The following is a 109,788-nucleotide window of genomic DNA, read 5'->3' as shown; positions in this document are numbered from 1 at the left end:
GCATCGCCCCCGCGGACGGGGTCCCGCTGACCGTGCGCGCCTCGGCCGTCGTCCAGGACCTGCATGTCGAGGGCCAGGACGCGGCCGCGCCCGCGCTGCTCGTCGAGGAGGGCACTCCCGAACTGCTGGACGTGCGGATCGTCACCAGGTCCGCGGTCGGTATCGAGGTGCGCGGCGGAGCCCGGCCGACCGTGCGGCGGTGCACCGTGGACAACCCGGCGGGCATCGGCATCGCCGTACTCGACGGCGGCGGCGGGGTGTTCGAGGAGTGCGAGGTCGTGGCCGCCGGTCAGGCCGGCGTGGCGGTGCGCGACGGCGGCCACCCCCGGCTGGAGCGCTGCCGGGTGCACCACGCCTCGGGCACCGGCATGACGGCGACCGGGGAGAACTCCGCGCTGGAAGCGGTGGGTTGCGAGATCTACGAGGTGCGCGGATCCGGCGTCCAGGTCACCGCGCGGGCGACGGCGCACCTCACCAACTGCGAAGTGCACCGCACCACCGCCGACGGGGTCACCCTCGACACCGACGCGGTGCTGACCCTCGCCGACTGCCGTATCCACGACATCCCGGAGAACGCGGTCGACCTGCGCTCGCGGTCGGTGCTGACGCTGACGCGGACGACCGTGCGTCAGTTCGGACGCAACGGCCTGTCGGTGTGGGACCCGGGCACGCGCGTGGACGCCAACCAGTGCGAGATCTTCGACAGCACCGGCGACTATCCGGCGGTGTGGGTCAGCGACGGCGCCACCGTGGTCCTGGACTCCTGCCGGGTGCACGACGTGCCCGACGCCCTGTTCGTGCTGGACCGCGGCTCCCGCGCGGACGTCGTCGACAGCGACCTCTCCCAGGTGCGCAACACGGCGGTGTCGGTGAGCGACGGCGCCACCGCGCAGCTCGACGACTGCCGGATCCGGGACGCGGCCACCGGCGCCTGGTTCCGCGACCACGGCAGCGGCGGCACCCTCAACAACTGCACGGTGGACGGCACCCAGACCGGCGTGATCGTGACCAAGGGCGCGGACCCCACCATCGAGCGCTGCACGGTGGACTCCCCGGCGGAAGCGGGCTTCTACGTGTCGGCGGGCGGCCGCGGCACCTTCCAGAACTGCCGGGTCACGGGCAGCGCGGGCTACGGCTTCCATGTGATCGACGGCTGTCGTACGACGCTGCGCAAGTGCCGCACGGAGCGGTGCGCGCGCGGCGGCTACGAGTTCGCGGACGCCGGCCCGGACACGGGTTCGGGCACCGGCCCAGTGGTGGAGGACTGCACCAGCGACGAGAGCGGCAGTCTGCGGCCGTCGGCGGCGCACGAGACGGCCGTTCAGACCTCGTACCAGTCCCCCGGTCTGCTGGGCGCGATCCCCGGCCAGCGCTCCACCGAGCAGGAACCGCTGCTCACCCCGGCCGCGCCCGAGGAGCCGGCCCGCACCTCCAAGGCCGTGCTCGGTGAACTCGACGCGCTGGTCGGCCTGGACAGCGTCAAGCGCGAGGTCCGTGCGCTGACCGACATGATCGAGGTCGGGCGGCGCCGCCAGCAGGCCGGTCTGAAGGCCGCCTCGGTCAAGCGGCACCTGGTGTTCACGGGCTCCCCCGGCACCGGCAAGACGACCGTCGCCCGGCTCTACGGCGAGATCCTCGCCTCCCTCGGGGTGCTGGAGAAGGGCCATCTGGTCGAGGTGTCCCGGGTCGACCTGGTCGGCGAGCACATCGGCTCCACCGCGATCCGGACCCAGGAGGCCTTCCAGCGGGCGCACGGCGGGGTGCTGTTCATCGACGAGGCGTACGCGCTGTCCCCGGAGGACGCCGGGCGGGACTTCGGCAAGGAGGCCATCGACACGCTGGTGAAGCTGATGGAGGACCAGCGGGACGCCGTGGTGGTGATCGTGGCGGGCTACACGGAGGAGATGGAGCGCTTCCTTTCGGTCAACCCGGGTGTGGCGTCGCGTTTCTCCCGGACCATCACCTTCAGCGACTACGGCCCGGACGAGCTGCTGCGGATCGTGGAGCAGCAGGCCGACGAGCACGAGTACCGGCTGGCGCCGGGCACGTCCGAGGCGCTGCTGACGTACTTCACGGTGCTCCCGAAGGGCCCCGCGTTCGGCAACGGCCGTACCGCCCGGCAGACCTTCGAGGCCATGGTCGAGCGGCACGCGAGCCGGGTCGCCCAGCTCGCCGACCCGACCACCGACGACCTGACGCTGCTGTACGCGCAGGACCTCCCCGAAGTCGGCTGATCAGCCGCCCGGTTGCGGTCGCTGCCCGGGCAGTTCCGGGCGCAGCCGGGCCAGCAGCCGCTCCCGTTCCGCGGCGAGGACCGGGTCCGCCTGGTAGTCGGAGTGGCCCAGGATCGGCGCGGGGAGCGGGTGTCCCGGGGTGCGCCCGTAGGCGAGCGGGTCCTTGAGGGGCGGGTGGTCGACCGCCGGGCCGTCGCCGTCGGAGATCCGTACGGGGCCGCCGATGGGGTCGGTGAGCCGGTAGAGGTTGCGCCAGCAGGCGACCTCGCGGTGCAGGGAGCCGAGTTCGGCCGGCCCGAAGTGGGCCGGGAACCAGCGGCCGTACAGCCGCTCCAGCGGGGAGCCGTAGGTCAGCAGGGCGACCCGTCGGCGGACCGCCGGGGTCAGCTGCCAGGCCGCCGCGGCCGCGAGGACGCTGCCCTGGGAGTGGCCGGAGAGGACCAATCGGCCGCCGGTGCGGCGGGTCCAGGTGTCCATCCGCCAGGTCAGGTCGGGGACCGCGCGCTCGGCGTAGCAGGGCGGGGCGAAGGGGTGGGCGGCGCGCGGCCAGAAGGTGCCGACGTCCCAGAGGATGCCGATGGTGCGCCGTGCCGAGGGGTCCTTGTAGGCGCGCCGGCCCCAGGTGACGAACAGTATGAAGCCGAGTCCGACCAGCCAGGAGCCGAGCGCCTGTGAGCTCTGGGCCGCGCCGTGCGCCAGGGTGTGGGCCGGGCCTGCCGCCGCGTCCGGGGTCTTTCCGGTGGCCAGCGCGCCCGCCAGTGCCCCGGCGCCCAGTACCAGCGTGGCGGCGCACAGCACGGTGACCACGAGCGGCGTCCGGTCGGTGAGGACGGCCATCGCCCGGACCCGGGCGATACGACGGCTGCGGGCCGCGTCCTCCGGCTCCCCGGGGCGACCGAGGGCGACGGCGGTGCGTTCCGCGCGGCTGAGCCGCGAGGTGCGCCAGGACAGCCAGGCGACCGCGGTGAGCAGCACGCCGAGGACCGGCGGGATCACCGACGCCTGCCAGGTCAGCAGGACCGGAGGCCCGGCGATGGAGGTGCCGGTGCCGTCCAGCCAGTCGGAGACCCGCTGGGCGACCCCGCCGGAGATCACGCCGCCCAGCGCGCAGCCGAGCAGCGCGACCGCGGGCCCGCCCAGGCCGCGCATCGCGGCCCGCGCGTCTGGCGTCCGGCGGTGCAGGTCGTGGGCGACGGCCGCGAGGACGATCACCAGCACGCCCTGGGACAGCACCAGGCCGCCGAAGGTGGTGTCCCCCGCGAGCCGCCCGACGGAGTGCCACCCCGGGCGGGACCAGCCGGCGTCCACCGTCACGAGCAGCAGCAGGGCCAGCGCAGCGAGCGGCAGGCGTCGTACGAGACGCCGGTCGAGTTCCTGGTCGAGGTGGTTCTCGCTGCGGCCCCGGCGGCAGACCACCCACACCACGGCGAGGACCCCGGCGACCAGCGCACCGGTCAGCAGCCACCCGGCCGTGTCCAGTGCGGCGGGTCCGCCGCGCCTGCGGTCGAAGGCGGCCGCCGGTGCCAGGACCGCGGCGGCGACGGTGAGCAGGCCCGCCGCGGTGTGGGCGGCGCGCAGCCGGGCGACCAGCCGGCGCCCGTACCAGAAGCCGGGGCTGCCGAGGGAGGTGTGGCCGGGCTCGGGATCGTGGACCAGGGGCCGGGTGGACTCGTAGGCGCTCCAGGTGCGGTGCGAGAGGTACCAGAGCAGGGCGGTCAGTGCGGTGGGCACCAGGGCGGCCAGCGCGAGCCGGCGTCCGGGTGCGCTCCACCACCCGCCGTCGGCAGGTGACAGGAGACCGAGCCAGGAGTGCCGGCCGGCGCAGGCGGTGACGCCCGCGCACTGCCAGGCGGCGAGGTCCAGGGCGACCTCGCAGGCGGCGGCGACCAGCAGCACCGTGAGGGTGAGCCCGGCGAGCCGGACCAGCAGGCCGTAGCAGCGCACGGTACGCGGCCGGTCCTGGGCGGCGGGGCGCATCCAGTGGGCGAGGTTGACCACCATGAACGGCAGAAGCAGCAGCCACAGCGCCCGGGAGGCGTTGCCGGAGGTGAGGTTGCACCAGACGTAGGCCTCGGGCACCGGCCGGTCGCGGTAGTCGCCGGGCCGGGACTCGGCGTCGACGTCCTCGGCCCGCCGGAAGACGGCGGCGGTGTCGTCACCGGTGATCCGCACGGTGCGCGGATCGTCGAGCATCTTCTCGGGCGTGGTGCCGCCGACGCCGTGCACCAGGAGCTCCAGGTCGATCTCCAGGGCCCCGGACCGCTCCGCGGCATGGGCCTTCGCGGTCGAGGTCCGGTCGACGGAACCGGTGTTCGCGGTCCCGGGCCGGTCGGCCGAAGCGGTGTCCGCCGCCGTCGGCCGCTCGGCGGGGCCGACGGCGGTGCGTTCCTGCGCGCGTTCCACTCTTCTCGCACTTCCCCCGTGCCGCGCCGATGGTCTGTGTCCGTGCGGTTTTCAGGATGGCCGATTCCGGTGTGACGCACACCACTCGTCACGGAATCGGCGCGTTGTGTGTGACATCCGGCGCGACACGTGATGACCGAATGACATGTGTGCACCGACACAGGCAGTGGCGCAACCTGTGTGGTCCCGTGAAAGGATGGGGCGCCCGCGCACCGGAGCCCGACGGAATGTCCTGGTCGGAACCGGTACGCAGGGCGTGTCGGACGGTTTGAGGCGAGAGGACCGGAGCGTACGTGAGCGAGAACCAGAACCTCCTCGCGGAGCAGCGCCGCGCCCTGATCCTGGACGAGGTCCGGCGCCGGGGCGGTGTACGGGTCAACGAGCTGACGCGCAAGCTGGGCGTGTCGGACATGACCGTGCGCCGGGACCTGGACGCGCTGGCCCGGCAGGGCGTGCTGGAGAAGGTGCACGGCGGCGCGGTGCCGGTGGTCGAGGCCAGCACGCACGAACCGGGTTTCGAGGCCAAGTCGGGGCTGGAGCTGACCGCCAAGGAGGACATCGCCCGGACCGCCGCCGAACTGGTGGTGCCTGGTACGGCGATCGCGCTGTCCGGCGGTACGACGACGTACGCGCTGGCCCATCACCTCCTGGAGGTCCCCGACCTGACCGTGGTGACGAACTCGGTGCGGGTCGCGGACGTCTTCCACGCGGCGCAGCGCGTCTCCGGGCAGCGCCCGGGCGCGGCGACGGTGGTGCTGACCGGCGGGGTGCGCACCCCGTCCGACTCCCTGGTGGGCCCGGTGGCCGACCAGGCGATCGCGGCGCTCCACTTCGACCTGCTCTTCCTCGGTGTGCACGGCATATCGGTCGAGGCCGGCCTCTCCACGCCGAACCTCGCGGAGGCGGAGACCAATCGCCGCCTGGTGCAGTCGGCCCGGCGGGTCGTGGTGGTCGCCGACCACACCAAGTGGGGGACCGTGGGCCTGAGTTCGTTCGCCAAGCTGGAGCAGGTCGACACGCTGGTGACGGACGCGGGCCTGCCGGCCTCGGCGCGTGCGGAGATCTCGGAACATCTGCGCCGACTGGTGGTGGCGGGCGAGGCGGAGGCCTGACCACGTCGGCGGTACAGACATCTGACAGATCGTCAGTTATCGTGGCCGAGCCGGTCAACGGCCTCATCGGCCAAGGGGGTTCTCGTCCATGACGCGCCGTCTGCGCCCCGTGGGGCTCGACTTCGTCGAGACCGCGCCCGTACGTCTGGTCTTCGCGCGGGAGATGTCCGCGCCACCCGGGCGGGTCTTCCACGCGCTCAACGACGACGTGCCCGGCTGGGCGGAGTGGTTCGCCGCGGTGACCCACGCCGAGTCCGTCGACGACGGGGCCGGGCGCGACGTCCGGCTCAAGGGCGGCGGGCGGTTCCGGGAGACGATCATCGCGGCCAAGGAGGCCGAGGTGTACGCCTACCGGGTGGACCTGACCAACGCGCCCGGCGCGCACGCCATCGCCGAGGAGTGGCGGCTCGTACCGTCCGGCAGCGGCACCCGGGTGCAGTGGACCTTCGCCGTGGACGGCACGGCACCGTTCCGTCTCGCGGTCAGGGCGGCCCGTTCGGGGCTGGGCCGGGCCTTCCGGGGCGCGGTCACCGAACTGGACCGGCGGCTGTCGCGGTAACGGCTCAGCCGGGCCAGACTCCCGTCTCCAGCAGCGAGTCGATCGCCGCCGTGTACGGCGTGATGTCCAGGCCCTGCCCGGCGAGCCACCGGTCCGAGTAGTACTTGTCGAGGTAGCGGTCGCCCGGGTCGCACAGCAGGGTCACCACACTCCCCTGACGTCCCTCGGCCACCATCTCGGCGATGATCTTCAGCGCGCTCCACAACCCCGTCCCGGTCGACCCTCCGGCCTTCCGCCCGATCACCCGCTCCAGCGCCCGCACCGCGGCCACGCTCGCCGCGTCCGGGACCTTCATCATGCGGTCGATGGCCCCGGGCACGAAGCTCGGCTCCATCCTCGGCCGTCCGATGCCCTCGATCCGGGAACCGCAGTCGCGGGTGACGTCCGGATCGCCGGTGGTCCAGCCCTCGAAGAAACAGGAGTTCTCGGGGTCGGCGACACAGATCCGGGTGTCCCGCTGGGTGTAGTGGACATAGCGCGCGAGTGTCGCGGACGTACCGCCCGTACCCGCCGTGGCCACGATCCAGGCCGGCTCCGGGTACCGCTCCGACTCCAGCTGGCGGAAGATGGATTCGGCGATGTTGTTGTTGCCGCGCCAGTCGGTGGCCCGTTCGGCGTAGGTGAACTGGTCCATGTAGTGGCCGCCCGCCTCCACCGCGAGGCGCGCGGACTCCTCGTACACTTTGCGGGGGTCGTCGACGAAATGGCACTGTCCGCCGTGGAATTCGATGAGCCGACACTTCTCGGCGCTGGTGGTGCGGGGCATGACGGCGATGAAGGGCACGCCGATGAGCTTGGCGAAGTACGCCTCGGAGACGGCCGTCGAGCCGCTGGACGCCTCGATCACCGGGCGGCCCGGCCGGATCCAGCCGTTGCACAGGCCGTAGAGGAAGAGCGAGCGGGCCAGCCGGTGCTTGAGGCTGCCGGTCGGATGCGTCGACTCGTCCTTCAGGTACAGGTCGATGCCCCAGGCCTCGGGCAGCGGGAAGCGCAGCAGATGTGTGTCCGCCGAACGGTTCGCGTCCGCCTGGACCTTGCGGACGGCCTCTTTGAGCCAGGCGCGATAGGCGGCGTCGCTGCGGTCGACGTCACGGGTGGCGCCGGTCCGGATCTGCGGGGTGCTGCTCACGGCGGGACTCCTTACGCTCGGCGCCGACGGCGTCCGAACGCGGCCGACGCATCGATCATAGGCACCTTCCGCACGCTTCTCACCTGCATAAACGCATCTTTGGGCGGCTCAAAGGCACCCCTGGGGACCCTTCGGGAACGGCGGCGGGCGATGGCGCGAACCCTTCGGGGGCGCATTGCGGCGAGTGCTCCGAGCGCCCCCCGGCCGACGGTCCGTGCGTACTGGTGCTCCGCGCCGAGGGCGGGCAGACTGCCCCCGGACGGGACGAACGTCCCGAACGGGGGCGCACACTGGATCACAACACGAGCCGGAGCGCGCCGGCCGGGGCCACAAGCTTCCGGTCCGGTGACCGAGGTACTCGAAAAGGGGCGGGGCAGGATGGCGGAGCCGGAGTTCACGGCGACGGGCGTTCGGATCGACAAGCGGCTGCGTTCGCTCACCCGGGCCGGACAGGTCCGGATAAGGGACGGCAGGCTGCAACTGCTGACCAGCTACGGCAGCGAGATCGACAGCGCCCCCGTGCAGGCGGTACGGGCCTCGAAGCCGTGGTTCGCGTCGGACGACCGGGCCCTGGCCGACCTCAACGGCCAGCGCTACTCACTCACCCTGGGTGACCACGATCCGGCGCCGGGCGAGCCCGGTCCGCCTGCGGCGCGCCGCTTCATCGAGGCGGTACGACGGGCCGCCGGGCACGACCGCTGAGCTGGTCGGACCCGTCGGGCACGACCGCTGAGCCACCGCGAGTTGCGGGACCGTACGTGCTGGGTCACGCTTGTCTCACGTCACTCTGGGTTTACCGGCGATAACGCTGCGAACCAGCCCGCCGGCCACGACAGCAGGCGGCCCCATGGACGGCGGCGCCCCGCTGGATCCGTTCTCCGTGTTCTTCCGGGCCTCACGTCGGGGAGTCGCAGCCGTGATCAAACACCCAAGCAGACACTGCTCGGTGGAGCTCCAAGCCTTGCCCTCGCGGATCGGCCAGGTCCGCAGAATCGTATCTGCGCAATTGCGCTACTGGCATCTGGACCCGTTGATCGACCGGGCCGCGCTAGGTGTGACGGAGTTGCTGACCAACGTCCACCGGCATGCCCAGCCCGACAAGAACTGCACCGTGGAGATCGAGCTCCAGCTCGACCGCCTCACGGTGTCGGTCCGCGACCACGATCCGCGCCTTCCGGTGGTCGAGGACGGCACGGAGATCGCACCGATGGCCACCTGCGGGCGAGGGCTCGCGATGGTGGCCGCGGTCAGCGAGAGCTGGGGTGTGCGGCCGCACGACGAGGGCAAGGTCGTGTGGTTCACCCTGCCCGCGCCGACGGCCACACCGACCGCGGGCCGCCCGCAGCGCCGTGTCACCGAACCGGCGACCCGCCGGACCGCCGAGCCGGAACCCGCGGCGGCCGGTGCGCCCGCCGCCGCGCACGCGACCGCACCCGCACCCGCGCATGCGGCCGCCGGCATCCCGGCCACCGCCCACGCGACCGCCACCGCCCCCGGTGCCGTACACGCTCCCGCCCGCTCGGCTGTCGCCAGTTGAGCGGGCGGTGAGTCTCCTCGCCGAGCCGTTGCCCTTCCTCCCGGCGTCACCGTTTCACGCCGCACCGCCCTTGCCGATGCGGCCGAACTGCTCCTCCAGGACGGACAGCCGGCGCCAGTACTCGTCCTCGTCGATCTCGCCGGAGGCGAAACGGCGGCCGAGGACCGCGAGCGGCGAGTCGCCGGAGGGGCGACCGGCGTCCATCGGACGCCAGGATCCGCCGCGCCCGCGCCATGCGACGCGGCGCAGGAACATGCCGACGCCGATCACGACGGCCGCCCAGATCAGCGGGAAGAACAGGATCCACGGGCCGGGCCCGCCGGCCCCGTTCGCCAGGGTCTGCATATGGGTTCAACTCCCCAGGGTCTCGTTGTGACGCATCGAGACTGACGGCCGCGAGGGGTCCGGGTCGTCGTGCAGCCGACGGCAGTGCGCGTACCTCCCGGGGAGTACGCGGCGGAGGGCGTCCTGCTCCCGAAAGGACTGGCATTCTGTAACTACTAGTATGTACAGTCGGTGCATGAGCACGTCGGAGCGGTTGATCGAGTCCACCCGTGAGCTGCTGTGGGAGCGTGGATACGTCGGTACGAGCCCGAAGGCCATCCTGGAGCGCGCCGACGCCGGCCAGGGCAGCATGTACCACCACTTCAAGGGCAAGCCGGACCTGGCGCTGGCCGCGATCCGGCGGACCGCGGAGGAGCTGCTGGCCACCGCCGAGGCCGTGCTCACCGGGCCGGGCACGCCGTACGAGCGGATCGAGGCGTATCTGCGGCGCGAGCGCGACGTGCTGCGCGGCTGCCCCGTCGGGCGGCTGACGATGGACCCGGACATCATCGCGAGCGACGAACTGCGCGCACCGGTCGACGAGACTCTCGACCGGATCCAGGAACTGATCGCCGGGATCGTCGAAGAGGGCAAGGAGCAGGGGCAGTTCGGTCCCCGGGTGAACGGCGAGGAGATCGCCGCGACCGTGCTCGCGACCGTGCAGGGCGGCTATGTGCTCGCCCGGGCCTCCGGTTCCCCCGCCGCGTTCGACGCCGGTGTGCGCGGGCTGCTGTCCCTGCTGAGGAGTTGAGGTACGTGCACATCGCCAGGAAGCGCCCGGACACCGTGCGGGCTGCGCATGTTCAACGTCCATTTCGCGCCGGGCGCCCACACCGCCTGGCACCGCCATCCGCACGGCCGGGTGCCGCACGTCGTGGAGGGCGAGGGGCTGGTGCGGCGCCGCACCGCGCGGCTTCCTGACGCACCTCGCGGTCGTGGAGGCCGCCGAGCACGGCACCCACCACCGAGTGGCATGAGCACGTGAGAGGGACTACCCGGCCTGAGAAGGGACCCGCGTCATGCACGCCATGCAGTACGAGTTCACCCTGCCCGCGGACTACGACATGGGCGTCATCCGCTCCCGCGTCGCCCGTGTCGGGCATCTGCTGGACGGCTGGGACGGCCTGGGCGTCAAGACCTACCTCATGCGCGAGCGGGGACGCCACGGTTCCCCAGTCAACCAGTACGGGCCGTTCTATCTCTGGAACACCCTGGCGGGCATGAACGGCTTCCTCTGGGGAGGCGCCTTCCAGGGGCCCGTCGACGACTTCGGGCGGCCGCGGATACGGCAGTGGACGGGTCTGGCCTTCGAGGAGGGCAGCGCCGCCGACTCCCCGGCCGCGTTCGCGGTGCGGCGGCGGCAGCCGGTGCCGGACGGTGTGGAGCTGGCCGCCCACATGGCGGACGCGGCGGACGGGACAGCGCGGCTGGCGGCCGAGGAGGGTGCCGTACTGGCGGCGTCCGCCGTGGACACGGATGCCTGGGAGCTGGTCCACTTCTCGCTCTGGGCGCATGACGTGCCCAAGGCCGAGGGCGAAGTCTTCCAGGTGCTGCACCTGTCGCAGCCGGGGCGTGGGGAACTGCCGCGCGGCCGGCAGTGGTGAGCGGCGTTCGTACGGTCCTCGGTGACATCCGGCCCGCGGACCTCGGTGTCTGCGACGCGCACGACCACCTGTTCCTGCGCGGCCCCCGGCTGCGGGGACAGGAGCGGGACGGCGCGACGGGCCGCCGATCTGCCGCTGTTGTCCCGGTCCGCCGGTGTGCCCGTGGTCTGCGCGACGGGACTGCACCAGGCGGCGCACTACGAACCGGAGCTGCTCGACGGTCTGCTCGACCGCCTGTCAGGCGCTGCTTCCCGACCTGTTGGCGGCTTTCCGTACGGCGCATCCGCGGGTACGGCTGGATCCGCGCACCGGGGCCGCGTCGGCGCGGTGGTGGTCAGGTGGTGGGCCGTTGCGGTGGCAGGCCGTCAGCGCAGTGCCCCCAGCGGGTCGTCCAGCACCGGCTGCCAGGCCAGTTCGGCCGCTCCCACCAGGCTGTTGTGGCTCAGCGTGCACGGCAGGATCGGCACGCTGCCGCTCTGCCCCCACAGGCTGCGGTCGGCGACGACGGCACGCAGCCGCTCCGGGTCGGCGTCCAGGAGGGTGCGGTGCAGGCCGCCGAGGATGACGCGGTCGGGGTTGAGGATGTTGACCAGCCCCGCCAGGCCCAGGCCGAGCCGGTCGATCAGGGCCTCGGTGGCCCTGCGGACGGTCGGGTCGGCGTAGTGGTCGCGGATCAGGTCCTCGGCCTGCCGCAGCAGCGACACCTCGGGACCGGGTTCGCGGCCCGCCTCGATCAGCAGCGCCAGCGGGTCGGCCTCCACGTCCAGGCAACCCCGGCTGCCACAGTGGCAGGGGCGGCCCTCGGGGTGCACGGCGAGGTGGCCGACCTCCAGCGCCAGGCCCGAACTCCCCGTGTGCAGACGGCCGTCCAGGACCAGCGCGCCGCCGACGCCACGGTGCCCGGTGGCCACGCACAGCAGGTCCCGGGCGCCCCGGCCCGCGCCGTGCCGGTGTTCGGCGAGCGCGGCCAGGTTCACGTCGTTGCCCGCGAACGCCGGGCCGGTGATCCCGGCGGCCCGCACGCACTCCGCGAAGATGCGGCGCACGGGCGCCCCCACCGGCCAGGCCAGGTGCAGGGGGTTGAGGGCCAGGCCCTCCGGTTCGGCGACGGCGGACGGCACGGCGAGACCGGCGCCGACGCAGCGGCGGCCGGTGGTCCGCAGCAGGTCGGCGCCCGCCTCGACCACCGAGCCGAGCACCTTCGCCGGATCGGCGTCGACCGTCTCGCAGCCGGGCGCGGTCGCGACGATGTGGCCGCCGAGGCCGACCAGCGCCGCTCGGAAACCGTCGGCGTGGACCTGCGCGGCGAGGGCGACGGGGCCGTTCTCGGCGACCTCCAGGCGGTGCGAGGGGCGGCCCTGCGACCCGGCGGCGGCGCCCGGGTGGGCGTCGACCCTGATCAGGCCGAGCGCCTCCAGTTCGGCGGCGACGGCGCCGGCCGTGGCCCGGGTCACGCCGAGCTCCGCGGTGAGGACCGCGCGGGTGGGGGCGCGGCCGGTGTGCACGAGTTCCAAGGCGGGGCCGAGTGCGCCGCGTCCTCTGTCCAACCGGGGTTTCGAGGTTCCGTTCCCCGTCGGGACGGGGGCCGTTTTGCCACTCATGAGAGGGAGTCTGCCATGATCCGCAGGAGGGGCCGTAGCGAAGGTGCGGCGCCGTCGGGGCTGGTCGCGCAGTTCCCCGCGCCCCTGACGGGGCGCTCCAGGCAAGGCGTGTCAAAAGCCGCCGGCTCTCAGAGCGTTGTTCAGGCGTCCGGACACTGCCAGGTCGGCAGGTCCCGTGCTCGGGTACACCCCGGACCGAAATTCCGCGTTCGGGTACAGCTGCCCCTGCTCTCCGTGTTCCCGCAGCGGAGCACGCACGTGTCGTCCGGGCTCGGTGGCACCACCGGTGCGGGCGGCTTCTCGTCGGCGTCGGGGGGTGTGCCCATGTGGGCGTCCGCGTCATACGAGTTGACCGGTGCGATGTCGTACGACAATCCGCCGACCGCTGCCGGGGCCGGCGCGTCGGTCAGCGCGCGGGGGTCCGGTTTGCCGAGCCAGGCCGGGAACTGCTTCGCGGGGTCGCCGCCGCCGGCTGTGCGGCGCAGGCCTACGGGTACCAGTGCCGGCTTCGGCAGAGCCGGCGGGCGGTCATCGTGCCGCCCCGGGCGTACGGACCGTGCGCAGGCCCGCCGGGGGCCGGGCCGGTCGCGGCAGGCGGCGAGCAGCGCGCGCCGTCGGTCCGTGTCCAGCCGGTCGGGGACGTGCACGGCGCCCGGCGTGATGCGGGCGTACGCCCTCGGGAACAGCTCGTCCTCCATGCCCCCACCCTGCTCGACCGGGCCTGAGCTGGGGTTCGGCTAGCCTGGACGCACGATGAGCGACCGTATGACGACTGCGTGGGGCGAGTTCGAGCTGTCCCGTTTCCCGGAGGACCCGCGCGACCGGCTGCGTGCCTGGGACGCCTCCGACGCCTACCTGCTGAGGTATCTCGACCGGGAACGGATCTCGCTGTCCGGCACGGTCGTGGTGCTTGGCGACCGCTGGGGAGCGCTGGTCACGGCACTGGCGGAGCACCGGCCGGTGCAGATCACCGACTCGTACCTGAGCCAGGAGGCGACCCGCGTGAACCTGGCGCGCGCGGGCGTCGAGCCGGGCACGGTGCAGCTGCTGACCACCCAGGATCCGCCGCCGGAGCAGGTGGACGTACTGCTGGTGCGGGTGCCGAAGAGCCTGGCGCTGCTGGAGGACCAGCTGCTGCGGCTGGCGCCCGCCGTGCACGCGGGCACGGTCGTGATCGGCACCGGCATGGTCAAGGAGATCCACACGTCGACGCTCCGCTTGTTCGAGCGGATCCTCGGCCCGACCCGGACCTCGCCGGCCGAGCAGAAGGCACGGCTGATCCACTGCACGCCGGATCCGTCGCTGAAGCGCCCGGAGAATCCGTGGCCGTACAGCTACGCGCTGCCCGTCGGCGTCGGCACGGTCTCCGGGCGTACGGTCGTCAACCACGCCGGTGTCTTCTGCGCCGACCGGCTCGACATCGGCACCCGGTTCTTCCTGGCGCATCTGCCCGAGGGCGGTCGGCGGATCGTGGACCTGGGGTGCGGGAACGGGGTCGTGGGTACGGCGGTGGCGCTCGCCGATCCGACGGCCGAGGTGCTGTTCGTGGACGAGTCGTTCCAGGCGGTCGCCTCGGCGGAGGCCACCTACAAGGCCAACGGGGTACCCGGGCATGCCGAGTTCCGGGTCGGGGACGGCCTGGCCGGGGTCGCGGCCGGGAGTGTGGACGTGGTGCTGAACAACCCGCCGTTCCACTCCCACCAGGCGACCAGCGACGCGACGGCGTGGCGGATGTTCAGCGGGGCGAAGCGGGCGCTGCGGCCGGGCGGTGAGCTGTGGGTGATCGGCAACCGGCACCTGGGCTACCACGTGACGCTACGCCGTCTGTTCGGCAACAGTCGACTGGTCGCGAGCGACCCGAAGTTCGTGGTGCTGAAGGCGGTCAAGCGCGGGTAGTTCGACCGGCGCCGGCCAGCACTCCGATGATCCTGGTCACCTCCCGGGCCATCGCCTCCCGGCCGGCGTCGAGGTAGGTGCGGGGGTCGACGGCCTCGGGACGGTCCGCGAGGAAACGGCGGACGGACCCGGTCATCGCGATGTTCAGCGCCGTACCGACATTGACCTTGGCGATGCCGCCGGCCACCGCGGCGACCAGGCCCTCGTCCGGGACCCCGGAGGAGCCGTGCAGGACGAGCGGAACGGGCACGGCGGCGGAGAGGCGGCTGAGCAGGTCGTGGTCCAGGGCGGCGGTGCGGGTGGTCATGGCGTGCGCGCTGCCGATCGCCACGGCCAGCGCGTCGACTCCGGTGCCGGCCACGAACTCCCGTGCCTCGGCGGGGTCGGTGCGCGCCCCGGGGGCGTGCGGATCCGGCGCCGGTCGGCCGTCCTTGCCACCGACCTCCCCCAACTCGGCCTCGATCCACAGGCCTTGGGCGTGCGCCCAGTCGACGGCGACCGCGGTCGCGGCGAGGTTCTCGGCGTACGGCAGCCGCGACACGTCGTACATCACCGAGCTGAACCCGGCGGCGGGAGCCTGACGGAGCAGGTCGTCGCTGCGGACGTGGTCGAGGTGCAACGCGACGTCCACGCGGGCGTGTTCGGCGGCGGCGGTGGCGGCGCGGGCCAGCGGGAGCAGACGTCCGTGCCGGAATCCGACCGCGTTCTCGCTGACTTGCAGGACCACGGGTGATCCGGCGGCCTCGGCGCCGGTGATGACGGCTTCCACGTGTTCCAGGCTGATCACGTTGAACGCGGCGACGGCGGACCGGGCTTCGGCGGCCCGGGTGAGCAGTGCGCCGGTGGCTGCGAGGGGCACGCTCACTCCTCGCCGGACGGGGTGAGGATCACCGAGCGGGTGAGATGGCGCGGCCGGTCGGGGTCGAGACCCCGGGCCGCGGCGACGGCGACGGCGAGACGCTGGGCGCGGACGAGTTCGGCGAGCGGGTCGAGGGTGCCCTGGATCCACGTCCCCCCGGTGGCGCCCACCTGTTCGGCGAGTCCGGCGGGGGCCGGGCCGAACATCCAGGTGGCCGTGGTGCGGGTGGTGATGCTGATCGGGCCGTGCCGGTACTCGGTCGCCGGGTAGGCCTCGGTCCAGGACAGCGAGGCCTCCCGCATCTTGAGCGCGGCCTCGCTGGCGAGTCCGACGGTCCAGCCTCGCCCGAGGAAGGTGAACTGGGAGCGCTCGACCAGTCCTGGCGGCAGCGGGGTCGACAGTGCGGTGCGCGCGTCGGCGACCACGGCGTCGGTGTGCAGGCCGAGGTGGGCGCGGAGCAGGGTGAGCGCGCTGGTGGCGAACCGGGTCTGGACGACGGAGCGTTCGTCGGCGAAGTCCAGGACGACGAGGTCGTCGGCGGCGTCGGGCACGGGGGTGTCGGGGTCGGCGGTGATCGCGGTGGTGCCTATCCGCCCCTTCAACTCGTGCAGCAGGTCGAGTACTTCGGTGGTGGTGCCGGACCGGGTGAGAGCCACCACCCGGTCGTACGACCGCCCGTGCGGGAACTCCGAGGCCGCGAAGGCGTCCGTCTCACCGTGCCCCGCGGACTCGCGCAGTACGGCGGCCGCCTGGGCCATGAAGTACGAGGTGCCGCAGCCGACGATCGCGACCCGCTCGCCCGGGGCCGGCAGGGCGCGGGCCTGGCGGGTCGCTTCGGCGGCGGCGCGTATCCAGCACTCGGGCTGACTGTTCAGCTCCTCGGTGATATGCGACATACCACTCTCCCTCCCCTGGATGCAGCACAGCTCTCGTCGCCATGCTCATTCTTGCAAGATAGAGCCATATTTCAATCACAATCAAGCATCCAGCCCAAAGTCCGGTGCGCTAGGGTCGCCAGGAGATCGAGGAACGGAGGCGGCGGATGTCGCGTGACGCCCGCTGGAAGGCGCTGCTTGAACTGCTCGTCGAGCGCGGCCGCCTTGACGTCGAGGAGGCGGCGGCCGAGCTGGCGGTCTCCGCGGCCACCATCCGCCGGGACCTCGACCAGCTCGCCGAGCAGCAGATGCTGGTGCGCACCCGGGGCGGGGCGGTGGTCCACGGGGTGTCGTACGAGCTGCCGTTGCGCTACAAGACGGCCCGGCAGGCCTCGGAGAAGCAGCGGATCGCCAAGGCGGTGGCCGACCTGGTGGCGCCGGGCGAGGCGGTGGGGCTGACGGGCGGCACGACCACCACGGAGGTGGCCCGCGCCCTGGCCGTGCGGGGCGACCTGACCACCGGCGCGCCGGCGCTCACCGTCGTCACGAACGCGCTCAACATCGCCAACGAGCTCGCGGTGCGGCCCCAGTTCAAGATCGTGGTGACGGGCGGGGTGGCGCGTCCGCAGTCGTACGAGCTCATCGGCCCGCTCGCGGACGGGGTGCTGAGCCAGATCACCCTCGATGTGACGGTGCTCGGGGTGGTCGGCTTCGACCTCACGCACGGGGCGGCGGCCCATGACGAGGCGGAGGCCGCGGTCAACCGGCTGCTGTGCGAGCGCGCGGCGCGGGTGATCGTCGCCGCCGACTCCAGCAAGCTGGGCGGGCGGGCGTTCGCCCGGATCTGCGCGGCGGAGCTGGTGGACACCCTGGTGACGGACACGGCGGCGGCACCGGAAACGGTGCGCCGGTTCGAGGAGGCGGGGATCCGGGTCGTCGCCGTGTGACGCGGGGCGCCCCCGGTGACTCGGCTCCCTGTCACATCCCGCGCTCGGCTCCCTGTCACATCCCGCTGGTGTCCGCGCTGACGAATCCCGCGCCCCGCTGGTCGTTGCAGCCGAACACCGGCCGGTCCGCCGGGTCGGGCCAGCTCTGGCGGGCCTGGAGGGCGACGCTCACCAGCGTGAGCAGCAGGTCGACGTCGCTCGCGGCATCGAGTCGTATGGTCACCCACTGCGAGCCGGGGACGATCCGGATCGCCCCCGTGCTCTTGAGGTTCTTGGCGAAGTGCCGGATGGCATGGGCGGTGAGACGCAGGTCCACGTCGCGGTCGGAGTGGAAGTGCACGATCTCGCCCTCCGCCGAACTCACGGCCTGACCCAGACCGCAGCTCGGTACGGCCTGGGTCAGGTCTGGCCAGGTCGCCAGTTGCGCCAGCGCGCGCGAGGCCAACGTCATGGGGTCATCATGACCCGCTCACTCTGCGGTAACCAACCAGCGAGCAGTTATTAACCGAGCTGTTGCCGGAGTCCGTCCGAACACAGACGCCGGGGACGAGTGGATATCCGCAGGATTTCAGTGATTCGAGTGATTCGAGTGATTCGCGAGACGGAAGGCGCCTCCAGGACATCCGGCATGAACCTGGCCGACGTCACCTTCCACGCGGATCCGGCGCCGGCCCTACGCGCGCCTGGCTCCCGTCGCCGCGAACGCGTCGGCGGCGGCGAGGTCGAAGTCCCCGTGATCACTGCCGAGGCCCTGCGCGACCAGCGCCGCCACGGCGTTGCCGAGGACGGCGGAGTCGTGCGGGGTGCGGCCCAGCCCCATCCCGTAGACGAATCCGGCCGAGAAGGCGTCGCCGCAGCCGGTGGTGTCCACGACGTCGATCTCGAACGCGGGCACCGGGTCGGCACCCTCGGCGGTGACCAGGAGCGCGCCGTCGCCGCCCCGGGTGACCGCGACCAGCCCGGCGCCGGCACCGACCAGCTTCTTCGCGCCCGCCAGCAGGTCGTCCTCGCCGGAGAAACCCAGCACCTGGTCGTCGTTGGGGAGGAGGTGGTCGACGTACGGCAGCGCCGCCGCGATCTGCTCGAAGCTGCCGAGCACGCCAGGCGCCAGCAGGTCCACGGAGGTCGTCACGCCGTGCTCCTTGGCGAAGTGCAGGATACGCGCGGCGGCGTCGACGCCGATCAACTCCGGTCCACCGAGGTGGAGATGGCCGGCCTCGGCGAGGGCGTCCCAGGGCACGTCGTCGACGCCGTAGGTGATGTTGGCGCCGAGCAGGTGCAGGGACGGCCGGTCGCCGTTGGGGCGGATGGGCAGCACGCTCGCCGAGGTGGCGGTGTCGGTGCGGCGGACGAGGAATTCGGTGTCGATCCCGGCCCTGCCGAGCAGTTGCACCAGCATGTCGCCGGTCGCGTCGGCGCCGACGGCCCCCGCGCTGCGCACGTCGGCACCGAGCTTGGCGAGGCTGAGCGCGGTCCCGCCGGCGGTCCCGGCCGCGGTCATCCGGATGTCCTCGACCAGAGTGGCGCCCTGGCCCTCGGGTATCGCGTCCACCGGCCGCACCAGCACGTCCAGCACATGCACGCCCATCGTGACGACTCTCATGACCTGCCCTCCTGGAGGGATCGAGTGGTGCCGTAGTTCCGGGCGATCGCGGCCTCGATCACCGCGAGTTGCTGCTGCTCGTCCAGGACGCGGGGCGTTCCGAGGGCGGCCGCGTGCTGGTAGACACCGCAGGCCCATTCGAGCAACAGAGCGTTCTCCACGGCCTTGTCGAGGGTCGGGCCGACAGTGACCGAGCCGTGGTTGGCCAGCAGCGCGGCGCTGCGGCCGTCGAGCGCGGCGAGCACCGACTCGGCGAGTTCCGGGGTGCCGAAGGTGGCGTAGGGGGCCACCCGCACGGTGCCGCCCAGGGCGAGCAACTGGTAGTGGATACACGGTAGTTCGTCGAGCACACAGGAGAGGGCGGTGGCCATCGGAGCATGCGTGTGGACGACCGCACCGGCGCCGTAACGCCGGTAGACCCCGAGGTGCAGGTCGAGTTCGGAGGTCGGTTGCAGGGTTCCGGCGAGGACCTTGCCGTCCAGGTCGACCACCGTCACCTGACCGGCGGTGAGTTGGGCGAGCACCGCACCGGTCGCGGTGACCGCGACCCGGTCCCCCACCCGCACGCTCACGTTTCCCGCCGTACCGATGAGCAGGCCCGCCGCTCCCAGGCGACGGCAGACGTCCGCCACCGTCGCCCGCTCCTGGACCAGCGCGGAGCTTGAGTCCGTCATGGCCGCGACGGTAACGTAAACCTGAAACAATGTCACGTTCAGATTCAGGAGCCGCGGGTGACCGAGCCGACCGCCGAGGAGACCGGGGTCGTGCTGCGCCGGACTCCCCAACAGGCCCGCAGCAAAGCCCGGTTGGCGCGTGTACTGACAGCGGCGGAGCGGGTTCTGATCGCCGAGGGCGTACCGGCCCTGACCACGACCCGGGTCGCGGCGGAGGCCGGGGTGTCGGTCGGCTCGCTGTACCAGTACCTGCCCGACCGGGACGCGATCATCGACGCGCTGGCGGCGACGTACTTCTCCCGGCTCGAAGCGGTGATGGAGGAGTTCGTGCGCGGCGCGGCGACCGAGCGCTGGTCCGACCCGGTCGGCGTGCTGATCGACGCCTATGCCGGGCTCTACCGCACCGAACAGGGCTTCCGGGCCCTGTGGTTCGGCAGCGGTCTGACCGACCGGACCCGCGCGGCGGACCGGGAGCACAAGCTCCGGATGGCCGACGGGGTACGCCGGGTGCTGCTCGGGCTCGGCATCGCCGGCGATCCGGAGGGGCTCGGCCGGGCCTGCCATGCCGCCGTCCTCGCCGCCGACGCGCTCGCCCAGGAGGCTTTCCGCCGCGACGCCGAGGGCGACACGGCTCTCCTCGACGAGGCGAAGGTCATGCTGCGCGGCTACCTCACGGCCCTCGCCGGGAGGCAGGAGCAGCGGAACGGCGGCGCGACGGGCGCGGCTGCGCCCGCCGGGCCCGTTCCCGGCCCGGCCGGACACCCGGAGTCACAAGGGTGATGCCGGGCGGCCCCGCGGAGCCCGTTGTACCGGGCGGCCCCGCGGAGCCCGTTCGGCGCCGCCCGGTACGCGGACAGCGAGGACGCACAACCGCCGCCGGCCGGTGGGCGCGTCACGGCAGCGGGTCGAAGCCCTCCACCGGCACCGGGTCCGCCGCGGCGCGGCTCCTCGCCGCCCTCCCGGGCACCCGTTCGTCTTCTCCGTACGGCCCGCACCCGCTGCCGTGACGCGTCCACCGGCCCGGAGCCGGCCGGGCGGACCCGCTCCGGCCGGCCGTGCCTCGCCCGGTCAGTCGACGGGCCACGAAGCGCCCCGGAGCTCCTTGCTGAAGCCGGCCGTCACCAGGGGCACGCACAGGACGCCCGCGAGCGCCACCGGTGCCACCACCGGTGAGGCGAGCTGGAGCAGCACCCCGGCCAGCACGCTGCCGACCGGAGTCCCGACCCCGACGAGGGCGACGGTGGTCGCGATCACCCGGCCGCGGACCGCGTCGTCGACCTGGCGGAAGACCAGGATGTCCAGCATCACCGTCAGGCTGGGCCGGCCGAGTGCGATCAGCGCCAGGACGAGCATCAGCCAGCCGGTACCCCACGGCACCGCCACGAGCAGCAGAAGGGGCACCACACAGCAGCTGACGGCGAGCAGCAGGCGGCCGGGGGCCAGCGCCGCGTGCAGCCGTCTGGTCAGCAGCGCGCCCAGCACGCCGCCGAGCGCGTCCGCGGCGAGGACCAGGCCGGTCACCCGTGACGACGCCCCGTCGTGCTGAAGCCGCACGATGACCACCAGCGTCAGTGCCGCGTTGACGACGCCGAGACCGGCCACCAGGAACAGGACGCTCCGCAGCAGGCGCCCGGCCCACAGGATGCGGAAGCCGCTCAGGAAGCCGCCGCCTCGCCGACCCGCCGGCCGGACGGCGCGCCCGTCGAACCTCACCACCAGGACGCTGGTCACCGCGAGGACACAGCCCGCCGCCGAGGCGACGAAGGGCAGGCCGCTGCCCAGCGCGTACAGGATGCCGCCGAGCGGGGTACCGACGAGGCTGCCGCCGCTGGTGCGCACCTCCTCCTGCACCAGCGCCCGGCTCAGCTGCTCGGGCGGGACCAGGGAGCGCAGGGCCAGCATGCGGACCGGGCCGCCGAAGGCGGTGCCGGCGCCGAGCAGGACCGCGGTGCCCATGAGCTGGGCGACGGTGAGGCCGTGCAGCGCCATCGCGACCGGCACACCGGCCACCGCGACCGCCTGGAGGCCGAGCGCGCCCGCCAGCACCGTCCGGCGGTTCGCCCGGTCGGCGACCGCCCCGCCCGGCACGGCCAGCACGAGCATGGTGCCGGTCTGCACCGCCCCGAACGCGCCGGCGGTCGCCGGGGAGCCGGTGCGGGCGAGGATGAGCAGCGGATAGGCGAGCCCCGCGATCCTGAGGCCCAGCAGGGAGCTGACGGCACCCGCCCAGAAGACCTGGAACCGCCAGTTCCGGTGGAGCGGGACGGCCGCCCGCGCAGGTGCCCGCACGCCCACGGACTCGGTCATCGCGGCGTCTCCCCCATGGTCACGTGGGTCTCCCTCCGGCGATCGCCAGGGCGGTCCGGGCCCGGCGGACGCCACCCACCGCCCTTGTCCCAGCCCCGGCGCTCGCCTAGCCTGAGTTTGTGCCGCTAATAAACAAAACCCGGACGCACAACGTCGTACCCGGCAACGCCCTCACCCGACTCCGCGTCGCCCTGACCGTCTTCTTCGCCATGGACGGCTTCATCTTCGCCGGTTGGGTCGTCCGCATCCCGGCCATCAAGGAACAGACCGGCGCCTCGGCGGGCGCCCTGGGACTCGCCCTGCTCGGGGTCTCGGCCGGAGCCGTGATCACGATGATGTTCACCGGACGACTGTGCCGCCGCTACGGCTCCCACCCCGTGACCGTCGCCTGCGCCGTCCTGCTCTCCCTCAGCGTCGCCCTGCCTCCGCTCACCCACTCGGTCCTGGCCCTCGGCGCCGTCCTGCTGGTGTTCGGCGGCGCCTACGGGAGCATCAACGTCGCCTTCAACAGCGCCGCCATCGACCTGGTACGAGCCCTGCGCCGCCCGGTCATGCCCAGCTTCCACGCCGCCTTCAGCCTGGGCGGCATGACCGGCGCCGGCCTGGGCTCGCTGATCGCCGGAGCACTGACCCCCACGCAGCACCTGTTCTGCCTCACCGCGATCGGCCTGGCGGTCACCTTTTTCGCGGGCCGCACCCTCCTTCGTACGCCTCCTCCCACCGCACCCGACGACCACGCACCCGACGACCACGTACCCGACGAGAACACACCGCGGGCCGCGTCCGCACCGCGCCGCATGACTCCGCGCACCCGGCTGCTCGTCGTCACGTTCGGTCTGATCGCCCTGTGCACGGCCTACGGCGAGGGGGCCATGGCCGACTGGAGCGCCCTGCACCTGGAGCAGGACCTCGGCGCCGCACCCGGCGCGGCCGCCATCGGCTACTCCTGCTTCGCCCTCGCCATGACCGTCGGCCGGCTCAGCGGCACCAGGCTGCTCGAAGTCCTGGGCCAGACCCGCACCCTGGTGTTCGGCGGCACGACCGCCGCGCTCGGCATGCTGCTCGGCGCGCTCGCCCCGGCCCTGTGGGCGGCCCTGCTCGGATTCGCGGTCACCGGACTCGGTCTCGCCAACCTCTTCCCCGTCGCCGTCGAACGCGCGGGCAGGCTGGCCGGCCCCGAGGGCGTCGCCGTCGCCTCCACCTTCGGCTACGGCGGCATGCTCCTGGGACCGCCCGCCATCGGCTTCATGGCGGAATGGATCTCCCTCCCCGCCGCCCTGACCACCGTCGCCGCCCTCGCCGCCACGGCCGCGGCGATCGCACTCCTGACCCGGCACACGGCCGGGCACTGACCGAAGGCCGCGTCCGCCCTGCCGGACGTGCGCCCACCTCAGCCGGCCGACGGGAACGCGCCGACGGCTCGCAGGATGTCGCGGCGCGTCACGTCACCATGCGTGACCAGGCGGACGGCGGCCGCCAGCGGCACGGCGAGGACCCCGCGTTCGGCGAGTACCTCGACGGTGCCGGACGGGTCGTCGACCGGCACCATCACGATGTTGGTCTGCGGCGTGCCGGCCTTCCATCCGCGCTCGGCGAGACCGGCCGCGAGCAGCCGGGCGTGCTCGTGGTCGATGGCGAGGCGGTCGACACGTTCCAGGGCCACCAGACCGGCGGCCGCGAGCACTCCGCCCTGCCGGACACCGCCCCCGAGCATCTTGCGGACCCGGCGTGCCTCCCGCACGAACTCCGCGTCCCCCGCCAGCACCGAACCCACGGGCGCGCCGAGCCCCTTGCTCAGACAGACCTGTACGGTGTCGGCCCCCGCGGCCAGTTCGGCGGGCCGCACACCCAGGGCGACCGCGGCGTTCCACAGACGGGCGCCGTCGAGGTGCACCGTCAGGCCGGCGTCATGGGCGGTGTCGGTCAGCCGGCGGTGCTGCTCGGGTGCGGTGACCGCGCCGCCCGCCGCGTTGTGGGTGTTCTCCAGGCACAGCAGCCGGTCCCGCAGCGCGAAGCAGGATCCGCCGCGGGTGACGTTCCGGGAGATGTCGGAGGGACTCGGCACCCCGGGCCCGGCCGTCCAGGGCAGCGGTCGGGGTACGCCTCCGGCCAGCCAGGCGGCCGTGCCGAGCTCCATGTCGAGGATGTGCGCGCGGTCCGGGGCGAGGAAGCGGTCGCCGCGTTCGAGGTGCACGAACAGGGCGATCAGGTTGCCCATCGACCCGCTCGGCACCCACAGCGCGGCCTCGGTGCCGAGCAGTCCGGCGACCTTCGCCTCCAGCGCCCGCATGGTGGGGTCGCCGTCCAGGACGTCGTCACCGACCTCGGCACGGGCCATGGCCTCACGCATCCGCGCGTCGGGCCGAGTGACGGTGTCGGACCGCAGGTCGACGGGCGGTCCGTCGACGGGTGCTGTCATGCGTGCCTCCGGAGGGGAAGTGCCGGCCGGCACCGGACGCCGACCTCGGCAACCGCCAGAAGCGTGGCACACGATGACGGGTCAGCAGCAGGGTCGCGGCCACGCCGAATCGGGCTGGGCGGCGAAGGAGACGCCGACGTCACGGACATGCGGCGGGGCGGCGGATGCGCACCGGGGCGGGGCAGCGGATGCGCACCAGGGCGGGGCGGCGTCTGGGGCGGCTTCGTCCGGCCCTTCGTCGCCCGCTCAGTCCAGCAGCCCCGGTTCGTGCACCGATTCCAGCAGGCCGGAGAGTCTTGCCGTGTCGGCGGCCGTCCAGTCGGGCGGGGTCGTGATCTGCGCCCACGCGCTCGTCGGCAGGGTCCCGTACCGGTGGCCGAACCCGTCCGGCACACTGTCGGCGCCGGCCAGGTCGCACGCCACCTGCCAGAACGTCAGCAGCGGATACCACTGCATCGCCGGCGAGACGTCCCGGGCCCGCGGCCGGTCGAGCCAGTCCGGCTGGTGGAAGGCGAGGGCGGGCGACCACCAGACGACGGGATCGGAGCCGTTCTGGAGGTAGACCGCGCGGGGTTCGCCCCAGGGCGCCGCCGGGATGCCGTAGTCCGCCGGCACCTGTGCGAAACGCACATGTGCCCCGTCGCCGACCACCGGCCGCCACTCGGGGCTGCCCGGCTGCCGCTGTGCGGTGACCGACTTCCACAGCGGGTTGTCGTAGGTCGGCCCGACGAACAGCGCGCCGCCGGTCTCCGCGACGAGCGTGGCCAGGGAGCCGTTCAGGGCGGATTCCATGGAGAAGGAGCCGAGGCTCTCGCCGTAGACGAGGAGCCGGGGACGGGAACCGGCGGGGAGGGTGCGCCACTTGGCGTAGACGGCGTCGAACAGGGCGCGTCCGGTGTCGGCGGCCTCGTCCTCGGTGAGCGCGGAGACCCAGCTGGGGAGGTACGAGTACTGCATGGCGACCTGCGCGGTGTCGCCGCCCCACATGTACTCCAGGGGCTTGCTGCCCTGGTCGTTGATCCAGCCGGTGCCTGTGGTGCCCATCACGGCGAGGATCCTGCGGGAGAAGCCGCCGGTGCGTTCGAGTTCGCGGACGGCGAGGGCGGCGCGTTCGTCGAGGGTGCCGGCGGAGCGCAGGCCCACGTAGACCCGTACCGGGTCCCTGGCCGGGCGGCCGGTGAAGGCGGCGATGCCGGCGCGGGGCGTGGCCGTGCCGACGAAGTCACGGCCCTTGGCGCCCAGCGTGTCCCAGGGAGCGGCGGACTCGGGGCTGCCGGACAGGGTGGACAGGCCGGGCTGGTGGACACCCTCGGCGGTGCCCTGGTCGGCGAGCGAGGCGGCACTCTCGATCGCGTCCAGCGCGCCGCGCAGCAGGAAGCCCTGGACGATTCCGACGATCACGAACACGGCGAGGGCGACCCCGGTGGCGTACGCGACGGGGCGTGGCAGGTGGGCGCCGAACGCGTGGGCGGCGAGGCGGGTGGCGAGCCGTACCGTACGGGCGGCCAGGACGAGCAGGGTCCCGACCAGCGCGGCCACCACCGGGACGAACGCCCACTGCCACCAGACGATGTCCGGGGGCAGGGTCACCGCCCGGCGGACCTGGCCCTCCCAGCGGACGCTCCAGGCGGTGACGGTGACGACCGCGGCGGCGCCGAGCAGGCCCAGGGCGGTCCACAGGACGCGGCGGACCCGCGGGCGGACGCGGGCGCCGGCCCAGCGGAGCAGCAGCCGGGCAAGTTGCTCCAGCACGGCACCGACGGCGTAGCCGACCGCCGCCGAGACGCCGGCCGCGAGTCCCTGGAGCCACCAGGCCCGCGGCAGCAGGGACGGGGTGAGGGACAGGCAGTAGCACAGGACCGCCACCGTGATCCCGCCCCAGCACGGCCGCCGCCGGACCACCCGGTCGGGGCCCAGCTGCTGGCGCACCCGCTCCGCCGCCCGCCGGGTCCAGTCCTTCGTACGATTCAGAGCCCTGCCCGCACCACTCACTTGGCCACCTCGGGACCACGATCGGCCACCGCACCCGGCGCCGCATCCCGAAGATCGCTCAGCGCCGCGCTCCGGTCCGGTCCGCTCCGCTCCGGTCCGCTCCGCTCCGGTCCGGTCCGCTCCGGTCCGGTCCGGTCCGGTCCGCTCCGGTCCGGTCCAGGAAAAGGTGCGGAGCAGCACGGGATATCCCATCGTGGTGGACATGGCCCAGGCCCGGACGACGACCGAGGATCCCCGCTCCGCACCGCCCGGGGCCAGGTCGGCGTCGTCCGCTCCGACCGCGATGACGGCGGGTGCCGGGGTGTTCGCCTGCCCCGGGCCGGCCATGGACATGGACGTGGCCCGCGAACGTGGCACCCGGACCGGCGTCCCGCTGCGGAAGCCGGGCATCGGGATCGTCACCGTCATCGGCGCCGGGACGGGCCGTGGGCGCGGTGGCGGGCACCGTGCGTCCTGCCCGCCGCCGCCCGGCCCGGTCGGGTTCTGACCGCCGTCCGGCATGCCGCTGCCCCGGCTCCCGACCCGCACCGCCGTGGCGGCGGTGGTGGTCGTGCTGGTGCTCGCGAACCTGCTGAACAACCGCTGGGCGGGGTCCTGGATCCTGCTCACCGCGGTCGCCGTCGCGGCCGTCCTGGTGGGGCTGCTGTTCTGGGCCGGGGGCAGTTGGGCGGAGCTGGGACTGGGCCGGAACACCCTTGCCGACGGGGCGCGTTGGGCGACGACCCTGATCGGGATCGTGGTGGCGGTCTATCTGTGCGGGGCCCTGCTGCCGGTCACCCGCGGGCTGTTCGCGGATCAGCGGACGGACGCGCTGAGCGGTGCGGAGATCACCTTCAAGGCGTTGGTCGCGGTGCCCGTGGGGACGGTGCTGCTGGAGGAGACGGCCTTCCGTGGGGTGCTGTTCGCGCTGCTGCGCCGCCTGCACACGGCCACGACGGCGGCCGTGCTGTCCTCCGTGCTCTTCGGACTCTGGCACATCCTGCCCTCGCTCAACCTCGACAAGGACAAGCCGACGCTGGGTTCGCTCTTCGGGCACTCGGTCGCCGGAGCGGTCGTGGTGGACGTCGGTGCCGTGCTGTTCACGGCCGTCGCGGGCTGTCTGCTGTGCTGGCTGCGCGACCGCAGCGGCTCCCTGCTGGCGCCGATGGCCCTGCACTGGGCGGTCAACGCGCTCGGGTACGCGGTGGCGTTCCTGCTGCGCTGACGCCGAGGACCCGGTCCCGTCCGGCAGACTCAGGGCATGGAGACTGCCGAGTTCCTCAAGATCCTCGACCATGAGGGCCAGTTGCTGGCCGCGGCCGCCGAGCAGGCGGGGCTCGACGCCCCGGTGCCGACCTGCCCGGACTGGCAGGTGCGCGACCTCCTGCGGCACACCGGCGTCGTCCACCGGTGGGCGGCCGGTGTCGTCACCGGCGCCGAGACCTCGCGCCCCGCCTTCCCGGACCCGCCGGACATCGACGGCACCGAGCTGACCACCTGGTACCGCGACGGCCACCGCCGACTCGTCGACACCCTGGACGGCGCGCCGCGGGACCTGGCGTGCTGGACCTTCCACCCCGCCCCGGTGGCCTCACCACTGGCCTTCTGGGTCCGCAGGCAGGCCCACGAGACGACCGTCCACCGGTACGACGCGGAGGCCGCCCGGGGCGGTCCGGCATCCCCGGTCGGCACGGACTTCGCCGTCGACGGCATCGACGAACTGCTGCGCGGCTTCCACGCCCGCGCACGCAGCCGGGTCCGCAGCGAACCCCCGCGGGTGCTGCGGGTGCGTACGACGGACACCGACGCGGCGTGGACCGTACGGCTGTCCGCCGGTCCGCCGGTCACGGAACCCGGCACATCCGATGACGCGACGGCCGAACTCGCCGGTCCAGCCGACCAGTTGTACCTCGCCCTGTGGAACCGGCTGCCAGTGCCGACAGTGACCGGCGACCCGGAACTGGCCGACCTGTGGCTGACGAACTCCGGCATCTGACCGGCCTGTTCACACACCTGGTCGGCCGGTCCACACACCCGGTCGGCCGGTGCACACGCCCGGTCGGCCGGTACGACCGGCCGGGCTCAGCCTGATTCGACGGCCAGCATCCGGGTGAGCACCGCGCGCTGCACCGGCAGCACCTCACCGTGCAGCGTGCGCCCCTTGCCGGTGAGCGCCACCCGCACGCCCCGCCGGTCCTCCGGGCACATGGCCCGCTCGACCAGCCCGTCCTTCTCCAGGCGGGCGATCAGCCGGGACAGCGCGCTCTGGCTCAGATGCACCCGCTCGGCGATCTCCTGCACGCGGAAGCTGCACACGCCGTCCGCCGCCGGACCGTCGGAGAGCAGGTCGAGGACCTCGAAGTCACTGCCGCACAGGCCGTGGCCGTGCAGGGCGCGGTCGAGCTCGCACTGGGTGCGGGCGTGCAGGGCCAGGATGTCCCGCCATTGCTCCACGAGCGCCTGCTCGGGCTTCTTCGCCGCCATGCCGGCACCGTAGCAGAGAACCGAAATTATTGCATCGGAATTAAATGCATTTGCATTCGATGCACGCGCATGTAGTGTCTGGGGTCATGACCTCTCCGCTCACCTCCCCCGCTTCCGAGGGACGCTGGACTCCCCGGCTCTGGGGCACGCTGCTGGTGCTCTGCGCCGCCATGTTCCTGGACGCACTGGACGTGTCGATGGTCGGCGTCGCCCTGCCGTCGATAGGCTCCGACCTGCACCTGTCCACCTCGACGCTGCAATGGATCGTCAGCGGCTACATCCTCGGATACGGCGGCCTGCTCCTGCTCGGCGGCCGCACCGCCGACCTGCTCGGCCGGCGCCAGGTGTTCCTCGTGGCCCTCGGCGTCTTCGCCCTCGCCTCGCTCCTCGGCGGCCTGGTCGACTCGGGCCCGCTGCTGATCGCCAGCCGCTTCGTCAAGGGGCTCAGCGCGGCCTTCACCGCGCCGGCCGGCCTCTCGATCATCACGACCACGTTCCCGGAGGGCCCGCTGCGCAACCGCGCCCTCTCCATCTACACCACCTGCGCGGCCACCGGCTTCTCTATGGGTCTGGTGCTGTCCGGCCTGCTCACCGAGGTCAGCTGGCGCTTCACCATGCTGCTGCCCGCCCCCATCGCCCTGATCGCGCTGGTCGCCGGCCTCCGGCTGCTGCCGCGCAGCGCCCGCGAACGCGACCACAACGGCTACGACATCCCCGGCGCGGTCCTCGGCACCGCCTCGATGCTGCTCCTGGTGTTCACCGTGGTGGAGGCCCCGCAGGCCGGCTGGGCGTCGGCCCGCACCCTGCTCTCCTTCCTCGCGGTCGCCGTCCTGCTGACCGTCTTCGTCCGGGTCGAACGCCGCTCCCCCGGCCCGCTCGTCCGCCTCGGTGTGCTGCGCTCGGGCAACCAGGTCCGCGCCCAGTTCGGCGCGATCGCCTTCTTCGGCTCCTACGTCGGCTTCCAGTTCCTGACCACCCTCTACATGCAGTCCCTGCTCGGCTGGTCCGCCCTGCACACCGCCCTGGCCTTCCTGCCGGCGGGCGCGCTGGTGGCGGTGTCGTCGACCAAGGTCGGCGCGATCGTGGACCGCTTCGGCACCCCGCGGCTGATCTCGGCGGGTTTCGCCTTGATGGTCCTCGGCTACGCCCTGTTCCTCCGCGTCGACCTCAGTCCGGTCTACGCGGCGGCGATCCTGCCGTCGATGCTCCTGATCGGCGCGGCCTGCGCCCTGGTCTTCCCATCCCTCAACATCCAGGCCACCAACGGCGTCGACGACCACGAGCAGGGCATGGTCTCCGGGCTCCTCAACACCTCGGTCCAGGTGGGTGGCGCGATCTTCCTGGCGATCGTCACGGCCGTGGTCACCGCGGGCGCGCCTGCCCACACGACCCCGCAGGCGGTGCTCGACAGCTACCGTCCCGGCTTCGTGGTGGTCGCGGCCGTCGCCCTCGCCGGACTGCTGATCACGCTGACCGGACTGCGCGCCCCACGCCCGCAGCAGACCGTCGTGATCGCCAGGTCCGCCTCTCTGGAGGCGGAGCGCGTGTCCGCCCGCGACTGAGCGGGGACGCCCGCGAACATGCGCCCGGCGGCGGCCTGTTGCCCCGCCGGGCGCCCGGCTGTGACACTGCCGGGATGACGATGCACGGGGGACGGCGCGGTCAGGCCGAGCGGGACGCGATCACCGTCGAGATCGGATACGCGCTGTGCAGTGCGGTCTTCGCGGCCCTGGTCCTCTTCGGGGCGGTGGCCGGCCCGGCACTGCTGTTCGACCTTCCCCACGGCCTGGAACGCACGCTGCCCGTCGTGGGCGAGGTGCTCGCCGCCCTGCTGTTCCTGGCCCGGGTCGTCAGTGTGCTGGTCCGTTTCCGGCGCCCGGCTCAGCCGAGCCAGCCCGGTCGTACCAACCCCGACTCGTAGGCCAGGACGACCAGTTGGGCGCGGTCCCGGGCGCCCAGCTTGATCATGGTGCGGCTCACGTGGGTCTTGGCGGTGAGGGGGCTGACGACCAGGCGGCGGGCGATCTCCTCGTTGGACAGGCCGATGCCGACCAGGGCCATCACCTCCCGCTCCCGCTCGGTGAGCCGGGCGAGGGCGTCGGCGGCGGCCGGTTCCTTGGAACGGGCCGCGAACTCCGCGATCAGCCGCCGTGTCACCCCCGGCGACAGCAGCGCGTCCCCGGCCACCACCGCCCTGACCGCCCGCAGCAGTTCGTCCGGCTCGGTGTCCTTGACCAGGAAGCCCGAGGCGCCGGAACGGATCGCCTCGAAGACGTACTCGTCGAGCTCGAACGTCGTCAGCATGACCACCTTGACGTCCGTGAGCTCCGGCTCTCCGGTGACCCGGCGGGTCGCGGCCAGACCGTCCAGACGCGGCATGCGGATGTCCATCAGGACGACATCGGGGCGCAGTTCACGCACCTTGCGCAGCGCATCCTCACCGTCCGCCGCCTCACCGGTCACCTCGATGTCCGGCTGCGCGTCGAGCAACGCGCGGAAACCGGCGCGCACCAGCGACTGGTCGTCGGCGAGCAGTACCCGGATCATCGGTCCTCCGCGTCGTCCAAGGGCAGTGCGGTGGGCAGTGCGGTGGGCAGTCCGGCCGAAAGCGCGGCGGGAAGCACGTCAGGCAGTGATGCGGGCATCGATGTGGGCATCGATGTGGGCAGCACGGCCAGCACCCGGAAGCCGCCGTCGGCGCGCGGTCCCGCCTCGACCGTGCCACCCAGGGCGGCCGCCCGCTCCCGCATCCCGGCCAGCCCGTTCCCGCTGCCGCCCGCGTCCGTCCCGGTCGTCGGACCGTCGTCGTCGATCCGCAACCGCAGCTCCCCTCCGCCGTGTTCGAGCCGCACGCGCGCGTGCCGCGACCCCGAGTGCCGTACGACATTGGTGAGGGCCTCCTGCACGATGCGGAAGGCGGCCAGGTCCGCGCCGGGCGGCAGGCGCGGCGGCTGCCCCGTCACGTCCACGGCGAGTCCGGCGCTCGCCGCCTGTTCCACCAGTTCAGGCAGCCTCCCGAGACCCGGCGCCGGCGCCCGGGGCACGTCTCCTGGGGCGCGCAGGGTGTCGAGCACCTGACGCACCTCGCCGAGGGCCTCCTTGCTGGCCGCCTTGATGGTGGTGAGCGCGGCCCTGGCCTGCTCGGGGTCGGAGTCGAGCAGCGCGAGGCCCATGCCGGCCTGGACGTTGATGACCGAGATGCTGTGCGCCAGGACGTCGTGCAACTCCCGGGCGATCCGCAGCCGTTCCGCGTCCGCGCGCCGCCGGGCCGCCTGGGCGCGGTCGGCCCGCTCCCGCGCCCACTGCTCGCGCCGCAGCCGGACCAGTTCGGCCACCGAGACGATGATCAGCACCCAGGTGGCGATGAACAGTTCCTGGCCGAGGTTCGCCCCCGTGTCGCCCGGCGGCGGCAAACTTCGGTACAGCCAGAGCGAGATCAGCAGATGCCCCGCCCACAGCATCCCGAGCGCCGCCCAGGCGGCCCGGCGGTGCCCGGCGACGACGGCGGCGAAGCAGGCCACGGCGGCGGCCGCGAAAACCGGTCCGTACGGGTAGCCGGCGCCGAGGTAGACCAGGGCGAGCCCGGCCGTACCGAACGCCACGATCACCGGGTGCCGGTGCCGCCCCAGCAGCAGGCCGCAGGCGGCGAGGAGCAGGAGCCGGGCGAACAGGTCGAGGTGCTCGCGGTGCGGCTGCGTATGGCCGGCGAAGTTCGAACCCGCGAGCACGAGGACGGTGAGCAGCAGGGTGGAGCGCCACGGGAGGCGGGGGCGCAGGGTCTCGGCGGCGGGGGCGGTGACCGCGGCGGGGGCCGGGGCGGCAACCATGTCGGTGGCGGCCCGGTCGCCGGCGGCTGTGCCGGTACCGGGCGCGATGGCCGTACCGGTGCCGGGCGCCGTGACCGTGCCGGTGACCGTGACTGTGTCGGCCGCCGTGACCGTGTCCGTGGCCGTGACCGTGGTGTCCGGGTGGTTCCACCATGGGGGTCCGTAGCGCCACCACCGCGCAGGGCCGCGCTCCCGTACCCGCTGCTCGTCCATGACCGCAACGCTAGACGCCCCCGCCCGCGCGGGCGTCAGCCCGGCGGGGTGATCACGCGTACTCCCCGGGAAGTAGACCGCCGGGCCTGGTCAGCGGCCGGATGCCAGCTCCGCCACCTCGGCGTCGAACAGCCGGTCCTGGTCGAAGCCCATGCCCGTGAAGTGGCCGGCGAGTTCCAGGGAGAGCACGCCGTGCATCCGGGTCCAGAAGGCGAGCGCCCGGCGCAGCACTCCCGGTGGGGCGGGATGGCCGCCGGCCCACTCGCGGTGCTGGGAGAGATGCGCGGTGAAACCGGCGGAGGCCGACGGCGGGGCCTCGGGCTCGGCCGCCGCGCAGACGTCGAGAAGGGCCGCCATGATCTCCTGGGCGATGCCGGTGATGTCCGCGGGTGCTTGATAGCCGGGCACCGGCGTGCCGTAGACGAGGAAGTACCGCTGGGGGTCGTCGAGCGCCCAGCGGCGCAGGGCGTGGGCGAGGCCGCCGATACCGGCCCCCGAGTCGGCGGCGGCACGGAAGGTGTCGGCCAGGCCGCGGTAGGTATCCCGGATCAGCTCGGTGATCAGTTCGTCACGGCTGCCGAAGTAGCGGTAGAGGGCCGGGCCGCTCATCCCCAGCTCCTTCGCGATCGCGTTCAGGGACAGGCCCGTCGCGCCCGCCTTGGCGATCTGCTCCCAGGCGCGCGCCTTGATGTCCGCTCGCACCTGGCTCCGGTATCGCTCACGGGGACTCACGGCGTCCGCGTCCGCGGCCATGGCCATGGCCATCACGCTCCTCTCTCGGGGCTTCAGGCTTTCAGGTTTGTTTCAACCTATCACTTTCGGAAGTGGATCTAACGGGCGGGACACCCCCGCCCGGCACAACGGCTTGACACTCAAGCGAGAGCCAGTCATGTTTGTTATAGCTTCTAACGCCAGCAAGAACCTCTCTCGCTAGCGAGCGCATCTACACACCGCCCACACGGAGGCAGTCATCATGGGAATCACAGAAAACGCCGGAAACACCGGGAACACCCGAAACACCCAGCTCGTCGAGGTCGTCCTGCCGGGCGTCGTGGAGCCGGAGGGCCTCCGCATCCAGCGCCGGGAGATACCGGCCCCGGCCGCCGGCCAGATCGTCGTCCGCGTGGAGGCGACCGGTGTCTCCTTCGCGGAGCAGCAGATGCGCCGCGGCCGCTACTACGACCAGCCGCCCTTCCCCTTCGTCCCCGGCTACGACCTGGTCGGCACGGTGCTCACGGCCGGTGCGGGCGTCGCGCCCGAGCTCGTCGGCAAGCGGGTCGCGTCACTGGTGAAGGTCGGCGGCTGGGCCAGTCATGTCGTGCTCGACGCGGCCGACGCCGTACAGGTACCCGCCGGCGTCGGCGCGGCGGAGGCGGAGACGCTGGTCGTCAACGGCATCACGGCGTGGCAGATGCTGTACCGCAAGGCCAGGGTGCGCAGCGGCGGCACGATCCTGGTGCACGGTGCCAACGGCGGTGTCGGCACGGTCCTCGTCCAGCTCGCACGGGCGGCGGGCCTCCAGGTGATCGGTACGGCCTCCGCCCGTCATCACGCGGCACTGCGGAAACTGGGCGTGACCCCGGTCGACTACAGCGGCGAGGACGTCCCGGCCCGGGTCCGGGAACTGGCCCCCGGCGGTGTCGACGCCGTGTTCGACCACCTCGGCGGCCGCAGCGTCATCGACTCCTGGCGGCTGCTCGCCCCGGGCGGCACCCTCGTCTCCTACGGCAGCGCCACCACCCGGGACGACTCCGGCTCCAAGCAGCTGCCCGTGCTGAAGATCCTCGGCCGGGTGTGGCTGTGGAACGCGCTGCCGAACGGCCGGCACGCCTACTTCTTCAACGTCTGGGAGGGCCGCGCCCTGGGCAGGAACCGCTTCCGGGCCCGGCTGAGCGCCGACCTCACCCAGGTGTTCCAGGCCCTCCAGCGCGGCGAGGTCACCGCGCACGTCGCCGCCCGGCTGCCCCTCACCGAGGCCGCCGAGGCCCTGCGGCTCGCCGAGTCGGGGACGGTCGCGGGCAAGGTCGTGCTCATCCCGGACAGCGACGACGCGGCGTCGGCCGACTCGGCCCGGTGAGGCCCCTCGGCTCGGACTCAGCGGCCGCCGTCCTCCGTGAAGACGCCGTCCGCACCGAACGCGCCGCTCCCCGCGAACGCGCCGTCCTCCGCGAAAGCCAGCCCGGCGAAGCGTTCGCCGATACGGCGGTGGGTGGCCGCGTCCGGGTGGAGTCCGTCGGGCAGCGGGAGTTCGGCGGAGTCGGCCTCGCCGTAGAGGGCACGGCCGTCGAGGTAGTGGAGGTTCGGGTCGTCGGCCGCGCGCTGGGCGACGATCCGGGACAGCTCGTCCCGGATGACGTTCAGGGTGAGCTTGCCGGTCGCGCGCTCGGCCGGGTCGCCCGCGGCCGTGAACACGACCCGGCCGACACCGAAGGCGCTCAGGTCCATCGCGGTGGGGCCCGGCGTGTCCTCGTGCATCGGGCACAGGATCGGCGAGACGACCAGCAGCGGGGTGGTGGGATGCCCCTCGCGGACGGTGTCGAGGAAGCCGTGCACGGCGGGACCGAAGGCCCGCAGCCGCATCAGGTCGGCGTTGACGACGTTGATGCCGAGCTTGAGGCTGATCAGGTCGGCGGGGGTGTCCCGGACGGCGCGGGCGGTGAACGGGTCGAGCAGGGCGCTGCCGCCCAGCCCCAGGTTGACCAGTTCCACGCCGGCGATCGTGGCCGCGAGGGCGGGCCAGATGGCGGTGGGGCTCGCGGCGTCGGAGCCATGGCTGATGGAACTGCCGTGGTGCAGCCAGACCTTGCGGCCGTGGTCGGGTACGGCGGTGAGCGGGGCGTCGGTGCGCAGCGCGACCAGTTCGGTGGTCTCGTTGTGCGGCAGCCAGATCTCGACGGTCTTCTCGCGCGCGGGCAGGCCGGTGAAGCGGAGGGTGCCGACCGGTCCGGGGCGCAGTTCCGTGGTTCCCGCGCTCATGTCGACGGCCTGCACCTGGCCGCCCGACACGCTGCCCTGGCCGGCCAGAGTGCCGTCGACGAGCAGGTCGTAGACGCCGTCCGGGCGGACCGGCCCGCCGACGTAGAGCCGCTTGGTGGGCAGGGTGTCCAGTTCCACGGCGGTGGCCCGGGTGCGGAACACCAGCCGTACGCCGGAGGGCTGCGACTCGACCATGGCGAGCTGCGGGTCGGCGCACTGGGCGCGGGCCCGGGGCGGGAGCCGGTGCGGCAGGATGCCGTGCCCCGTGTGCTCCAGGTCGAGGGCACCGCGCAGCAGGCCGGCGGTGATCGGGGTGGTGATCCAGCGGAGGTCGGCAGTCCGGGGATCGGTGGTACGGGGGCCGCTGTGGCCGCTGTTCTGGGGATCGGCAGTCCGGGGATCGGTGTTCCGGGGATCGGTGTTCCGGGGATCGGTGTTCCGGGGATCGGTGTTCCGGGGATCGGTGTTCATCGCCTCTGAGTTCCGTACGAAGGGGGTCAGGTCGGTGTGGGCCAGTTACGGAGCAGGGCGTCGAGGGCGTCGAGGACGCGGGTCCAGGACTGCTGGCTGTCGGGGGCGCTGTGACTGAAGCCGCCGCTCAGTTCCAGGTCGACGTAGCCGTGGAAGACGCTGCCGAGCATCCGGACGGCATGGGTCTCGTCCGGTTCGGTCAGGTCGTAGCCGCGCAGGATCGCCCGGGTCATCCGGGCGTGTCGGACGCCGGCACTGGCCGCGGCCGTCTCCGGGTCGAGGCGCAGCCGGGCCGCCGCGTAACGGCCGGGGTGGGCGCGGGCGTAGTCGCGGTAGACGTCGGCGAAGGCGACGAGGGCGTCCTTGCCGGCCCGGCCGGCGAGCGCGTCGGCGGCCCGGTCGGCGAGTTCCTCCAGCGCCAGCAGCGCGATCCTCGTCTTCAGGTCCTGGGAGCTCTTGACGTGCGAGTACAGGCTCGCGACCTGCACGTCGAACCGTCTGGCCAGCGCCGAGACGGTCACCGAGTCAAAGCCGACCTCGTCGGCCAGCTCGGCTCCGGCCCGGACCAGCCGTTCCGTACTCAGTCCCGCTCGTGCCACACCCGCTCCTCGCCTTCACCACTCACCCCGAAACTGAAGTGGATTATGCATTTGCCTAAAACCTTTAGGCAAATTAGCGTGCGCCGCATGCGACAGCTGACCGAGCAAGAGATCCGTGCCGCCTTCGTGAACTGCACCAAGGGGGCGGCGAAACGCCTGAACATCCCGCACGACCTGGACGAACGCCCGTGGGCCGACCTGGACTACTTCGGCTGGCGCGACCCGCAGGCACCCGACCGCGCCTACCTGGTGACCGGACCGGACGACGGCCCCGCGCGGGCGGTGGCGCTGCGCTGCCCGAGCCCCACCTCCTGGCAGACCCGGCGCAGCATGTGCTCGATCTGCCTGACCACGCACACCGGAGGCGTCTCCCTGATGGTCGCCGCCAAGGCGGGGAAGGCCGGGCAGCAGGGCAACTCCGTGGGCGCCTACCTCTGCGCCGACCTGGCCTGTTCGCTGTACGTGCGAGGCAAGCGGGACGCGGGGGCGGGCGGGCGCATGCCGGAGTCGCTCACCCTGGAGGAGAAGATCCGGCGGACCGTGACGAACCTCGCCGCGTTCCTGGACAAGGTGACGGCCTGAGCCGAGGCGGCTAGGGGAAGACCAGACCCACCCCGTGGGCGAGTTGCGCGGCCGCGTGCCGGAAGAACCGGTCCCGCTCCTCCACGACCCCCTTGAACTGGCCGAACAGCTCGAACCCCACCAGCCCGAACAACTGGGCCCAGGCCGCAGCCATGGCCACCGCCACCTCCGGCGGCAGGCCGGGCATCAACTCGTCGGACATCCGGCGGGCCTCGGGGGCGAGTTCGGCCGGCACGGGGGTACGGGCCAGACCACGCCGCTCGAACGCCTCGCGCAGGATCCCGATGAGGACGAGGGCGACCCGGGCGGCCGGCGGAATGGTCGTGTCCGGCGCCGCGTAGCCGGGCACCGGCGAGCCGTAGATCAGCGCGTACTCGTGCGGGTGGGCCAGCGCCCAGCCGCGCACCGCCTCGCACACGACGACCCAGCGCCGCGCCGGGGCCGCGCCGGCGACCGCGGCGTGGGCGGTCTCCGCGGCGTCGCCGAGGGAGTCGTAGGCGTCGATGATCAGCGCGGTGAGCAGGTCGTCACGGCTGGGGAAGTAGCGGTAGAGCGCCGAGGAGACCATGCCGAGTTCGCGCGCCACGGCCCGCAGCGACAGCTTGGCCGCACCCTCGGCCGCGAGCTGTCTGCGCGCCTCGTCCTTGATGGCGGTGGTGACTTCCATCCTGGCTCGCGCGCGGGCGCCCTGCGGGGTGGTCATGGGGAGCAGTCTGCCATGCGCGAAGAGCAGTGCACACGGTTCGGAGCAGTGCACACGGATTGGATCAGCGCACTCAGTTTAGATCTACGCTCACAAACGAGAGCACTGCTCTTGCTTTGGATCACCGATCCCCCTCACACTCTTCCTGAAGCGAGAGCACTGCTCTCTCAATCAGGTGGGGGTCACCATGTCGCCGTCCGAGCCGTACTACGCCAAGATCAACCCGCTGGCCGTCCGGGTGAACAGTCTCGTCGGGTGGCTCGCCCGGCACGGGCTCAGTCTGGCCGGAAGTGCGGAGCTGTCCGTGCGCGGCCGCAGGAGCGGCAAGATGCAGCGCGTCCCGGTCAATCCGCACACGTACGACGGCACCCAGTACCTGGTCTCGGCGCGCGGCAACTCCCAGTGGGTGCGGAACATGCGCGTGGCCGGCGGCGGGGAGCTGCGAGTGGGGCGCAAGGTACGGGAGTTCACCGTGGCGGAGCTTCCCGATGCCGAGAAGCTCCCGGTGCTGCGGACCTATCTGGAGAAGTGGGGCTGGGAGGTCAAGCAGTACTTCCCCGGGGTGAGCGCCACGTCCTCCGACGACGAACTCGTCGCGGCCGGCGCCGACCACCCCGTCTTCCGGGTCACCGTCACGAAGTGACGGCCTCTTCGTCGGCCGGGTCCTCGGCGGGCGGCTGCCCCTTGGCGGCCGGTTCCGGGCCGAACGCCGTGAGGGCGCGCTGGGCCAGCGGATGGGAGCGGATGAGTTCACCGAGGGTGGTCCGGCCCTGGGTGATCTCCTTGAACGCCCGCCAGGCGGGACGGAACCCGGTCAGCGCCGCGTGGAACAGTCCGGGCCGGCGCTCGAACGCCGCCAGCATCCGCTTGCCGACGCTCATCTCGACGCCGAGGCCCGCCTTGACGGCGAAGGCGTAGTTCAGCGCCTGGCGGCGGGTGTCGACGGCGTCGTGGGCCTCGGCGATGCGCACCGCCCACTCCCCCGCGAGCCGCCCCGAGCGCAACGCGAAGGAGATGCCCTCGCGGGTCCACGGTTCGAGCAGACCCGCAGCGTCACCGCAGACCAGGACCCGGCCCCGGGAGAGCGGTGAGTCGTCGGCGCGGCAGCGGGTCAAGTGGCCGGAGGAGATGCTCGGTTCGAAGCCGGCGAGGCCGAGCCGGGCGATGAAGTCCTCCAAGTACCGCTTGGTGGCGGCACCTTCGCCGCGCGCCGAGATCACCCCGACGGTCAGCGTGTCGCCCTTGGGGAAGACCCAGCCGTAACTGCCGGGCATGGGACCCCAGTCGATGAGGACCCGTCCCTTCCAGTCCTCGGCGACCGTCTCGGGCACCGGGATCTCCGCCTCCAGGCCGAGGTCCACCTGGTCGACCTTCACCCCTACGTGAGCGCCTATCCGGCTGGCGCTGCCGTCGGCACCGACCACCGCGTGGGCCAGCAGGGTCTCGCCGCCCTGGAGCACGACCGCGACCGTCCGCCGGTCCGGGACCGCCGAGCCGTGCTGCTCGACGCGCTGCACGGCGGCGCCCGTGCGCAGCTCGGCGCCGGCCTTCTGGGCGTGCTCGACCAGCTGCTGGTCGAACTCGGGACGGTTGATCAGCCCGAACATCATCTGCTTGGAGCGACGGGTGCGGGTGAACCGTCCGTTGTTGGAGAACGTGACCGCGTGCACCCTGTCCTTGAACGGCAGCTCGAAGCCGGGCGGCAGCGCGTCGCGCGAGGGGCCGATGATGCCGCCGCCACAGGTCTTGTACCGGGGCAGCTCGGCCTTCTCCAGCAACAGCACGCGCCGTCCGGCGACCGCCGCCGCGTAGGCGGCCGAGGCACCCGCGGGTCCCGCGCCCACCACGACGACGTCCCACACCCGCTGTACGTCGTCCGCCTGCACGTCGTCCGCCGAAGAATTCTCGCCGCTCACGATGGTCCGCTGCTCCGATCAAGCCGTAGAAGCCGTATCAAACCGTCAAGCCGTGGGTCGGGCCCCGGCCGTCCGTGGACCGACATCCGTCACCCTGTCCCCCCGCATCCTACGGCGGAGATCGCCGCAGGCCACTGTGGGAGGATCGGTCCACTCACCAGTTCAACGTCGCACCCACGAGGAGCGTGCCCATGTCGTCCAATCCGGTCGCCGAGACCGTCGCCGCCCTGTTGCCCAGGGCCAAGGCGGAGCTCGCCGAGCTGGTGGCCTTCAAGTCGGTGGCGGACTTCGCCCAGTTCCCGAAGAGCGAGAGCGAGGGCGCCGCGAACTGGGTGGCCGACGCGCTGCGCGCCGAGGACTTCACGGACGTCGCCGTACTGGACACCCCGGACGGCACCCAGTCGGTGTACGGCTACCTGCCCGGCCCGGCGGGTGCCAAAACGGTCCTGCTGTATGCGCACTACGACGTGCAGCCGCCGCTGGACGAGGCCGCCTGGACCAGCCCGCCGTTCGAACTGACCGAGCGGGACGGCCGCTGGTACGGGCGCGGTGCGGCCGACTGCAAGGGCGGCGTGCTCATGCACCTGCTGGCGCTGCGTGCGCTGAAGGCGAACGGCGGAGTGCCGGTCAACGTCAAGGTGATCGCCGAGGGCTCGGAGGAGATGGGCACCGGCGGCCTGGAGCGGTACGCGGAGCAGCACCCCGAGCTGCTGACGGCGGACGCGATCGTCATCGGCGACACGGGCAACTTCCGGGTGGGGCTGCCGACGGTGACCACGACGCTGCGGGGCATGACCATGGTCCGCGTCCAGATCGACACGCTCCGGGGCAATCTGCACTCGGGGCAGTTCGGCGGTGCCGCGCCGGACGCGCTGGCCGCGCTGATCCGGGTCCTGGACTCGCTGCGCGCCGAGGACGGTTCCACGAGGGTCGACGGGCTCGCGCAGGAGGCGCACTGGGAGGGGCTGGCCTACGACCAGGAGCAGTTCCGTACGGACGCGAAGGTGCTGGACGGGGTCGGGCTGATCGGCGGCGGCTCGGTCGCGGACCGCATCTGGGCCCGTCCGGCGGTCACGGTGCTCGGCATCGACTGCCCGCCGGTGGTCGGCGCCACCCCGTCGGTGCAGGCCGGCGCCCGCGCGCTGGTCAGCCTCCGGGTGCCGCCGGGCGTGGACGCGACCGAGGCGGGCAAGCTGCTCCAGGCCCACCTGGAGGCGCACACGCCGTGGGGAGCCCGGGTGCGCACCGAGGTGGTCGGGCAGGGCCAGCCGTTCCGCGCGGACAGCGCCAGCCCGGCGTACCGGGCGATGGCCGACGCGATGGCGGTCGCCTACCCGGACGAGACGATGCAGTACGCCGGTCAGGGCGGCTCCATCCCGCTGTGCAACACCCTCGCCGGCCTCTATCCGCAGGCCGAGATCCTGCTGATCGGCCTGAGCGAGCCGGAGGCGCAGATCCACGCCGTCAACGAGAGCGTGTCCCCGCAGGAGCTGGAGCGCCTGTCGGTGGCGGAGGCGCTGTTCCTGCGGAACTACGCGGCGGGCTGAGCCTGTTCTTCGGGAAGCGCCACGGGCGGGCTCCGGCTTCGGTGAGAGGCCGGAGCCCGCCCGTGGGTTCCCGCGGATGAACGTCGCTCTTCCAGGAGGTACGACCCGTCCCCCTTGCCGCCCTTAATCAAACGAACTAGTCTGTTTGATTAAGGAGGCGTGCTCATGGCGACGCAGTTCAGGAAGACGAAATCCGAGGAGCGGATCCTCGCCGCGGCCGCCGAGCTGTTCTACGAGAACGGGCTCCGCGGAGTGGGCGTCGATCAGGTCATCGCGGCGTCCGGTGTCGCGAAGTCGACGCTGTACGCGCACTTCCGCACCAAGGAGGAGCTCGTCGCGGCGTATCTGCGCAGGACCGACGACTCCTGGATGGCACAGCTGCAGGCAGCGGCGGAGCGCACGGGCGGCGGCCCTGGCGAGCAACTCGTCGGACTGTTCGACGCGCTGACGGAGGCCTTCGACCGGCATGGCTTCTTCGGATGTCCGTTCGTCAGCGCGGCGGTCGAAGCCGAGCTGGACTCGGAGGCCCGCGCCGTCACCGTGCAGCACACCCGGCGCCGGCAGGCATGGCTGACCGAGCTGAGCCGACAGGCCGGAGCCGGTGCCCCCGACGCGCTGGCCCGCCGGATCGGACTGCTCATCGACGGCGCTCTCGCCTCCGGGCGTCTCCTTCAGGACCGCACCGTCGTGAGCGAGGCGAAATCCGCTGCCCGCCTGCTGATAGCCGGCCACATCTGACCGCGACACCCCCGGCCCCGGCCTGCCCGGCGGTCACCACACCCGCCCGACACGACACGGCGAGAAAGAGGCGCAGTCATGCGCGCAGTGGTCCTGGAAGAGTTCGGCACTCCGTTGGTGCTCGCCGACATCGAGAAGCCCGAGGCGGGTCCGGGCCAGGTGCTGGTCAAGGTCGGGGCCAGCGGCGTCAACCCGCTGGACACCAAGATCCGGGCCGGCAAGGCGGCGCACGCCAAGCGCACGCTGCCCGCGGTCCTCGGCCTGGACCTGGCCGGCGTGGTCGAGGAGGTCGGCGCGGGCGTCACCGGTCTCGCGCCGGGCGACGAGGTCTTCGGGATGACGGGCGGCGTCGGTGACGTGCCGGGCTCGCTCGCCGAGTACGCGGCCGTCGACGCCCGGCTGCTCGCCCGCAAGCCGTCCTCGCTCGGCATGCGTGAGGCCGCGGCCCTGCCGCTGGTCTTCATCACCGCCTGGGAAGGGCTGGTCGACCGAGCCCAGGTCCACGCGGGGCAGAAGGTCCTCGTCCACGGCGGAGCCGGCGGCATCGGCCATGTGGCCGTGCAGATCGCCCGTGCCCGCGGTGCCGAGGTCTTCGCCACCGCGTCCACCTCGCGGCTGGAGGTAGTCCAGCGCCTGGGAGCCACTCCCGTCGACTACACCACCACGACCGTTGACGATTACGTCGCCGAGCACACCGGCGGCGAGGGCTTCGACATCGTCTTCGACACCGTCGGCGGTCCCGTGCTCGACGCCTCCTTCACCGCGGTACGCACCTACACGGGGCATGTCGTGAGCGCCCTGGGCTGGGGAACCCACAGCATCGCGCCCCTCAGCTTCCGCGGGGCGACCTACTCCGGGGTGTTCACCCTGCTCCCGCTGCTGACCGGACGCGGGCGGGAGCACCACGGGGACATCATGCGCGAGGCCGCGGCCCTCGCCGACGCAGGGGCGCTCATCCCGCTGCTCGACCCCAGGCGCTTCACCCTCGCGGACGTCGCCGACGCCCACGCGGCGGTGGAGAGCGGCACCGCCCGAGGCAAGATCGTGATCGACGTCGGCTGACGCCGCGCCCCGAGACACCGCCGGCCCGGCCGCGCCCCGCCACGCCGCGGCCGGCAGGAGAAGGCGGACATGCTTCGGCGCCCGGGGCGTCGCGGCATGGACGTGTCACGGTGATCCGGTGACCGCCGACGCGGCACCGGTCCCGCGGGAATCCGCGGACACGCACGGACCGCCGCCCTGACCATGGGGGGTATGACCGACTCCGCGCGCCGTATCGCCGCCCATGCCGACATCGCGACCTCCCTGGCCCTGCTGAGCGACGTCGAGCTGGCCGAGCTGGTCGCGGCGGGCGAGCCGCTGGGCACGGGGGTCGGTGGCAGAGCCGTGCGGATCACGGTGGACGGCAGCGCGGTGTTCGTGAAGCGGATCCCCTTGACCGACCGGGAGCGGGGCCCGCTGCACGTCCGCTCGACCGCGAACCTCTTCGGCCTGCCGCCGTACTGCCACTACGGCATGGGTGCCGTCTGCGGCCCGGGCTTCACCGCCTGGCGGGAGCTGGCCGCGCACACGGCGACGACGAACTGGGTGCTGACCGGGCACTTCCCCGGCTTCCCACTGCTCCACCACTGGCGGGTACTGCCGGACACGGCCCACCCGTTGCCCGACGAACTCGCGGACGTCGAGAAGGTGGTCGCCTACTGGGGCGGCTCGGCGGGCCTGCGTGAACGCATCGAGGGTCTTCGGGACGCCTCCGCGAGCATGACCCTGTTCCTGGAGCACTTCCCGTCCACCCTGCACGACTGGCTGGACGCCGAACTGCGCACGGACCGGGCGGATGCCGCCTGCGGCCAAGTGGCGCGGCGACTGGAGGAATTGACGTCCTTCCTCCACTCACGGCAGCTCCTGCATCTGGATGCCCACTTCCGCAACATCCTCACCGACGGCCAGGAGCTGTACCTCACCGACTTCGGGCTCTCGCTCAGCTCCCGTTTCCGGCTCACGCCCGACGAACGGGACTTCTTCGACCGGCATCGGCACTACGACCGCACGTACACCTTCTACCACCTGGTGATCTGGCTCGTCACCGCCCTGTACGGGTACCGGGGTGAGGAGCGGGCGGAGTTCGTGCGCGCCTGCGCCGACGGACGGCGGCCCGAGGGGATCCCCCGGGGCGCCGCCGAGTTGGTGGTCCGGCACGCCCCGCTCGCCGTGGGCATGGAGGATTTCTTCCGGCGGCTGGGCCAGGAGAGCCGGCTGACGCCGTTTCCGTACCCGGACGGCTACAGCAGTTGCACGCTCTCCGCGTAGTGGCAGGCGACCGGGTTGCCGCCGCCCCGGTCGACCAGGTCCGGGACCTGTTCGACACAGGCCGTGCGCTCGCTGTCGGTGAGCTGGTCGGCGAACTTGGGGCAGCGGGTACGGAAGCGGCAGCCGCTGGGCGGGCGGACCGGGCTCGGGACGTCGCCCTGGACGGTGATCCGCTTCCGGGCGCGTTCCTTGCGCGGGTCGGGCAGCGGGATCGCGGAGACCAGCGCCTGGGTGTAGGGGTGGGCGGGGCGGGCGAAGAGCTGCCGGGCGGGGGCGATCTCCACCAGGCGGCCCAGGTACATCACCGCGACCCGGCCGGCGACATGGCGCATCACGGAGAGGTCGTGCGCCACGAACAGGAAGGACAGGCCCAGTTCGCTCTGGAGGTCCATCAGCAGGTTGAGGACGCCCGCCTGGATCGACACGTCCAGCGCGGAGACCGGCTCGTCCAGCACGATCACCTTGGGCCGGAGCGCCAACGCCCGTGCGATGCCGATGCGTTGGCGCTGCCCGCCGGAGAACTCGTGCGCGAAGCGGTTGCCGTGCTCGGGGTTGAGGCCGACCAGGCGCAGCAGTTCGCGTACCTCGTCGGCGGCGCCGGGGCCGTAGCGGCCGTGGATGCGCAGCGGTTCGGCGACGATCTCGTGGACGGAGATCCGGGGATCCAGGGAGGCGTACGGGTCCTGGAAGACGATCTGCAACTCTCGACGCAGCGGCCGCATCTGACGTCTGCTCAGGTCGGTGAGGAGCCGGCCACGGTAGTGGACGGAGCCCGAGGTGGCCGTCTCCAGGTTGAGCAGGGTCCGGGAGACGGTCGTCTTGCCGGAGCCCGACTCGCCGACCAGGCCGAGCGTCTCGTTCTCGTACAGGTCGAAGGAGACCCCGCAGACGGCGTGCACGTCTCCGACCCGGCGGCGGACCACGCCCCGCGACATCACCGGGAAGTGTTTGACGAGGTCGCGGACCTGGAGCACGGGGTCGCCGGTGCCGCCGTGGCCCGGCAGCGGGGGCAGCGAGTCGGTCATCGGGCATCGTCCTCCAGGTCCGCGAACCGGGCCAGGGCCTCGGTGTCGGCGCCCACGGCGTCGAAGACCTCGCCGGCCGCCGTGTCCACGAGTTCGCCGGCGAAGTGGCAGGCGCTGCGGTGGGCGTCGGATCCGACGGGCCGCAGGGCGGGTTCCGTGCTGTCGCAGGGCTCCCGGCGCATCGGGCAGCGCGGGGCGAAGGGGCAGCCCGGGGGCAGGTTGAGCAGCGAGGGCGGGGAGCCGGTGATGGGGGTCAGCCGGTCCTCCTCGCGGTCGAGGCGGGGCAGGGAGCCGAGCAGGCCGAGGGTGTAGGGCATACGCGGGGTGTAGAAGATGTCCTCGACCGAACCGGTCTCCACGATCCGCCCGGCGTACATGACGGCGACCCGGTCGGTGTGGCCGGCGACCACCCCGAGGTCGTGGGTGATCAGGACCAGGGCGGCGCCGGTCTCGGCACGGGCGGTCTCCAGTGCCTCCAGGATCTGTGCCTGGACGGTGACGTCGAGGGCGGTGGTGGGCTCGTCGGCGATGATCACGTCCGGGTCGTTGGCGATCGCGATGGCGATGACGACCCGCTGGCGCATGCCGCCGGAGAGTTCGTGCGGGTAGCTGTCGACACGCCGTTCGGGGCTCGGGATGCCGACCGTGCCGAGGAGTTCCACGGCACGTGCCCGGGCCGGGCGTTTACCGAGCCTCGGGTTGTGCCTGAGCAGGGTCTCGGCGATCTGGTAGCCGACCGTGTAGACGGGGTTGAGGGAGGTCATCGGGTCCTGGAAGACCATGGCGATGCCGCTGCCCCGTACGTCCGAGAGGCGGCCGTCGGACATCCCGAGCAGTTCCGTGCCCTCGAAGCGCACCGAACCGCGCACCCGGGCGGAGCCGGGCAGCAGCCCCATCACGGCCAGTGCGGTGACGGACTTGCCGGAGCCGGACTCGCCGACGATGCCCAGCGCCTCGCCCCGCTCCAGCCGGTAGCCGACACCGCGCACGGCCCGTACGGTCCCGTCCTCGGTGGGGAACTCCACGCTCAGGTCCTCGACCTCGAGAACGGCGCCGGACTCCTCCCCCTTGCCGACGACCGCACCCGCACCAGCACCCGGCACCAGCCCCGGCCCCGGCCCCGGCCCCGGAGCGACAGTCGCGTCGGCGGCGCCGCCGTTGCTCGCGATGTGGTCGTCGTCTGTGTCGTTGGCCGTCACTGTCGCACCCTTTGCTGCCGGGGGTCGAAGGCGTCGCGCAGCCCGTCGCCGATGAAGTTGATGGTGAGGGCGATGGCGATGATGAAGGCGCCGGGGATGTAGAAGAGCCAGGGGCGGGTGTCGACCGCGGTCTGTGCCTGCGCGACCAGCAGCCCGAGGGAGGTGTCGGGCGGCTGGACGCCGAACCCGAGGAAGGACAGGGCGGTCTCGGTGAGGATGCCGGTGGCGACCAGGACCGTGGCGTTCACGATGATCGGGCCGAGCGCGTTGGGCAGCAGGTGCCGGAAGATGATCCGGGAGTCGGAGGCGCCGAGCGCCCGGGCGGCCTCCACGAACTCCTTCTCGCGCAGGGAGAGTACGGACGAGCGCACCACCCGGGACACGTAGGCCCAGGTGAGTCCCGCGATCACCACGGCGATCCAGTACCAGGAGCCGCCGCTGCGCGAGGAGATGACCAGCGCGATCGCGAACAGTGGGAGGGTCAGCACGAGATCGGCGATGCGCATCATCAGCGCGTCGACGAACCCCCGGTAGAAGCCGGCGACGGCCCCCCACACAGCGCCCACCAGGGTCGAGCCGAGCGCGATCAGGATGGCGATCTTCAGCGAGGTCTGGGTGCCGCGCATCACCTGCGCGTAGGCGTCGTACCCCGAGGAGTCGGTGCCGAACGGGTGTTTCCAGGAGGGGGGTTGGGAGTTGTCCGGCGTGTACTTGGCGTACGAGTAGTGCCAGAAGTGCGGGCCGGCGAAGGCCCACAGCACGATCAGCACGAAGACGACCAGGCTGATCATCGCGGCCCGGTGGCGCAGGAAACGGCGCAGGACGAGCTGGGTCTGGCTGCGCTGCACGACGGTGAACTCGCCGTCGGCGCGCGGTGTCTGCGTGCCGGTGGGCCCGAGTGCCCCGATGTCAGTCATAGCGGATCCTCGGGTCGAGTACGGCGTAGAGCAGGTCGGCGAAGAGGTTGAAGACGATGACGACGACGGCGGAGAGCAGCAGCCAGGCCATGGTCCGGTAGACGTCGAGGGTGGTGGCGGCCTGCACGAGCATCTCGCCCATGCCGTGCCACTGGAAGATCGTCTCGGTGATGACCGCGCCGCCGAGGATGATCGCGATGTCGAGGGCGGTGACGGTGGCGAGCGGGATCAGGGCGGTGCGCAGGGCGTGCCGGGTGAGCACCCGGCCGCGGCGCAGCCCTTTGGCGCGGGCGAGCCGCACGTAGTCGCTGTCCAGGACTTCGAGCATGGAGGCGCGGGTGTAGCGGGTCCAGGAGGCGAAGGAGACCAGGGCGAGGGTGATGGTGGGCAGGATGAGGTGTCCGACGCGATCGGTGAACTCGTTCCAGGTGGTGTCGACCTCGAGGTACGGGGACTTCTCGCCGATGGTGCCGAGGAACTGGCTGCCGGTCTCCTGGTTGAACCAGATCCCGGCCTGCTTGAGCAGTACCGCGAACCAGAACACGGGCATGGCGAGGAACAGGAAGCCGAGGAAGGTGATGGTGTAGTCGGCGGCGCTGTACTGGCGGATCGCGCTGAACACGCCGAAGACGATCGACATCACGAGGGCGAGCAGCATGGCGGCGGCGACCAGGGTGACGGTGACCCGGAAGCGGGTGAACAGGTCGTGGCCGATGTCCAGGTTGGGCTGGACGGACGGGCCCCAGTCGCCGTGCAGGACGCCGGTGATCCAGTTCCAGTAGCGCTCCACGGCGGGCTGGTCGGCGTGGATGTGCCGGGCGAAGGCGGTCACTGCGGCCTTGCTCGGCGGGGGTTGCCGGGAGGTGGCGAAGTTGGCCACCGGGTCGCCGGAGTTGACGACGACCAGGAAGACGATGAACGTCGAGACGATCAGGACGGGTATGGAGACGAGGATGCGGCGCACGGTGTAGGCGAGCATGGGGTCTTCTCTCGCGGAGGCGGATGCCCGGCCCCGGGATCACCGGGGCCGGGCACAGAGGTTCCGACGGGCTCCGGCGGGGCTACTTCTTGAGACCCCACTCACCGACGTTGTACGGCGGTCCGACATTGGTGGAGTTGTTGCGCATGTTGACGAACCGGGTCTGCACCGCGAGGAAGGTGGGTTTCTGGTAGAGCGGCAGTACGTAGGCGTCGTTCACCATGATCTGGTCGGCCTGGTTGAGCAGGGCGGCGGCCTTGGTCTGGTCCGTCTCGCCGATGGCCGTGCTGATCAGGGAGTCGACCTGCTTGTTGCTGTAGCCGCCGTAGTTGCCGCCGGCCCCGGTCGTCCACAGCTGCTGGGCGCCGCTGATCGCGAAGGGCGAGGCGACCCAGGCGAAGACGATGATGTCGTACTGGTGACCGGCCAGGACCGTGCCCAGGTCGGCGGCGCCGATGGGCTTGATCGTGACCTTGATCCCGAGGTTGGCGAGGTCGCTCTGCAGGATCTGGCACTCGCTCTGCCGGATCTGGTTGCCGGTGGTGTAACGGCAGTTGAAGGGTCCGACGGTCTTGCCGTCGGGGGACTTCAGTGCGGTACCGACCCCGGTGAACTTGGCGTCGGTGAGGTACTTCTTGGCCTTGGTGAGGTCGCCCGAGCCCTGGCCGCTGGCGCTGACGACGTCCTTGTAACCGGCGGTCCCCGGGACGAAGTTGTGGTTGTAGAGCTGCTTCACGCCGGGATCGAACTGGGCGACCGTCTTGGCCATGATGTCCTTGACGCTGATGGCCGTGAACATCGCCTGTCGCAGGGCCAGGTACTTGCCGATCACCGGGTTGTGCAGGTTGAGGTCGAAGTGCTCCCAGGTCAGCCCGCTGCCGATGGTGTAGGTGACGTTGGGGATGGCCTTGACCTGGTTGACGAGGTCGACCTCGGGCTGCGGGTAGATGCCCTGGACCTCGTTGTTGCGCAGGGCGATCGGCTCCTGGGTGGCGTCCGAGATGACCTTGAAGATCAGCCGTTGCAGGGTGGCCTTCTTGCCCGTCCACTTCGGGTCGGGCTCATAGGTGGCGTGGTCGTTGTCCACCCACTCGGTCATCTTGTACGGGCCCGCGGTCGCGTACTTGGTGGGCGGGTTCTTCTGGAAGTACTGCCAGCCCTGGGTCATCTGAGCGGCCGTCATATGGGCCGCGTCGCCCGCTGTCGCGCCGGAGACCTTCTCGGCGACATGCGCCGGATAGAACGGATAACCGGCGCCGAACAGGGACTTCCAGTCCGCGTACGGCTTGGCCATCACCACGGTGACGGTCTTGCCGTTGTCGGAGCCGGTGACCGACTTGATCCGGTCGTAGCCGGCGGTGCTCTCCGGCAGACAGCCCTTGGTCTGGGTGGAGTCGCTGGCGGGCGGCGGCGGACAGTCCTTGCCGTCGTTGGTACGCCAGTAGTAGACGAAGTCGTCGGCGGTGATCGCGGTGCCGTCGTTCCAGGACGCCTTGGGGTTGATCTTGTAGACGATGGTCTGCGGGCTGGCGCTCGTCTGGGTCGCCGAGGTCACCAGGTCGGTGTTGAGCTTGACGCTGAAGTCCGGCTGCGGGACGTAGACCTGGGGCAGCACCGGGCTCAGCGCCTCGGCGTTCTCGAAGGTGTTGCCGTTGGTGTCCTGCACGTTCCACTGCTGGATGTTCTTCTCGATGACGTAGGTGAACGTGCCGCCGGCCTTGGTGGTGCCGGAGTTGCAGGTGTCGGCCTTGCCCTCGGTGGCGCAGGACGTCAGACCGGCCGAGGTGCCCTTGGTGCCACCGCTCCCGCCGCCGCCCCCGCTGCTACAGGCGGCGAGCGTCAGCACTAGCCCGGCGGTCAGTGCGAGTCCCCTTGTGAGGGCCGAAGAATGCGCGCGCATGTCCCTCCTTCAGCCGGCGGTTGTCCGGCCTGTGCACGGCGGCCAGCGGCCGCGAGGAAGTTGAGCTGCGCACCGACGGTAGAACGTTTGTGTACCTCCTTCACGTTCCTGTTCATACCGGGACGGCGACAATTCACCCTCGATTTGCCCCAGGAACCTTCCGCACCGGGCAAAGTCCCCTACACACGCCCGTGAAATGCCAAAGTCCCAGCCAACATCACCAAGACTGCGGCGACTTGACGCTTCGTCAGCAAATGTCAACCGACCGGGACACCGGCCTCCAGATAGAGCGCGGCACCGCGCTCGCGGGCGCGCAGTGCCCAGCGCAGCCGTTCGTAGCGCACCGGCGGCAGCAGTTCGGCGGCCTCCTGCTCGGTGACGAACCGCCAGCCGCGCAGCTCCGGCCCCGGCAGCACCACCCGCCCGGCCTCGGCGGAGTCGAGCCGGCCGCCCTCGAAGAGCAGACGCAGACCGCCGTAGCGGGGCGCCGCGGGCTGTTCCCAGTCGACGACGAGCAGCCTCGGCAGTTCCTCCAGCCGTATCCCGGTCTCCTCCTCGACCTCCCGCACCCCCGCCCGGGCGGGGGCCTCACCGGGCTCGACGACACCGCCCGGGAACTCCCAGCCGGCCTTGTAGGTGGGGTCCACGAGGAGGACGCGGTCCTGTTCGTCGAAGAGGAGGACGCCCGCGGCCACGGTCTCGGCGGTGGGTTCGGGGGTCTGCACTATGTCGCACACCGCCGCTTCGCCACTGCCGACCGCCCCCGCGATCCGCACCGCCGCCTCATAGGGACTGAGCGTGCTGGTGTCGACGAGATGGGCGTCGGCGCTGATCCAGGAGGCGAGGGCGGTGCGGTAGGACTCGATCCGGTCGTAGCACCACTGCCGGATCCGGATCTCGCCGTCGGGCAGGTCGGGCGGGATCTCCCGGTCGGCTATTCGCTCGCGCAGGATCGTTTCGGCCGGGGTGAGGCACAGGTGCCGGACGGCGATCCGGCGGGCCGCGAGGCCACCGAAGATCTCGTCCCGGTACTCCTGGCGCAGCAGCGTCATCGGAACCACCAGGGTTCCGCCCAGCTCGGCGAGCATCGCTGCCGCCGTGTCGATCACCAGCCGTCGCCAGATCGGCAGATCCTGGAAGTCGCCGGCCTCGGCGAGGTGCTTGGCCGGCAGCAGGTGCGTCAGTGCCCCGCCGATGAACTCGGGGTCGAAGAGCGTGCTGTTCGGGATCAGTTCGATCAGTTCACGTGCGGTGGTGGTCTTACCCGCACCGAACGCGCCGTTGACCCAGACGATCACGGACTCCCCCTCTTCTGTTGGCCCCCTGTGGCTTGCCCGCTCCACACTGCCACGGAAACCAGCACCCGGTGAGGGCGCACAAACGGAGTGCCGGCGTCCCCCGCCCGGGACACCGGCACCGCCGCCCGCTCCTGCCCCCGCTCCCGCTCCCGCTTCGCCGGGTTACTCCTGGCCCAGGAAGTGCTGGTCGGTCTGGAAACTGTCCCGGCTGACGATGTGGTCGACGTGCTCCAGGGTGTCCGAGACGTTCAGGTCGCCGAGCGGGACCTGGTCGGCCGCGTGGGACGGGGTGATGGCGGCCACGACGAATCCGGTGGCCAGGCTGGCGATGGCGAGCATGCTGCGCTTCTTCATGCCCGTCTCAACTGCGCGGACGGCCGGGGGTCACGGGCGTACCCGCGAGGGGAGCAACGCGGCGCGTCGGAGCGGAAACCAGGTGGCCGGACGATCACCACGCCGATACCGTCGGACACCCGAGCCGCCCCCGCAGGCCTCGCCCCCGCCCCCGCCCAGGAAGCCGTACGCCATGACGACGCCCCGTCCCACCACGACCCTCTGGCGACCCACCGGCCCGGCGGAGCTCGCGCTGGTCCGGGAGTCGCAGTGGCGCGTCTGGCCGCCCCGGCTGCCCGAACAGCCCGTCTTCTACCCGGTGCTGAACGAGGACTACGCGATCCGGATCGCCCGGGACTGGAACGTCAAGCACGACGGCGCGGGCTTCGTGACCCGTTTCGAGGTCGACGCGGGGTTCCTCCGCCGCTATCCGGTCCGGCAGGCGGGCGGCAGCACGATCCTGGAGCTGTGGGTGCCGGCCGAGGAACTCGACGAGTTCAACGCACACATCGTCGGGACGATCGAGGTGGTCCACGAGTTCCGTCCGGCCGACCTGAACATCGGATGACCTGAATCGTTCCGGTCCGGACCCAGCAGGCCCCGGGTGAAGCACGGAACCACCATCACCGCACTCTGTCCAACACACTCCGACGGGTTCTAACGTAACCGCACAGAGCGATGACGCGTGCACGCCGTCAGCACACCGCTCGCGGGTCGGAGGAACGTGACGATGCGCCACCCTCACGGCGACGGCGGTGACGGCGTCACCTCCGACCACGGGGACTGGGCGGACGCGCGGATCACCTGCTGAGGTCCCGCGCGTCCGTCCCCGGCCCCGGTCGGCCGGTCCTGAACCCCGGCCGACCGGGTCCGACCGAAGCCGACCCGAGCCGACCTGAGCCGACCTGAGCCGACCTGAGCCGACCCGAGCCGACCCGAGCCGACCGGGCCTGAACGTTCCTGCGTAGCCCTGCGGCTGCCGTCAGACCCCCGCCGCCTCCGCGTCCGGCCGGGCGGCCAGTGCGGCCGCGGCAGCCCCCACCAGGCCCGCGTCCGTACCCATCTGGGCCGGCACGATCGTCAGGCGCTGGACGAAGGAGAGGGTGGCGTAGTCGGTGAGGGCCTTGCGCAGGGGCGTGAAGAGGATGTCCCCCGCCTTGCCGACGCCCCCGCCGATCACCGCGATGTCGATCTCGACCAGGGTCGCGGTGGCCGCGATCCCGGCCGCGAGCGCCTGCGCGGCCCGCTCGAAGGAGGCCACCGCGACCGGGTCGCCGGCCCGGGCCGCGGCCGCCACCGCCGCCGCCGAGGTGTCGCCGTCGGGACCCGGCCGCCAGCCGCCCTCCAGCGCGCGCCGGGCGATGTTGGGGCCGCTGGCGATGCGCTCGACACAGCCGCGCGACCCGCAGGGACAGGGGTCCCCGTCGAGGTCGACGCTGATGTGACCGATGTGGCCCGCGTTGCCGGTGGGGCCGGGGTGCAGCTTGCCGCCGAGCACCAGGCCGCCGCCGACGCCCGTCGACACCACCATGCACAGCGCGTTGTCGTGGCCGCGGGCAGCGCCCTGCCAGTGTTCGGCGGCCGTGATGGCGACGCCGTCGCCGATCAGCTCGACGGGCAGCCCGCCGGCGGCCGCCCGCACCCGCTCGACGAGCGGATAGTCCCGCCAGCCGGGCACGTTGACCGGGCTCACGGTGCCGGCGGAGGCGTCCACCGGGCCCGCGCTGCCGATCCCGAGCGAGCCGGCCCGGCCCCACAGGGGTGAACCGGCGAGTTCGCCGATCACCTCCTCGACGGCCCCCATGACCGTCTCGCCGTCCTGCTGGGCGGGTGTCGCGCGCTGGGCGCGCGCCTGGATCCGTCCGTGACCGTCCACCAGCGCGCCGGCGATCTTGGTGCCGCCGATGTCGAGGGCAGCCACGAGGTCGGTGTGCATCAGAGTCAATTCTCCCCGTCAACCATGAGTAGCCGAGTGACACAACAGGCCGGTCAAGCGGTGGGGGCGCAGGCCGGAGATTGCGGTGGACAGTCTCCCTCGCATCTGACAACGTTGTCCAGGCTCTATGCTCGACGCCACATCCTCATACAAACCCACGAGCCTGTGTATCCCTGATACAAACCCATGAGCCCAGACACAACCCGTGAGCCCATGCATCCCGTGGACGACAGGACAGGACGTCGCATCGTGCCCGAAACCTCCCGCCGTGCAGACCGTCTCCCCGGCTCCCGTTACGGGACCCGGCCGACGATGAAGGACGTGGCGGCGCGGGCCGGTGTGGGCCTCAAGACGGTGTCCCGGGTGGTCAACGGCGAGCCCGGGGTGACCCCGGACACCGAGCGCCGGGTCCAGGAGGCGATCGACGCGCTGGGCTTTCGCCGCAACGACAGCGCGCGGGTGCTGCGCAAGGGCCGTACCGCGAGCATCGGCCTGGTCCTGGAGGACCTCGCCGACCCGTTCTACGGCCCGCTGAGCCGCGCGGTGGAGGAAGTGGCTCGGGCGCACGGGGCGTTGCTCATCAACGGCTCCAGCGCGGAGGACCCGGACCGGGAGCAGGAGCTGGCGCTGGCGCTGTGCGCGCGGCGGGTGGACGGCCTGCTGGTGATCCCGGCCGGGGACGACCACCGCTATCTGGAGCCGGAGATCAGGGCGGGCGTGGCGACGGTGTTCGTGGACCGCCCGGCCGGGAAGATCGACGCCGACGTCGTGCTGTCCGACAGCTATGGCGGTGCCCGGGACGGGGTCACCCACCTGATCGCGCACGGCCACCGCCGGATCGGGTTCATCGGCGACATGCCCCGGATCCACACGGCGGCCGAGCGGTTGCGCGGCTACCGGGCGGCGATGGAGGACTCCGGGATAGCCGTCGAGGAGGCGTGGACCTCGCTCGGGGTGACGGACCCGGAGCGGGTGCGCCGGGCCGCCGAGGAGATGCTGTCCGGGGCGGACCCGGTCACCGCGATCTTCGCGGGCAACAACCGTGTCACCGTCACCGTGATCCGTGTCCTCGCCGAGCGGAGCCGCCCGGTCGCGCTGGTCGGCTTCGACGACATCGAGCTCGCCGAGCTGCTGCACCCCGGTCTCACCGTCGTCGCCCAGGACTCGGCCCTGCTCGGCCGGACCGCCGCCGAACGGCTCTTCCGCCAGCTGGACGGCACCCTCCTGGCACCGGAGCGGATCGAACTGCCGACCCGCCTGATCACCCGCGGCTCGGGCGAACTGCCCCCGGCGGACTGAGCCGCGCATGGCGGACCCGACACACACGGAACCGACCCGCCCGGCGAGCGGCGGGACGAGCGAGGAGTCGTGCCGCTCGGCGGACGGCCGTGGCAGCACGGCGTCGAGCCGCCTGGCGCCCGTGGGTTCGCCTGCGGGACCGAGCCGGTCGACGCCCGGGCGGACCCGCACGGAACCCACCCGTACGACGCCCGGCCGAGCGCAGGCGGAACCGAACCTCCTGGCACCCGGCCGACCCCTCACGGAATCGAGTCGGTCGAGACCCGGAGGGACGGGTCCGGAGCCGAGTCCCGTGGCCGTCGGGTGGGGTCTCGTCGGGGCGGGGTGCGGGTGATCGGCCGTACGCTCGGCGAGTTGGGGCTCGGGGAGGCGCCGCGTGATCATCCGCTGGACTATCCCGGCGTCTGGCCGGCCGACTCCGGGCTGCTCGACGGTGACCGGCTGCTGCCGCTGGAGCGGCTGGTGCACGACGACGGCCGGGTACCGGTGCTCGCGGTCGGGTCCAACGCCTCTCCCGCCCAACTCCAGCACAAGATGGCCGAGTTCGACGTCAGCGGGCCGATCCCCATGGTGCGCGCCCGGGTGACCGGCCTCGACGTGGGCGTCTCCGCGCATGTCAGCCGCCTCGGCTATGTCTCGGCGTCCCCGGTCGCATCCCCTTCGTCGGTAAGGGAGTTGTTCGTCCTCTGGCTGGACGGACGGCAGCTGGAAGTGATCGACGCGAGCGAGGGCGTACCGCTGCCGAACGGCAACTTCGGCCGGGCCTGGCTGCCCGCCCCGGACGTACGTGTCACGCTCGCCGACGGCACCGCCCTCCCCGGCGTGCACGCGTACGTCAACCGGCACGGCGTACTGCACGACGGCACCGGCGCTCCACGCCGCCATCCCGGCGAACGCGCCCTGCTCACCGAACTCCTGGCTGAGTCTGCCGAGTTGAGAGAGCTGTTCGGTGTCACGCCCGAGCAGTTCTGCGCGCGGGCGCGGGCCGAGTCCGCGCTGTGCCGACGGGGCACCAGGCTGTTCGCCGAGCGGAAGTGGGCGGTCGCGTCGGGGCTGGAGCAGTACGTCCGTGCTCAGCAGACGGGCAGTCCCGGGAGCGGCTCGTCGTCGGTGCCGCCCTTGATGTAGACGTCGCTGACGTACACCCCGGTGTTGCCCTTGTCGTCGTCGGTCTCGGCCCACCAGACGTTGGTCCGCTGACCGTGGGTCTCCCGGCGGCCCAGGTCGACCTGGCAGTAGAACGAGTGGGCGCCCTGGCGGACCTTGCCGACCTTGACCCCGTCGGCGGTGTAGGACTTGGCGCCACCGTTGCGCACCAGGCAGGTGTACGTGCCGTCGCCCGCGGACTCGCAGACCGGGGCGGGGGTGGCGGAGGCGTCGGCCGAGGCGGTCGCGGGGGCGGTGGCACCGGCGGTACCGGATCCGCCGGAGGAGCCGGAGGAGCCGGAACCGGCGGTCGGCGCCGCGGACGCCGTGGCGGAGGCGTGGTCCGCCGGGTCCGCCGGATCGCCCCCCGCGGCGTGCGTGGTGCCGGCGGCCGGTACGGCGCCCGTCTCGTCGCCCTGTCCCACGGGACCCGCGTCGGTCGAGCGCCTGGCCCCGGTGGCGCGGACGCTCTCCGAAGCGCCGGCCATGGTCGGGGCGGGCGGCGCCGCGTCCGTCTTGGCCGTCTGTCCCCTGTCGTTCCGCAGGGCGACGGTCAGCCCGGTCGCCGTGAGGACGACCGCGACGGCCACCACGACGAGCATCCGGACCCGGCGGCGGTTGCGGGCCGGCCGGCCGGGGTCCATCGGTCCCTCCGGAGCGCCGGGCCGGGGCGCGAGGGCTAATCTTCGGGCGGCCACCAGACCGGGCCCCGGGGTTCCGGCGCCCTGGGCGAGGCCGGCGGCGGGCACCGGAGCAAGCTGTCCGACGGGGTCCGGAGCAGCGTTCTCGGCGGACCCCGGAGCGGCCTTCTCGGCAGGCTCCGGAGCAGGTCCCCCGACACCCTCTTGCGGGCGCTCGCGGTCGGCCCCCGGGCCGGCCGCGTGGGCCGACCCGCCGCCCGAAACCTCGTCCGACCGATCGACCGGCCTCGCGTCCGTCCCCGCGTCCGGCTCCCCGACGGACCCGGGGACCGCTCCGCGTGCCGGAGGCACCACCGGCCCGCCGCCTCCGGTCCCCGGTCGCACCGGCTCACGCAGGACCGTCGTCGGAGTGTCCGCGACCGCCTCCCGCGCCACGGTCCGCAGCAGTCCGCAGGCCTCCTCGGCGTCCGGGCGGGCGTCGGGCACCTTGTCCATCAGTCGCCGCAGGACGGGGGCGAGCGGACCGGCCCGGTGCGGCTCCGGGAGGGGTTCGTCGATGATCGCGGCGAGCGTCGAGAAGGTGGACGTACGGCGGAAGGGCGCGGCGCCCTCCACGGCCGCGTACAGGGTGGCACCGAGGGCCCAGATGTCGGACGCCGGGCCGGGGGCCGCGCCCTTGGCCCGCTCGGGGGCCAAGTAGTCCAGGGAGCCGACGAGTTCACCGCTGCCGGTCAGGCGGGTGGCGGAGCCGTCGCCGGGATCCGCCATGGTGGCGATGCCGAAGTCGGTCAGGACGACGCGCCCCGTGCGGTCGAGGAGGATGTTGCCGGGCTTGACGTCGCGGTGCAGGACGCCGACCCGGTGGGCCGCGGCCAGGGCGTCCATGACCTCGGCGCCGATGCGGGCGGCCTCCTGCGCCCCGAGCGTGCCGCGCTCGCGCAGCAGGTCGTCCAGGGAGGGGCCGTCGACCAGTTCCATGACGATCAGCGGCCGGCCGTCGACCTCGGCGATGTCGTGCACGACGACCACCCCGGGGTGCCGTACCCGGGCGGCGGCCCGTGCCTCGCGCTGCATCCGCAGCCGCAGGTCCGCCAGTTCGGGTCCGGCGCTGTCGGTGTAGGCACGGAGTTCCTTGACGGCGACCTCACGGCCGAGGACCTCGTCGACGGCGCGCCACACCACGCCCATACCACCGCGCCCGAGCCGGTCCACGATCCGGTAACGCCCTGCCAGCAGGCGACCGGTCCCGTCAGCCTGTCCGTACGAACCCGACACCACAGCCCCGTTCCTGAGACATGTCCCTGAATGGCGCACCAGAGTACGTGGCGATGACAGGGTCGGTTCAAGTCTGCGGGAAAAGCCGTGACTTGACCGGTACGCGCTACTTGCCGGAGGCCGTCGGGCCGCCGCGCCGAGGCATCGCGAAGCCCTCCAGGCCGGCCCGGGTCAGACCGGTCAGCCGGGTGACCTCGGCGCTGTCGAGGGCGCCGCAGTCCAGGCCGCGCAGCAGGTAACCGCTGAGGGCCTTGGCGGTGGCGGGTTCGTCCATGACGTCACCGCCGACGCGGTCGGCGTACCGGGCGAGCCGTGCGGCCGCCCGCTCCAGGCCTTCGCGGTAGAAGGCGAACACGGCCGCGTAGCGGGTCGGGAGGTGGCCGGGGTGCATGTCCCAGCCCTGGTAGTAGGCGCGGGCCAGGGCCCGCCGGGTGAGGCCGTAGTGCAGCCGCCAGGCGTCGTGCACCTGGGCCGTCGGGCCGACCGGAAGGACGTTGGTGGAGCCGTCCGACACCCGTACACCCGTGCCGGCGGCGGCGACCTGCATGACCGCCTTGGCGTGGTCGGCGGCCGGGTGGTCGCTGGCCTGGTAGGCGGCGGAGACCCCGAGGCAGGCGCTGTAGTCGAAGGTGCCGTAGTGCAGTCCGGTGGCGCGGCCCTCGGCGGCCTGGATCATCCGGGCGACGGTGGCGGTGCCGTCGGTGGCGAGGACGGCCTGGCTGGTCTCGATCTGGATCTCGAACCCGATCCGGCCGGGCTCCAGTCCGCGCGCCTTCTCGAAGGCCTCCAGGAGCCGGACCATCGCGGTGACCTGTTCGGGGTAGGTCACCTTGGGAAGGGTCAGCGTCAGTCCGCCGGGCAGTCCGCCCGCCTCGGTCAGCCCGGTGAGGAAGATGTCGAGGGTGCGGATGCCCCGGTCGCGGACCGCGGCCTCCATGCACTTCATCCGGATGCCCATGTACGGCGCCGCCGTTCCCGCGGCGTACGCCTCCGCGATCAGCCGGGCGGCGCGGGCTGCCGTCTCGTCCTCCTCCGCGTCGGGGCGGGGGCCGTAGCCGTCCTCGAAGTCGACGCGCAGGTCTTCGACCGGCTCGCGCTCCAGCTTGGCGCGGACCCGGGAGTGGACGGGCTCCGCGAGGTCGTCCGGCAGCCCGAGGACGGCGGCGAAGGCGGCGGCGTCGGGGGCGTGTTCGTCGAGTGCGGCGAGGGCCTGGTCGCCCCAGGAGCGAATGGTGCCGGCCGTGAAGGCGTCGCCGGGCACGTACACGGTGTGGACGGGCTGGCGGGTTCCGGGATCACCCGGGTAGCGGCGCTCCAGTTCGGCGTCGACGGGTGCGAGGGAGGCACTGATCTCCTCACCGACGGCGCCCGCGAGGCTCGTCGACACCTTCTCCTGCCGGCCCTGGCCCATCCCGCACCCTCCTGTTTTCCACCGTACGGAATCAACAATCCGTTGAATGAAGGTATCCGGGCGGCTTCGGGGCGGTCAACACCATGTCCACGAGGCGACACGCCCCCATCTGGGCATGTTCACGCTCATCACGCACCTGGGTATCACACTGCTCAACGCCCACCTCTCCGGCTTGTGCCCCCTGAAGGAGCCGCCGTGCCCAACCAGCGCCGAGTCACCCGCCGGCTCGGACTGCAGGCCTTGCTGGCCGCAGCGGTCACCGTGCCCCTCTCCAGTGCCGCGATCACCCCGTCCTCCGCCTCCTCCGCCGCGTCGCGGGTCCGCCGGGTCACCGCCCGCGCGGCACCGTCCAAGCCGGCGCCCCGCCTCGACGTCATGACCTTCAACCTGCGCTACGCCAGCACCGCCGAACCCAACAGCTGGGCCGACCGCCGGCCGGTGATGCGCGAACTGCTGCTCCGCGCGCGCCCCCACGTCATGGGCACCCAGGAGGGTCTCTACCAGCAACTGCTCGACATCGAGACCGGCCTCGGACCGCACTACGACTGGGTCGGCACCGGCCGTGAGGGCGGCAGCCGGGACGAGTCGACCGCCATCTACTACGACACCCGGCGTCTGGCCCCCGTGGAGCACTACACCTTCTGGCTCTCGGACACCCCGGAGGTCATCCGTTCCAACACCTGGAACGCCGCCTTCCCCCGGATCGTCACCTGGGTGCGCTTCCGTGATCTCGCCGACGGCGGGCGGGAGTTCTACGTCGCCAACACCCATTTCGACCAGAAGAGCCAGTACGCCCGCGAGCGCAGCGCCACCCTGCTGGTGAAGCGGATCGCGGAGTTCGACCGGAGACTGCCCGTCGTGGTGACCGGCGACTTCAACGCCTACGCCCACAAGAACCGCGCCTACGACACCCTGGTGGACTCGGGGCTCGTCGACACCTGGGACGCGGCGGAGCGGCGCGGCCCGCAGTACGCGACCTTCCACGGGTACCACCGCCTCAAGCCGGACGGCGACCGTATCGACTGGATCCTGACCTCTCCGGGCGTGACCACGCACCAGGCGACGATGGACACCTTCTCGATGCACGGCCAGTTCCCGAGCGACCACCTGCCCGTACAGGTCTCGCTGAGCCTGCGCTGAGCCGAGCCCGCGACGACACGACGAGGCCCCCGTGACCGGCACCGGTCACGGGGGCCTCGGGCAGCCCGGCGGCGGTCAGCCCTTGCGGGCCTTGACCTCGTCGGTCAGCTGCGGGACGACGTCGAAGAGGTCGCCGACCACACCGAAGTCGACCAGTTCGAAGATCGGGGCCTCGGCGTCCTTGTTGACCGCCACGATGGTCTTGGAGGTCTGCATGCCCGCGCGGTGCTGGATCGCGCCGGAGATACCGTTGGCGATGTACAGCTGCGGCGAGACGGACTTGCCGGTCTGGCCGACCTGGTTGGTGTGCGGGTACCAGCCCGCGTCCACCGCGGCACGCGAGGCACCCACGGCCGCGCCGAGGGAGTCGGCGAGGGCCTCGATGACCGCGAAGTTCTCGGCACCGTTGACACCACGGCCGCCGGAGACCACGATCGCGGCCTCGGTCAGCTCCGGACGCCCGGTCGACTCACGCGCGGTACGGCCGGTCACCTTGGTGCCGGTCGCGGCCGCCGAGAACGTCACCGCGAGGGCCTCGACCGTACCGGCGGCCGGAGCGGCCTCCACCGCGGCCGAGTTCGGCTTGACCGTGATGACCGGGGTGCCCTTGGAGACCCGGGTCCTGGTGGTGAAGGACGCGGCGAACACCGACTGGGTGGCCACCGGGCCCTCCTCGCCGGCCTCCAGGTCGACGGCGTCGGTGATGATGCCCGAGCCGATGCGCAGCGCCAGCCGGGCGGCGATCTCCTTGCCCTCCGCGGAGGACGGCACCAGCACGGCGGCCGGGGACACCGCGGCGACGGCGGCCTGCAGCGCGTCCACCTTCGGGACGACCAGGTAGTCGGCGTACTCGGACGCGTCGTGCGTCAGCACCTTCACCGCGCCGTGCTCGGCCAGCGCGGCGGCGGTGTCGGCGGCACCGTTGCCCAGCGCGACGGCGACGGGCTCGCCGATACGACGGGCCAGCGTCAGCAGCTCCAGGGTGGGCTTGCGGACGGCACCGTCCACGTGATCGACGTAGACGAGGACTTCAGCCATGGGAATGCTCTCCTGCGAAACGAAGTTGAGGGGCGGTCAGCGACTGCGGGGCTCAGATGAACTTCTGGCCCGCGAGGCTGCATCACACGAATTTGCGCTCCGCGAGGAAGGCGGCGAGCTGCTTGCCGCCCTCGCCCTCGTCCTTGACGATCGTGCCCGCGGTACGGGCCGGACGCGCGGTGGCGGTCTCGACCGCGCTCCAGGCACCCTCCAGGCCGACCTCCTCCGCCTCGATGTCGAGGTCGGACAGGTCCCAGGACTGCACCGGCTTCTTCTTGGCGGCCATGATGCCCTTGAACGACGGGTAACGCGCCTCGCCCGACTGGTCGGTCACCGAGACCACGGCCGGCAGCGAGGCCTCCAGCTGCTCGCTGGCGGCGTCGCCGTCGCGGCGGCCCCTGACCGTGCCGTCCTCGACCGACACCTCGGAGAGCAGGGTGACCTGCGGGACACCGAGGCGCTCGGCCAGCAGCGCGGGCACGATACCGGCGGTGCCGTCGGTGGAGGCCATGCCGGAGACCACCAGGTCGAAACCGGCCTTCTCGATCGCCTTCGCCAGCACCAGCGAGGTACCGATCGCGTCGGTGCCGTGCAGGTCGTCGTCCTCGACGTGGATCGCCTTGTCCGCACCCATCGACAGCGCCTTGCGCAGCGCGTCCTTCGCGTCCTCGGGACCCACCGTCAGAACAGTGACCTCGACGTCGTCGTCCGAATTCTCCGAGATCTGCAGCGCCTGCTCGACCGCGTACTCGTCCAGCTCGGAGAGCAGACCGTCCACGTCGTCACGGTCGACGGTCAGGTCATCGGCGAAGTGCCGGTCGCCAGTGGCGTCGGGCACGTACTTCACAGTGACAACGATCCTCAGGCTCACGCCGGCTCTCCTACTGCATCGTCTTTTCTGGGCTGCCTCTTGCAGGCAGCATAGGCGCCTCAAGCGGCTCATCCCGGTCGGGGCGGCCGCGCGCTCCGAACGAAATATTACTCACCAGTACAGCCAGTTCATGCCCGCTAAGCAAGCGCTTTGAACTGTGACCTTCGCAACGCAGCGTAACCGGAACTCGACACGTTCGCAGAACTAGGGGTGTGTGATTCCTGGAACTGAACGTCTGTGATCAGTCCCGCAGACCGTTGAAGCCGCCCTGGTGGTAGAGGAGCGGCCGCCCGGCGCGGGAGGGATCGCCGGCGAGCACCTCGGCCAGCACGATGCGGTGGTCGCCGGCCGGCACCCGCGCGACGATCCGGCACACCAGCCACACCAGTACGTCGTCGAGGACCGGGACACCCTCATGACCGTCGCGCCAGTCGGTGGGCGCCCCGAACCGGTCGGCGCCGCTGCGCGCGAAGGTGGCCGCCAGCTCCGCCTGGTGCTCCCCGAGGATATGGACGCCGATGTGCTCGGCGGTGGATATCGCGGGCCAGCTGGAGGCACTCGTACCGACGCCGAAGGAGAGCATGGGGGGCTCGGCGGAGACGGAGGTGAGGGAGGTGGCGGTGAAGCCGACCGGGCCGTCGGCGCCGCGCGCGGTGATCACCGCCACACCGGCCGCGTGCCGCCGGAAGGCGGAGCGGAGCAGGTCGGGAGAGGCGAGCTGAGGAGTGCCGAGGTCGGGCGTGGCCGTCATGGAGTTGTCCTTCTGCGAGGGGCGGCGTTCGGGTCCGTGGCTGCTCAACAGCCTGGACAGCGCGCGCTCGCGGTGCGGGCCAGGTCCACGTGCACCCGCCCGTAGAGAAGGAGTTCCTCAGGCATACGGTCAGGCTGACGATAGGTGGCGTGCCCAGTCAAGTACGTTTCGGCATATGGGAGGTGCCTCACCGTCATCGGCACGGCCGTCAGACCGCCTCTCCCAACGCCGCGATGACGTCCGCCCTGCGGGGCTGCCCGGTGGCCCGGCGCACGACCCGGCCGTCCGCGTCCAGCACCAGCACGGTGGGCGTCTTCAGGATCTCCAGCTCGCGCACGAGGTCCAGGCGGGCCTCGGCGTCGATCTCGACATGGGTGACACCGGGGACCATCCCGGCGACCTCGCCCAGCACCCGCCGGGTGGCCCGGCAGGGGGCGCAGAAGGCGCTGGAGAACTGCACCAGCGTGGCCCGTTCGCCCAGTTCGCCGCCGAGTTCGGCCGCCCCGAGCCGCTTGCCGTCGTCCCGCCCGCGCACCCGCACCCTCCCGCTCCGCCGCCTGTGCAGCACTCCGTAGACGCTCGCCGCCGCGAGCACCGCCACGCACACCACCAGTCCGGTCATCACCGGACAAGGATCCACGAGACCGCCCAACACCCGGAAAAGCGTTCACGAGACTGCAAAGATTCCCGGCTCCCCTACCGGCCCGCGGGGCGGAATCCTTGGTTCATGGACATCGACGCACGTGGGCCGCGGTTCGCGGCGGCCGTGACGACGGCCGTACTGGCCGCCGCACTCATCACCAGGAGCCCCTGGATCCTCGCCTGGCAGACCCTGGTGTTCGCGCTCGGCGCGGCCGGGGGCGTGACCCGGTCACCGTACGGCTGGGCGTTCCGGACCGCCGTACGGCCGCGGCTCGGCCCGCCGGCGGAGTTCGAGCCGCCGGAGCCGCCGCGGTTCGCCCAGGCGGTGGGACTGGTCTTCGCGGGGCTCGGTCTGGTCGGATTCACGCTGGGTCCCGCGTGGTTGGGCCTCGCGGCGACCGGGTCGGCGCTCGCCGCGGCCTTCCTCAATGCGGCATTCGGGTACTGCCTGGGGTGCGAGATGTTCCTGCTCATGCGGCGGTTGACGGTGCGCGCGGAGTAAAGACGAGTTAAAAGCGCGAGGTGGATCAAGGGGCCAACGTGACGAGAATCTCGCCGCTCCGGGGCGCCAGGACTGGCTCCCCGTCCGTTCTTCGGGCACGATCTGCGAGACGCCGTAAACCTACGGCTGCGTAACTTTCCCGCCGGGAGCCCCTTTCCCAGGCAGAGCAGAAAGGGTCCACCCCGCCCATGGCAGAGTTGGTCTACCGTCCCGTCGTCGGTCTCGCCAAGACACTGTTCAAGGCCTGGGACCTCAAGATCGACTGCCAGGGTTCGGAGAACATCCCGCGCACGGGCGGCGCCGTGCTGGTGAGCAATCACATCAGCTACCTGGACTTCATCTTCGACGGCCTGGCGGCGCTCCCCCAGAAGCGCCTGGTGCGGTTCATGGCGAAGGAGTCGGTCTTCCGGCACCGGATCTCGGGTCCGCTGATGCGCGGGATGAAGCACATCCCGGTGGACCGCAACCAGGGCGAGGCGGCGTACCAGCACGCGCTGGACTCCTTGAAGTCCGGTGAGATCGTGGGGGTCTTCCCCGAGGCCACGATCTCCCAGTCCTTCACGCTGAAGAGCTTCAAGTCGGGTGCCGCGCGCCTGGCCCAGGAGGCCGGCGTCCCGCTCGTCCCGATGGCGCTGTGGGGCACCCAGCGCATCTGGACCAAGGGCCACCCGCGCAACTTCAAGCGCAACCACCTGCCCATCACCATCCGGGTCGGCGAGCCGGTCGAGGCGCCCCGCGACCAGTACGCGGGCGCCATCACCCGCCGGCTGCGCGAGCGCGTCCAGGAACTGCTCGACGCCGCCCAGCGCGCCTACCCGGCCCGCCCGAAGGACGCGACCGACACCTGGTGGCTTCCGGCGCACCTCGGCGGCACGGCCCCCACGGTGGACCAGCTGAAGGCCGCCGAGGCGATCTGAGCCTCGGCCCCGGGCCTCAGCCCGCCGACTCGGGCGCGCGCACCTCGATGCGGGCGCCCGGGCTGAACTTCTCCAGCAGTTCCGCGAGTTCGGTACCCGCCGACGCCACCTCCGGCACCGGCATCGGGGCGAGGCTCTCCAGCAGGAAGACGGCCGAGGCCGTCCGTTCGGTGAGGCGGGTACGGGGGCCCTGGCGCCAGTTCCAGCGGCGGCAGGTGACTCCGGCGTCGTCGCACCACACGATCTCGCCGGGGTCGGGGTGCTCGACGCTCTCCTCGCCCCCGGCCACGGTCACGAAGTCCTCCTCGCCCGTGGCGCGTACGAGGCGCATCCCGCCCTGGACGCGGTCGAGATCCTCACCCCCGACAGGGATCAGGTGGGCCACGCTGATCGCGTTGTAGAGGTCCACGAGCAGGTTGATGCGGGGCAGGCCGCCGTCCGCGAGAGCCCGTCTGGCCAGCGCCTCGGCCGAGTTGCGGGTGCGGGACGGCTTGGCGCCGAAGGCCGTGTAGGCCGCCCGCCAGGCGGCCATGTGCGGGTCCTCGTGCGGGGCGCGTCCGTCGAGGCGTCCGGCCAGCCGGCGGGCAGCGTCGTCGAGGAGCTCCGAACTCGCCTCGGTGCTGGGCCCGTTGACCAGGCCGTGGGCCTCGATCACGAGGTGCGTGAAACCGGGCGCGAGGGCGCGCACCTGGTCGGACACGGTGAGCGTGAGAGTCATCTGCCTTGCCTCAGAGTGCGGTGGGGAGCGTCGTCCAGAGGTGCGCGCGGTCGGGCGCCGCTCTGAGCGCGCCGAGCACCACCGGGTGAGGTTCAGCGTACAGGACCGGATAGTCCATCTCATTGGACCGAGGATCGGGGACCCAGGCCAGCCGTTCACCGTCGAGGGAGAACCGGGCGTCCACGCCCGGTTTGTTGCCGCGCGGGTCCTGCCGGTGCCAGGCGCCGCGGAAGCGGACGGCGACCAGTCCGTGCACGGCATGTCCGCCGCCGTCGTGCGCAAGGCGCTGGTAGCACAGGGCCGTGGGGATGTCCTCGGCCCGCAGCAGGGCGGCCAGGGCATGGGCTTTTGCGTGGCAGATGCCGGTGCGGGACTCCAGGACGTCCGAGGCGCGCCAGGTGACCCGGGGATCGTCGGCGTCGGCGGAGTGCGGGATGGCGTCCCGCACGAATTCGTACGCGGCGCGCGCATAACCATACGAGTCGTCGACTCCCGCCCACAGTCGGGCGGCCGTCTCCCGGAGCACGGGATGATGATGATCGATGACCTCGTCAGCGGCCAGGTAGGCGGACAGGTCGGCGGTCTTCTGGATCAGCTGCATGTCCGCAGAGCATAGGAATGCGATCACCCGAGAGTCAATGACTTTTCAGGTGAACGCATATCTATGCATGCTGCCGGAGGGGTGCGGGGAACTGCGCGGCCAGCCACGACGGCGCCGCAGTCGACAGATCACGGCACCCCGGCGGAGCCCTCAGCGCGCCATCTCCTCCTTGAGCGCTGCCACGAACGCGTCCACGTCCTCCTCGGTCGTGTCGAAGGCGCACATCCAGCGCACGTCCCCGGCGGCCTCGTCCCAGAAGTAGAACCGGAAGCGCTTCTGCAGGCGCAGGCTCACGTCGTGCGGGAGCCGCGCGAAGACGCCGTTGGCCTGCACCGGGTGGAGGATCTCCACGCCGTGCACGGCCCGGACGCCCTCGGCGAGCCGCTGGGCCATCTCGTTGGCGTGGCGGGCGTTGCGCAGCCACAGGTCCTTGGCGAGCAGGGCCTCCAGCTGGACCGAGACGAAGCGCATCTTGGAGGCGAGCTGCATGGACAGCTTGCGCAGGTGCTTCATGTGGCTGACGGCGTCCTGGTTGATCACCACGACCGCCTCGCCGAACACGGCGCCGTTCTTGGTGCCGCCCAGGGACAGGATGTCGACGCCGACGGCGTTGGTGAAGGTACGCATCGGGACGTCCAGGGAGGCCGCCGCGTTGGCTATCCGGGAGCCGTCCAGGTGCACCTTCATGCCGTGTGCGTGGGCGTGCTCGCAGATCGCGCGGATCTCGTCCGGTGTGTAGAGGGTGCCCAGTTCGGTGCTCTGGGTGATGGACACCACCTGGGGCATCGCTCGGTGCTCGTCGTCCCAGCCGTATGCCTGCCGGTCGATGAGCTCGGGGGTGAGCTTGCCGTCGGGGGTGGGCACGGTGAGCAGCTTGAGGCCGCCCATGCGCTCGGGGGCGCCGCCCTCGTCGACGTTGACGTGCGCGCTCTCGGCGCAGATCACCGCACCCCAGCGGTCGGTGACCGCCTGGAGCGCGACGACGTTGGCGCCGGTGCCGTTGAAGACCGGGAAGGCCTCCGCGGTGGCCCCGAAGTGGCTGCGGACGATCCGCTGGAGGTTCTCGGTGTACTCGTCCTCGCCGTAGGCCACCTGGTGGCCGCCGTTGGCGAGGGCCAGGGCGGCGAGCACCTCGGGGTGGGCTCCGGCGTAGTTGTCACTGGCGAAACCGCGGACCTGGGGGTCGTGGTGGCGACGGGCGTCGGTCCTGGGAGGGTTCACGGCTTCTCGGTCAGCCACAGACGGTTTCCGTTCACTTCGGCGGCGGACTTGCCCCAGACGCCCTCGACGGCCTCGGCCAGGTCCTTGACGTCGGTGAAGCCCGCGAACTTCGCGTGGGGCCGCTCGGCGCGCATCGCGTCGTGCACCAACGCCTTGACCACCAGGATGGCAGCCGCGGAGGTGGGGCCCGCCTCGCCTCCGGCCTTGCGGAAGTCGTCGGCCATGGCGAGCGTCCAGGCCTCGGCGGCCGCCTTGGCCGCGGAGTAGGCGGCGTTGCCGGCGGTGGGCTTCGACGCGCCGGCCGCGCTGATCAGCAGGTACCGGCCGCGCTCGCTGCGCTGCAACGCGTCGTGGAAGGCCAGCGAGGTGTGCTGGACGGTCCGGATCAGCAGCTTCTCCAGCAGGTCCCAGTCGGCGAGGTCGGTCTCGGCGAAGTTGGCGCTGCCGCGCCAGCCGCCGACCAGGTGGACGAGGCCGTCGATCCGGCCGTGGTCCTTCTCGATGCGGTCGGCCCAGGCCCGGGTCGAGTCCAGGTCGAGCAGGTCGACCGTCTCACCGGTGACCACGGCGCCGCCGCCCGCGTAGCGGGCCGCGTCCACGGCCTCCGCCAGGCGCTCGGGATTGTTGTCGGCGCCGACGACGGTCGCGCCCGCCTCGGCCAGCCTGACCAGGGTCGCGTGCCCGGCGGGTCCGCCCGCCCCGGCCACCGCGATCACCGCACCACTGAGAGACCCGTTGCCCGCCATGCGCTTCCCCTCTTGAACAGTGTTCCGCAGATCTTGAGCAGTGTTCCGCAGCCGGTCGCTCACGCGGCGACCGGCTCGGCGCTGTCCGCCGTGATGCCCTTGGTCTCGGCGATCACGTTCTTCAGTTTCCTGGACAGGGCCTCGTAGAACATGCTCAGCGGAAACTCGTCGGGAAGCACGTCGTCCACGAGCTTGCGCGGCGGCAGCGTCAGGTCCAGGGCGTCGGGACCCTTGGCCCACCTGGAACCGGGGTGCGGGGCGAGATAGGTGGCGACCAGCTCGTACCCGGCGAACCAGTGGACGAGCTTGGGGCGGTCGATGCCGTCCTTGTACAGCTTCTCGATCTCGGCGCACAGCTGGTTGGTGACCTGCGGGGCGCGCTCCCAGTCGATGGCGAGCTGGTTGTCGGTCCAGCGGACCACGTCGTGCTTGTGCAGGTAGGCGAAGAGCAGCTGGCCGCCGAGCCCGTCGTAGTTGCGGACCCGGTCGCCGGTGACCGGGAACCGGAACATGCGGTCGAAGAGCACGGCGTACTGCACGTCACGGGCCTGCGTAACGCCGTCCGCCTGGAGCTTCACGGCCTCCTTGAAGGCGGTGAGGTCGCAGCGCAGCTCCTCCAGGCCGTACATCCAGAACGGTTGGCGCTGCTTGATCATGAACGGGTCGAAGGGCAGGTCGCCGTGGCTGTGGGTGCGGTCGTGGACCATGTCCCACAGCACGAAGGCCTCCTCGCAGCGCTTCTGGTCGTGGACCATGGCGGCGATGTCCTCGGGCAGGTTCAGGCCCAGGATGCCGACGGCCGCGTCGGTGACCCGGCGGAAGCGGGCGGCCTCGCGGTCGCAGAAGATGCCACCCCAGGAGAATCGTTCCGGCGCCTCGCGGACGGCGATGGTCTCCGGGAAGAGGACGGCGGAGTTGGTGTCGTAGCCGGCCGTGAAGTCCTCGAACTTGATGCCGCAGAACAGCGGGTTGTCATACCGGGTGCGCTCCAGCTCGGCCAGCCAGTCCGGCCAGACCATGCGCAGCACGACCGCCTCCAGGTTGCGGTCCGGGTTGCCGTTCTGGGTGTACATCGGGAAGACGACCAGGTGCTGGAGGCCGTCCGCGCGGCCCGCGGCGGGCTGGAAGGCCAGCAGCGAGTCGAGGAAGTCGGGCACCTGGAAGCCGCCGTCGGCCCAGCGCCGCAGGTCCGCCACGAGCGCCCGGTGGTAGGCGGCGTCGTGCGGGAGCAGCGGGGACAGCTCTTCGACGGCCTCGGCGACACGCCGTACGGCCGCCTCGGCGTCGGCCCGCGCGGGCGCGCCCGCCGTCTCGAAGTCGATGGCCCCGTCCTTCGACTGCCATGGCCGGATCCGCTCCACGGCATCCTTGAGCACGGGCCACGCCGGGTGCTCGACCACCCTGGTCACGGGAGGAACCTGCTCCTCCGAACCCAGCTGCACAAGAATTTCCGTCATGATCCATCCTCCACGGGAGAAGCTTCCGTAAGGACACCGTATGCATACAGGGTTTCTCCCAGCAAGGGGGTACTCAGGAAATTATCCTGCTCCATCCCTTCTTAACCGCGCTTTTTCCTGCGCGAAACCGTGAAGGCGCTCACATTCACCGAGACTGGTGACGAAGCGTCAGCTCGTCGAGACCGTATGGATCCGGCCGGTCAACTCGCGGCGGGACGCGCCCACGCCCGGGTGACCGCCGACCGGGGCACGGGCCAGGTGTCGCGCACCCGGCACGCCAATCACCCCGTGTACGTACGGGTCCATCGCGACGGGCGGCCATTAGGCTGCGCCCAGCCGCGTGGACAGCGACGTCCGTCGTACGGTTCGCGCGCCTGCACCCACCGCCGCCGTCGACGGAAGCGAGTTGAATCTTGAACTTCCTTACCATCGGTCACCGCGGAGTCATGGGCGTCGAGCCCGAGAACACCCTCCGTTCCTTCGTCGCCGCCCAGCAGGCCGGCCTCGACCTGATCGAACTCGATCTCCACCTCAGCAAGGACGGCGCCCTGGTCGTCATGCACGACGCGGAGGTGGACCGCACGACCGACGGCACCGGCCCGATCGCCGACAAGACCCTGGAGGAGCTGCGCGCGCTGGATGCCGGCCGGGGCGAGCGGGTGCCGGTGTTCGAGGAGGTCCTGGACGCGGTACGGACCCCGCTGCAGGCCGAGATCAAGGACGTGGCCGCGGCCCGGGCGCTGGCCGAGGTCATGCAGCGGCGGGACCTGGTGTCCCGGGTGGAGGTCTCCTCGTTCCACGACGAGGCGGTCGCCGAGATCGCCCGGCTGGTGCCGGGGGTGCGCACCGCCCTGATCGCCAGCCGCTACGACACCGACGTGGTGGAGCGGGCCCGGGAAGCGGGCGCCGCGACGCTCTGCCTCAACATCCGGCGGCTGACCCTGGAGGTCGTCGAGCACGCCCGCAAGGCGGATCTGCGGGTGATCGGCTGGGTGGTGAACACCCAGGACGAACTGCGGCTGGTGCGCGCGCTCCAACTGGACGGCGCCACGACCGACTACCCGGAGATCAAACGCACCGCCCGCTTCACCGCGTGAACACCGGCCGGCGCCTCACACCAGCGGCTTGACCAGCAGCTCGAACCGCAGGTCGGCGCGGAGCGGAATGCCGAAGCGCTCCTCGCCGTACGGGAACGGCGACATCCTTCCCGTACGGCGGTAGCCGCGCCGCTCGTACCAGGCGATCAGGTCCTCGCGCACCGAGATCACCGTCATGTGCATCTCGGTGACGCCCCACTCCTCGCGTGCCCGGCGCTCCGCCTCGGCGATGACGACCTTGCCGAGGCCCGCGCCCTGGAGGGCCGGGCTCACCGCGAACATGCCGAAGTAGGCGTGAGTACCGCGGTGTTCGAGCTGACAGCAGGCGACGACCGCGCCGTCCCGCTCGACGACCAGCAGCTTGCCGTCCGGTCCCTTGACGACCTCCAGGACGCCCTCCGGATCCGTCCGCTGTCCCTCCAGGATGTCCGCCTCGGTGGTCCAGCCGACCCGGCTGTCGTCGCCCCGGTAGGCCGACTCGATCAACGCGACCAGGATGTCCACGTCGGCGTCGGTGGCGTCGCGGAACGTCAGTCCGGCGGCGGCGTTCTCCATGGGCGGTGTCTCCGATCTCGGGCGCGACTGGGCCGGACCCGACCCTATCCCCGCGGCACGGCCCGGCCTCCCGGCACCCGCCCCGCCGGCCTCCTGCCCGCGACCGTCCGCGGCAGCCGGGGTGTGGCTCGTGGCGCGCGCGGGCCGCCCCGGGGCGGCCCGCGGCTACGCTCCGGTCGCATGGTGCATGTACTGAGCAGTCGTACGCTGATCCACCCCACCGACCCCGAGCGAGCCCGCGCCTTCTACGGCGAGCAGCTCGGCCTCGCCGTCTACCGTGAGTTCGGTACGGGTCCGGAGCGCGGCACGGTCTACTTTCTCGGCGGCGGGTTCCTGGAGGTCTCCGGGCGGGCGGACGCCCCGGCCTCACCCGCCGTTCGGCTGTGGTTGCAGGTCGCGGACCTCACGGCGGCGCACGACGAGCTGGTGGCGCACGGTGTCGAGATCGTGCGCCCGCCCGTGAAGGAACCGTGGGGCCTGGTCGAGATGTGGATCACCGATCCGGACGGCATCAGGATCGTGCTGGTGGAGGTGCCGGCGGACCACCCGTTGCGCTGTCGGCCGGGAATCTGAGCGGCTACGGTTCGGCAGTGCCCCGAAGGGGCGCGGGGATCCGCGCGACCAGCCACGACGGCGCCGCAGTCGACAGACGGCGGATCCCGGCACTTCCAGCAGTGGGGTCAGGCCCTCAGCGCGCCCGTCCTCCCCTCCAGCCGGCCCAGCAACTCCGCGAGGAGCGCCGCCAGTTCGCCCTGGCCCTCGGGGGCGAGGACGGACAGTACGGCCGTCTCGTAGGCGAGTTGCTCGGGCAGCAGGCCGTCGACGAGGTCGCGGCCCACGTCGGTGAGGCGGAGGTGGGCGACCCTGCGGTCGCGGGCGTCGCCGCGCCGCTCGACCAGGCCGCGCTCGGTGAGCTGCTTGAGGCGTTTGGTGACGGCGGCGCCGGAGGAGAAGGTCTCCTTGGCCAGCTCGCTCGGCGTCAGCTCGTGGCCGGTGCGGCGGAGCGCGCCGAGCAGATCGAACTCGGGGCGGCTGAGGCCGGCCCGGCGCAGCGGGGCGTCCTCGGACTGCTGGAGGAGGGCCGCGCAGCGGTTGATCCGGCCGATGACCTCCATGGGCCCGGTGTCCAGCCCGGGATGGACGCTCCGCCACTGCCGGACGACGGCGGCGACCGTGTCGTCCCGCCCCGTGCCCCCACCTCTGTCCGCGTCGCTCCCGGCCGCCGGTCGTCCGTTGGTCGCCGTCATGGCCGTACGTCCTCCGTTGTCCTCGCGCCGTCCCAGGAGTGCGTTCCCTGGCGTCGTACCATCGCGGCGAGCGTACGGTGTCCGGACTGCTCGGCCTGCACGACCCGCTCCTGAGGCAGCGCGCGTTGCCACCACTCGCCGGAGGCGGTGTCGGCCGTGGCGCGCAGGTCGGCCAGAGCGGCGGCCAGGGCGCGCCGCGCGGTGGCCAGGGCGCGCGGCGCCGGCTGCACCTCGGCGAGCAGGCGGGCGGCCTGTTCGCGGGCCCGCTCGACGGTGGTCAGGGCGTGCTCGATGCCGTCGCCGGCCCGGCGGTTGGTGACGACGACGGCTGCGCCGAAGCCGACGAGCGCGCCGACCAGGGTGTCCACGACCCGCTCGGTGACCAGCTGCCCGGCGTCCTGGGTGCGGGCGAACTCGGTGATGAGCAGGGCCATCGGGGTGACGCAGACGCTGCCGAGCCAGTAGTTACGGCCGATCAGCGCCTCGGCGCCGAAGTTGAAGGCGAGGCAGCACAGCACCAGGACGGCCGGGTGCAGACGGGCGAACGGTACGACGGCGGCGAAGACAAGGACGCCGAGGAGGTTGCCGACGACGCGCTGGATGCCCCGGCTCCAGGTGAGGGTGACGTTGGCCTGGTAGAGGGAGGCCGCGGTGACCAGTGCCCAGTAGGGGCGGCCGACACCGAGGGCGAGGGAGGCGTATCCGGCGAGGGCGCAGCCGAGCGCGGTGCGGGCGGCGAGGGGGGCGAGCGGGCCGAGGCGACGCCGCAACGGGCGTCGGGGTACGGCGCGTTCGGCGTCGACCCCGAGGAGGTCGTCGTCGAACCCGGCCACCCGCGGGACGCGTCCGGTGCCGCGCAGGTCCCGGGCCAGGGCGCGGAGCAGCCGTGGGTCGGTGTCGGCGGGGGCGGCCAGGGCCACCTCGGCGCGGACGACGAGGTGTGCGAGGGCGCGCCGGGTGCGGTCGGGGCGGGCGCCGGCGGCGAGCAGGGACTGCCAGGCGGCCTGCACGGCGGCGACCGCGGCGGCGCGGGCCTTGTCGTGGCCGCCGCCGGTACGGCCGCCGGTGCCGCCGCGGCCGGTGCCGCGGCCGGTGCCGCGGGTGTCGGCGTGCCTGTCGGCGTAGGCGGCGGTGGCGTTCAGGGCGTGGGCGGTGGCCCGGCGTTCGGGGCCGTGCGGGCGCAGCAGCCCCGGGGCCATGCCGACCAGCCAGGCCCAGGCGCCCGCCGCCAGGGCGAGGCCGAGGTGGCCGGGGACCTGGCCGAGGGTCTGCGGGGCGAACAGGGAGGCGGAGCTGATGAAGGTGAGGACCACGTTCCCGGGCGGGCCGACGCGGGTGGCGTCGCAGAGCACCTTCTGGACGGCGGCCATGAGGGCGCCGACGGTGACCAGGACGACCGCGTTCGTGGTGAGCGAGGCGGTGACCAGGGCGACGGCGAGGCCGCCGACCATGCCGAGGACCACCTGGGCCAGGGTACGGGCGCGGGCGGGGTAGGGCCGGTTGTGGCCGTAGAGGGCGCACAGCGATCCGGCCATCGTGTACATGGCCAGGTCGAGGCGGCCGAGGGCCAGCAGGGTCAGGTTGGGCACGGCGACCGCGGCGACCACGCTGACGGCGGGCTTGAACCAGATGTCGGTGGGCCGGCCCAGGCGCAGCACACCGGCGAGAGGCAGACGGCGGGGGGTCGTAGGGGGCGCGGTGCTCATACCCATCAATTTAGCATATGTTTTACTCGTAAAATACTTTGGAACGACCCTGATCACACACTGTGCTCCGGCGAATGCTCCCCGTGTACATCCTTGCGCTCGCGTGCGCGCCGTACGGCCGGGGCATGGCATCCCTCGACGCGACGTCGAGCGGGGAGGTGCGCCGTGCACGGACCGGCTTCGCCCGGCTGGCTGCTGGTCGCGCTGTGCGCGGCGACCGGCGCCTACTGCCTGGTGCGGATGCGCAGCACTGTCGAGGAGCAGCGGCGCGCCGCGGGCGGCGAGGCGCTGATGGGGTTCGGCATGGCCGTCATGGCCGTGCCCGCGACGGTGTTCACCCCGCCGGGGTGGGCATGGCCGCTGTATGCGGCGGTGTTCGGCGCGGCCGCCCTGCGCGCCCTGTGGAGCGCCCGCAGCAGTCCGCACCATCTGCACCATCTGGTGGGGACGGCGGCGATGGTCTACATGGCGGTGGCGATGGCGGCCTCCCCCGGCGCCCACCATCACGGCGGCGCCGGAGTCCCGCTGGTGACCGGGCCGTTGCTGGTCTACTTCACCGGTTTCGTGCTGCTGTCCGGCGCACGGCTGGTCCCGCTCGGCGCGGCGGCCGCCGGGACGGCGGCGGTCAGGTGGGGCGACCGGCCCGAACTGGCGCGGGCTTGCCGCCTGTCGATGGGGATCGGCATGGTGGCGATGCTGCTGGCGCTGTGAGGAAGTGACACCACACGCGGCGCAAACGTTGCCTGCGTCACTTTGGCGCAATGGGCTGTACCCCTCAGCGGCCCCCCGCTCATAGGGTGCTGGCCATGATGGTCCCCGTGGCACTGTTGCTGCTCGGCGCCTTGACCGCCGCGGTCGGCCCCCGTTTTCTCGGCCGGGCCGACTGGACGGACCGGGAACCGGTGGTCGCCCTGTGGGTGTGGCAGTGCGTGGTGGCCACCGTGCTGCTGTGCTGCGCCCTGTCCATGACGCTGAGCGCGGCGGCGGCCTGGCAGGCGGTGCGCGGGCAGGTGTTCGCGACCGCCCCGAGCGGGGTGGCGGACGCCTATGCGCTCGGCACGAGCGGTCCGTGGGCGGCCGCGACCGCGCTCGTCCTCGCCTGCGCCGGGCTGTGGAGCGGGGCGATGCTGGTGCGGGAGATCGCGCGGGCCAGGTCCAGGCGCAGCCGGCGACGGGCCGAACTCCTGCTCCGCGCGCCCCTGCTGCCCGGCGAGGAGCGGTCCGCCCATCGCCTCGTCGTCCTTGAGGGAGAGCGCCCGGATGCCTGGTGGCTGCCGGGAGCGGCGCCCCAACTCGTGGTCACCACAGCCGCGTTGCGTCGCCTGAAAGGGCGTCAGCTGGACGCGGTCCTCGCCCACGAGCAGGGGCACGCGCAGGCCCGGCACGACTGGCTGCTGCACTGCTCGGCCGCGCTGGCGGGCGGGTTCCCGCAGATCCCGGTGTTCGCCGCGTTCCGCGAGGAGATGCACCGGCTGGTCGAACTGGCCGCCGACGACATGGCCTCGCGGCGCCACGGCCGCCTCACCACCGCGCTCGCCCTGGTCGAACTCAACGAGGACCGGGGCGTGTTCGGCCCGGGACCGACCCCGCACGCCCATGTCCCGCAGCGGGTGAACCGGTTGCTCACCGCCCCGGACCGCCTCCCGGCCCGGCACCGGCTGCGGCTGACCGCGACGGCCGCCCTGGTCCCGGTGATCCCGGTGCTGGTGGCGCTGGTACCGAGCCTGCACGCCCTGCGGTGAGGCGGTATTCCGCAGGGGAATTGCCCTGCGGGCAATGATTCGGCAAAGATCACGTCATGCGCCCACCGTCCAGCGACCGTCCTGCCCCGCTTCTCGCGACCGCCGTGCTCGCCCTCTCCTCGGCGCTGCTGCTCGCCCTGGTCGCCGGCGAGTGGCCTCCTCTGGTCGCGGTGGACGAGGACATCGCCCATGCCACCCACCGCTGGGCCGTGGCGGACCACGGCACCACGCAGGTGCTGCGCGTCCTGGCGGACTGGGTCTGGGACCCGCTGACCATGCGCCTGCTGTGCGCGGCGGTCGCGGTGTGGCTGGTGTGGCGGCACTCGGCGTGGTGGACCGCCCTGTGGCTGACCCTGACCTGCGCGCTCGGGACGGTCGCCCAGCAGTCCCTCAAGGTCGCCGTCGGCCGTCCGCGCCCGGAGTGGCCGGACCCGGTCGACTCCGCCCACTACGCCGCCTTCCCCTCCGGGCACACCATGACGGCCACGGTGGTCTGCGGCCTGCTGCTGTGGCTGCTGCACCGCTGCGGCACCGGTCGCGCGCTGTGGTGTGCGGCGCTGGCCGCGGCCGGGTTCTCGGTCGTGGGCGTCGGCCTGACCCGCGTGTGGCTCGGCGTGCACTGGCCCTCGGACGTGCTCGGCGGCTGGCTGCTCGGCGCCCTGGTGGTGGCGCTCGCGGTGCTGGCGTACGAGTGGGAGCGCGACGCCCGGGGACGCCCCCGCCCGTAGCCCGCACCACGTCCGGCCCTCGGTAGAGTCCGGCACATGACTGCCGTGCTCTTCGACTTCTCCGGGACCCTCTTCCGTATCGAGTCCACCGAGTCCTGGCTGCGGGCGGTGCTCGCCGAGACCGAAGTACCGCTTTCCGAAGCCGAGTTGGTGCAGGCGGCGGGTGCGCTGGAGGTGGCCGGGGCGCAGCCCGGCGGGGCCTTCCCGGTCGCGCTGCCCGAGGAGCTGGCCGGGGTGTGGGCGGTGCGGGACGAGAGCGCGGAGCTGCACCGGGCCGCGTACACCGGCCTGTCCCGGCGGGTGACGCTGCCGGACCCGGCCCTGCACGACGCGCTGTACGAGCGGCACATGACCCCGCGGGCCTGGACGCCGTACCCGGACGCCGCCCGGGTGCTGCGCACGCTGCGCGAGCACGGGATCGGGGTCGGTGTGGTCAGCAACATCGGCTGGGACCTGCGCCCGGTCTTCCGCGAGCACGGGCTCGACGCGTACGTGGACGCGTACGTCCTGTCGTACGAGCACGGTGTCCAGAAACCGGATCCGCGGCTCTTCACGGTGGCGCTGGAGGCACTGGCGGCCGAGCCGGCGAAGACGCTGATGGTCGGGGACAGCAGGCCTGCCGACGGCGGCGCGGCGGCGCTCGGCTGCCGGGTGCACTTCGTGGACCCGCTGCCGGCGGCCGACCGGCCGGACGCGCTGCTGCCGGTCCTGGACCTGGTGGGCGTGGCCCGCCGACCGGCCGCGCCCACCCGGTCCTGAGCTGTCGCGCCGTCCGCCCGAGACGCTCCCCCGTGTCGCCCCGGACGAACGGCAGCCCTGGACAGGCCCCGCGCAGAGCGGTGCCCGCTGCGTCGATTATAGTTGGCTGGCAGCCAGTCAACGCAGGAGTTCCAGGATGTCCCCGCGCAGCGCATCGGTCAATGAAGAGTTGCGCAGGCGTTCCCGGGAACGGCTGCTCCAGGCCGCGGTCGAGCTGGTCGACGAGCACGGTTTCGAAGCCACCACGCTGGGCGCGATCGCCGACCGCGCGGGGTCGGCGCGCGGGCTGGTGTCGTACTACTTCCCGGGCAAGCGCCAGCTGGTCCAGTCCGCCGTGCACCGCCTGATGCACCGGACGCTGGAGGAGGCGCTGGAGCACGAGCCGCACACCGAGGACGGGCGGGAGCGGCTGGCCCGTGCCATCGACGCGATCCTGGGGCTGGCGCACGACCGGCCGGTGCTGATGCGCCAGCACATGGCGGGCCTGCTCCAGGGCGAGGGCTTCGTGCAGTGCCCCGAGCAGCGCCGGCTGTCGGAGCTGCTGGGCGACACCGTCGCCCGGTACGGCTCGCAGCACGTCGAGACCGACTACCCCATGCTGCGCGCCGTACTGATGGGGGCCGTGTACGCGGCGCTGGTGCCCGGTGTGCCGATGCCGATCCCGGCGCTGCGGGCGGAGCTTTTCGAGCGCTACGGGCTCGACCGGGAGCTGGGCCTGCCCCCGGAGTCCGCACCGGCCGCCGCGCGACAGGACCTGTCCCGGTTCTTCGCGACCGGGGACCGGACCGCACCGGGAACCGGTCCGGGAACCGGACCCGGATCCGAACCCGGTTAGTCAGCGGCGGGCATGACGCGGCGTCAGGAAGCCCGCGTCACGCGCCTGCGCGATGAGCCTAAGCGACCGCCGACGGCTGTGCCCGGTCGCGCACATCACCGCGAGGACCGGATCGAGGCCCTCCTCCTGCGCGGCCCGGTACTCCTGGGCCACCAGCCACCTCCCCTCGATGCCCCGTGGCCAGGCGGGCCGGGCGCGCGGCGCGCCGCCGGGCCCACCGTCCTCGTCCGTCCCGGGCCCGCCGTCCTCGTCCGTACCGGGCTCCTCGTCCGCGTACGACTCCATCCCGCAGGCCCGGCACAGCGGCTCCTCGATCCAGTCGGCGAGCACCGTCAGATCGGCCAGGGAGAGCGCGGGCCACGCCTTGACGTCCTCGATGGAGACCTGTCCCCCGGCCACCACGGCGAGCGCGTCGACCCGCGCGCCGTCCTCGAAGGCCAGCCGGACCTGGAACCACGAGGTGGCTCCCGTGTGCTCCTGCACCTCCCAGGCGGGCGTCACGGACACCGTGCCGTCCTCCGCGCGCCGATCAGAAAGATTGAGAAACGATGCTTCCAGCACATACGTAACGTAACCCCATGATCACATCTCGTGGTCCCGGACACGCGTCCGCGTCACCCCTGCGGCCCCTGTCGAGGCGGCCGGGCCGGTGGGATGCTGAAGACACCAGCCCCTCGGGCAAGGAGTCCCCCTGTGTTGCGTGTCGCCGTCGTCGGCTCCGGGCCGAGCGGGTGCTACACCGCCCAGAGCCTCGTCCAGCTCGACCCCACGGTGCGTGTGGACGTCCTGGACCGGCTGCCGTGCCCGTACGGACTGGTGCGGTACGGCGTCGCCCCGGACCACGAGAAGATCAAGTCACTGCAGGGGAACCTGCGGAACGTCCTCGAACACGAGCGGGTGCGCTTCCTCGGCGGGGTCCGGATCGGGGGCACCGGCGGGCTGCCGGTGGAGCGGCTGCGGGAGCTGTACCATGCGGTGGTCTACTGCGTGGGCGCCGCCACCGACCGGCGGCTCGGGATTCCCGGCGAGGAGCTGCCGGGCAGCTGGTCGGCGACCGAGTTCGTGTCCTGGTACAGCGCGCACCCGGACGCGATCGACGCCGGGTTCGTGCGCGACGCCCGGTCCGCGGTGGTCATCGGGGTCGGCAACGTCGCGGTGGACGTGGCGCGGATGCTGGCCCGGGGAGTCGCGGAGCTGAGCCCCACCGACATGCCGCAGGAGGCACTGACGGCGCTGTCGGCGAGCCGGATAAGAGAGGTCCACGTGGTGGGCCGGCGCGGCCCCTCGCAGGCCCGGTTCACCACGAAGGAGCTGCGCGAGCTGGGTGCGCTGCCGGAGACCGAAGTCCGGGTGGAACCCGATGAGTTGGCGCTCGACCCGGCCTGCGCCGACCCGGCCGCGCTGCCCGCCGCCCAGCGCCGCAACGTGGCGGTGCTGCGCGACTGGAGCGAGGCCGGCCGGCGGGGCGCGGACCGCAGCATCCGGATGCGTTTCTTCCTGCGTCCGGTCGAACTCCTCGACGAGGGCGGACGGGTGGGCGGCGTGCTCTTCGAGCGCACCGAGCCGGACGGCCGGGGCGGGGTGCGCGGCACCGGACGGTACGAGACGGTCGAGGCACAGCTGGTGCTGCGGTCGGTCGGCTATCGCGGAGTACCGCTGGACGGGCTCCCGTTCGACGAGGAGAGCGGCACCGTGCCGCACGAGGCGGGCCGGGTCCTGCGCGGCTGCTTCGGCGCGCCCGGCGACTACGTGGCCGGCTGGATCAAGCGCGGCCCGACCGGTGTCATCGGCACCAACCGGCCCGACGCCAAGGAGACGGTGACCTCGCTGCTGGACGACGCGCCCGAACTGCTGCGCAAGGAGGTGCCGGCGGACCCGGTCGCCGTGATGCGCTCGGCGGGCATGGAGCCGGTCCCGTGGACGGGCTGGCAGGCGATCGAGCGGGCCGAGGCGGCGCTCGGTGCCCGGCTCGGCCGCAGCGTGGTCAAGCTGGCCGACTGGAACTCCCTGCTGACCGCGGCGCGTTCGGGGTCGTAGCGGAGTCACCGGCGATCAGGTGGGCATGACACGTATCGGCAACGAGTCGGAAATCAACAAACTGTTCAAGCCGCTTACCGTCTCGTGCTGTCCGGATGTCGTCCCCGCTCTGGAGTCCTCATGGCCACCACCAGTGCCCCCGTCCATCCCGTCGACGAGGTCCCACCCGTACGGCAGTTGACCGCGTTCGGCCTCCAGCACGTGCTCGCGATGTACGCGGGCGCGGTCGCCGTTCCGCTGATCGTGGGCGGCGCGCTGAAGCTGTCCCCCGCCGACCTGGCCTATCTGATCACCGCCGACCTGCTGGTGTGCGGCATCGCGACGCTCATCCAGTGTGTCGGCTTCTGGCGCTTCGGCGTCCGGCTGCCGATCATGCAGGGCTGCACGTTCGCGGCGGTCTCGCCGATGGTCCTCATCGGTACGACGGGCGGCGGACTCCCCGCCATCTACGGCTCGGTGATCGTGGCGGGGCTGGCGATCATGCTCCTCGCTCCCGTCTTCGGGAGGCTGCTGCGCTTCTTCCCGCCCCTGGTCACCGGCACCGTGATCCTGATCATCGGGGTCTCGCTGCTACCGGTCGCCGACAACTGGGCGGCGGGCGGCGCGGGCGCGAAGGACTTCGGGGAGCCGAAGAACCTGGCGCTGGCGGCCTTCGTGCTCGCGGTGGTGCTCGGCGTACAGCGGTTCGCGCCCGCCTACCTCGCCCGGATCGCGGTCCTGGTCGGCATCGCGGTGGGCCTGGCGGTCGCGGTGCCCTTCGGGTTCACGGACTTCAGCGGGGTCGGCGACGCGGACTGGCTCGGCATCAGCACCCCGTTCCACTTCGGAACGCCGACCTTCAAGGCCTCGGCGATCATCTCCATGCTGGTGGTGGCGCTGGTCACGATGACGGAGACGACCGGTGACCTGATCGCGGTCGGCGAGCTGACCGGCCGCAGGGTCGAGCCGCGTTCCCTCGCCGACGGCCTGCGCGCCGACGGCCTCTCGACCGTCCTCGGCGGTGCCTTCAACACCTTCCCGTACACGGCGTTCGCGCAGAACGTGGGCCTGGTCGGGATGACCCGGGTGCGCAGCCGCTGGGTGGTCGCGGCGGCCGGCGGCATCCTGGTGCTGCTGGGTCTGCTGCCCAAGCTGGGCGCGGTGGTCGCGGCGATTCCGGCGCCGGTGCTGGGCGGCGCGGGCCTGGTGATGTTCGGCACGGTCGCGGCGAGCGGTCTGCGGACGCTGGCGTCCGTCGACTTCCGCGGCAACGACAACCTCACGGTGGTGGCCGTGTCGGTGGCGGTCGGCATGCTGCCGGTGGGTGTGCCGACGGTCTACGAGAAGTTCCCCGACTGGTTCCAGACGGTGATGAACAGCGGGATCAGCGCGGGGTGCCTGACGGCGATCGTGCTGAACCTGCTCTTCAACCACCTGCCCGCGAAGGCGGATTCGGCGCCGGGGGCGGTGCCGAGCGGGGCGGAATCCGCCTAGGCGCTCCCCTGGGGGGGCCGCGATATGCCGTCTGCGGCGCCGTTGTGGCTGGTCGCGCAGTTCCCCGCGCCCCTTGCGGGGCGCTGTCAGACGCTCGCGGCGGAAAGGTGCTCGTGGACCGCCCGCCAGTCTCCGTCGCCGGTGCGGTGGAGGACGATGGTCTCGCGTTCGCGGAGTACCTCCTCGCCTGCCGTGGTGGAGACCCGGGTGGTCACCGAGTGGGTGAACACGGCCGTGTCGCCGAGGAGTTGGAGGCGGCGGTCGGTCGAGTCGCAGGACAGCACGCGGAAGGCGTCCTCCTCGCTCCACTTCTGCCACAGGGCGCGGTACTCCTGGGTGGAGTCCAGGCGCCGGTCGGAGGTGTGGAAGACGAACGTGGCGTCGGGCGCGAAGGCGTCGAAGTAGTCGTCGGTGCGGCCTTCGGCGAAGGCGGCGATCAGGGCGTCGGCAGCGGCGAGGGCGCTGTCGTGGTCGTTGCTCAAGGCTTCGGCTCCGAGATCCGGGCCACGGCGCGGACGGGTGCGCCGTCCGCGCCGGGCAGGTGCAGGGGGAAGAGACTGACGTGGACGTCATGGCCGGTGCGCTGGGCGTCCAGCACCTCGGCGAGGTGGGTGAGGTTCTCGGCGATGACGGCGTCGGCGCCGCACAGGATGCGGTGGGCGGGCAGGGTCTCGCCGGGGGTGGGATCGACGCTGAGGGCGTCGATGCCGACGGTGCGCACGCCGCGGGCGACGAGGAGGGCGGCCGCCTCCTCGGTCAGGTAGGGGTGGGCGTGGTACGCGTCGGTGCCCCAGTGCGCGGACCAGCCGGTGGCGATGAGCACGATCCGGCCCGCCCGGACGCCGGCGAGCAGGTCCGTCCCGATGGCCGCCCGGGGCGCGAGGCCCCGGGCGTCGACCACGTGGGCGGGACCGTCGAAACGGTCCAGGGGCAGCTGGTCCAGCGCGGGCAGGCCGTCCTCGATGTGGGACGGCGCGTCCACGTGCGTGCCGGACTGCGAACCCATGTGCACCTGAAGGACGTTGACACCGTCCTGGGCCGCGGTGAGCGCGGGCCGGATGTCCACCTCCGGGTCACCGGGGTAGACCGGCATCCCGGTGCGCAGCGGCACCGACAGGTCGATCAGGCGCATCCCGCTCACACCTCCGCCGGCTCGGGCACCGTGACGACGGCACCGTCGGCGGCGGTGATCGGCGGCACCGGGGTGTCGACGGCACGCACCAGCCGCGGGCCCTCGGGGCCGAAGACGGCGCGCGGCTCGGGGAAGAGCCACAGCAGGGCCAGGTAGAGGACCGCGGCGAGGCCCAGGCCGACGGGCAGCGAAATGTCCACACCGCCCGCGAGGTCGCCCAGGGCGCCGACGAACTGGCCGGGGAGGTTCACGAACTGGACCGCGAGCAGGGCGGAGGCCAGCCAGGCGCTCATGCCGCGCCAGTTCCAGCCGTGCGTGAACCAGTAGCGGCCGCCCCGCTGACGGCGGTTGAAGACCTGGAGCGAGTCGGGGTCGTACCAGCCGCGGCGGGTGAGGAAGCCCAGGGTCATGATGATCATCCACGGCGCGGTGCAGACGATGATGAGCGTCGCGAAGGTGGAGATGGACTGGGTCAGGTTGGCGGCGAACCGGCCGACGAAGATGAAGCAGATCGACAGGACACCGATGAAGACCGTGGCCTGCACCCGGCTGAACCGGGGGAAGACGCTGGCGAAGTCGAGGCCGGTGCCGTAGAGCGAGGTGGTGCCGGTGGACATGCCGCCGATCAGGGCGAGCAGGCAGACGGGCAGGAAGTACCAGGAGGGCGAGATCGCCAGCAGTCCGCCGACGTAGTCCGGGGCGTTCGGGTCGAGGAAGTTCCCCGCCTTGGCGGCGATGATCGAGGCGGTGGCCAGGCCGAAGAAGAACGGCAGGATCGTCGCGACCTGGGAGAGGAAGGCCGCGCCCATGACCCGGCGGCGCGGGGTGTCGGCGGGGATGTAGCGGGCCCAGTCACCGAGGAAGGCGCCGAACGAGACGGGGTTGGAGAGCACGATCAGCGCGGAGCCGATGAACGCGGGCCAGAAGCCGGGCGTGCTCAGCGAGTGGAAGCTGCCCTGGTAGCCGGCGTCGAAGTCGCCGCCGAACGCGAACGCGCCGAGCACGAACAGCAGGGAGGCCGCGGCCACCGCGATCTTGTTCACGAAGAGCATGAACCGGAAGCCGTAGATGCACACCGTCAGCACCAGCGCCGCGAACAGCCCGTACGCCAGCGCGTACACGCCGTCGTTCGTCGGCAGGTGGAACATCCGGTGCGCACCGCCGACCAGGGCGTCGCCGGAGGACCACACGGAGATGGAGAAGAAGGCGATCGCCGTCAGCAGGGAGAGGAAGGACCCGACGACCCGGCCGTGCACACCCAGGTGGGCGGAGGAGGACACCGAGTTGCTGGTGCCGTTGAGCGGCCCGAACAGGGCCAGCGGCGCGAGGATCAGTGCGCCGACGGCGAGCCCGAGGCCGGTGGCCGCCAGGCCCTGCCAGAAGGAGAGCCCGAACAGGATCGGGAATGCGCCGAGGACACAGGTGGCGAAGGTGTTCGCGCCGCCGAAGGCGACCCGGAACAGGTCGAGCGGGCGGGCGGTGCGGTCGGCGTCGGGGATGCGCTCGACGCCGTAGGTCTCGATCTCGGTCAGCGACGGGGCGTCGTGCTGCTCCGCTTGCGGGCTGGTGGTCATCTCTGCTCCTCGCGAGGGCCGGCGGAGTCCAGGGTGAACAGGCTGATCAGGTCGTATGCGACGTGCGACGCGGCGACCGAGGTGATGTCGGCGTGGTCGTAGGCGGGGGCGACCTCGACGACGTCGCCGCCGACGAGGTTGAGCCCGGCGAGGCCGCGCAGGATCTCCAGCAGCTCACGCGAGGTCATGCCGCCGGCTTCCGGGGTGCCGGTGCCGGGGGCGTGTGCGGGGTCGAGGACGTCGATGTCGACGGACACGTACAGCGGCCGGTCGCCGATGCGCTGCCGCAGCGCGTCCACGGTCTCGTCGACGCCGCGGCGCAGCACGTCGGAGGAGGTGACGATGCCGAAGCCGAGCCGTCGGTCCTCCTCCAGGTCCCGCTTGCCGTACAGGGGGCCGCGGGTGCCGACGTGGCTGAGCGCCTCGGTGTCGACGATGCCTTCCTCGACGGCGCGGCGGAAGGGGGTGCCGTGGGTGTACTCGGCGCCGAAGTAGGTGTCCCAGGTGTCGAGATGGGCGTCGAAGTGGAGGACGGCGACCGGTCCGTGCCGCTTGGCGACCGCGCGCAGCAACGGCAGCGCGATGGTGTGGTCGCCGCCGATGGTGACCAGCTTCGTGCCGTCGGACTGGAGGCGGGAGGCCTCGTGCTCGACGGTCTCGATCGCCTCGTTGATGTCGAAGGGGTTCACCGGGATGTCACCGGCGTCGGCCACCTGCACCGCCGCGAACGGTGACACGTCCAGTGCCGGGTGGTACGGGCGCAGCAGCCGGGAGGCCTCGCGCACCGCGGCCGGGGCGAAGCGGGCACCGGGCCGGTAGGAGACGCCGGTGTCGAAGGGGACGCCGACGACGGCGATGTCCGCGCGGGGCACCTCGTCCAGCCGCGGCAGCCGGGCGAAGGTCGCCGGTCCCGCATAGCGGGGGACGCGGGAGGAGTCCACGGGTCCACGGGGCTCGGTCGTCATCGGGCACCTTCCTGTCGAGCCTGGGAGTGCGCCGCCGGGGCGGCGGACCCCGGACCGGATCACATGGTTCCGGTAGCGGGGGATGTCTCAGTCTGCGAAGGAGCGCCCTTTACGGTCAATTGTTGACGGCACTAAGAACTACAGTTGTCTTGTGTCCGACCACAAAGCCACGTCGCGTTCCGTCCTCACCGTCGGCGACCTGCTGTCCTTCCCGGCCCTCCAGATGCGCCTGCTCGCGGGCGGTGGCGGCCTGGGCCGCACGGTGTCCTGGGCGCACGTCAGCGAACTGGAGGACCCCACCCCGTGGCTCCTCGGCTCGGAGGTCCTCATGACCGTGGGCCTCGCCGTGCCCCGGAGCGGCGAGGCCCAGCGGCGCTACCTGGAGCGGCTCGACGACGCGGGCGTCGCGGCGCTGGTGCTCAGCACCCAGCTGCGGACCCCGCCACTGCGACAGGCCTTCCTCGCCGCGGCCGAGGAGCGCGGCTTCCCGGTTCTCGAGGTGCCGCTCGCGGTTCCCTTCGTCACCATCGCGCAGGAGGTCGCCGCCGCGGTCCGGGAGAACTCCGCCGAGCGGCTCGGCGCCCAGCTCCAGGTCTTCGGCGCGCTGCGCTGGATGGCCGAGGAGAACCTGGACATCCCCGCGCTCTTCGACCGTCTGGAGCAGCTCAGCGGCTACCGCCTCTTCCTGTGCACCGCCCAGGGGCGTCCGCTGCTGCCCGGCGTCGCGGCGCCCGAGGACGTCTCGGTGCTCCCGGCGGACGCAGACGCCCCGCCGACCGTTCCCGGCGGCTTCGTGCTCCCGGTCCTCGGTCCGGGCGGCGCGGCCGGCTACCTGGTCGCGCTGGAACAGGCGGGTGCCCGCCCGGCCGGGCTCGCCGTCGTCCAGCACCTGGCCACCGTCGCCGCCCTGCGGCTCGCGATGGTGCGCCAGGAACGCGAGGTGCTGCGGCGGGAGGGGGCGGAGACCCTCGCCGAGCTGCTCCAGGACACCCTCGACCCGGCCAGCGCGCAGCGCCGGCTGGCCCACCACCGCCTGGACACGCAGCGGCCCGTCGTCCTCGCGGTGCTCCGGCGCACCCAGGACGACCAGCTGGAGGGCGCGCTGTCCGACCACCCGCACCTGACCCTGCGCCGCGGCGAGGACCGGCTGGTACTGGCCGAACCCGGCTTCACCGAGGCCCTGGCCGGCCTGCCCGGCGCGGTGTGCGGGGTCAGCCGTCCGTTCACCGTGGGCGAGCCGCTGCGGGTCGCGCAGCAGGAGGCGGAATGGGCCGCCGGACGCGCGGAGGAGGCGGGCAAGCCGCTCGTCCACTACGGCGAGGACGCCACCGGACGCTGGCTGCCCGAGGACCGCCGGCTGCTGTCCGCCCTGGTCGAGCAGGTCCTCGGCGAGGCCCTGCGCTACGACGCCGCGCACGGGGCGCAGTTGCTGCTCTCCGTGCGCACCTGGATGGAACGCGACCGGCGCACCGAGGAGGCCGCCGCGGCCCTCCACATCCATCCGAACACGCTCGCCTACCGGCTGCGCCGTTTCGGCGAGGTCACCGGCCGGGACCTGTCGACGACCGCCGCCTTCACCGAGGTCTGGTTCGCCGTACGGGCGGCCACCGAACTGGGCGTGGCGGCCGCGGGGCCGTAGCCCCGGAGCGTCCGTCCGTGGGCGGCCCGCCGCGACACGTCACCGCTCACCGGTCATGGACGCGACGGCCGCGGGCCCTCCCGACGTACAGTCGATCATGCTCGGCGCCGGACAAGGAAGGGACGACCCAGTGTCGGAGAACCCACAGCACCCGCACGCCGGACCCGACGCGGACGGCCCCGGCTGGACCCGGGCGGTGAAGGTGCTCCAGGAGGCCGCTGCGATCACCGTCCCCGAGGGCGCGTCGGCGATGACCCTGCACGTCGAGTGGGAGCCGGGCGACTCCGGAACCCCACCGCACCGCCACTCCGGCCCGGCGTTCGGGTACGTCCTCAGGGGCGCGGTCCGCTTCGAGATCGAGGGCGAGCCCGAGCGTGTCGTCGAGGCCGGTGGCACGTTCTGGGAGCCGGGCGGCGACGTCATCCACTACCAGGACGGCAACGCCCTCACCGACGCCAGGACCGAGTTCGTGGTCACCATGATGTGCGCGCCGGGCAAGCCCATGCTCGAACTGGTCGAGGAGGCGGAGCTCGCCTCGCGCGCCCACCTGCGGGCCCCGCGGCCGACCGGCTGACCTGCCCTGGCCAAGGCCAGGCCTGGGTCCGTACCGTCCAGGCCCGCTACGAGGTGCCGAACAGCCCCGCGGGTACCGCCGCGGCCAGCGCCCCGTACCCGGTCGGGTTCAGGTGCAGCCAGTCCCCCACCTGGAGGTCGGCCCGCAGCCGGCTCGGATCGGCCGGGTCCCGTACCACCCGGTCGAAGTCGATCACCGCGTCGAAGTGTCCCTGTCCCCGGATCCACGCGTTGACGCGCTGCCGGGCCGCCTCGCGCACACCCCCGCCGTCGTCGTAGGCGTTGCCGCCGAAGGGCAGCAGGGTGGCGCCGTACACGCGGATGCCCTGGGCGTGGGCGCGGACGACGATCTGCCGGTAGGCCGCGATCAGGTCGTCGGCGACGGCCTGCTGGGCCTGTGGGGTGGCGGCGGCGGTCCCGATGTCGTTGACGCCCTCGAACAGGATCAGCCAGGAGACCCCGCTGCGGGAGAGGACATCCCGGTCGAGCCGGGCCAGGACGTTGGGGCCGAGGCCGTCGTTGAGGACCCGGTTGCCGCCTGCCGCCTGGTTGAGCACCGCGATGTCCGAGGTGCCGGCCCGCGACTGGAGCCGGTCGAAGAACTGGTCCGGCCAGCGGTCGTTGCCGTTGGTCGTGGACCCCCGGCCGTCGGTGAGCGAGTCGCCGAGGACGGCCACGGCCCGGGTCGCGGCGGGCGCCAGGACCTCGACGTCGCTCAGCAGGTACCAGTGGTCGACCGTGGTCGCGCCCGTCAGGTCCGGGTCCTCGGTGCGGTCGCCGGATGCGAGGTACGACGTGGTGCGCGAACCCGGGTGGGAGGTGAGCGCCAGATCCGGCTGGCCCTGCGCGGTGTACGCGGTGACCGTGAGGTTGGACCCCGGCGCCAGCTCGAAGTCCACGGGGTCGGAGACGACCTGGGCCCCGACGGGCACGACGGCCGCGGCGCGCCCGGAGAACGTCACCCGGTGCAGGCTGCCGGGCACGATCGCGCCGACGCCCGCCCTGCCGCCCACCGGAAGCGCGACGGTCACCGAGGTCAGCGGGAGCGCGGTGTCGCCGTAGGCGTTGGAGAAGCGCAGCCGGAGCCGGTGGGCACCGACGGTCACCCGGACGGTCTGGCGCAGGGTGGTGTCGGCCAGCACCGACCTCTCCCCTGTGAAGGGCGCGGGCGGCAGGTTGCCGACCTCGGTGAGCTGGGGCATGCCGGTCCAGGTGTTCACCCAGTGGCCGCCCTGACGGGTGGCCGAGGTGACCTGGTGGGGACCGCGGACCAGCGCGGTGACGGCGGAGGCGGTCACCACCAGGGCGAGGGCGAGGACACAGGTGCTGAGGAGCGTGGCGAGCGGCGCTCTGCCGGGCGGTGGCTTCACGGGGACCTTCCTGGCGAGGGGACGGCGCGGGAGCCGTCGTCAACTGACCGTGCAGGGGGTGCCGTTGAGCGTGTACGCGGTGGGGGCCGCGCTGTTGCCGGTGTGGGTGGCCTGGTAGCCGATGCTCACGCTCGCGTTCGGCGCGATCGTCGCGTTGTACGACACGTCGGCCGCCGTCACCGCACCGGACGCGGGGCTGTACGTGGCGTTCCAGCCGTTGGTGATGGTCTGCCCGTCGGGCAGGGTGAACCCGAGCCGCCAGCCGCTGACCGTCGTCGTACCGGTGTTGGTGACGGTCACCGAGGCGGTCAGGCCGGTGTTCCAGGCGCTGGTGGTGACCGTCACCCTGCACGCGCCGGCCGGGGGCTGGGGCGCGGTGCCGCCGCTGTCGAGGCCGAAGAAGGTGAGGGCGCGGGCGGCCATGCCGGAGGTGTAGAGGTTGTGACCGACGCCCTGGAGGCTGATCGCCTCCACGGGGGCCCGGTCATCGGTGGCGCCGTAGCGGGTACGGGTCCAGCCGCTGACGGGGCTGTCGGTGACGGCCGGTGCCTGGCCGACTCCGAGCACGTTCGTCCACTGCTTGATCTCCTCGCCGAAGTCGGCGTAGGCGAGGGTGGTGTCGTCGGTGCCGTGCCAGAGCTGCATCCGTGGCCGGGGGCCGGTGTAGCCGGGGTAGGCGGCGCGCACCAGGTCGCCCCACTCCTGCGGGGTGTGCGTGATGGTGCCGCCGGAGCAGGCGCTGTTCCACTCGGAGCCGTCGGTGGTGGCGAAGCAGCCGAAGGGGACGCCGGAGAAGGCGGCACCGGCCGCGAACACGTCCGGATAGTCGCCGAGCAGGACGTCGGTCATCATCGCGCCGGACGAGATGCCGGTGACGAACACCTTCCCGGTGTCCGCCGCGTAGGCGGCCGTCACCCAGCCGACCATGGACCGGATACCCACGGGGTCGCTGCCACCGCCCCGGCGCAGCGCCTGCGGCGACGACACGTCGAAGCACTTGCTCGCCCGCGTCACCGACGGGTACACGACGACGAAGCCGTACTGTTCGGCCAGCGCCGCCCATTCGGTCCCCGCGTACATGGCGGAGGCCGACCCGCCGCACCAGTGCACGGCCACGACGACGGCCGGGTGGGCGGTGACGCTGTTCGGTACGTACACGTACATCTGGAGGTTGCTGGGGTTGTCGCCGAAGCCGGTGACCTCGGTGAGCGTCGCCGCGGGGACGGCGGCGGGGCGGGCCGCGGCGGCGGGCGCGAAGACGGCCGTCACCGCGAGCACCGGCAGCAACAGCAGCGCGCTCAGGAAGCCGAGAAGGGCCGAACGCGGCCTGGTTCGGGGTGCGTTGAGGATGGGGCCGGGCGTGGCGGCGGGTGTGGGGCCGGGCGTGGGGGGCACGTCGCTGTCCCTTTCTGATCGCGGCTCGGTGCGGCGTCGTGCGGGGAACTTCCGGCATGGTGGCATGGACACGGCCACCCATGGAAGCGCTCCCACGCCACTTTGCGGGACGGTGGCGCGGCCGGAACGGATGCTGCGCGAAGCGTTGACTAGAAAGCGCTTGCATCCTACGTTCCGTTCAGAAACCTGACCACCGAACCTCGCCGGGCTCACATCCGCCCAGGTTCCGGCACATCGCGTTCTTCATGATGAACATCTCTCACCGTCCTGAACACGCGATGGGTCGCCGGTCAGGACCCCCACTCGAAAGAAGGCATCCGGGACATGACTTCACGAGCACGGAGCAGTACGCGCGCCCTGACAGGCGCCGCGACCACCCTCGGACTTTCATTTGGCATGCTCATGACTGTCGGAACCTCGGCGGAAGCGGCCACCTGGCCGACCGCGAGCGGCAGCCAGGCAGTCACCGCGACGATCAAGCTGTCGGGCACGAAGGACTACGGGATGCTGCGCCTGTACGGCAGCGGCGACCTGGGCACCGGCGGGCAGAGCGAGGACCAGGACCCGATCCTCGACCTGGCCGCCGGCACCGTCCTGAAGAACGTCATCATCGGCGCGCCCGCCGCGGACGGCATCCACTGCGAGGGCAGCTGCACCCTCCAGAACGTGTGGTGGGAGGACGTCGGCGAGGACGCGGCGACCTTCCGCGGCTCCTCGTCGTCCAACGTGTACACCGTCTCGGGCGGCGGCGCGAAGGAAGCCAGCGACAAGGTGTTCCAGTTCAACGGCGCCGGGACGCTGAACGTGTCCGACTTCGCGGTGCAGAGCTTCGGCAAGCTGGTCCGCTCGTGCGGCAACTGCTCCACTCAGTACAAGCGCACCATCAACCTGAACACCATCGAGGCGACGTACAAGGGTGGCGCGCTGGTCGGAATCAACACCAACTACGGCGACAGCGCGACGCTGAAGAACATCACCATCGTCGGCGACAGCAGCAAGAAGATCGTGCCCTGCCAGAAGTACATCGGCAACAACACGGGCGCGGAACCGCCGACGAACGGGAGCGGGCCGGACGGGACGTACTGCAGGTACGCGAGCTCGGACATCACCTACAAGTGAGCCGCGGCGGTGCGGGCGTCCCCCTCGCGGCGGACGGCCGCACCACGGCGCGGGCGACCGTCCCGGCAAGCCGCCCGAACAGATCGCGGACGGTGCTCAGTCGATGCAGAACTCGTTGCCCTCGACGTCCTGCATCACGATGCAGGAATCGTCGCCGCCGTCGTACAGGAGACGCAGGCGTACGGCGCCGAGCGGGAGCAGCCGGGCGCACTCGGCTTCGAGCGCGGCGAGGCGCTCCTCACCGAGGAGACCGGTACCGACCCGCACACACAGATGCACCCGGTTCTTGACGACCTTGCCCTCGGGAACGCGCTGGAAGTACAGGCGTGGGCCCACGCCCGAGGGATCACTGCAGGCGAACCACGAGCCCTGCCGCTCAGGCGGCTGGGAGCGATCGAAGTCGTCCCATGTGGCGAACCCGGCCGGTGGCGGCGGTACGACGTACCCCAGCACCTCGCACCAGAAGCGAGCGACACGCTCGGGTTCCGCGCAGTCGAAGGTGACCTGGAACTGCTTGATCGATGACATCGGCGCACCCTAGCAGGGGGGCTCGGTCGCTCACCTCTCCCTTTTGGCCCGCATGTTGAGCAACCCGCCCGTCGGCGCTGAGCCCGCGTACTCATGAAACGCCGGACACCCTCCGCCAGCCTTGTTCCCAGACCGACCGGAGACATCGCTGAAGGAGCTTCCACCATGAAAAGGCACACCCGGGCCGCTGTTCTCGCTTCCGTCCTGGCCGTCGCCGCCGGGCTGCTGTCGGCCTGCTCGTTCTCCATGGCGGACGCCATCTGCGGCTCGGGCGAGTACCCGGTGATGACCGTGGGCGGCACCGGCGGTGCCTGCGTGAAGAACGGCGAGGCGGCGCCCAAGGGGACAACGCGTTACCCGGAGGGAAAGGTGCCGCAGCACGTCGGAGACAAGTGGGACACCTACTGGGAGTCCCACACCGTGAACGAGCACGGGAAGACCGTCCCGGTTCCGTAGCCGGGTGAGCGCGAGGCGTTGCAGGACGGTCCTCGCCCCGGGTCACACCTCGACGAGGCCGAGCTGGCGGAGCATGCCCAGTTCGTCACTGCTCCCCCAGCGTTCGACCAGCTTGCCGTCACGGTCGAAGCGGCTGATCTGCATGCCCCGGTAACGGACCTTCCTGCCGGTCGCCGGCCGCCCCAGCAGCGGCCCCAGGTGCGTCCCGGAGATGACATAGGCGAAGGCCAGCTCGTCGTCGGTGGCGACCAGGTGCTCCACGTCGATGTGCAGGTCGGGAAAGGCCGTTCGCAGCTCTCCGAACATGGCCTTGTACCCTTCGGCCCCCGGACCCTGACCCGGCGCGGGATCATGGTCTGTCGAGTCGGTCGCCACGATCCCGTCGAGGGCGTCGAGGTCGCCGGCGACGACGGCCTCCCCGAAAGCAGTCTGAGCGGCGATGTTCGTCTGCTGAGCCATGGGCGCTCCCGGAGCATCTGGGCCACTGGCCTGTCCGTCGGCTGCGAAACGCATGCACACGGTCTTTCGACGGTACCTCGGTCTCGAAGCGGCTGCTCTCCGCCGGTGCGGGACGCGCCGAGAGGCCGGGACCGTGATGCGGCGGCTCAGTCGGCCGGATAGCCCGACGGCTCCCGCAGCTCCGCCCGGAAGTCCGCGTACGCGGTGCGCAGTTCGTCGCCCGGCCAGTCGGCGGGCAGGAGTTCCGGGGGCAGGACCGGGTCGGCCAGCAGGTGGCGTACCGCGGCCGCGAAGACCGTGAAGCGGTCGGCCGGGAGGCGGGACGCGGACGCTCGGGCCAGCAGGGCGCGGGCGGTGCCGGCCCAGGTGTCCAACGGCCAGAGTCCGGCCGCCAGTTCGGGCGCGGGGCGGTCGGGGCGGGCCGTGTAGGACTGAGCGGTGTCCGCGAGGTCTTCGGGCAGGGGCCGCGCCAGGTTCGCCGGCCGGAGCCAGACCCCCTCGCGGAGTTCGGCCAGGCGCAGCGAGGCCAGCCGGCCACGCAGGTCGGCCCGTGCGGCGGGGCCGCGGCCGGTGGCCGTGATGACGAGCATCTCCCAGTCGCCGCGCCACGCGCGCGTGCGGGGCCGTACCGCCTCGTCCTGGCGGCGCTGGCGGGCCAGCAGCCGGTCACTGAGTCCGTAGCCGGCGTCGTCGGTGCGGCGCAGGTCGCCGGCGGCCGTCATACGGCTGAGCGCGGCCCGGAGCGTGGAGCCGCCGACCCCGAAGGGCTCGACGATCCGGATCAGGTCCCGCACCGGCAGCTCCGGCGGATGCGTGCCCAGCAGCAGGCTGAGCACGACCGACCGGGCGGACAACGGCCGCAGGTCCACGTCGGCGGGCTCGGCGGACACGTCGTTCATACGCATGGTCACGTACTGTACGTGCGGTGCGATATTGCAGTATTGCTGCGATCGTGGAATTCATGCAACATGATGGGTATGGACTCGACCGCCGCGCTTCCGCAGCCGCAGTACGCCACTCACGACGTCGTCAACCAGCCGCCGCCGCTCGCCCCGTACGACGCCTCGGACGACACGGCCCTGATCGAGGGGCTGCGCCGGGAGGGGGCGGAGTGGGCCGAGGAGGGGATCCGGCGGCTCGGGATGCGGGCCGGGAGCGCCGAGGCGCAGGAATGGGGTGAGCTGGCCAACCGGCACGAGCCCGAACTGCGCACCCACGACCGGTACGGCAACCGGATCGACGAGGTCGACTTCCACCCCGCCTGGCACCACCTGATGCGGACGGCGGTGGCCGAGGGACTGGCCGGGGCCGCCTGGGCGGACGACCGGACGGGCGCGCATGTCGCGCGGACGGCCGGCGGGCTGGTGTGGGGGCACACCGAATCCGGCCACGGGTGCCCCACGTCGATGACGTACGCCGCCGTGCCCGCGCTGCGCGCCCAGCCCGAGCTGGCCAAGGTGTACGAACCGCTGCTGACCGGCCGGGAGTACGAGCCGGGGCTGCGCGTGCCGACCGAGAAGCCGGGGCTGCTCGCCGGGATGGGCATGACCGAGAAGCAGGGCGGTTCGGACGTACGGACGAACACGACGGCCGCGACACCCACCGCCGAGCCCGGTGTCTACACGCTGCGCGGGCACAAGTGGTTCACCTCGGCCCCGATGTGCGACGTCTTCCTGGTCCTGGCCCAGGCCCCGGGCGGGCTGTCGTGCTTCCTGGTGCCGCGCGTGCTGCCGGACGGCAGCCGCAACACGTTCCGCATCCAGCGGCTGAAGGACAAGCTCGGCAACCGTTCCAACGCGTCCTGCGAGCCGGAGTTCGACGGCACCGTGGCCTGGCTGGTCGGGCCCGAGGGACGAGGCGTGAAGACCATCATCGAGATGGTCAACTGCACCCGGCTGGACTGCGTGATGAACTCGGCGACCCTGATGCGCCGGACACTCGTCGAGGCGGGCCACCATGTCCGGCACCGCCGCGCGTTCGGTGCCCGGCTCGTCGACCAGCCGCTGATGCGCAACGTGCTGGCCGACCTGGCCGTCGAGTCGGAGGCCGCGACCACCCTGACCCTGCGGCTGGCGGGGGCGGCGGACCGCGCGGTGCGCGGCGACGAGCAGGAGCGGGCCTTCCGGCGGATCGCGACCGCCGTCGGCAAGTACTGGGTCACCAAGCGCGGCCCGGCCTTCACCGCGGAGGCCCTGGAATGCCTGGGCGGCAACGGTTACGTCGAGGACTCCGGCATGCCCCGGCACTACCGCGAGGCACCGCTGCTGTCGATCTGGGAGGGCTCGGGGAACGTCAACGCGCTCGACGTGCTGCGGGCGCTGTCCCGCGAACCCGACGCCGCCGACGCCCTGTTCGGCGAACTCGCGCACGCGCGCGGGGCGGACCGGCGACTGGACGCGACCGTGACCCGGCTGCGGAACGAACTGGCCGAGACCGACCAGGTGGGGGCGCGCCGGCTGGTCGAGCGGATGGCGCTGGCGCTGCAGGCCTCGCTGCTGGTCCGGTACGCCCCGGCCGCCGTGGCGGACGCCTTCTGCGCGACCCGGCTCGGCGGCGACTGGGGGCACGCGTTCGGCACCCTGCCGGCGGGCGCCGGGTTCGACGCGATCCTGGAGCGGGCGTTGCCCGGCCTGAACTGACCCCCTCCCGGCCGACCGTCGGCGGGCGACCGCCGGTGGATCGCACACAGTCGTCGTCCGATTCCGCATCGTTGTCAGTGCCGTGGTGCAGACTCCCGAACAGGTGGTACTCGCCTGGGGAGGACAACGTGTTCACGGGGATCGACGAGGTCGACTGGGCCGCGCTGCGGCACGCGTACGGCAGCGCGGCGGACGTGCCCGGTCTGCTGCGCGGACTGGCTTCGGCGGACGCGGCCGAACGGGAGGTCGCGCTCGACGGGATGTACGGCTCGGTGCACCACCAGGGGAACGTGTACGACTCGACGCTCGCCTGCGTCCCGTTCCTCTTCTCGCTCGCGTCCCGCACGGAGGTGCAGGACCGGGGCGGCATAGTCGAACTGCTGGTCAGCATCGGGGCGGAGAGCACCGGCCCGCGGGCTCCGGCCGCCGTCCGCGCCGGCGCCGAGGCATTCGTGCCGCTGGCCGACGACCCCTGCCCCGGGGTGCGCCGGGCGGCGGCCGGGGCGCTGGTCCGGTTCCTCGACGAACCGGAGCGGGTGCTGGCGCTGTTACGACGGCGGATCGCGGTCGAGCGCGACGAGCAGGTGCTGCTCGCCCTCACCGAGGCCCTCGGGCTGCTCGTACGGCGCCACCCCGACCGGGCGGCCGGTGCGGTGGACCTGCTGGCCGCGCGGAGCGGGCCGCCGTACGCCCCGGGAGCACGGCTGGCCGCCCTCGGACAGCTCGGCCTAGGCGCGCCGGAGCGGCTGCCCGCCGACCTGGTGCCGACCGCGGTCCGGCTGCTCAGGGAGCGGTCCGGGCGACGGGCGGCCGATGCGGACCGGGGGGACGCGGACACCCTGGTCGGCCGGATACGGCGGCTGCGGCCGTCGGACGAGGAGGGCTCCGCCCTGCTGCGCACCCTGCACCGGGCGCTGGACGACCGGGTGGCGGACCGGATCGCCCTGCTCGTCGGCCAGTTGGGCAGCCCGGACCCGATGGACCGGTGCAACGCGGTACGGATGTCGGCCGGCCTGTTCCGCGGGTGGCGGGCGGACTTCACGGCGCCGGTCTCGCTGATCGGTACGCAACTGGGCCGTGAGCAGGACCAGTTGCGGGACTCGGCGGTCGCGGTGCTCGTGGAGCTGTTCGGGCTGGCCGCGCCCGCCGCCGACGAGCTGCACGCGCTGGTGACCGTGCGGCCCGACCTGTGGGTGCACACCTGGGAGCGCCGCAGGCCCTCGCTGGGCGGTCCGCTGAAGGCACTGGCCAGAAGCGGCGACCCACGCGCGGTGCCAGCCCTGTCCCAGTTGCTGGCGAGACCGGTGGTGCCCGGCGGGCTGGGCTTCGAGATCGTGCATCTGGGCCCGGCGGCCGCGCCGCTCGCACCCGCGCTGCGGCGTCGGCTCGGCCAGGTCGCGCTGGACTCGCCGGAGGCCGCCGAGTCGGCCGCTCCGCTGCTGGCGGCGCTCACCGCTCTCCGGGACCCCGCGGCGGTGCCGGAGGTGCTGCGGCTGCTGCGCGGCGCACCGGACGGGCTGGGCTCCCGGGAGGCCCTCGCCGGGCAGGCGGTGCGGACGCTGGACGTCCTGGGTGCGGCGGCCCGGGCGGCGGCACCGGTCCTGCGCGGACTCCTGGACACCCGGCACGCGGCGCCGGCGGCCGGGGCCCTGTGGTCGGCGGAGGGCGACACGGACGCCGTGCTTCCCGTGCTGCTGCGCGAGTTGACGCACGGCCGGAGCCGCAGCGCGCGCACGGCGGCCGAGCAGCTGGGGCGGCTGGGGGCGGGCGCCCGCGACGCGCTGCCCGCGCTGCGCCGACTGGCCGGATCCGGCCGGATATGGGAACGGACGGCGGCGGCAGAGGCGTTGTGGCGGATCGGCGGAGACCCGGAACCCGTACTGCCGGTGTTCCGGACCGCCTGGTCGGAGAACCCGTACACCCGCGGCGCCATCTCCGGCTGTCTGGCCGCGATGGGCCCGGCGGGCGCCCCGCTGAGCGACCTGGTGGCGGCCGAACTCGCCACCGCCCGGCGGCATACGGCACGGCCGGGCGGGTTCGGCAGCCACGACATCGCCCAGGACGAGCGGCTGCTCGCCAACTGCCGAGCGGCGTTGGCGAGTCGGTGACCACACGCGGTGCCGCCCGGCTCGGGCGGGTCGGTCGGGCGGGTGCCGGGCCGCGTGGAGCGGGCGTCAGCCGGCCGTCCGGCCCCACTGCGGTCCGAGCCGGGCCCATTCCGCGTCCCAGCGGTCCATCCGCCGCCGCTCCAGCCGGCCGCGCGCCACGAGCCCGGCGACGAACGGGACGGCGGCCGCGCTCAGTCCGACCAGGCCGCCGATCAGCGCCGAGCGGAAGTGGGCCTCGGCGGCGGTGGCGGGCCGGGTGACGAGATGCCCCTGGGGGTCGGTCCAGACGGTGACCGGGGTGCCGGCCCTGCTGCCGGCCGGGACCCGCGCCTGACCGGTGTGCGCGGAGCCGTCGGCGACGGTCCAGCCCACTCTGGTCCAGACCCGTTCCCCGTCGGAGGACTCGGACTTCACGCCCGCCGACCCCGGGGCCCTGTCGATGACATGGGCCACGACCGGGTGCCATTCGACGCGCTCGCGGGCCAGCCCGTCCTCGACCGACCGGGCCGCCGCGAGCCCGGCGAGCACCCCGGCCAGCAGGGTGAGCAGCCAGGCGCCGAGCAGCACCCAGGCCTCCATCGTGTCGGCACGTCGCTTCAGCGGGTTGCGCCGCCAGCGCCACAGCCAGACCTTCGGACCACGGAACGCCTTCAAAGGCATCCTCCTCACGCGCGCACGGACAGCCCGGACCGCCCTCCCATACGGGAGCGGCCGCCCCGTTGCTCACGGCGAACTCCGTGTCGACGGTCGCACGATCGGCCCCGCTCGCGCAGGCGTCTTCCGGAACGTGTGCCGTCGGCTTGTTCGACGGGCCGACACGGCGACTCCGACCTGCGCCGACACCGTCCCGAGGGTGACTGTCAGTGGTGGGGTGCAGACTGGCCGGTGTCTGAAAACAGGCGGTGACAAAGGCGTCATGGAGGTGGTCGGCATGACCGAGGTACTGCTCGCCGTGGGGACCCGCAAGGGCCTGTTCCTCGGGAGGCGGCGAGGTGGCGACTGGCGGTTCGACGAGGGCCCCTGCTTCAACGCGCAGGCGATCTACTCGGTCGCCATCGATACCCGGGGCGAGCGGCCCCGCCTCCTGGCGGGCGGCGACAGCGCGCACTGGGGCCCTTCGGTGTTCCACTCCGACGACCTGGGCCGCACCTGGACCGAGCCGGCCCGGCCCGCCGTGCGGTTCCCGAAGGACACCGGTGCCTCGCTGGAGCGGGTCTGGCAGCTGCACCCGGCCGCCGCCGAGCCGGAGGTGGTCTACGCGGGCACCGAACCGGCCGCGCTGTACCGCTCCGAGGACCGCGGGGAGAGCTTCGAACTGGTCCGGCCGCTGTGGGAGCACCCGACGCGGGACAGGTGGGTGCCGGGCGGTGGCGGTGAGGGCCTGCACACCGTCGTCACCGACCGGCGCGACCCGAGGGCGGTGACGGTCGCCGTGTCGACCGCCGGCGTGTTCCGCACCGGTGACGGCGGCGCGAGCTGGACGCCGTCCAACTCCGGTGTCTCCGCGGTGTTCCTGCCGGATCCCGCCCCGGAGTTCGGCCAGTGCGTGCACAAGATCGCCCAGGACGCGGGCAGTCCGGACCGGCTGTATCTCCAGAACCACTGGGGGGTGTACCGCAGCGACGACGCGGGGGCGCACTGGGCCGACATCGGCGAGGGGCTGCCGTCCACGTTCGGCTTCGCGGCGGCCGCCCATCCGCACCGCGGCGGCACGGCGTACGTCTTCCCGATCAACGCGGACGCGGACCGGGTGCCCGCCCGGCACCGCTGCCGGGTGTTCCGTACGGCCGACGCGGGCCGTACCTGGGAGCCGCTGTCGGCGGGGCTGCCGCCGGAGGACCACTACGGCACGGTGCTGCGCGACGCGCTCTGCACGGACGACGCGGACCCGGCCGGAGTGTACTTCGGCAACCGCAACGGCGAGGTCTTCGCCTCGGCCGACGACGGTGACAGCTGGCGCCAGTTGCTCTCCCATCTGCCGGACGTGCTGTGCGTGCGGGCGGCGGTCGTCGCCTGAGGCCAGTTCCCCGGAAGGAGGGAGGTTTCTGTCATCCGGGGCGCCGGTCCGGTCATCCCCGGTCGTCCGACGGCCACAGCTTGATCGCCGACCCGTGTACGGCAGTAGGGTGACGCCGTGGCACCACGACCCTTGCATGAAATCGTCGAACCGGGCTGGGCGAAAGCCCTGGAACCAGTCGCCGGGAGGATCGCCGCGATGGGCGACTTCCTGCGCGCGGAGATCGCCGCGGGACGCACCTACCTCCCGGCCGGGCCGAACGTCCTGCGGGCCTTCCAGCAGCCCTTCGACGACGTCCGCGTCCTGATCGTCGGCCAGGACCCGTACCCCACCCCGGGGCACGCGGTGGGCCTGTCGTTCTCGGTCGCGCCCGAGGTACGCCCGCTGCCGGGCAGCCTGATCAACATCTACCGGGAGCTGAACACCGACCTGGGCCTGCCCCAGCCGTCCAGCGGCGACCTGACCCCCTGGACCCAGCAGGGCGTGCTGCTGCTCAACAGGGCGCTCACCACGGCCCCGCGCAGCCCGGCCGCCCACCGCGGCAAGGGCTGGGAGGAGGTCACCGAGCAGGCGATACGGGCGCTGGCCTCCCGCGGGAAGCCGCTGGTGTCCATCCTGTGGGGCCGCGACGCCCGCAACCTCCGCCCACTGCTCGGCCAGTTGCCGGCGGTGGAGTCCGCACACCCCTCGCCGATGTCGGCGGACCGCGGCTTCTTCGGCTCCCGCCCGTTCAGCCGCGCCAACGACCTGCTGATCCAGCAGGGGGGACAGCCGGTGGACTGGCGTCTGCCGTGACCGACGAGGGCGGCTCCGGGTCGCCCTCACCGCGGCGACTCACCCTGCCGGGTGATGAAAAGCTACTCTCTGTTGTGCACATAAAACTTGTACACACAAAAGGGGATTGATCCCGCTGGCACACGAAGTGCCCGACAGGTGACGGGATCACCTCTGAATCATGCGTAACTCATCAGACAAAACCGGACGGATACCGCTCACCTGCACCCTCCCCGAACAAGGGAGCCCAGATAGCCAGTAACATGCGGCGCCATGAGCTCCCCCACTGGGCCCGCCGGCCTGCCAGTACGAATGCCGCGCCCCCGCCAGCCCGGACGGCACCGCCGCCCCGAGCCGCTGGTGGCTCCCGAGGACGCGCCCGCGCTCGTCCTCGCGGTGCCGGGTGCGCCCAGCGCGGCCACCCGCGGCCTCGCCGAGGAGGTCGTGAGCATCGCCCGTTCCGAGCTGCCCGGCCTGGACGCGCGCATCGCGTACCTGGACGGGGACGACGCGGAGTTCCCCACCCTCCAGTCCGTCCTCGCCCGTGCCGCCGAGGAGCGCACCGCCCGCTACGAGCAGGCCGTCGCCGCCGGCGTCGAGGGGATCAAGGCCCCCGACGGCCCCGTCGCCGTCGTCGTACCGCTGCTGGCGGGTCCGGACAGCGCGCTGCTGCGCCAGGTCCGCCAGGCGGTCATGGAGAGCCGGGTCGCCGCGGATCTGACCGACGTCCTCGGCCCGCACCCGCTGCTCGCCGAGGCGCTGCACGTGCGGCTCTCCGAGGCGGGTCTGGCCCGCGCGGACCGGGCCCGGCTGTTCACCGTGGCGACGGCCGCGGACGGCATCATCCTCGCGTCCGTGGGCGGCGACGAGGCTGTGCAGGCCGCCGGCATCACCGGCATGCTGCTCGCCGCGCGGCTGGCCGTGCCGGTGATGGCCGCCGCGCTGGACCAGGAGGGTTCGATCGCCTCCGTCGCGGAGCAGCTGCGCGGGTCGGGGTCGCAGCAACTGGCGCTGGCGCCCTACCTGATAGGGCCGGAGATCGACGCGGCGCTGGTGACCGCGGCCGCAGAGGAGGCCGGCTGCGCCACCGCCGACCCGCTGGGGCCGTACCCGGCGATCGGCAAGCTGGCGCTGGCCAAGTACACGACGGCGCTGGGCATCGCTCCGCAGCAGCCGCAGGGTGCACCGGTTCGCTGACAGCCGACATCGCCGATGGCTCCCTTTCCCGGAGAGGGGGCCGTCGGGTTTTTCCGGGGTGGTGCGGCCGGTTCACGGCTGCGGACCGTGAGGGCTGGGCGCGCAGTTCCCCGCGCCCCTTGCGGGGCGCTTCGGCGGGGCGCCTGGCAGGTGCGGCTCAGTCGAAGACGACGCAGGACGCCGCCGGGACCTCCACCGAGCCGTCGTAGCGGGGCAGGCCGGTGACCTGGTCCACCGCGAACCAGGTGATGTTTCCCGAGCGCTCGTTGGCGGCGTACAGGAAACCGCCGGACTCCGTGAGCGCCCGTGGCCAGTGGCCCCCGCAGGGCACCGTCCCCGCCAGGTGCAGGTGGTCCTCCTCGACCGCGAACGTCGTCAGGACGTCCTCCCCTCGCGTCGCCGTCCAGACGAAGCGGCCGTCGGGGGACACGGCGATGCCGGAGGGGTACGCGTCGCCGGCGGGGGCGCCGGGGAGCACCGGGGTCTCGGTCAGCGGCTTGAGGGTGCCGGTGCCGCCGTCCCAGCGGCAGACGGTCACGGTCGGCATGAGTTCGTTGACGACGTAGGCGTACCGGCCGTCGGGGTGGAAGGCCAGGTGGCGGGGGCCGGAGCCGGGGCGGAGGGCGAACTCGCGGTGCAGGACGGGGGCGCCCGCGTCCAGGGTGCAGACCCGGACCGAGTCGGTGCCCAGGTCGACGCTGACCGCCCAGCGGCCGCTCGGGTCGGGCTGCACCTGGTGGGCGTGCGGGCCGCGCTGACGCCGCTCGTGCGGACCCGAGCCGGTGTGCCGCAGCTGCCCCGAGGGGGCGGCGGCGAGGGTGCCGTCCCCGCGGACGGGGACGGCGGTGACGCTGCCGGAGCCGTAGTCGGCGGTCAGGACATGGCCGTCGAAGACGCTGAGGTGGGTGGGGCCACTGGCGTCGACCGGGACCGGCGGCCCGGCGAGCCGTGGCTTGTCGTCGTGGACGTGGTACGCGGCCACCGCGCCGTCGGCGGTCTCGCTGACCGCGTACAGGGTGCGCCCGCCGGGGGCCAGCGCCAGATACGAGGGGTCGGGGACGCCGTCGACGCTCTCCAGAAGGGCCAGGGCGCCGGTGTCCGGGCGGACCGCCGCCGTGACGACCCCGGGGCCGCCCGCCGCCGTGAACGACCCGATGAACGCCCTTCGCCGCCTGCCGCCGTCTGCCACCGCTGTCCCCTATCGCTGCGAGCCGATCCCTGCGAGCCGCCACGAGCCGGTACGAGTCGGTACGAGCCGGTCCGGGGCCGACGGTAGCAGCTTGCGGTCTAGACCAGGATGTGCGGGGCCGCGCGTCTCAGGCGCCGACCAGGGGCGAGCCCGAGGGGGTGCGCAGCGGCTCGGCGAGTTCGGACAGGGCGCGCTCCAGGCCGTGCAGGTGGGCCAGGGCGGGTTCGGCGGGCGGCTCGGCGGGGGCGGTGATGTGCTCCGAACCCCTGGTGAGCGCCTCGACGGCGGCCTCGACCCGCCAGCAGGCGGCGGCCAGCCGGGCGTCGTGCGAGGCCTCCGGGTCGGCGGCCACCGCGACCAGGCCGCGGATCTCCCGCGCGCAGTCGTCCAGCAGGGCGAGGACGCGGCGGGCGCGACGCTTGCGGCCGCGCATCGGGTTGAGCGGGTGCATCAGCGGGGCGACCGAGAGCCGGACCCGGCCGAGGAGCTGCTCCAGTTCGGCCACCCGGGGTGCCGGGTCGGCGGCGGCGCCGGCGAGCCCGGCGGCGGCCTCCGCCGTGCAGGCGTGGACGCAGCGCAGGGCGCGCTGGATCCAGGCGTCGGTGGTGAGGTGGGTGGTGACCGGCAGTACGAACAGCACGGCGAGTACGGCGCCGAGGGCCCCCACCGCGGTCTCGGCGAGCCGAAGCGCCAGCAGGCCGGGCGTGAGGACGCCGAGGAGCCCGTAGAGCAGTTCGGCGAGGAAGGTCACCCAGAGGATCATGAATGATGCAGTGCAGCGGTTCTTGCAGGTCAAGAGGCTGACAGCCGGGAGGGGGTCAGCAAAGAGTCAGCATCAGCCTGTCACCCGCCGATGACAGAGGTCGTCGCCACCCCGATCGCGCTAGAAGGCCGGTGCGCCGTCGTGGCGTAGCGAAGAGATGCCACATCTCGACGGGTCCATCCCAACTACCGACGGTTCGCCTTCACTGCGGTGGCCATCTTCCTCGACAGCTAGCCCTACACCCCAAGCCGCCTCACCTGAACCGACAGCTCGCATGGGCGGCAGCCGGCTCCGAACAGGTCTGTGCCCGGGGCAGCGGTCACGCATAGCACGCGATCCCCGGTTACGGAAATCGGGGATTCCCCGGACCATGGCTTTTATCCACATCAGCGTTCATCGCCAATGGAACACCTTTGAACCAGACCTGACTTCCCATCTGCACCCTCCCAATTCAAGTCAGCCCCTCCCCTCAAAGCAAATCGACCCCACCCCTGGAGAAACCAAGCAATGGCCACCAAGACCCTCACCCGCGGCATGGGTACCTTTTTCAAGGAATGCGAACATCCCCCGAGCCGTTGGTCCAAGTGCCCTCACCCTTACAAGATCAGGTACCGGGATGCCACAGGTCGGCAGCGTGAAGAGGCCGGCTACGCCACCCAGGACAAGGCGACGGCTCGACTCAACGAGATCTACCAGGCGAAGAAGGGGCCGCTCAAGACTGGTAACACAGAAGCCCAGGAGATAGCCGAGATGCGATTCGAGGACTTCGCGGCTCGGTACATTTCGAATCGGAAGCGCGGCCTGGAGTCCAACACCGTCGACCAGTACGAGCGCGGCCTCAAGACACAGATCAACCCGCACGTCGGGAGTCGCCGCGTCGGCACATTCACACCCGGAGTGATCGAGGACTGGCTCAACGGAATGGAACTGGACAAGGTTGGCTTGGCCAGCCAGAAAAACGCATACCTTGTCCTGAAACTCGTCATCGACGCGGCACGTCATCGCGGTGCAATCACACTGGACCCCTTCCTCGACATCGCCCCTCCCGACTATGTACCGAATGAGGTGATCATTCCGACCCTCAAAGAGCTCAATGCCATCCGCGACGCGGCCGAGGACGACGACCTTCGACTTGCCATTGAACTCATGTCCGGGTGCGGCCATCGCAACGGAGAAGCTCATGCCGCAAACATCAAGTCGATTGTCGCTGACGATGTCTACCGGATCAACGAGCAGATCCACAGCAATAAGGTCCAGCCCGCACCGCTGAAGCACCGCAAGCGGGGAGAATTCCGCGAAGTGCCGCTCCCCAGAAAGACCCACGACTTCGTCTCGCATTTTGCCGATAAATACGGTACCGACAAGAACGGATATCTTCTTGTCAAGGGAAACGGCTCCGGCAACCAGCACATGCAGCATTACTTCTACGGGAAACAGACCCTGCGGTGGCGATGGGACAGGTGTCTCGAACGGTCCGGTGTAGAGGTCAAGTACACGATGTACTCTCTCCGTCACTACTTCGCATCGAACTGCCTTACCCACGGCATCCCCATCACTGATGTCGCGGAGTGGATGGGACACAAATCAATCGAGGTCACCTACCGGATCTACCGGCACCTCTTGCCGGGCTCCATCACGAGAGCAGCCAAGATCCTCAACGAGTGGCTGTGAGCCGTCTGGCAGACAGCGCCGGACCGTAGGTCGACGTTCTTCCTCCGGTTCCGGACGGGCCCATCTGCGCTCTCACGACGGCTTCCGCCGCATCTCAGTTGGACAGCTCACCGACGATTGTGAAGACGTATCCGATTCCGGCTCACGGCGAACCAATCCGCCCAACACCCGTAGACCGACCGCCATGGACATCGAACCTGCTGGCGAACCGACCGTATATAGCAGCGAATCCCCGGTTATGGAAACCGGGGATGCTCCGGAACATAGGTGTCGCCAAGGTGCGATACGTGGCAGTAGCGCACTGCGGAAGATGTTGTCCGATATTCATCCAAAGGACTCCGATGCTCGACGCCACGAACAGCCCTCCTGATGGCATCCAGCCCTCGCCCACCCATCCTCGAACGACCCGCCGAGTGGAGCCGGTCCTCATAGATACCAATGAGCTCGCAGCGATGCTGAACATGTCGGCAAGCTGGATCTACCGAGAAGCCGCCAAACTTGGACTAAAGGGATATAAGCTCGGTAAAGGCCGAAACGCCAAGGTTCTGTACAAGAAGACTGAGGTCCTTAAATGGCTTGAGCAGCAGAAGATCCGCTGAGGAATGCGGCAGCGGCGGAATATTGACACGCTTCCGCTCAACGACGGGTCAGCAGTATCGGCCGAGGCTGCTTCCCCCAGCCTCCGGCCGCACGGCAGGATCATCCCATGAGACTTCTGGTCATGGGCGGGACATGGTTCCTGGGCAAGCACATCGTGGAGGGCGCACTGGCGCGACGGTGGGAGGTCACCACCTTCAACCGCGGGCGCTCCGGCCGCGATGCAGACGGCGTAGAGGCAATTCACGGGGACCGTACGAGCCTCGTCGACCTGGGACGCCTTGCCGAGCATGGGATTTGGGATGCCGTGATCGACACATCGAGCTCCGAACTAGCTCCGCGCGACGTCCTGGCGGCCGCGACCGCGCTGCGCCCGGCCGCCCGCCGGTGGGTGCACGTCTCTACAGTGTCCGTGTATGAGGGATGGCCCCACCAGCCGCTCACCGATACCTCACCGCTACTCCACTGCCCGGCGGACGCCGATGAGTCCTACGGCTACACCGGCCCGGACGGCTCCCCCACCCAATACGGGTTCCAAAAGGCCGGCGGGGAGCGCGCCGTGACCGAAGTGTTCGGCAGCGCTTCGGTGTTGCTGCGCCCCGGGGTGATCCTGGGCACTGGCGAGTACGTCGGCCGACTGCCCTGGTGGCTGGAGCGAGCCAAGCGCGGCGGTCGTATCCTCGCTCCCGCCCCGGCGGAGCAGCGCATCCAACCGGTAGACGTTCGAGATGTGGCGAGGTTCGCCCTCGACCAAGCGGCGAGTTCGTCAGGAGGCGGCTTCAACGTCACCCACCCCGAAGGCGTCACCTTCCGCGGCTTCCTCGAAGCCTGTCTCGCCGAGACAGGCGGTGCCGGGGCACCGGTATGGGTCGACCCGGCGGTGCTGATCGAGCAGGGCGTGAAGCAGTGGACGGAGCTGCCCCTGTGGCGTACTCACGCGGGCGTGTGGGCCGTTGATTCCAGCCGTGCGGTGGCTGCGGGGCTTCGGTGCCGACCGCTCGCCGACACCATCCGGGAGACGTGGCGGTGGTGGGCCGGGGACGGGCGTCCCGTGGACCACCCACGGTGGGCGGAACACGGGATCGCCTCGGAGAAAGAGGCGAAGATCCTCGCCTCTCTGTAGGTCAGCTCTCGATCGCGAGCAGCCCGATGTGCGGGCCGATGCGGTGCGGTGGGGAAACGCGGTTGAAGTCCTCGATCCGCTCCCGCAGTTCCTTGGGGACCGAAGAGCCGTGGTACTCGGGCCGGTTCAGGTGCCTTCCGATGCGAGCCGTGCGGACGACGATGCCCGTCTGCCGCTTCTCCGCGGGAACCTTCCACACCGGCTGCAGCGCCTCGGCCGCGCCGTCCACGTCCCCTGCCATGAGGCGGGCGTGGGCGAGGTCGGCAGCCGCACCTGCCCGCACATGGGCCGACTGCTCCTCACTCGGCCGCTGCGCGATGAGCTCCAGGGCGCGCCGCGCGTCGGCTTCGGCCTGCGCGGCGTCGCCGATGACCAGAGCCGTTGTGCTGGTGGACATGGCCAGGCGTTCCAGGGAGAAGGCGAACTCACCGCCTACCCCGTCGTGTAGATCGTCCCGGTGGCCCTGACCATCCTGAGAGGACAGCAAGATCGCTTTTCGTGCTGCGTCGACATCGCCCAGGTGAGCATGGGCCCGGGCCTTGATCGCCTGGTGCCGTCGGTGCGCCATGTCGCCAAGACCTCCGTAGGACAGAGCACGGGCGGCTTTCGCCACCGCCTCAGTGGCATTGCCCGTGTGGTAGGCGATGTAAGCGAGCGTGCCGTCAGCGAAGGCTTGCAACGGCGTGAAGCGGGTTGTCTCGCCGAACACAGCGGCCGTGCGCGCCAGGCTCCGGGCACTCGGAAAGTACCCGAGATCGAACGCGGCAACCGCGAGAAGGGCGGCGGCCTGCCCGTTCAGGATCATGAGCTGTTGCTGCTGGACGGGAACCTGCGTCCGGTCCCGCTGCCGTTCGATCGCCAGGCGCAGCCGGTCGACGCTCTCGTAGGCCTCCGCGGGCGGCATCAGGTGATACCTGCGGGCTTCGGTCTCCACCTGGTCGCGTAGTTCGTCAATAGAGTTGTCGGAGATGGACGCCGAAGCAGTAGCGTCGGCGCCTTCAAGGGCTTCTTCTGCGGTCATTCGAACTCGTTCTTCCAGGTCATTCGCGGGTGCCTGGGGATCTGTCTTCGGAGGCGGTCCGAAGAGCTGCTCAGCCGTGTAGCCCGGCCACATTGCCTCAAGAATCTGGCAGGCCTCGGGGACTGGCAGCCCTTGTAACTGACCGCCCGTCCACCGCCGGAACTGCGTCTCGCCGCATGTCGGACTGGCACTGCCGTTCCCGAAGATCCGCCCACCGTGCTTGGTGAAGTCCTGCGCGAAGCGGCGGTAGGTGACCTTGTCCCGGCCGCACAGCCATGCGAGCAGCGTCCTCGGCTCAGTCCTCATTCCGCCCCCAGTCTGCGAGACGCAGGCGGTCGGCCTACGAATCGATCCCTTCTCTGGAAGGGGATACCGCCAATACTGCCAGGGGCAACCTCCCCCGAGCAGAAGCCACTTCAAAGCTACCCCGAGGCCACTTCAGTCGCCCGGGAGCACCGAAGAAGCCACGCCGCAAGTCATGGCGGAGCTACCTGGGGTGGGTGAACTCTGATCGCCTACTTCGCTGAGAGTGCTCAACCGAGCACAGAAGCCAGGGAGTCACCACAATGCCCTTAGAACCTGCCGGATTGTCGAGCCTGTCGGCGGCGTCGTTTCTTGTTCCTGTCCGATACCTCGTGACGGACGGATTCGACATCGCGATGCCGGCGGCTGCGGCGAGCGTCAGAGAGGCACGGCGGGTCGCGCGGGCCTGGTGCCGTTACCGCCGGATGCCGGACGACCTGGTCGACACCGTGCTGCTCGTCGTCTCCGAGATGTGTGCGAACGCCATTCTGCACGGCAGGTCGGACAGCATTGGCGTACGAACGTGGCTGCCGCCCTTCGGCGTACTACTTAGTACTGCAACGGTGCTTGTTCTGAGTGTTGGGCAGTTTTCAGGGGCTGTGGCCCCGCCGTTT

The 109,788-nt window shown here is 72.1% G+C and carries 107 protein-coding genes and 3 pseudogenes (1 of these 110 only partly in view); 53 read left to right on the top strand and 57 right to left on the bottom strand.

Annotated features, from left to right (window positions below; translation table 11 throughout):
* On the top strand, window positions 1-2,234 hold the 3' portion of the coding sequence (locus tag IEZ11_RS16935) for a right-handed parallel beta-helix repeat-containing protein (protein ID WP_189263593.1). 205 nt of this gene lie to the left of the window's left edge; only the last 2,234 of its 2,439 coding nucleotides appear in the window; its start codon lies off the left edge, out of view; the stop codon is at window positions 2,232-2,234.
* Here IEZ11_RS16935 and IEZ11_RS16930 read toward each other — a convergent pair whose 3' ends face one another.
* Entirely contained in the window at window positions 2,235-4,637 is a 2,403-nt protein-coding gene (locus tag IEZ11_RS16930; protein ID WP_373294924.1) for a hypothetical protein, read from the bottom strand. It lies immediately after the preceding gene.
* Window positions 4,638-4,930: 293 nt separating this feature from the next.
* On the opposite strand from IEZ11_RS16930, the gene IEZ11_RS16925 reads away from it, so the two are divergent.
* The gene (locus IEZ11_RS16925; RefSeq protein ID WP_189263592.1) at window positions 4,931-5,749 is read left to right on the top strand and encodes a DeoR/GlpR family DNA-binding transcription regulator; all 819 of its coding nucleotides are present in this window, start codon (window positions 4,931-4,933) and stop codon (window positions 5,747-5,749) included.
* An 88-nt stretch (window positions 5,750-5,837) separates the two neighbouring features.
* Window positions 5,838-6,308 (top strand): SRPBCC family protein, encoded by a 471-nt coding sequence (locus tag IEZ11_RS16920; protein ID WP_189263591.1) that lies wholly within the window; start codon window positions 5,838-5,840, stop codon window positions 6,306-6,308.
* Window positions 6,309-6,312: 4 nt separating this feature from the next.
* On the opposite strand, the gene cds1 is transcribed toward IEZ11_RS16920, so the two are convergent.
* The gene (cds1, locus tag IEZ11_RS16915; RefSeq protein ID WP_189263590.1) at window positions 6,313-7,437 is read right to left on the bottom strand and encodes an L-cysteine desulfhydrase Cds1; all 1,125 of its coding nucleotides are present in this window, start codon (window positions 7,435-7,437) and stop codon (window positions 6,313-6,315) included.
* A 378-nt stretch (window positions 7,438-7,815) separates the two neighbouring features.
* Between cds1 and IEZ11_RS16910 the strand changes: the two genes are divergently transcribed.
* Together IEZ11_RS16910 and IEZ11_RS16905 are read left to right on the top strand one after the other, a co-directional pair.
* Entirely contained in the window at window positions 7,816-8,139 is a 324-nt protein-coding gene (locus IEZ11_RS16910; protein ID WP_189263589.1) for a hypothetical protein, read from the top strand.
* A 214-nt stretch (window positions 8,140-8,353) separates the two neighbouring features.
* Complete coding sequence (locus IEZ11_RS16905) at window positions 8,354-8,974, top strand: ATP-binding protein (RefSeq protein ID WP_189263588.1); 621 nt, start codon at window positions 8,354-8,356, stop codon at window positions 8,972-8,974.
* A gap of 54 nt (window positions 8,975-9,028) precedes the next feature.
* Here IEZ11_RS16905 and IEZ11_RS16900 read toward each other — a convergent pair whose 3' ends face one another.
* Window positions 9,029-9,319, bottom strand: a complete 291-nt coding sequence (locus IEZ11_RS16900) for an SHOCT domain-containing protein (protein WP_189263587.1) — start codon at window positions 9,317-9,319, stop codon at window positions 9,029-9,031.
* A gap of 160 nt (window positions 9,320-9,479) precedes the next feature.
* Here IEZ11_RS16900 and IEZ11_RS16895 point away from each other — a divergent pair, with 160 nt between their 5' ends.
* The 4 genes and pseudogenes from IEZ11_RS16895 to IEZ11_RS52730 all read left to right on the top strand — a co-directional run.
* Window positions 9,480-10,049, top strand: a complete 570-nt coding sequence (locus IEZ11_RS16895; RefSeq protein ID WP_189263586.1) for a TetR/AcrR family transcriptional regulator — start codon at window positions 9,480-9,482, stop codon at window positions 10,047-10,049.
* 33 nt (window positions 10,050-10,082) lie between these two features.
* Window positions 10,083-10,300 (top strand): annotated as a pseudogene (locus IEZ11_RS50855) (cupin domain-containing protein); the annotation flags it as partial.
* 17 nt (window positions 10,301-10,317) lie between these two features.
* Complete coding sequence (locus IEZ11_RS16890) at window positions 10,318-10,902, top strand: DUF4865 family protein (RefSeq protein WP_189263585.1); 585 nt, start codon at window positions 10,318-10,320, stop codon at window positions 10,900-10,902.
* Window positions 10,896-11,142, top strand: a pseudogene (locus IEZ11_RS52730) (phosphotriesterase family protein); the annotation flags it as partial. The gene IEZ11_RS16890 and the pseudogene IEZ11_RS52730, both read left to right, overlap by 7 nt.
* Before the next feature lie 125 nt (window positions 11,143-11,267).
* Here the strand turns inward: IEZ11_RS52730 and IEZ11_RS16885 are convergent.
* Window positions 11,268-12,503, bottom strand: a complete 1,236-nt coding sequence (locus tag IEZ11_RS16885; RefSeq protein ID WP_189263584.1) for an ROK family protein — start codon at window positions 12,501-12,503, stop codon at window positions 11,268-11,270.
* Window positions 12,504-12,643: 140 nt separating this feature from the next.
* The gene (locus tag IEZ11_RS16880) at window positions 12,644-13,201 is read right to left on the bottom strand and encodes an alpha-ketoglutarate-dependent dioxygenase AlkB (protein WP_308426479.1); all 558 of its coding nucleotides are present in this window, start codon (window positions 13,199-13,201) and stop codon (window positions 12,644-12,646) included.
* A gap of 67 nt (window positions 13,202-13,268) precedes the next feature.
* On the opposite strand from IEZ11_RS16880, the gene IEZ11_RS16875 reads away from it, so the two are divergent.
* Window positions 13,269-14,399, top strand: a complete 1,131-nt coding sequence (locus IEZ11_RS16875) for a methyltransferase (protein WP_189263583.1) — start codon at window positions 13,269-13,271, stop codon at window positions 14,397-14,399.
* Here the strand turns inward: IEZ11_RS16875 and IEZ11_RS16870 are convergent.
* Window positions 14,386-15,258 carry a class II fructose-bisphosphate aldolase gene (locus tag IEZ11_RS16870; protein ID WP_189263582.1) on the bottom strand — a complete coding sequence of 291 codons (873 nt, stop codon included), beginning with the start codon at window positions 15,256-15,258 and terminating at the stop codon, window positions 14,386-14,388. The two genes, IEZ11_RS16875 and IEZ11_RS16870, sit on opposite strands and share 14 nt — an antisense overlap.
* A 2-nt stretch (window positions 15,259-15,260) precedes the next feature.
* Window positions 15,261-16,154, bottom strand: a complete 894-nt coding sequence (locus tag IEZ11_RS16865; protein ID WP_189263581.1) for an SIS domain-containing protein — start codon at window positions 16,152-16,154, stop codon at window positions 15,261-15,263.
* A gap of 146 nt (window positions 16,155-16,300) precedes the next feature.
* Here IEZ11_RS16865 and IEZ11_RS16860 point away from each other — a divergent pair, with 146 nt between their 5' ends.
* Window positions 16,301-17,080 (top strand): DeoR/GlpR family DNA-binding transcription regulator, encoded by a 780-nt coding sequence (locus IEZ11_RS16860; RefSeq protein ID WP_189263580.1) that lies wholly within the window; start codon window positions 16,301-16,303, stop codon window positions 17,078-17,080.
* Window positions 17,081-17,135: 55 nt separating this feature from the next.
* Here IEZ11_RS16860 and IEZ11_RS16855 read toward each other — a convergent pair whose 3' ends face one another.
* The 3 genes from IEZ11_RS16855 to IEZ11_RS16845 form a co-directional block, all read right to left on the bottom strand.
* On the bottom strand, window positions 17,136-17,531 hold the full coding sequence (locus tag IEZ11_RS16855; RefSeq protein WP_189263579.1) for a luciferase domain-containing protein: 396 nt from the start codon (window positions 17,529-17,531) through the stop codon (window positions 17,136-17,138).
* Between the two features lie 222 nt (window positions 17,532-17,753).
* Window positions 17,754-18,683 (bottom strand): carbohydrate kinase family protein, encoded by a 930-nt coding sequence (locus tag IEZ11_RS16850; protein WP_189263578.1) that lies wholly within the window; start codon window positions 18,681-18,683, stop codon window positions 17,754-17,756.
* A complete protein-coding gene (locus IEZ11_RS16845) occupies window positions 18,680-19,357 on the bottom strand; it encodes a class II aldolase/adducin family protein (protein WP_189263577.1) in 678 nt (225 codons plus the stop codon). The genes IEZ11_RS16850 and IEZ11_RS16845 overlap by 4 nt, the downstream gene beginning before the upstream one ends.
* A gap of 57 nt (window positions 19,358-19,414) precedes the next feature.
* On the opposite strand from IEZ11_RS16845, the gene IEZ11_RS16840 reads away from it, so the two are divergent.
* Window positions 19,415-20,137: a TetR/AcrR family transcriptional regulator gene (locus tag IEZ11_RS16840; RefSeq protein WP_189263576.1), complete on the top strand. Its 723-nt coding sequence runs from the start codon at window positions 19,415-19,417 to the stop codon at window positions 20,135-20,137.
* Window positions 20,138-20,425: 288 nt separating this feature from the next.
* On the opposite strand, the gene IEZ11_RS16835 is transcribed toward IEZ11_RS16840, so the two are convergent.
* Window positions 20,426-21,664 carry an MFS transporter gene (locus tag IEZ11_RS16835; RefSeq protein ID WP_189263575.1) on the bottom strand — a complete coding sequence of 413 codons (1,239 nt, stop codon included), beginning with the start codon at window positions 21,662-21,664 and terminating at the stop codon, window positions 20,426-20,428.
* 119 nt (window positions 21,665-21,783) lie between these two features.
* Here IEZ11_RS16835 and IEZ11_RS16830 point away from each other — a divergent pair, with 119 nt between their 5' ends.
* Window positions 21,784-23,016, top strand: coding sequence for an MFS transporter (locus tag IEZ11_RS16830; protein ID WP_229713078.1), 1,233 nt, complete (start codon window positions 21,784-21,786; stop codon window positions 23,014-23,016).
* 38 nt (window positions 23,017-23,054) lie between these two features.
* Here IEZ11_RS16830 and IEZ11_RS16825 read toward each other — a convergent pair whose 3' ends face one another.
* Together IEZ11_RS16825 and IEZ11_RS16820 are read right to left on the bottom strand one after the other, a co-directional pair.
* Window positions 23,055-24,083, bottom strand: coding sequence for a threonine aldolase family protein (locus IEZ11_RS16825; protein WP_189263574.1), 1,029 nt, complete (start codon window positions 24,081-24,083; stop codon window positions 23,055-23,057).
* A 246-nt stretch (window positions 24,084-24,329) separates the two neighbouring features.
* The gene (locus IEZ11_RS16820) at window positions 24,330-26,075 is read right to left on the bottom strand and encodes an alpha/beta hydrolase (protein ID WP_229713077.1); all 1,746 of its coding nucleotides are present in this window, start codon (window positions 26,073-26,075) and stop codon (window positions 24,330-24,332) included.
* Window positions 26,076-26,241: 166 nt separating this feature from the next.
* Between IEZ11_RS16820 and IEZ11_RS16815 the strand changes: the two genes are divergently transcribed.
* Genes IEZ11_RS16815 through IEZ11_RS16805 form a run of 3 tightly spaced genes read left to right on the top strand, consistent with a single transcriptional unit; the run spans window position 26,242 to window position 28,050 of the window.
* Window positions 26,242-26,562 (top strand): hypothetical protein, encoded by a 321-nt coding sequence (locus IEZ11_RS16815; protein ID WP_189263573.1) that lies wholly within the window; start codon window positions 26,242-26,244, stop codon window positions 26,560-26,562.
* Between the two features lie 12 nt (window positions 26,563-26,574).
* Window positions 26,575-27,279, top strand: coding sequence for a CPBP family intramembrane glutamic endopeptidase (locus IEZ11_RS16810; RefSeq protein WP_189263572.1), 705 nt, complete (start codon window positions 26,575-26,577; stop codon window positions 27,277-27,279).
* A gap of 36 nt (window positions 27,280-27,315) precedes the next feature.
* Window positions 27,316-28,050 (top strand): maleylpyruvate isomerase family mycothiol-dependent enzyme, encoded by a 735-nt coding sequence (locus IEZ11_RS16805; RefSeq protein ID WP_189263571.1) that lies wholly within the window; start codon window positions 27,316-27,318, stop codon window positions 28,048-28,050.
* Window positions 28,051-28,136: 86 nt separating this feature from the next.
* Here the strand turns inward: IEZ11_RS16805 and IEZ11_RS16800 are convergent, their stop codons facing one another.
* Window positions 28,137-28,538 carry a MarR family winged helix-turn-helix transcriptional regulator gene (locus tag IEZ11_RS16800; protein WP_189263570.1) on the bottom strand — a complete coding sequence of 134 codons (402 nt, stop codon included), beginning with the start codon at window positions 28,536-28,538 and terminating at the stop codon, window positions 28,137-28,139.
* An 86-nt stretch (window positions 28,539-28,624) separates the two neighbouring features.
* On the opposite strand from IEZ11_RS16800, the gene IEZ11_RS16795 reads away from it, so the two are divergent.
* On the top strand, window positions 28,625-30,100 hold the full coding sequence (locus tag IEZ11_RS16795) for an MFS transporter (RefSeq protein WP_189263569.1): 1,476 nt from the start codon (window positions 28,625-28,627) through the stop codon (window positions 30,098-30,100).
* Window positions 30,101-30,174: 74 nt separating this feature from the next.
* On the top strand, window positions 30,175-30,459 hold the full coding sequence (locus IEZ11_RS16790; RefSeq protein WP_189263568.1) for a DUF6332 family protein: 285 nt from the start codon (window positions 30,175-30,177) through the stop codon (window positions 30,457-30,459).
* On the opposite strand, the gene IEZ11_RS16785 is transcribed toward IEZ11_RS16790, so the two are convergent.
* The 3 genes from IEZ11_RS16785 to IEZ11_RS16775 form a co-directional block, all read right to left on the bottom strand.
* Entirely contained in the window at window positions 30,420-31,085 is a 666-nt protein-coding gene (locus tag IEZ11_RS16785) for a response regulator transcription factor (RefSeq protein WP_189263567.1), read from the bottom strand. The genes IEZ11_RS16790 and IEZ11_RS16785 overlap by 40 nt on opposite strands.
* Window positions 31,082-32,365: a sensor histidine kinase gene (locus IEZ11_RS16780; protein ID WP_189263912.1), complete on the bottom strand. Its 1,284-nt coding sequence runs from the start codon at window positions 32,363-32,365 to the stop codon at window positions 31,082-31,084. The genes IEZ11_RS16785 and IEZ11_RS16780 overlap by 4 nt, the downstream gene beginning before the upstream one ends.
* A 303-nt stretch (window positions 32,366-32,668) precedes the next feature.
* Window positions 32,669-33,337: a TetR/AcrR family transcriptional regulator gene (locus tag IEZ11_RS16775; RefSeq protein ID WP_229713076.1), complete on the bottom strand. Its 669-nt coding sequence runs from the start codon at window positions 33,335-33,337 to the stop codon at window positions 32,669-32,671.
* Window positions 33,338-33,551: 214 nt separating this feature from the next.
* Here IEZ11_RS16775 and IEZ11_RS16770 point away from each other — a divergent pair, with 214 nt between their 5' ends.
* Window positions 33,552-34,655, top strand: coding sequence for a medium chain dehydrogenase/reductase family protein (locus IEZ11_RS16770; RefSeq protein ID WP_189263566.1), 1,104 nt, complete (start codon window positions 33,552-33,554; stop codon window positions 34,653-34,655).
* 17 nt (window positions 34,656-34,672) lie between these two features.
* Here IEZ11_RS16770 and IEZ11_RS16765 read toward each other — a convergent pair whose 3' ends face one another.
* Complete coding sequence (locus tag IEZ11_RS16765) at window positions 34,673-36,025, bottom strand: GDSL-type esterase/lipase family protein (protein ID WP_189263565.1); 1,353 nt, start codon at window positions 36,023-36,025, stop codon at window positions 34,673-34,675.
* A 26-nt stretch (window positions 36,026-36,051) separates the two neighbouring features.
* Window positions 36,052-36,624: a TetR/AcrR family transcriptional regulator gene (locus IEZ11_RS16760; RefSeq protein ID WP_189263564.1), complete on the bottom strand. Its 573-nt coding sequence runs from the start codon at window positions 36,622-36,624 to the stop codon at window positions 36,052-36,054.
* An 87-nt stretch (window positions 36,625-36,711) separates the two neighbouring features.
* On the opposite strand from IEZ11_RS16760, the gene IEZ11_RS16755 reads away from it, so the two are divergent.
* The gene (locus tag IEZ11_RS16755; RefSeq protein ID WP_189263563.1) at window positions 36,712-37,206 is read left to right on the top strand and encodes an FBP domain-containing protein; all 495 of its coding nucleotides are present in this window, start codon (window positions 36,712-36,714) and stop codon (window positions 37,204-37,206) included.
* 10 nt (window positions 37,207-37,216) lie between these two features.
* Here IEZ11_RS16755 and IEZ11_RS16750 read toward each other — a convergent pair whose 3' ends face one another.
* On the bottom strand, window positions 37,217-37,909 hold the full coding sequence (locus IEZ11_RS16750; RefSeq protein ID WP_189263562.1) for a TetR/AcrR family transcriptional regulator: 693 nt from the start codon (window positions 37,907-37,909) through the stop codon (window positions 37,217-37,219).
* A 187-nt stretch (window positions 37,910-38,096) separates the two neighbouring features.
* Between IEZ11_RS16750 and IEZ11_RS16745 the strand changes: the two genes are divergently transcribed.
* Complete coding sequence (locus tag IEZ11_RS16745; RefSeq protein ID WP_189263561.1) at window positions 38,097-38,552, top strand: nitroreductase/quinone reductase family protein; 456 nt, start codon at window positions 38,097-38,099, stop codon at window positions 38,550-38,552.
* Here IEZ11_RS16745 and IEZ11_RS16740 read toward each other — a convergent pair.
* Window positions 38,542-39,825: a geranylgeranyl reductase family protein gene (locus IEZ11_RS16740; protein WP_189263560.1), complete on the bottom strand. Its 1,284-nt coding sequence runs from the start codon at window positions 39,823-39,825 to the stop codon at window positions 38,542-38,544. The two genes, IEZ11_RS16745 and IEZ11_RS16740, sit on opposite strands and share 11 nt — an antisense overlap.
* 191 nt (window positions 39,826-40,016) lie before the next feature.
* Between IEZ11_RS16740 and IEZ11_RS16735 the strand changes: the two genes are divergently transcribed.
* The 4 genes from IEZ11_RS16735 (at window position 40,017) to IEZ11_RS16720 (ending at window position 44,420) form a co-directional block, all read left to right on the top strand.
* Window positions 40,017-41,372 carry a dipeptidase gene (locus IEZ11_RS16735; RefSeq protein WP_189263559.1) on the top strand — a complete coding sequence of 452 codons (1,356 nt, stop codon included), beginning with the start codon at window positions 40,017-40,019 and terminating at the stop codon, window positions 41,370-41,372.
* Window positions 41,373-41,537: 165 nt separating this feature from the next.
* Entirely contained in the window at window positions 41,538-42,110 is a 573-nt protein-coding gene (locus tag IEZ11_RS16730; RefSeq protein WP_189263558.1) for a TetR/AcrR family transcriptional regulator, read from the top strand.
* 78 nt (window positions 42,111-42,188) lie between these two features.
* Entirely contained in the window at window positions 42,189-43,172 is a 984-nt protein-coding gene (locus IEZ11_RS16725) for a zinc-dependent alcohol dehydrogenase family protein (RefSeq protein WP_189263557.1), read from the top strand.
* A 183-nt stretch (window positions 43,173-43,355) separates the two neighbouring features.
* Window positions 43,356-44,420: a protein kinase family protein gene (locus tag IEZ11_RS16720; RefSeq protein WP_373294922.1), complete on the top strand. Its 1,065-nt coding sequence runs from the start codon at window positions 43,356-43,358 to the stop codon at window positions 44,418-44,420.
* On the opposite strand, the gene IEZ11_RS16715 is transcribed toward IEZ11_RS16720, so the two are convergent.
* The 7 genes from IEZ11_RS16715 to IEZ11_RS16685 all read right to left on the bottom strand — a co-directional run bounded on the left by IEZ11_RS16715 (window position 44,393) and on the right by IEZ11_RS16685 (window position 52,092).
* Window positions 44,393-45,445 carry an ABC transporter ATP-binding protein gene (locus IEZ11_RS16715; RefSeq protein ID WP_189263555.1) on the bottom strand — a complete coding sequence of 351 codons (1,053 nt, stop codon included), beginning with the start codon at window positions 45,443-45,445 and terminating at the stop codon, window positions 44,393-44,395. The genes IEZ11_RS16720 and IEZ11_RS16715 overlap by 28 nt on opposite strands.
* Window positions 45,442-46,551 carry an ABC transporter ATP-binding protein gene (locus tag IEZ11_RS16710; protein WP_373294933.1) on the bottom strand — a complete coding sequence of 370 codons (1,110 nt, stop codon included), beginning with the start codon at window positions 46,549-46,551 and terminating at the stop codon, window positions 45,442-45,444. The genes IEZ11_RS16715 and IEZ11_RS16710 overlap by 4 nt, the downstream gene beginning before the upstream one ends.
* 89 nt (window positions 46,552-46,640) lie before the next feature.
* Window positions 46,641-47,561: an ABC transporter permease gene (locus IEZ11_RS16705; RefSeq protein ID WP_189263554.1), complete on the bottom strand. Its 921-nt coding sequence runs from the start codon at window positions 47,559-47,561 to the stop codon at window positions 46,641-46,643.
* On the bottom strand, window positions 47,554-48,540 hold the full coding sequence (locus IEZ11_RS16700) for an ABC transporter permease (protein ID WP_189263553.1): 987 nt from the start codon (window positions 48,538-48,540) through the stop codon (window positions 47,554-47,556). Before IEZ11_RS16700 ends, IEZ11_RS16705 begins: the two co-directional genes overlap by 8 nt.
* Window positions 48,541-48,622: 82 nt before the next feature.
* Window positions 48,623-50,440: an ABC transporter family substrate-binding protein gene (locus IEZ11_RS16695; RefSeq protein ID WP_189263552.1), complete on the bottom strand. Its 1,818-nt coding sequence runs from the start codon at window positions 50,438-50,440 to the stop codon at window positions 48,623-48,625.
* A 257-nt stretch (window positions 50,441-50,697) separates the two neighbouring features.
* Entirely contained in the window at window positions 50,698-51,738 is a 1,041-nt protein-coding gene (locus IEZ11_RS16690) for an NUDIX hydrolase (RefSeq protein ID WP_189263551.1), read from the bottom strand.
* 162 nt (window positions 51,739-51,900) lie between these two features.
* On the bottom strand, window positions 51,901-52,092 hold the full coding sequence (locus IEZ11_RS16685) for a hypothetical protein (RefSeq protein ID WP_189263550.1): 192 nt from the start codon (window positions 52,090-52,092) through the stop codon (window positions 51,901-51,903).
* A gap of 172 nt (window positions 52,093-52,264) precedes the next feature.
* Here IEZ11_RS16685 and IEZ11_RS16680 point away from each other — a divergent pair, with 172 nt between their 5' ends.
* On the top strand, window positions 52,265-52,639 hold the full coding sequence (locus IEZ11_RS16680; RefSeq protein ID WP_189263549.1) for a hypothetical protein: 375 nt from the start codon (window positions 52,265-52,267) through the stop codon (window positions 52,637-52,639).
* Between the two features lie 414 nt (window positions 52,640-53,053).
* Here IEZ11_RS16680 and IEZ11_RS16675 read toward each other — a convergent pair whose 3' ends face one another.
* On the bottom strand, window positions 53,054-54,007 hold the full coding sequence (locus IEZ11_RS16675; RefSeq protein WP_189263548.1) for an ROK family protein: 954 nt from the start codon (window positions 54,005-54,007) through the stop codon (window positions 53,054-53,056).
* 213 nt (window positions 54,008-54,220) lie between these two features.
* Here IEZ11_RS16675 and IEZ11_RS16670 point away from each other — a divergent pair, with 213 nt between their 5' ends.
* Entirely contained in the window at window positions 54,221-55,306 is a 1,086-nt protein-coding gene (locus IEZ11_RS16670) for a LacI family DNA-binding transcriptional regulator (protein ID WP_189263909.1), read from the top strand.
* A 330-nt stretch (window positions 55,307-55,636) separates the two neighbouring features.
* Complete coding sequence (locus tag IEZ11_RS16665; protein ID WP_189263908.1) at window positions 55,637-56,434, top strand: hypothetical protein; 798 nt, start codon at window positions 55,637-55,639, stop codon at window positions 56,432-56,434.
* Here IEZ11_RS16665 and IEZ11_RS16660 read toward each other — a convergent pair.
* Complete coding sequence (locus IEZ11_RS16660; RefSeq protein WP_189263547.1) at window positions 56,380-58,371, bottom strand: serine/threonine-protein kinase; 1,992 nt, start codon at window positions 58,369-58,371, stop codon at window positions 56,380-56,382. The two genes, IEZ11_RS16665 and IEZ11_RS16660, sit on opposite strands and share 55 nt — an antisense overlap.
* A gap of 103 nt (window positions 58,372-58,474) precedes the next feature.
* On the bottom strand, window positions 58,475-59,779 hold the full coding sequence (locus tag IEZ11_RS16655) for a DUF6986 family protein (RefSeq protein ID WP_189263546.1): 1,305 nt from the start codon (window positions 59,777-59,779) through the stop codon (window positions 58,475-58,477).
* A 195-nt stretch (window positions 59,780-59,974) separates the two neighbouring features.
* On the opposite strand from IEZ11_RS16655, the gene IEZ11_RS16650 reads away from it, so the two are divergent.
* The gene (locus IEZ11_RS16650) at window positions 59,975-60,919 is read left to right on the top strand and encodes an endonuclease/exonuclease/phosphatase family protein (RefSeq protein ID WP_189263545.1); all 945 of its coding nucleotides are present in this window, start codon (window positions 59,975-59,977) and stop codon (window positions 60,917-60,919) included.
* 75 nt (window positions 60,920-60,994) lie between these two features.
* Here the strand turns inward: IEZ11_RS16650 and IEZ11_RS16645 are convergent, their stop codons facing one another.
* The 4 genes from IEZ11_RS16645 to IEZ11_RS16630 form a co-directional block, all read right to left on the bottom strand.
* Window positions 60,995-61,957: an electron transfer flavoprotein subunit alpha/FixB family protein gene (locus tag IEZ11_RS16645; RefSeq protein WP_189263544.1), complete on the bottom strand. Its 963-nt coding sequence runs from the start codon at window positions 61,955-61,957 to the stop codon at window positions 60,995-60,997.
* Window positions 61,958-62,039: 82 nt separating this feature from the next.
* Entirely contained in the window at window positions 62,040-62,828 is a 789-nt protein-coding gene (locus IEZ11_RS16640) for an electron transfer flavoprotein subunit beta/FixA family protein (protein WP_189263543.1), read from the bottom strand.
* 241 nt (window positions 62,829-63,069) lie between these two features.
* Complete coding sequence (locus IEZ11_RS16635; protein ID WP_189263542.1) at window positions 63,070-63,579, bottom strand: flavin reductase family protein; 510 nt, start codon at window positions 63,577-63,579, stop codon at window positions 63,070-63,072.
* A gap of 208 nt (window positions 63,580-63,787) precedes the next feature.
* Window positions 63,788-64,201: a TlpA family protein disulfide reductase gene (locus tag IEZ11_RS16630; protein WP_189263907.1), complete on the bottom strand. Its 414-nt coding sequence runs from the start codon at window positions 64,199-64,201 to the stop codon at window positions 63,788-63,790.
* Between the two features lie 105 nt (window positions 64,202-64,306).
* On the opposite strand from IEZ11_RS16630, the gene IEZ11_RS16625 reads away from it, so the two are divergent.
* Window positions 64,307-64,723 (top strand): DUF4395 domain-containing protein, encoded by a 417-nt coding sequence (locus tag IEZ11_RS16625; protein WP_189263541.1) that lies wholly within the window; start codon window positions 64,307-64,309, stop codon window positions 64,721-64,723.
* A gap of 188 nt (window positions 64,724-64,911) precedes the next feature.
* Window positions 64,912-65,640, top strand: a complete 729-nt coding sequence (locus IEZ11_RS16620; protein WP_189263540.1) for a lysophospholipid acyltransferase family protein — start codon at window positions 64,912-64,914, stop codon at window positions 65,638-65,640.
* Between the two features lie 16 nt (window positions 65,641-65,656).
* Here the strand turns inward: IEZ11_RS16620 and IEZ11_RS16615 are convergent, their stop codons facing one another.
* The 5 genes from IEZ11_RS16615 to IEZ11_RS16595 all read right to left on the bottom strand — a co-directional run bounded on the left by IEZ11_RS16615 (window position 65,657) and on the right by IEZ11_RS16595 (window position 70,383).
* Window positions 65,657-66,358, bottom strand: coding sequence for a B3/B4 domain-containing protein (locus IEZ11_RS16615; RefSeq protein WP_189263539.1), 702 nt, complete (start codon window positions 66,356-66,358; stop codon window positions 65,657-65,659).
* A gap of 10 nt (window positions 66,359-66,368) precedes the next feature.
* Entirely contained in the window at window positions 66,369-66,959 is a 591-nt protein-coding gene (locus IEZ11_RS16610; protein ID WP_189263538.1) for a transglutaminase domain-containing protein, read from the bottom strand.
* 150 nt (window positions 66,960-67,109) lie between these two features.
* Window positions 67,110-68,180, bottom strand: coding sequence for a threonine aldolase family protein (locus tag IEZ11_RS16605; protein WP_189263537.1), 1,071 nt, complete (start codon window positions 68,178-68,180; stop codon window positions 67,110-67,112).
* Window positions 68,177-68,926 carry an SDR family NAD(P)-dependent oxidoreductase gene (locus IEZ11_RS16600; RefSeq protein ID WP_189263536.1) on the bottom strand — a complete coding sequence of 250 codons (750 nt, stop codon included), beginning with the start codon at window positions 68,924-68,926 and terminating at the stop codon, window positions 68,177-68,179. Before IEZ11_RS16600 ends, IEZ11_RS16605 begins: the two co-directional genes overlap by 4 nt.
* Window positions 68,927-68,985: 59 nt before the next feature.
* Complete coding sequence (locus IEZ11_RS16595) at window positions 68,986-70,383, bottom strand: DUF6421 family protein (RefSeq protein ID WP_189263535.1); 1,398 nt, start codon at window positions 70,381-70,383, stop codon at window positions 68,986-68,988.
* 413 nt (window positions 70,384-70,796) lie between these two features.
* Between IEZ11_RS16595 and IEZ11_RS16590 the strand changes: the two genes are divergently transcribed.
* Window positions 70,797-71,480, top strand: coding sequence for a glycerophosphodiester phosphodiesterase (locus IEZ11_RS16590; protein WP_189263534.1), 684 nt, complete (start codon window positions 70,797-70,799; stop codon window positions 71,478-71,480).
* Window positions 71,481-71,495: 15 nt separating this feature from the next.
* Here IEZ11_RS16590 and IEZ11_RS16585 read toward each other — a convergent pair whose 3' ends face one another.
* A complete protein-coding gene (locus tag IEZ11_RS16585) occupies window positions 71,496-72,035 on the bottom strand; it encodes a GNAT family N-acetyltransferase (RefSeq protein WP_189263533.1) in 540 nt (179 codons plus the stop codon).
* A gap of 180 nt (window positions 72,036-72,215) precedes the next feature.
* On the opposite strand from IEZ11_RS16585, the gene IEZ11_RS16580 reads away from it, so the two are divergent.
* On the top strand, window positions 72,216-72,608 hold the full coding sequence (locus tag IEZ11_RS16580; RefSeq protein WP_189263532.1) for a VOC family protein: 393 nt from the start codon (window positions 72,216-72,218) through the stop codon (window positions 72,606-72,608).
* 107 nt (window positions 72,609-72,715) lie between these two features.
* On the opposite strand, the gene IEZ11_RS16575 is transcribed toward IEZ11_RS16580, so the two are convergent.
* Window positions 72,716-73,282: a MarR family winged helix-turn-helix transcriptional regulator gene (locus tag IEZ11_RS16575; protein ID WP_189263531.1), complete on the bottom strand. Its 567-nt coding sequence runs from the start codon at window positions 73,280-73,282 to the stop codon at window positions 72,716-72,718.
* Window positions 73,279-74,988: an FUSC family protein gene (locus IEZ11_RS16570; RefSeq protein WP_189263530.1), complete on the bottom strand. Its 1,710-nt coding sequence runs from the start codon at window positions 74,986-74,988 to the stop codon at window positions 73,279-73,281. The genes IEZ11_RS16575 and IEZ11_RS16570 overlap by 4 nt, the downstream gene beginning before the upstream one ends.
* Before the next feature lie 165 nt (window positions 74,989-75,153).
* Here IEZ11_RS16570 and IEZ11_RS16565 point away from each other — a divergent pair, with 165 nt between their 5' ends.
* From IEZ11_RS16565 to IEZ11_RS16545, 5 genes are all read left to right on the top strand, one after another.
* Window positions 75,154-75,699 carry a DUF5134 domain-containing protein gene (locus tag IEZ11_RS16565; RefSeq protein ID WP_189263529.1) on the top strand — a complete coding sequence of 182 codons (546 nt, stop codon included), beginning with the start codon at window positions 75,154-75,156 and terminating at the stop codon, window positions 75,697-75,699.
* A gap of 95 nt (window positions 75,700-75,794) precedes the next feature.
* Window positions 75,795-76,730: a M56 family metallopeptidase gene (locus IEZ11_RS16560; RefSeq protein ID WP_189263528.1), complete on the top strand. Its 936-nt coding sequence runs from the start codon at window positions 75,795-75,797 to the stop codon at window positions 76,728-76,730.
* Window positions 76,731-76,786: 56 nt separating this feature from the next.
* Window positions 76,787-77,458, top strand: coding sequence for a phosphatase PAP2 family protein (locus IEZ11_RS16555; protein WP_189263527.1), 672 nt, complete (start codon window positions 76,787-76,789; stop codon window positions 77,456-77,458).
* A 36-nt stretch (window positions 77,459-77,494) separates the two neighbouring features.
* Window positions 77,495-78,217 (top strand): HAD family hydrolase, encoded by a 723-nt coding sequence (locus tag IEZ11_RS16550; protein ID WP_189263526.1) that lies wholly within the window; start codon window positions 77,495-77,497, stop codon window positions 78,215-78,217.
* A 136-nt stretch (window positions 78,218-78,353) separates the two neighbouring features.
* On the top strand, window positions 78,354-79,052 hold the full coding sequence (locus tag IEZ11_RS16545) for a TetR/AcrR family transcriptional regulator (protein WP_189263525.1): 699 nt from the start codon (window positions 78,354-78,356) through the stop codon (window positions 79,050-79,052).
* Here IEZ11_RS16545 and IEZ11_RS16540 read toward each other — a convergent pair whose 3' ends face one another.
* The gene (locus IEZ11_RS16540; protein WP_189263524.1) at window positions 79,053-79,559 is read right to left on the bottom strand and encodes a DUF6214 family protein; all 507 of its coding nucleotides are present in this window, start codon (window positions 79,557-79,559) and stop codon (window positions 79,053-79,055) included.
* Window positions 79,560-79,745: 186 nt separating this feature from the next.
* Between IEZ11_RS16540 and IEZ11_RS16535 the strand changes: the two genes are divergently transcribed.
* Both IEZ11_RS16535 and IEZ11_RS16530 read left to right on the top strand, forming a co-directional pair.
* The gene (locus IEZ11_RS16535) at window positions 79,746-81,089 is read left to right on the top strand and encodes an FAD-dependent oxidoreductase (RefSeq protein WP_189263523.1); all 1,344 of its coding nucleotides are present in this window, start codon (window positions 79,746-79,748) and stop codon (window positions 81,087-81,089) included.
* Window positions 81,090-81,209: 120 nt separating this feature from the next.
* Complete coding sequence (locus tag IEZ11_RS16530) at window positions 81,210-82,562, top strand: nucleobase:cation symporter-2 family protein (protein ID WP_189263522.1); 1,353 nt, start codon at window positions 81,210-81,212, stop codon at window positions 82,560-82,562.
* 86 nt (window positions 82,563-82,648) lie between these two features.
* On the opposite strand, the gene IEZ11_RS16525 is transcribed toward IEZ11_RS16530, so the two are convergent.
* Genes IEZ11_RS16525 through speB form a run of 4 tightly spaced genes read right to left on the bottom strand, consistent with a single transcriptional unit; the run spans window position 82,649 to window position 86,233 of the window.
* Complete coding sequence (locus IEZ11_RS16525) at window positions 82,649-83,044, bottom strand: YybH family protein (RefSeq protein ID WP_189263521.1); 396 nt, start codon at window positions 83,042-83,044, stop codon at window positions 82,649-82,651.
* Complete coding sequence (locus IEZ11_RS16520) at window positions 83,041-83,694, bottom strand: cyclase family protein (RefSeq protein WP_189263520.1); 654 nt, start codon at window positions 83,692-83,694, stop codon at window positions 83,041-83,043. Before IEZ11_RS16520 ends, IEZ11_RS16525 begins: the two co-directional genes overlap by 4 nt.
* A 5-nt stretch (window positions 83,695-83,699) precedes the next feature.
* Window positions 83,700-85,268 (bottom strand): purine-cytosine permease family protein, encoded by a 1,569-nt coding sequence (locus IEZ11_RS16515; RefSeq protein ID WP_189263519.1) that lies wholly within the window; start codon window positions 85,266-85,268, stop codon window positions 83,700-83,702.
* A complete protein-coding gene (gene speB, locus IEZ11_RS16510) occupies window positions 85,265-86,233 on the bottom strand; it encodes an agmatinase (protein WP_189263518.1) in 969 nt (322 codons plus the stop codon). Before speB ends, IEZ11_RS16515 begins: the two co-directional genes overlap by 4 nt.
* 151 nt (window positions 86,234-86,384) lie before the next feature.
* Between speB and IEZ11_RS16505 the strand changes: the two genes are divergently transcribed.
* Both IEZ11_RS16505 and IEZ11_RS16500 read left to right on the top strand, forming a co-directional pair.
* Window positions 86,385-87,872, top strand: a complete 1,488-nt coding sequence (locus IEZ11_RS16505; RefSeq protein WP_229713071.1) for a PucR family transcriptional regulator — start codon at window positions 86,385-86,387, stop codon at window positions 87,870-87,872.
* A 130-nt stretch (window positions 87,873-88,002) separates the two neighbouring features.
* Window positions 88,003-88,446, top strand: a complete 444-nt coding sequence (locus tag IEZ11_RS16500) for a cupin domain-containing protein (RefSeq protein WP_229713068.1) — start codon at window positions 88,003-88,005, stop codon at window positions 88,444-88,446.
* Window positions 88,447-88,492: 46 nt separating this feature from the next.
* Here IEZ11_RS16500 and IEZ11_RS16495 read toward each other — a convergent pair whose 3' ends face one another.
* The gene (locus IEZ11_RS16495; RefSeq protein ID WP_189263516.1) at window positions 88,493-89,815 is read right to left on the bottom strand and encodes an SGNH/GDSL hydrolase family protein; all 1,323 of its coding nucleotides are present in this window, start codon (window positions 89,813-89,815) and stop codon (window positions 88,493-88,495) included.
* Between the two features lie 39 nt (window positions 89,816-89,854).
* A complete protein-coding gene (locus IEZ11_RS16490) occupies window positions 89,855-91,210 on the bottom strand; it encodes an extracellular catalytic domain type 1 short-chain-length polyhydroxyalkanoate depolymerase (RefSeq protein ID WP_373294921.1) in 1,356 nt (451 codons plus the stop codon).
* 324 nt (window positions 91,211-91,534) lie between these two features.
* Here IEZ11_RS16490 and IEZ11_RS16485 point away from each other — a divergent pair, with 324 nt between their 5' ends.
* On the top strand, window positions 91,535-92,329 hold the full coding sequence (locus IEZ11_RS16485) for a pectate lyase (protein WP_189263515.1): 795 nt from the start codon (window positions 91,535-91,537) through the stop codon (window positions 92,327-92,329).
* 96 nt (window positions 92,330-92,425) lie between these two features.
* On the opposite strand, the gene IEZ11_RS16480 is transcribed toward IEZ11_RS16485, so the two are convergent.
* On the bottom strand, window positions 92,426-92,857 hold the full coding sequence (locus IEZ11_RS16480) for a VOC family protein (RefSeq protein ID WP_189263514.1): 432 nt from the start codon (window positions 92,855-92,857) through the stop codon (window positions 92,426-92,428).
* A 165-nt stretch (window positions 92,858-93,022) separates the two neighbouring features.
* Between IEZ11_RS16480 and IEZ11_RS16475 the strand changes: the two genes are divergently transcribed.
* Complete coding sequence (locus IEZ11_RS16475; protein WP_189263513.1) at window positions 93,023-93,313, top strand: SCO0607 family lipoprotein; 291 nt, start codon at window positions 93,023-93,025, stop codon at window positions 93,311-93,313.
* Between the two features lie 42 nt (window positions 93,314-93,355).
* On the opposite strand, the gene IEZ11_RS16470 is transcribed toward IEZ11_RS16475, so the two are convergent.
* On the bottom strand, window positions 93,356-93,772 hold the full coding sequence (locus tag IEZ11_RS16470; RefSeq protein WP_189263512.1) for an ester cyclase: 417 nt from the start codon (window positions 93,770-93,772) through the stop codon (window positions 93,356-93,358).
* Window positions 93,773-93,918: 146 nt separating this feature from the next.
* Window positions 93,919-94,677, bottom strand: a complete 759-nt coding sequence (locus IEZ11_RS16465; RefSeq protein ID WP_189263511.1) for a PaaX family transcriptional regulator C-terminal domain-containing protein — start codon at window positions 94,675-94,677, stop codon at window positions 93,919-93,921.
* Between the two features lie 72 nt (window positions 94,678-94,749).
* Here IEZ11_RS16465 and IEZ11_RS16460 point away from each other — a divergent pair, with 72 nt between their 5' ends.
* Both IEZ11_RS16460 and IEZ11_RS16455 read left to right on the top strand, forming a co-directional pair.
* Complete coding sequence (locus IEZ11_RS16460) at window positions 94,750-96,411, top strand: acyl-CoA dehydrogenase family protein (protein ID WP_189263510.1); 1,662 nt, start codon at window positions 94,750-94,752, stop codon at window positions 96,409-96,411.
* A 128-nt stretch (window positions 96,412-96,539) separates the two neighbouring features.
* A complete protein-coding gene (locus IEZ11_RS16455) occupies window positions 96,540-98,519 on the top strand; it encodes a HEAT repeat domain-containing protein (RefSeq protein WP_189263509.1) in 1,980 nt (659 codons plus the stop codon).
* 66 nt (window positions 98,520-98,585) lie between these two features.
* On the opposite strand, the gene IEZ11_RS16450 is transcribed toward IEZ11_RS16455, so the two are convergent.
* Window positions 98,586-99,179, bottom strand: a complete 594-nt coding sequence (locus tag IEZ11_RS16450; protein ID WP_189263508.1) for an Rv1733c family protein — start codon at window positions 99,177-99,179, stop codon at window positions 98,586-98,588.
* A gap of 271 nt (window positions 99,180-99,450) precedes the next feature.
* Between IEZ11_RS16450 and IEZ11_RS16445 the strand changes: the two genes are divergently transcribed.
* From IEZ11_RS16445 to IEZ11_RS16435, 3 genes are all read left to right on the top strand, one after another.
* Window positions 99,451-100,536: a WD40/YVTN/BNR-like repeat-containing protein gene (locus IEZ11_RS16445; RefSeq protein ID WP_229713064.1), complete on the top strand. Its 1,086-nt coding sequence runs from the start codon at window positions 99,451-99,453 to the stop codon at window positions 100,534-100,536.
* A 117-nt stretch (window positions 100,537-100,653) separates the two neighbouring features.
* Window positions 100,654-101,331: a uracil-DNA glycosylase gene (locus tag IEZ11_RS16440; RefSeq protein ID WP_189263506.1), complete on the top strand. Its 678-nt coding sequence runs from the start codon at window positions 100,654-100,656 to the stop codon at window positions 101,329-101,331.
* Between the two features lie 252 nt (window positions 101,332-101,583).
* Window positions 101,584-102,507 (top strand): sirohydrochlorin chelatase, encoded by a 924-nt coding sequence (locus IEZ11_RS16435; protein WP_189263505.1) that lies wholly within the window; start codon window positions 101,584-101,586, stop codon window positions 102,505-102,507.
* Window positions 102,508-102,664: 157 nt separating this feature from the next.
* Here the strand turns inward: IEZ11_RS16435 and IEZ11_RS16430 are convergent, their stop codons facing one another.
* A complete protein-coding gene (locus IEZ11_RS16430; RefSeq protein WP_189263504.1) occupies window positions 102,665-103,696 on the bottom strand; it encodes a lactonase family protein in 1,032 nt (343 codons plus the stop codon).
* A 127-nt stretch (window positions 103,697-103,823) separates the two neighbouring features.
* Window positions 103,824-104,465: pseudogene (locus IEZ11_RS16425) on the bottom strand (FUSC family protein); the annotation flags it as partial.
* Between the two features lie 501 nt (window positions 104,466-104,966).
* Between IEZ11_RS16425 and IEZ11_RS16420 the strand changes: the two are divergent.
* The 3 genes from IEZ11_RS16420 (at window position 104,967) to IEZ11_RS16410 (ending at window position 107,850) form a co-directional block, all read left to right on the top strand.
* Complete coding sequence (locus tag IEZ11_RS16420; RefSeq protein WP_189263502.1) at window positions 104,967-106,130, top strand: tyrosine-type recombinase/integrase; 1,164 nt, start codon at window positions 104,967-104,969, stop codon at window positions 106,128-106,130.
* Between the two features lie 341 nt (window positions 106,131-106,471).
* On the top strand, window positions 106,472-106,729 hold the full coding sequence (locus tag IEZ11_RS16415; RefSeq protein WP_189263501.1) for a helix-turn-helix domain-containing protein: 258 nt from the start codon (window positions 106,472-106,474) through the stop codon (window positions 106,727-106,729).
* A 107-nt stretch (window positions 106,730-106,836) separates the two neighbouring features.
* Window positions 106,837-107,850, top strand: a complete 1,014-nt coding sequence (locus IEZ11_RS16410; protein WP_189263500.1) for an NAD-dependent epimerase/dehydratase family protein — start codon at window positions 106,837-106,839, stop codon at window positions 107,848-107,850.
* A gap of 1 nt (window position 107,851) precedes the next feature.
* Here the strand turns inward: IEZ11_RS16410 and IEZ11_RS16405 are convergent, their stop codons facing one another.
* Window positions 107,852-109,177: a DNA-binding protein gene (locus tag IEZ11_RS16405; RefSeq protein ID WP_189263499.1), complete on the bottom strand. Its 1,326-nt coding sequence runs from the start codon at window positions 109,175-109,177 to the stop codon at window positions 107,852-107,854.
* A 281-nt stretch (window positions 109,178-109,458) separates the two neighbouring features.
* Between IEZ11_RS16405 and IEZ11_RS16400 the strand changes: the two genes are divergently transcribed.
* Window positions 109,459-109,788, top strand: a 330-nt coding sequence (locus IEZ11_RS16400; RefSeq protein WP_229713062.1) for an ATP-binding protein, incomplete at its 3' end; no start/stop codon positions are given.

The sequence above is a fragment of the Streptomyces fuscichromogenes genome (assembly GCF_014645815.1).
GTDB lineage: Bacteria > Actinomycetota > Actinomycetes > Streptomycetales > Streptomycetaceae > Streptomyces > Streptomyces fuscichromogenes.
The sequence above is the reverse complement of the archived record's forward strand: the minus strand, read 5'-3'. Positions and strand labels throughout refer to the sequence as shown.

Bases quoted from the DNA above. Each gene is read 5' to 3' on its own strand.
- IEZ11_RS16855 (WP_189263579.1), bottom strand. From the start codon at position 17,531: ATGACGTTGGCCTCGCGCGCGCTGGCGCAACTGGCGACCTGGCCAGAC.
- IEZ11_RS16410 (WP_189263500.1), top strand. From the start codon at position 106,837: ATGAGACTTCTGGTCATGGGCGGGACATGGTTCCTGGGCAAGCACATC.
- IEZ11_RS16885 (WP_189263584.1), bottom strand. From the start codon at position 12,503: ATGAGTGGCAAAACGGCCCCCGTCCCGACGGGGAACGGAACCTCGAAA.
- IEZ11_RS16670 (WP_189263909.1), top strand. From the start codon at position 54,221: ATGCATCCCGTGGACGACAGGACAGGACGTCGCATCGTGCCCGAAACC.
- IEZ11_RS16685 (WP_189263550.1), bottom strand. From the start codon at position 52,092: ATGAAGAAGCGCAGCATGCTCGCCATCGCCAGCCTGGCCACCGGATTC.
- IEZ11_RS16745 (WP_189263561.1), top strand. From the start codon at position 38,097: ATGTCGCCGTCCGAGCCGTACTACGCCAAGATCAACCCGCTGGCCGTC.
- IEZ11_RS16865 (WP_189263581.1), bottom strand. From the start codon at position 16,154: ATGTCGCATATCACCGAGGAGCTGAACAGTCAGCCCGAGTGCTGGATA.
- IEZ11_RS16630 (WP_189263907.1), bottom strand. From the start codon at position 64,201: ATGACCGGACTGGTGGTGTGCGTGGCGGTGCTCGCGGCGGCGAGCGTC.
- IEZ11_RS16775 (WP_229713076.1), bottom strand. From the start codon at position 33,337: ATGGCCATGGCCGCGGACGCGGACGCCGTGAGTCCCCGTGAGCGATAC.
- IEZ11_RS16770 (WP_189263566.1), top strand. From the start codon at position 33,552: ATGGGAATCACAGAAAACGCCGGAAACACCGGGAACACCCGAAACACC.
- IEZ11_RS16555 (WP_189263527.1), top strand. From the start codon at position 76,787: ATGCGCCCACCGTCCAGCGACCGTCCTGCCCCGCTTCTCGCGACCGCC.
- IEZ11_RS16790 (WP_189263568.1), top strand. From the start codon at position 30,175: ATGACGATGCACGGGGGACGGCGCGGTCAGGCCGAGCGGGACGCGATC.
- IEZ11_RS16850 (WP_189263578.1), bottom strand. From the start codon at position 18,683: ATGAGAGTCGTCACGATGGGCGTGCATGTGCTGGACGTGCTGGTGCGG.
- IEZ11_RS16600 (WP_189263536.1), bottom strand. From the start codon at position 68,926: ATGGCGGGCAACGGGTCTCTCAGTGGTGCGGTGATCGCGGTGGCCGGG.
- IEZ11_RS16890 (WP_189263585.1), top strand. From the start codon at position 10,318: ATGCACGCCATGCAGTACGAGTTCACCCTGCCCGCGGACTACGACATG.
- IEZ11_RS16735 (WP_189263559.1), top strand. From the start codon at position 40,017: ATGTCGTCCAATCCGGTCGCCGAGACCGTCGCCGCCCTGTTGCCCAGG.
- speB (WP_189263518.1), bottom strand. From the start codon at position 86,233: ATGACGACCGAGCCCCGTGGACCCGTGGACTCCTCCCGCGTCCCCCGC.
- IEZ11_RS16680 (WP_189263549.1), top strand. From the start codon at position 52,265: ATGACGACGCCCCGTCCCACCACGACCCTCTGGCGACCCACCGGCCCG.
- IEZ11_RS16625 (WP_189263541.1), top strand. From the start codon at position 64,307: ATGGACATCGACGCACGTGGGCCGCGGTTCGCGGCGGCCGTGACGACG.
- IEZ11_RS16900 (WP_189263587.1), bottom strand. From the start codon at position 9,319: ATGCAGACCCTGGCGAACGGGGCCGGCGGGCCCGGCCCGTGGATCCTG.
- IEZ11_RS16475 (WP_189263513.1), top strand. From the start codon at position 93,023: ATGAAAAGGCACACCCGGGCCGCTGTTCTCGCTTCCGTCCTGGCCGTC.
- IEZ11_RS16675 (WP_189263548.1), bottom strand. From the start codon at position 54,007: ATGCACACCGACCTCGTGGCTGCCCTCGACATCGGCGGCACCAAGATC.
- IEZ11_RS16415 (WP_189263501.1), top strand. From the start codon at position 106,472: ATGCTCGACGCCACGAACAGCCCTCCTGATGGCATCCAGCCCTCGCCC.
- IEZ11_RS16755 (WP_189263563.1), top strand. From the start codon at position 36,712: ATGCGACAGCTGACCGAGCAAGAGATCCGTGCCGCCTTCGTGAACTGC.
- IEZ11_RS16805 (WP_189263571.1), top strand. From the start codon at position 27,316: ATGGAGACTGCCGAGTTCCTCAAGATCCTCGACCATGAGGGCCAGTTG.
- IEZ11_RS16720 (WP_373294922.1), top strand. From the start codon at position 43,356: ATGGGGGGTATGACCGACTCCGCGCGCCGTATCGCCGCCCATGCCGAC.
- IEZ11_RS16575 (WP_189263531.1), bottom strand. From the start codon at position 73,282: ATGACGGCGACCAACGGACGACCGGCGGCCGGGAGCGACGCGGACAGA.
- IEZ11_RS16860 (WP_189263580.1), top strand. From the start codon at position 16,301: ATGTCGCGTGACGCCCGCTGGAAGGCGCTGCTTGAACTGCTCGTCGAG.
- IEZ11_RS16615 (WP_189263539.1), bottom strand. From the start codon at position 66,358: ATGACTCTCACGCTCACCGTGTCCGACCAGGTGCGCGCCCTCGCGCCC.
- IEZ11_RS16645 (WP_189263544.1), bottom strand. From the start codon at position 61,957: ATGGCTGAAGTCCTCGTCTACGTCGATCACGTGGACGGTGCCGTCCGC.
- IEZ11_RS16765 (WP_189263565.1), bottom strand. From the start codon at position 36,025: ATGAACACCGATCCCCGGAACACCGATCCCCGGAACACCGATCCCCGG.
- IEZ11_RS16635 (WP_189263542.1), bottom strand. From the start codon at position 63,579: ATGACGGCCACGCCCGACCTCGGCACTCCTCAGCTCGCCTCTCCCGAC.
- IEZ11_RS16560 (WP_189263528.1), top strand. From the start codon at position 75,795: ATGATGGTCCCCGTGGCACTGTTGCTGCTCGGCGCCTTGACCGCCGCG.
- IEZ11_RS16845 (WP_189263577.1), bottom strand. From the start codon at position 19,357: ATGACGGACTCAAGCTCCGCGCTGGTCCAGGAGCGGGCGACGGTGGCG.
- IEZ11_RS16435 (WP_189263505.1), top strand. From the start codon at position 101,584: ATGAGCTCCCCCACTGGGCCCGCCGGCCTGCCAGTACGAATGCCGCGC.
- IEZ11_RS16880 (WP_308426479.1), bottom strand. From the start codon at position 13,201: ATGGAGGACGAGCTGTTCCCGAGGGCGTACGCCCGCATCACGCCGGGC.
- IEZ11_RS16825 (WP_189263574.1), bottom strand. From the start codon at position 24,083: ATGACAGCACCCGTCGACGGACCGCCCGTCGACCTGCGGTCCGACACC.
- IEZ11_RS16620 (WP_189263540.1), top strand. From the start codon at position 64,912: ATGGCAGAGTTGGTCTACCGTCCCGTCGTCGGTCTCGCCAAGACACTG.
- IEZ11_RS16795 (WP_189263569.1), top strand. From the start codon at position 28,625: ATGACCTCTCCGCTCACCTCCCCCGCTTCCGAGGGACGCTGGACTCCC.
- IEZ11_RS16800 (WP_189263570.1), bottom strand. From the start codon at position 28,538: ATGGCGGCGAAGAAGCCCGAGCAGGCGCTCGTGGAGCAATGGCGGGAC.
- IEZ11_RS16875 (WP_189263583.1), top strand. From the start codon at position 13,269: ATGACGACTGCGTGGGGCGAGTTCGAGCTGTCCCGTTTCCCGGAGGAC.
- IEZ11_RS16520 (WP_189263520.1), bottom strand. From the start codon at position 83,694: ATGCGCCTGATCGACCTGTCGGTGCCGCTGCGCACCGGGATGCCGGTC.
- IEZ11_RS16920 (WP_189263591.1), top strand. From the start codon at position 5,838: ATGACGCGCCGTCTGCGCCCCGTGGGGCTCGACTTCGTCGAGACCGCG.
- IEZ11_RS16695 (WP_189263552.1), bottom strand. From the start codon at position 50,440: ATGCGCGCGCATTCTTCGGCCCTCACAAGGGGACTCGCACTGACCGCC.
- IEZ11_RS16570 (WP_189263530.1), bottom strand. From the start codon at position 74,988: ATGAGCACCGCGCCCCCTACGACCCCCCGCCGTCTGCCTCTCGCCGGT.
- IEZ11_RS16725 (WP_189263557.1), top strand. From the start codon at position 42,189: ATGCGCGCAGTGGTCCTGGAAGAGTTCGGCACTCCGTTGGTGCTCGCC.
- IEZ11_RS16585 (WP_189263533.1), bottom strand. From the start codon at position 72,035: ATGGAGAACGCCGCCGCCGGACTGACGTTCCGCGACGCCACCGACGCC.
- IEZ11_RS16420 (WP_189263502.1), top strand. From the start codon at position 104,967: ATGGCCACCAAGACCCTCACCCGCGGCATGGGTACCTTTTTCAAGGAA.
- IEZ11_RS16595 (WP_189263535.1), bottom strand. From the start codon at position 70,383: ATGACGGAAATTCTTGTGCAGCTGGGTTCGGAGGAGCAGGTTCCTCCC.
- IEZ11_RS16705 (WP_189263554.1), bottom strand. From the start codon at position 47,561: ATGACTGACATCGGGGCACTCGGGCCCACCGGCACGCAGACACCGCGC.
- IEZ11_RS16580 (WP_189263532.1), top strand. From the start codon at position 72,216: ATGGTGCATGTACTGAGCAGTCGTACGCTGATCCACCCCACCGACCCC.
- IEZ11_RS16480 (WP_189263514.1), bottom strand. From the start codon at position 92,857: ATGTCATCGATCAAGCAGTTCCAGGTCACCTTCGACTGCGCGGAACCC.
- IEZ11_RS16545 (WP_189263525.1), top strand. From the start codon at position 78,354: ATGTCCCCGCGCAGCGCATCGGTCAATGAAGAGTTGCGCAGGCGTTCC.
- IEZ11_RS16835 (WP_189263575.1), bottom strand. From the start codon at position 21,664: ATGACCGAGTCCGTGGGCGTGCGGGCACCTGCGCGGGCGGCCGTCCCG.
- IEZ11_RS16460 (WP_189263510.1), top strand. From the start codon at position 94,750: ATGGACTCGACCGCCGCGCTTCCGCAGCCGCAGTACGCCACTCACGAC.
- IEZ11_RS16610 (WP_189263538.1), bottom strand. From the start codon at position 66,959: ATGCAGCTGATCCAGAAGACCGCCGACCTGTCCGCCTACCTGGCCGCT.
- IEZ11_RS16465 (WP_189263511.1), bottom strand. From the start codon at position 94,677: ATGCGTATGAACGACGTGTCCGCCGAGCCCGCCGACGTGGACCTGCGG.
- IEZ11_RS16515 (WP_189263519.1), bottom strand. From the start codon at position 85,268: ATGACCACCAGCCCGCAAGCGGAGCAGCACGACGCCCCGTCGCTGACC.
- IEZ11_RS16700 (WP_189263553.1), bottom strand. From the start codon at position 48,540: ATGCTCGCCTACACCGTGCGCCGCATCCTCGTCTCCATACCCGTCCTG.
- IEZ11_RS16485 (WP_189263515.1), top strand. From the start codon at position 91,535: ATGACTTCACGAGCACGGAGCAGTACGCGCGCCCTGACAGGCGCCGCG.
- IEZ11_RS16445 (WP_229713064.1), top strand. From the start codon at position 99,451: ATGACCGAGGTACTGCTCGCCGTGGGGACCCGCAAGGGCCTGTTCCTC.
- IEZ11_RS16910 (WP_189263589.1), top strand. From the start codon at position 7,816: ATGGCGGAGCCGGAGTTCACGGCGACGGGCGTTCGGATCGACAAGCGG.
- IEZ11_RS16895 (WP_189263586.1), top strand. From the start codon at position 9,480: ATGTACAGTCGGTGCATGAGCACGTCGGAGCGGTTGATCGAGTCCACC.
- IEZ11_RS16550 (WP_189263526.1), top strand. From the start codon at position 77,495: ATGACTGCCGTGCTCTTCGACTTCTCCGGGACCCTCTTCCGTATCGAG.
- IEZ11_RS16750 (WP_189263562.1), bottom strand. From the start codon at position 37,909: ATGACCACCCCGCAGGGCGCCCGCGCGCGAGCCAGGATGGAAGTCACC.
- IEZ11_RS16810 (WP_189263572.1), top strand. From the start codon at position 26,575: ATGCCGCTGCCCCGGCTCCCGACCCGCACCGCCGTGGCGGCGGTGGTG.
- IEZ11_RS16450 (WP_189263508.1), bottom strand. From the start codon at position 99,179: ATGCCTTTGAAGGCGTTCCGTGGTCCGAAGGTCTGGCTGTGGCGCTGG.
- IEZ11_RS16655 (WP_189263546.1), bottom strand. From the start codon at position 59,779: ATGGGCCAGGGCCGGCAGGAGAAGGTGTCGACGAGCCTCGCGGGCGCC.
- IEZ11_RS16530 (WP_189263522.1), top strand. From the start codon at position 81,210: ATGGCCACCACCAGTGCCCCCGTCCATCCCGTCGACGAGGTCCCACCC.
- IEZ11_RS16470 (WP_189263512.1), bottom strand. From the start codon at position 93,772: ATGGCTCAGCAGACGAACATCGCCGCTCAGACTGCTTTCGGGGAGGCC.
- IEZ11_RS16785 (WP_189263567.1), bottom strand. From the start codon at position 31,085: ATGATCCGGGTACTGCTCGCCGACGACCAGTCGCTGGTGCGCGCCGGT.
- IEZ11_RS16405 (WP_189263499.1), bottom strand. From the start codon at position 109,177: ATGAGGACTGAGCCGAGGACGCTGCTCGCATGGCTGTGCGGCCGGGAC.
- IEZ11_RS16730 (WP_189263558.1), top strand. From the start codon at position 41,538: ATGGCGACGCAGTTCAGGAAGACGAAATCCGAGGAGCGGATCCTCGCC.
- IEZ11_RS16780 (WP_189263912.1), bottom strand. From the start codon at position 32,365: ATGGTTGCCGCCCCGGCCCCCGCCGCGGTCACCGCCCCCGCCGCCGAG.
- IEZ11_RS16715 (WP_189263555.1), bottom strand. From the start codon at position 45,445: ATGACCGACTCGCTGCCCCCGCTGCCGGGCCACGGCGGCACCGGCGAC.